At 71.8% G+C, this 111743-nt stretch carries 108 protein-coding genes and 1 tRNA gene (2 of these 109 only partly in view); 48 read left to right on the plus strand and 61 right to left on the minus strand.

Annotated features, from left to right (window positions below):
- Both EV187_RS04475 and EV187_RS04480 read left to right on the plus strand, forming a co-directional pair.
- Positions 1-381, plus strand: partial view of a DHA2 family efflux MFS transporter permease subunit gene (locus EV187_RS04475; protein ID WP_130351779.1) — the final stretch only. The gene continues 1443 nt to the left of window position 1, outside the view; only the last 381 of its 1824 coding nucleotides appear in the window; its start codon lies off the left edge, out of view; it ends in the stop codon at positions 379-381.
- Between the two features lie 9 nt (positions 382-390).
- On the plus strand, positions 391-888 hold the full coding sequence (locus EV187_RS04480; protein ID WP_130351780.1) for a MarR family winged helix-turn-helix transcriptional regulator: 498 nt from the start codon (positions 391-393) through the stop codon (positions 886-888).
- Here the strand turns inward: EV187_RS04480 and EV187_RS04485 are convergent.
- Both EV187_RS04485 and EV187_RS04490 read right to left on the minus strand, forming a co-directional pair.
- Positions 871-2496, minus strand: a complete 1626-nt coding sequence (locus tag EV187_RS04485) for a sensor histidine kinase (protein WP_130351781.1) — start codon at positions 2494-2496, stop codon at positions 871-873. The two genes, EV187_RS04480 and EV187_RS04485, sit on opposite strands and share 18 nt — an antisense overlap.
- Positions 2493-3242 (minus strand): response regulator transcription factor, encoded by a 750-nt coding sequence (locus EV187_RS04490; protein WP_130351782.1) that lies wholly within the window; start codon positions 3240-3242, stop codon positions 2493-2495. Before EV187_RS04490 ends, EV187_RS04485 begins: the two co-directional genes overlap by 4 nt.
- Positions 3243-3413: 171 nt before the next feature.
- Here EV187_RS04490 and EV187_RS04495 point away from each other — a divergent pair, with 171 nt between their 5' ends.
- Positions 3414-4919: an ABC transporter permease gene (locus EV187_RS04495; protein ID WP_130351783.1), complete on the plus strand. Its 1506-nt coding sequence runs from the start codon at positions 3414-3416 to the stop codon at positions 4917-4919.
- A 40-nt stretch (positions 4920-4959) separates the two neighbouring features.
- The gene (locus EV187_RS04500) at positions 4960-5631 is read left to right on the plus strand and encodes an ABC transporter ATP-binding protein (protein WP_130351784.1); all 672 of its coding nucleotides are present in this window, start codon (positions 4960-4962) and stop codon (positions 5629-5631) included.
- 68 nt (positions 5632-5699) lie between these two features.
- Here the strand turns inward: EV187_RS04500 and EV187_RS04505 are convergent, their stop codons facing one another.
- From EV187_RS04505 to EV187_RS04515, 3 genes are read right to left on the minus strand one after another with little or no spacing between them, the layout of a single operon-like run.
- Positions 5700-7067 carry a hypothetical protein gene (locus tag EV187_RS04505; protein ID WP_130351785.1) on the minus strand — a complete coding sequence of 456 codons (1368 nt, stop codon included), beginning with the start codon at positions 7065-7067 and terminating at the stop codon, positions 5700-5702.
- Positions 7064-8518 carry a glycosyltransferase gene (locus EV187_RS04510; protein ID WP_242609473.1) on the minus strand — a complete coding sequence of 485 codons (1455 nt, stop codon included), beginning with the start codon at positions 8516-8518 and terminating at the stop codon, positions 7064-7066. The genes EV187_RS04505 and EV187_RS04510 overlap by 4 nt, the downstream gene beginning before the upstream one ends.
- A 2-nt stretch (positions 8519-8520) precedes the next feature.
- Positions 8521-11391: a bifunctional glycosyltransferase/CDP-glycerol:glycerophosphate glycerophosphotransferase gene (locus tag EV187_RS04515; RefSeq protein ID WP_130351787.1), complete on the minus strand. Its 2871-nt coding sequence runs from the start codon at positions 11389-11391 to the stop codon at positions 8521-8523.
- 206 nt (positions 11392-11597) lie between these two features.
- On the opposite strand from EV187_RS04515, the gene EV187_RS04520 reads away from it, so the two are divergent.
- Positions 11598-12467: an ABC transporter permease gene (locus EV187_RS04520; protein ID WP_130351788.1), complete on the plus strand. Its 870-nt coding sequence runs from the start codon at positions 11598-11600 to the stop codon at positions 12465-12467.
- Positions 12451-13200, plus strand: a complete 750-nt coding sequence (locus tag EV187_RS04525; protein WP_130351789.1) for an ABC transporter ATP-binding protein — start codon at positions 12451-12453, stop codon at positions 13198-13200. The genes EV187_RS04520 and EV187_RS04525 overlap by 17 nt, the downstream gene beginning before the upstream one ends.
- Here the strand turns inward: EV187_RS04525 and EV187_RS04530 are convergent.
- The 7 genes from EV187_RS04530 to EV187_RS04560 all read right to left on the minus strand — a co-directional run bounded on the left by EV187_RS04530 (position 13126) and on the right by EV187_RS04560 (position 21317).
- A complete protein-coding gene (locus tag EV187_RS04530; RefSeq protein ID WP_130351790.1) occupies positions 13126-15228 on the minus strand; it encodes a glycosyltransferase in 2103 nt (700 codons plus the stop codon). The two genes, EV187_RS04525 and EV187_RS04530, sit on opposite strands and share 75 nt — an antisense overlap.
- A complete protein-coding gene (glf, locus tag EV187_RS04535) occupies positions 15225-16394 on the minus strand; it encodes a UDP-galactopyranose mutase (protein WP_130351791.1) in 1170 nt (389 codons plus the stop codon). Before glf ends, EV187_RS04530 begins: the two co-directional genes overlap by 4 nt.
- Complete coding sequence (locus EV187_RS04540) at positions 16391-17284, minus strand: glycosyltransferase (protein ID WP_242609428.1); 894 nt, start codon at positions 17282-17284, stop codon at positions 16391-16393. Before EV187_RS04540 ends, glf begins: the two co-directional genes overlap by 4 nt.
- Positions 17271-18215 (minus strand): glycosyltransferase family 2 protein, encoded by a 945-nt coding sequence (locus tag EV187_RS04545; RefSeq protein ID WP_278038826.1) that lies wholly within the window; start codon positions 18213-18215, stop codon positions 17271-17273. Before EV187_RS04545 ends, EV187_RS04540 begins: the two co-directional genes overlap by 14 nt.
- A gap of 255 nt (positions 18216-18470) precedes the next feature.
- Positions 18471-19697 carry a class I SAM-dependent methyltransferase gene (locus EV187_RS04550; RefSeq protein WP_130351793.1) on the minus strand — a complete coding sequence of 409 codons (1227 nt, stop codon included), beginning with the start codon at positions 19695-19697 and terminating at the stop codon, positions 18471-18473.
- 153 nt (positions 19698-19850) lie between these two features.
- The gene (locus EV187_RS18650; RefSeq protein WP_130351794.1) at positions 19851-20894 is read right to left on the minus strand and encodes an alpha/beta fold hydrolase; all 1044 of its coding nucleotides are present in this window, start codon (positions 20892-20894) and stop codon (positions 19851-19853) included.
- 33 nt (positions 20895-20927) lie between these two features.
- Complete coding sequence (locus EV187_RS04560; RefSeq protein WP_130351795.1) at positions 20928-21317, minus strand: hypothetical protein; 390 nt, start codon at positions 21315-21317, stop codon at positions 20928-20930.
- Between the two features lie 248 nt (positions 21318-21565).
- Here EV187_RS04560 and EV187_RS04565 point away from each other — a divergent pair, with 248 nt between their 5' ends.
- Complete coding sequence (locus tag EV187_RS04565) at positions 21566-22258, plus strand: YqaJ viral recombinase family protein (RefSeq protein WP_423190867.1); 693 nt, start codon at positions 21566-21568, stop codon at positions 22256-22258.
- Positions 22255-23049: an alpha/beta fold hydrolase gene (locus EV187_RS04570; RefSeq protein ID WP_130351796.1), complete on the plus strand. Its 795-nt coding sequence runs from the start codon at positions 22255-22257 to the stop codon at positions 23047-23049. Before EV187_RS04565 ends, EV187_RS04570 begins: the two co-directional genes overlap by 4 nt.
- A gap of 45 nt (positions 23050-23094) precedes the next feature.
- Here the strand turns inward: EV187_RS04570 and EV187_RS04575 are convergent, their stop codons facing one another.
- On the minus strand, positions 23095-23781 hold the full coding sequence (locus tag EV187_RS04575) for a Pr6Pr family membrane protein (protein WP_207221733.1): 687 nt from the start codon (positions 23779-23781) through the stop codon (positions 23095-23097).
- Positions 23782-23874: 93 nt separating this feature from the next.
- On the opposite strand from EV187_RS04575, the gene EV187_RS04580 reads away from it, so the two are divergent.
- Positions 23875-24849, plus strand: coding sequence for an NADP-dependent oxidoreductase (locus tag EV187_RS04580; protein ID WP_130351797.1), 975 nt, complete (start codon positions 23875-23877; stop codon positions 24847-24849).
- A gap of 129 nt (positions 24850-24978) precedes the next feature.
- Here the strand turns inward: EV187_RS04580 and EV187_RS04585 are convergent, their stop codons facing one another.
- Entirely contained in the window at positions 24979-25938 is a 960-nt protein-coding gene (locus tag EV187_RS04585; RefSeq protein WP_130351798.1) for an ArsR/SmtB family transcription factor, read from the minus strand.
- Between the two features lie 56 nt (positions 25939-25994).
- Between EV187_RS04585 and EV187_RS04590 the strand changes: the two genes are divergently transcribed.
- Together EV187_RS04590 and EV187_RS04595 are read left to right on the plus strand one after the other, a co-directional pair.
- Positions 25995-27530 carry an MFS transporter gene (locus tag EV187_RS04590; RefSeq protein ID WP_242609430.1) on the plus strand — a complete coding sequence of 512 codons (1536 nt, stop codon included), beginning with the start codon at positions 25995-25997 and terminating at the stop codon, positions 27528-27530.
- Between the two features lie 25 nt (positions 27531-27555).
- The gene (locus EV187_RS04595) at positions 27556-28950 is read left to right on the plus strand and encodes a cryptochrome/photolyase family protein (protein ID WP_130351799.1); all 1395 of its coding nucleotides are present in this window, start codon (positions 27556-27558) and stop codon (positions 28948-28950) included.
- Here EV187_RS04595 and EV187_RS04600 read toward each other — a convergent pair.
- From EV187_RS04600 to EV187_RS04620, 5 genes are all read right to left on the minus strand, one after another.
- Positions 28917-29813 carry a bifunctional helix-turn-helix transcriptional regulator/GNAT family N-acetyltransferase gene (locus EV187_RS04600; protein ID WP_130351800.1) on the minus strand — a complete coding sequence of 299 codons (897 nt, stop codon included), beginning with the start codon at positions 29811-29813 and terminating at the stop codon, positions 28917-28919. The genes EV187_RS04595 and EV187_RS04600 overlap by 34 nt on opposite strands.
- Before the next feature lie 39 nt (positions 29814-29852).
- On the minus strand, positions 29853-30404 hold the full coding sequence (locus EV187_RS04605; protein ID WP_130351801.1) for a GNAT family N-acetyltransferase: 552 nt from the start codon (positions 30402-30404) through the stop codon (positions 29853-29855).
- 179 nt (positions 30405-30583) lie between these two features.
- The gene (gene aceB / locus EV187_RS04610) at positions 30584-32257 is read right to left on the minus strand and encodes a malate synthase A (RefSeq protein ID WP_130352248.1); all 1674 of its coding nucleotides are present in this window, start codon (positions 32255-32257) and stop codon (positions 30584-30586) included.
- 53 nt (positions 32258-32310) lie between these two features.
- On the minus strand, positions 32311-33633 hold the full coding sequence (aceA, locus tag EV187_RS04615) for an isocitrate lyase (protein ID WP_130351802.1): 1323 nt from the start codon (positions 33631-33633) through the stop codon (positions 32311-32313).
- A 240-nt stretch (positions 33634-33873) separates the two neighbouring features.
- The gene (locus EV187_RS04620; protein ID WP_130351803.1) at positions 33874-34149 is read right to left on the minus strand and encodes a hypothetical protein; all 276 of its coding nucleotides are present in this window, start codon (positions 34147-34149) and stop codon (positions 33874-33876) included.
- A 339-nt stretch (positions 34150-34488) separates the two neighbouring features.
- On the opposite strand from EV187_RS04620, the gene EV187_RS04625 reads away from it, so the two are divergent.
- Positions 34489-35403, plus strand: a complete 915-nt coding sequence (locus EV187_RS04625) for an aminoglycoside phosphotransferase family protein (RefSeq protein WP_207221734.1) — start codon at positions 34489-34491, stop codon at positions 35401-35403.
- A gap of 52 nt (positions 35404-35455) precedes the next feature.
- Here the strand turns inward: EV187_RS04625 and EV187_RS04630 are convergent, their stop codons facing one another.
- Genes EV187_RS04630 through EV187_RS18505 form a run of 3 tightly spaced genes read right to left on the minus strand, consistent with a single transcriptional unit; the run spans position 35456 to position 37316 of the window.
- Positions 35456-36004, minus strand: a complete 549-nt coding sequence (locus EV187_RS04630; RefSeq protein ID WP_130351804.1) for a DUF3618 domain-containing protein — start codon at positions 36002-36004, stop codon at positions 35456-35458.
- Positions 36001-36453, minus strand: coding sequence for a phage holin family protein (locus tag EV187_RS04635; protein ID WP_130351805.1), 453 nt, complete (start codon positions 36451-36453; stop codon positions 36001-36003). Before EV187_RS04635 ends, EV187_RS04630 begins: the two co-directional genes overlap by 4 nt.
- Entirely contained in the window at positions 36453-37316 is an 864-nt protein-coding gene (locus EV187_RS18505; RefSeq protein ID WP_207221735.1) for a hypothetical protein, read from the minus strand. Before EV187_RS18505 ends, EV187_RS04635 begins: the two co-directional genes overlap by 1 nt.
- 242 nt (positions 37317-37558) lie before the next feature.
- Between EV187_RS18505 and EV187_RS04645 the strand changes: the two genes are divergently transcribed.
- Both EV187_RS04645 and EV187_RS04650 read left to right on the plus strand, forming a co-directional pair.
- On the plus strand, positions 37559-38512 hold the full coding sequence (locus EV187_RS04645) for a TIGR03557 family F420-dependent LLM class oxidoreductase (protein WP_130351806.1): 954 nt from the start codon (positions 37559-37561) through the stop codon (positions 38510-38512).
- Between the two features lie 144 nt (positions 38513-38656).
- On the plus strand, positions 38657-40162 hold the full coding sequence (locus tag EV187_RS04650) for a helix-turn-helix domain-containing protein (RefSeq protein WP_130351807.1): 1506 nt from the start codon (positions 38657-38659) through the stop codon (positions 40160-40162).
- A 9-nt stretch (positions 40163-40171) separates the two neighbouring features.
- On the opposite strand, the gene EV187_RS04655 is transcribed toward EV187_RS04650, so the two are convergent.
- On the minus strand, positions 40172-40717 hold the full coding sequence (locus EV187_RS04655) for a PadR family transcriptional regulator (protein WP_130351808.1): 546 nt from the start codon (positions 40715-40717) through the stop codon (positions 40172-40174).
- Positions 40718-40802: 85 nt separating this feature from the next.
- Between EV187_RS04655 and EV187_RS04660 the strand changes: the two genes are divergently transcribed.
- The 4 genes from EV187_RS04660 (at position 40803) to EV187_RS04675 (ending at position 44468) form a co-directional block, all read left to right on the plus strand.
- Positions 40803-41972, plus strand: a complete 1170-nt coding sequence (locus tag EV187_RS04660) for a serine hydrolase domain-containing protein (RefSeq protein ID WP_130351809.1) — start codon at positions 40803-40805, stop codon at positions 41970-41972.
- 137 nt (positions 41973-42109) lie between these two features.
- A complete protein-coding gene (locus EV187_RS04665) occupies positions 42110-43558 on the plus strand; it encodes an NAD(P)/FAD-dependent oxidoreductase (RefSeq protein WP_130351810.1) in 1449 nt (482 codons plus the stop codon).
- A complete protein-coding gene (locus EV187_RS04670; protein ID WP_242609432.1) occupies positions 43555-43914 on the plus strand; it encodes a cupin domain-containing protein in 360 nt (119 codons plus the stop codon). The genes EV187_RS04665 and EV187_RS04670 overlap by 4 nt, the downstream gene beginning before the upstream one ends.
- A complete protein-coding gene (locus EV187_RS04675) occupies positions 43911-44468 on the plus strand; it encodes an MOSC domain-containing protein (RefSeq protein ID WP_242609433.1) in 558 nt (185 codons plus the stop codon). Before EV187_RS04670 ends, EV187_RS04675 begins: the two co-directional genes overlap by 4 nt.
- A gap of 11 nt (positions 44469-44479) precedes the next feature.
- Here the strand turns inward: EV187_RS04675 and EV187_RS04680 are convergent, their stop codons facing one another.
- From EV187_RS04680 to EV187_RS04690, 3 genes are all read right to left on the minus strand, one after another.
- Complete coding sequence (locus EV187_RS04680) at positions 44480-45232, minus strand: winged helix-turn-helix transcriptional regulator (protein ID WP_130351811.1); 753 nt, start codon at positions 45230-45232, stop codon at positions 44480-44482.
- A gap of 12 nt (positions 45233-45244) precedes the next feature.
- Positions 45245-45706, minus strand: coding sequence for a VOC family protein (locus EV187_RS04685; protein ID WP_130351812.1), 462 nt, complete (start codon positions 45704-45706; stop codon positions 45245-45247).
- A 105-nt stretch (positions 45707-45811) separates the two neighbouring features.
- Positions 45812-47476: a PucR family transcriptional regulator gene (locus EV187_RS04690; RefSeq protein WP_242609434.1), complete on the minus strand. Its 1665-nt coding sequence runs from the start codon at positions 47474-47476 to the stop codon at positions 45812-45814.
- A 91-nt stretch (positions 47477-47567) separates the two neighbouring features.
- Between EV187_RS04690 and EV187_RS04695 the strand changes: the two genes are divergently transcribed.
- The 4 genes from EV187_RS04695 to EV187_RS18855 all read left to right on the plus strand — a co-directional run bounded on the left by EV187_RS04695 (position 47568) and on the right by EV187_RS18855 (position 53610).
- On the plus strand, positions 47568-49052 hold the full coding sequence (locus EV187_RS04695; RefSeq protein WP_130351813.1) for a CoA-acylating methylmalonate-semialdehyde dehydrogenase: 1485 nt from the start codon (positions 47568-47570) through the stop codon (positions 49050-49052).
- 199 nt (positions 49053-49251) lie between these two features.
- Entirely contained in the window at positions 49252-50700 is a 1449-nt protein-coding gene (locus EV187_RS04700) for an aspartate aminotransferase family protein (RefSeq protein WP_130351814.1), read from the plus strand.
- Positions 50701-50843: 143 nt separating this feature from the next.
- Positions 50844-52049: an aminotransferase class I/II-fold pyridoxal phosphate-dependent enzyme gene (locus EV187_RS04705; protein ID WP_130351815.1), complete on the plus strand. Its 1206-nt coding sequence runs from the start codon at positions 50844-50846 to the stop codon at positions 52047-52049.
- A gap of 49 nt (positions 52050-52098) precedes the next feature.
- Entirely contained in the window at positions 52099-53610 is a 1512-nt protein-coding gene (locus EV187_RS18855; RefSeq protein ID WP_130351816.1) for a flavin monoamine oxidase family protein, read from the plus strand.
- On the opposite strand, the gene EV187_RS04715 is transcribed toward EV187_RS18855, so the two are convergent.
- The 4 genes from EV187_RS04715 to EV187_RS04730 are packed head-to-tail and all read right to left on the minus strand — an operon-like array spanning position 53507 to position 56647.
- Entirely contained in the window at positions 53507-54256 is a 750-nt protein-coding gene (locus tag EV187_RS04715) for a Pr6Pr family membrane protein (RefSeq protein WP_130351817.1), read from the minus strand. The two genes, EV187_RS18855 and EV187_RS04715, sit on opposite strands and share 104 nt — an antisense overlap.
- A 56-nt stretch (positions 54257-54312) precedes the next feature.
- Complete coding sequence (locus EV187_RS04720; protein WP_130351818.1) at positions 54313-55152, minus strand: amino acid ABC transporter ATP-binding protein; 840 nt, start codon at positions 55150-55152, stop codon at positions 54313-54315.
- Positions 55139-55804, minus strand: a complete 666-nt coding sequence (locus EV187_RS04725) for an amino acid ABC transporter permease (protein ID WP_130351819.1) — start codon at positions 55802-55804, stop codon at positions 55139-55141. Before EV187_RS04725 ends, EV187_RS04720 begins: the two co-directional genes overlap by 14 nt.
- A 33-nt stretch (positions 55805-55837) precedes the next feature.
- Positions 55838-56647 carry an amino acid ABC transporter substrate-binding protein gene (locus tag EV187_RS04730; RefSeq protein ID WP_130351820.1) on the minus strand — a complete coding sequence of 270 codons (810 nt, stop codon included), beginning with the start codon at positions 56645-56647 and terminating at the stop codon, positions 55838-55840.
- A 312-nt stretch (positions 56648-56959) separates the two neighbouring features.
- Here EV187_RS04730 and EV187_RS04735 point away from each other — a divergent pair, with 312 nt between their 5' ends.
- Positions 56960-57289 carry a hypothetical protein gene (locus EV187_RS04735; RefSeq protein ID WP_130351821.1) on the plus strand — a complete coding sequence of 110 codons (330 nt, stop codon included), beginning with the start codon at positions 56960-56962 and terminating at the stop codon, positions 57287-57289.
- A 69-nt stretch (positions 57290-57358) separates the two neighbouring features.
- Here EV187_RS04735 and EV187_RS04740 read toward each other — a convergent pair whose 3' ends face one another.
- The 3 genes from EV187_RS04740 to EV187_RS04750 form a co-directional block, all read right to left on the minus strand.
- On the minus strand, positions 57359-57622 hold the full coding sequence (locus EV187_RS04740; RefSeq protein ID WP_130351822.1) for a hypothetical protein: 264 nt from the start codon (positions 57620-57622) through the stop codon (positions 57359-57361).
- Positions 57623-57730: 108 nt separating this feature from the next.
- The gene (locus EV187_RS04745) at positions 57731-58942 is read right to left on the minus strand and encodes an acyl-CoA dehydrogenase family protein (protein ID WP_130351823.1); all 1212 of its coding nucleotides are present in this window, start codon (positions 58940-58942) and stop codon (positions 57731-57733) included.
- Positions 58939-60099: a CaiB/BaiF CoA transferase family protein gene (locus tag EV187_RS04750; RefSeq protein WP_207221736.1), complete on the minus strand. Its 1161-nt coding sequence runs from the start codon at positions 60097-60099 to the stop codon at positions 58939-58941. The genes EV187_RS04745 and EV187_RS04750 overlap by 4 nt, the downstream gene beginning before the upstream one ends.
- 115 nt (positions 60100-60214) lie before the next feature.
- Between EV187_RS04750 and EV187_RS04755 the strand changes: the two genes are divergently transcribed.
- From EV187_RS04755 to EV187_RS04765, 3 genes are all read left to right on the plus strand, one after another.
- Positions 60215-60985, plus strand: coding sequence for a FadR/GntR family transcriptional regulator (locus EV187_RS04755; protein ID WP_130351824.1), 771 nt, complete (start codon positions 60215-60217; stop codon positions 60983-60985).
- Positions 60966-61703 (plus strand): PDC sensor domain-containing protein, encoded by a 738-nt coding sequence (locus EV187_RS04760; protein WP_130351825.1) that lies wholly within the window; start codon positions 60966-60968, stop codon positions 61701-61703. The genes EV187_RS04755 and EV187_RS04760 overlap by 20 nt, the downstream gene beginning before the upstream one ends.
- Positions 61704-61784: 81 nt before the next feature.
- Entirely contained in the window at positions 61785-63149 is a 1365-nt protein-coding gene (locus EV187_RS04765; RefSeq protein ID WP_130351826.1) for an NAD-dependent succinate-semialdehyde dehydrogenase, read from the plus strand.
- Between the two features lie 61 nt (positions 63150-63210).
- Here the strand turns inward: EV187_RS04765 and EV187_RS04770 are convergent, their stop codons facing one another.
- On the minus strand, positions 63211-64353 hold the full coding sequence (locus EV187_RS04770; protein WP_130351827.1) for a flavin-containing monooxygenase: 1143 nt from the start codon (positions 64351-64353) through the stop codon (positions 63211-63213).
- A 90-nt stretch (positions 64354-64443) separates the two neighbouring features.
- Entirely contained in the window at positions 64444-66078 is a 1635-nt protein-coding gene (locus EV187_RS04775; protein WP_130351828.1) for a helix-turn-helix transcriptional regulator, read from the minus strand.
- Positions 66079-66335: 257 nt separating this feature from the next.
- Between EV187_RS04775 and EV187_RS04780 the strand changes: the two genes are divergently transcribed.
- Positions 66336-67859, plus strand: a complete 1524-nt coding sequence (locus tag EV187_RS04780) for an APC family permease (protein ID WP_130351829.1) — start codon at positions 66336-66338, stop codon at positions 67857-67859.
- Positions 67860-67983: 124 nt separating this feature from the next.
- Here the strand turns inward: EV187_RS04780 and EV187_RS04785 are convergent, their stop codons facing one another.
- From EV187_RS04785 to EV187_RS04800, 4 genes are all read right to left on the minus strand, one after another.
- Positions 67984-68376, minus strand: a complete 393-nt coding sequence (locus tag EV187_RS04785) for a nuclear transport factor 2 family protein (protein ID WP_130351830.1) — start codon at positions 68374-68376, stop codon at positions 67984-67986.
- A gap of 82 nt (positions 68377-68458) precedes the next feature.
- A complete protein-coding gene (locus EV187_RS04790) occupies positions 68459-68815 on the minus strand; it encodes an iron chaperone (RefSeq protein WP_130351831.1) in 357 nt (118 codons plus the stop codon).
- Complete coding sequence (locus EV187_RS04795) at positions 68803-69135, minus strand: hypothetical protein (RefSeq protein ID WP_130351832.1); 333 nt, start codon at positions 69133-69135, stop codon at positions 68803-68805. Before EV187_RS04795 ends, EV187_RS04790 begins: the two co-directional genes overlap by 13 nt.
- Positions 69136-69264: 129 nt before the next feature.
- Entirely contained in the window at positions 69265-70887 is a 1623-nt protein-coding gene (locus EV187_RS04800; RefSeq protein ID WP_130351833.1) for a helix-turn-helix domain-containing protein, read from the minus strand.
- A gap of 157 nt (positions 70888-71044) precedes the next feature.
- Between EV187_RS04800 and EV187_RS18665 the strand changes: the two genes are divergently transcribed.
- Together EV187_RS18665 and EV187_RS04810 are read left to right on the plus strand one after the other, a co-directional pair.
- Positions 71045-71314, plus strand: a complete 270-nt coding sequence (locus EV187_RS18665) for an acylphosphatase (protein ID WP_242609435.1) — start codon at positions 71045-71047, stop codon at positions 71312-71314.
- Positions 71315-71407: 93 nt separating this feature from the next.
- Positions 71408-71767 (plus strand): SPW repeat domain-containing protein, encoded by a 360-nt coding sequence (locus EV187_RS04810; RefSeq protein WP_130351835.1) that lies wholly within the window; start codon positions 71408-71410, stop codon positions 71765-71767.
- A 95-nt stretch (positions 71768-71862) separates the two neighbouring features.
- Here EV187_RS04810 and EV187_RS04815 read toward each other — a convergent pair whose 3' ends face one another.
- The 6 genes from EV187_RS04815 to EV187_RS04840 form a co-directional block, all read right to left on the minus strand.
- On the minus strand, positions 71863-72081 hold the full coding sequence (locus tag EV187_RS04815; RefSeq protein ID WP_130351836.1) for a hypothetical protein: 219 nt from the start codon (positions 72079-72081) through the stop codon (positions 71863-71865).
- 137 nt (positions 72082-72218) lie between these two features.
- Positions 72219-72908, minus strand: coding sequence for a 50S ribosomal protein L1 (gene rplA / locus EV187_RS04820; protein WP_130351837.1), 690 nt, complete (start codon positions 72906-72908; stop codon positions 72219-72221).
- Between the two features lie 135 nt (positions 72909-73043).
- Positions 73044-73472, minus strand: a complete 429-nt coding sequence (rplK, locus tag EV187_RS04825; RefSeq protein WP_055863240.1) for a 50S ribosomal protein L11 — start codon at positions 73470-73472, stop codon at positions 73044-73046.
- A gap of 157 nt (positions 73473-73629) precedes the next feature.
- Complete coding sequence (gene nusG, locus EV187_RS04830; RefSeq protein WP_130351838.1) at positions 73630-74556, minus strand: transcription termination/antitermination protein NusG; 927 nt, start codon at positions 74554-74556, stop codon at positions 73630-73632.
- Between the two features lie 62 nt (positions 74557-74618).
- Positions 74619-74894, minus strand: a complete 276-nt coding sequence (gene secE, locus EV187_RS04835; protein WP_130351839.1) for a preprotein translocase subunit SecE — start codon at positions 74892-74894, stop codon at positions 74619-74621.
- Positions 74895-74934: 40 nt separating this feature from the next.
- Positions 74935-75007: transfer RNA gene (locus tag EV187_RS04840), tRNA-Trp, on the minus strand.
- Positions 75008-75311: 304 nt separating this feature from the next.
- Between EV187_RS04840 and EV187_RS04845 the strand changes: the two genes are divergently transcribed.
- The 3 genes from EV187_RS04845 (at position 75312) to EV187_RS04855 (ending at position 77924) form a co-directional block, all read left to right on the plus strand.
- Complete coding sequence (locus EV187_RS04845) at positions 75312-75719, plus strand: DUF7144 family membrane protein (RefSeq protein ID WP_130351840.1); 408 nt, start codon at positions 75312-75314, stop codon at positions 75717-75719.
- A 147-nt stretch (positions 75720-75866) separates the two neighbouring features.
- Positions 75867-76274, plus strand: a complete 408-nt coding sequence (locus EV187_RS04850; RefSeq protein WP_130351841.1) for a DUF7144 family membrane protein — start codon at positions 75867-75869, stop codon at positions 76272-76274.
- Between the two features lie 132 nt (positions 76275-76406).
- Entirely contained in the window at positions 76407-77924 is a 1518-nt protein-coding gene (locus tag EV187_RS04855; RefSeq protein ID WP_130351842.1) for a deoxyguanosinetriphosphate triphosphohydrolase family protein, read from the plus strand.
- 21 nt (positions 77925-77945) lie between these two features.
- On the opposite strand, the gene EV187_RS04860 is transcribed toward EV187_RS04855, so the two are convergent.
- Positions 77946-80966: a hypothetical protein gene (locus EV187_RS04860; RefSeq protein ID WP_130352254.1), complete on the minus strand. Its 3021-nt coding sequence runs from the start codon at positions 80964-80966 to the stop codon at positions 77946-77948.
- Positions 80967-81096: 130 nt separating this feature from the next.
- Here EV187_RS04860 and EV187_RS04865 point away from each other — a divergent pair, with 130 nt between their 5' ends.
- Together EV187_RS04865 and EV187_RS04870 are read left to right on the plus strand one after the other, a co-directional pair.
- The gene (locus tag EV187_RS04865) at positions 81097-83376 is read left to right on the plus strand and encodes an esterase-like activity of phytase family protein (RefSeq protein WP_130351843.1); all 2280 of its coding nucleotides are present in this window, start codon (positions 81097-81099) and stop codon (positions 83374-83376) included.
- Positions 83377-83478: 102 nt separating this feature from the next.
- Entirely contained in the window at positions 83479-84696 is a 1218-nt protein-coding gene (locus tag EV187_RS04870) for a pyridoxal phosphate-dependent aminotransferase (protein ID WP_130351844.1), read from the plus strand.
- Positions 84697-84828: 132 nt separating this feature from the next.
- Here EV187_RS04870 and EV187_RS04875 read toward each other — a convergent pair whose 3' ends face one another.
- The 4 genes from EV187_RS04875 to EV187_RS04890 form a co-directional block, all read right to left on the minus strand.
- Positions 84829-85008 carry a CsbD family protein gene (locus EV187_RS04875; RefSeq protein WP_130351845.1) on the minus strand — a complete coding sequence of 60 codons (180 nt, stop codon included), beginning with the start codon at positions 85006-85008 and terminating at the stop codon, positions 84829-84831.
- A 153-nt stretch (positions 85009-85161) separates the two neighbouring features.
- Positions 85162-85509 (minus strand): YciI family protein, encoded by a 348-nt coding sequence (locus EV187_RS04880; RefSeq protein ID WP_130351846.1) that lies wholly within the window; start codon positions 85507-85509, stop codon positions 85162-85164.
- A 1-nt stretch (position 85510) separates the two neighbouring features.
- Positions 85511-85852, minus strand: a complete 342-nt coding sequence (locus tag EV187_RS04885) for a YciI family protein (protein ID WP_130351847.1) — start codon at positions 85850-85852, stop codon at positions 85511-85513.
- Between the two features lie 95 nt (positions 85853-85947).
- Positions 85948-86883, minus strand: a complete 936-nt coding sequence (locus EV187_RS04890; RefSeq protein WP_130351848.1) for a LysR family transcriptional regulator ArgP — start codon at positions 86881-86883, stop codon at positions 85948-85950.
- Positions 86884-86956: 73 nt separating this feature from the next.
- Here EV187_RS04890 and EV187_RS04895 point away from each other — a divergent pair, with 73 nt between their 5' ends.
- The 8 genes from EV187_RS04895 to EV187_RS04930 all read left to right on the plus strand — a co-directional run bounded on the left by EV187_RS04895 (position 86957) and on the right by EV187_RS04930 (position 95116).
- Complete coding sequence (locus EV187_RS04895) at positions 86957-87691, plus strand: LysE/ArgO family amino acid transporter (protein WP_130351849.1); 735 nt, start codon at positions 86957-86959, stop codon at positions 87689-87691.
- A gap of 166 nt (positions 87692-87857) precedes the next feature.
- The gene (locus EV187_RS04900; protein WP_130351850.1) at positions 87858-88289 is read left to right on the plus strand and encodes a YciI family protein; all 432 of its coding nucleotides are present in this window, start codon (positions 87858-87860) and stop codon (positions 88287-88289) included.
- Positions 88286-89584 carry an RNA polymerase sigma factor gene (locus tag EV187_RS04905; protein ID WP_130351851.1) on the plus strand — a complete coding sequence of 433 codons (1299 nt, stop codon included), beginning with the start codon at positions 88286-88288 and terminating at the stop codon, positions 89582-89584. Before EV187_RS04900 ends, EV187_RS04905 begins: the two co-directional genes overlap by 4 nt.
- 99 nt (positions 89585-89683) lie before the next feature.
- A complete protein-coding gene (locus EV187_RS04910; protein WP_130351852.1) occupies positions 89684-90616 on the plus strand; it encodes an ABC transporter ATP-binding protein in 933 nt (310 codons plus the stop codon).
- A gap of 122 nt (positions 90617-90738) precedes the next feature.
- Entirely contained in the window at positions 90739-91542 is an 804-nt protein-coding gene (locus tag EV187_RS04915) for an ABC transporter permease (protein ID WP_242609475.1), read from the plus strand.
- Between the two features lie 43 nt (positions 91543-91585).
- Entirely contained in the window at positions 91586-92797 is a 1212-nt protein-coding gene (locus EV187_RS04920) for a sensor histidine kinase (RefSeq protein ID WP_130351854.1), read from the plus strand.
- Entirely contained in the window at positions 92794-93432 is a 639-nt protein-coding gene (locus EV187_RS04925; protein ID WP_130351855.1) for a response regulator, read from the plus strand. The genes EV187_RS04920 and EV187_RS04925 overlap by 4 nt, the downstream gene beginning before the upstream one ends.
- Before the next feature lie 73 nt (positions 93433-93505).
- A complete protein-coding gene (locus EV187_RS04930; RefSeq protein ID WP_242609436.1) occupies positions 93506-95116 on the plus strand; it encodes a bifunctional phosphatase PAP2/diacylglycerol kinase family protein in 1611 nt (536 codons plus the stop codon).
- A 40-nt stretch (positions 95117-95156) separates the two neighbouring features.
- On the opposite strand, the gene EV187_RS04935 is transcribed toward EV187_RS04930, so the two are convergent.
- From EV187_RS04935 to EV187_RS04955, 5 genes are all read right to left on the minus strand, one after another.
- Positions 95157-96392, minus strand: a complete 1236-nt coding sequence (locus EV187_RS04935; RefSeq protein ID WP_130351856.1) for a UDP-N-acetylmuramate dehydrogenase — start codon at positions 96390-96392, stop codon at positions 95157-95159.
- Complete coding sequence (locus EV187_RS04940) at positions 96392-96820, minus strand: MaoC family dehydratase (protein WP_130351857.1); 429 nt, start codon at positions 96818-96820, stop codon at positions 96392-96394. The genes EV187_RS04935 and EV187_RS04940 overlap by 1 nt, the downstream gene beginning before the upstream one ends.
- On the minus strand, positions 96820-97266 hold the full coding sequence (locus EV187_RS04945; RefSeq protein WP_130351858.1) for an FAS1-like dehydratase domain-containing protein: 447 nt from the start codon (positions 97264-97266) through the stop codon (positions 96820-96822). Before EV187_RS04945 ends, EV187_RS04940 begins: the two co-directional genes overlap by 1 nt.
- Positions 97267-97364: 98 nt before the next feature.
- Complete coding sequence (locus EV187_RS04950) at positions 97365-97991, minus strand: DUF937 domain-containing protein (RefSeq protein ID WP_130351859.1); 627 nt, start codon at positions 97989-97991, stop codon at positions 97365-97367.
- 117 nt (positions 97992-98108) lie between these two features.
- On the minus strand, positions 98109-98723 hold the full coding sequence (locus EV187_RS04955) for a TetR/AcrR family transcriptional regulator (RefSeq protein WP_130351860.1): 615 nt from the start codon (positions 98721-98723) through the stop codon (positions 98109-98111).
- Positions 98724-98859: 136 nt separating this feature from the next.
- Here EV187_RS04955 and EV187_RS04960 point away from each other — a divergent pair, with 136 nt between their 5' ends.
- The 4 genes from EV187_RS04960 to EV187_RS04975 all read left to right on the plus strand — a co-directional run bounded on the left by EV187_RS04960 (position 98860) and on the right by EV187_RS04975 (position 103337).
- The gene (locus EV187_RS04960) at positions 98860-100095 is read left to right on the plus strand and encodes an MFS transporter (RefSeq protein ID WP_130351861.1); all 1236 of its coding nucleotides are present in this window, start codon (positions 98860-98862) and stop codon (positions 100093-100095) included.
- Positions 100092-101774, plus strand: coding sequence for an amidohydrolase (locus EV187_RS04965; protein WP_130351862.1), 1683 nt, complete (start codon positions 100092-100094; stop codon positions 101772-101774). The genes EV187_RS04960 and EV187_RS04965 overlap by 4 nt, the downstream gene beginning before the upstream one ends.
- A gap of 551 nt (positions 101775-102325) precedes the next feature.
- A complete protein-coding gene (locus EV187_RS04970) occupies positions 102326-102685 on the plus strand; it encodes an ArsR/SmtB family transcription factor (RefSeq protein WP_130351863.1) in 360 nt (119 codons plus the stop codon).
- 1 nt (position 102686) lies between these two features.
- Positions 102687-103337, plus strand: a complete 651-nt coding sequence (locus EV187_RS04975) for an SRPBCC family protein (protein WP_130351864.1) — start codon at positions 102687-102689, stop codon at positions 103335-103337.
- A gap of 7 nt (positions 103338-103344) precedes the next feature.
- Here EV187_RS04975 and EV187_RS04980 read toward each other — a convergent pair whose 3' ends face one another.
- Positions 103345-104010, minus strand: coding sequence for a LuxR C-terminal-related transcriptional regulator (locus EV187_RS04980; protein ID WP_130351865.1), 666 nt, complete (start codon positions 104008-104010; stop codon positions 103345-103347).
- Positions 104003-105193 carry an ATP-binding protein gene (locus EV187_RS04985; RefSeq protein WP_130351866.1) on the minus strand — a complete coding sequence of 397 codons (1191 nt, stop codon included), beginning with the start codon at positions 105191-105193 and terminating at the stop codon, positions 104003-104005. Before EV187_RS04985 ends, EV187_RS04980 begins: the two co-directional genes overlap by 8 nt.
- Before the next feature lie 114 nt (positions 105194-105307).
- Here EV187_RS04985 and EV187_RS04990 point away from each other — a divergent pair, with 114 nt between their 5' ends.
- On the plus strand, positions 105308-106876 hold the full coding sequence (locus EV187_RS04990; RefSeq protein ID WP_165391105.1) for a PspC domain-containing protein: 1569 nt from the start codon (positions 105308-105310) through the stop codon (positions 106874-106876).
- On the plus strand, positions 106873-107196 hold the full coding sequence (locus EV187_RS04995; protein WP_130351868.1) for a hypothetical protein: 324 nt from the start codon (positions 106873-106875) through the stop codon (positions 107194-107196). The genes EV187_RS04990 and EV187_RS04995 overlap by 4 nt, the downstream gene beginning before the upstream one ends.
- A gap of 94 nt (positions 107197-107290) precedes the next feature.
- Here the strand turns inward: EV187_RS04995 and EV187_RS05000 are convergent, their stop codons facing one another.
- From EV187_RS05000 to EV187_RS05015, 4 genes are all read right to left on the minus strand, one after another.
- Positions 107291-108844, minus strand: a complete 1554-nt coding sequence (locus EV187_RS05000; protein WP_130351869.1) for an APC family permease — start codon at positions 108842-108844, stop codon at positions 107291-107293.
- 11 nt (positions 108845-108855) lie between these two features.
- On the minus strand, positions 108856-109758 hold the full coding sequence (locus tag EV187_RS05005; RefSeq protein ID WP_130351870.1) for a universal stress protein: 903 nt from the start codon (positions 109756-109758) through the stop codon (positions 108856-108858).
- Complete coding sequence (locus EV187_RS05010; RefSeq protein ID WP_130351871.1) at positions 109755-111119, minus strand: flavin monoamine oxidase family protein; 1365 nt, start codon at positions 111117-111119, stop codon at positions 109755-109757. The genes EV187_RS05005 and EV187_RS05010 overlap by 4 nt, the downstream gene beginning before the upstream one ends.
- Before the next feature lie 71 nt (positions 111120-111190).
- Positions 111191-111743, minus strand: the final stretch of a protein-coding gene (locus tag EV187_RS05015) for an NAD-dependent succinate-semialdehyde dehydrogenase (protein ID WP_130351872.1). Its footprint extends 926 nt past the window's final position; 553 of the gene's 1479 nt are visible here — the last part of the coding sequence; its start codon lies off the right edge, out of view; the stop codon is at positions 111191-111193.

The raw sequence follows: 111743 nt of genomic DNA on the forward strand, positions 1-111743 counted from the left end.
CTCCGCGTGATCGTCGAGTCGGCGTACGGCATGGGCGTGGGCAGCGTGTTCCTCGCGGCGGTCCCGCTCGCGATCGTGACGCTCATCGCCGTGATCTTCATCCCGAACGGCGCCCTCGGCACCCAGAACGCGGTCCAGCGCGCGACGGCCGAGCGGTCGGGCGCAGCCGGTGCGGCCGGGGCATCCACCCACGCATCCGCCGATGCCGAGGACGAGCTCACCCGTGAGCTCGAGGACGCCGAGGATGCGGCGATCGACGCGGCCGCGGCATCCGTCGCCCTGGCCCCGGTCGGCCTCGCCCACGATCCGGCGACGGACTCGATGGCGGCGCTCCAGGACGTCTCGGCCGGCGGCCGCGACAGCGCCTCGCGTGCCGAATAGGATCACCGCATGACCCCCAGCGCCGAGACCGCCATCCGCGCGGCCACCGACGACGAGATCGCCTCCGTCGAGGAGCAGCTCCGGCTGCTCTTCGTCCGGGTGCGGGCCGTCTGGAAGGAGGCTGCCGCCGCCGTGCATCCCGACCTCCAGCCGGTCGGGTACAAGATCATCTCGGCGCTCGTGCACCGCGGGCGCATGCACGCCGGCGCCCTCGCCGACACGCTCGAGATCGACAAGAGCGTGGTCAGCCGACAGGTCAAGCACCTCGAAGCGCTCGGGCTCGCGGTCACCGTCGCCGACCCGAACGACGGGCGCGCCCGATTCGTCGAGGCGACGCCTGCCGCGATCGAGAGCATCGGCCAGAAGGGCTCCCGGATGCAGCAGCAGCTCTACGCGTCGCTGCGCACGTGGTCGGGCGACGACGTCGACGAGCTCGCACGCCTGCTCGCCCGGTTGACCTCCGAGGTCGTCGCCCCGGCCACGACGGACTCAGCCTCGGGCGACTGACGGCGCTTCCGCGGCCTCGGCGCTCGCGCCCGGGCCGTCGGCATCCGCATCCGGGCGGCCGGACGCGGGCAGCCGCACGGTGAACCGGGTCGCGCCCGGCTCGCTCGTCACCGACACGTCGCCGTGGTGCGCCTCGACGACGGCCCGCACGATCGCGAGGCCGAGCCCGGTGCTCCCGGCGCGGCGAGACCGCGACGAGTCGCCGCGGGCGAACCGCTCGAAGAGCGAGCCGACGAGGTCGGGCGGGATGCCGGGGCCGTCGTCCTCCACGGCGAGCACCACGTCGTCGCCGTCGCGCTCGAGCATGGCGACCACGCTCGTGCCCTCGGGCGTGTGCACGCGGGCGTTCGCGAGCAGGTTGGTGACGACCTGGCGGAGCCGGGGCTCGTCGCCCGTGACGACGGTCGCGGCCTCCGGGAGCCGCACCTCCCAGTCGTGATCGGGCCCGGCGGCCTGCGCATCGCCGACCGCCTCGACGACGACGCGGCCGAGGTCGACCGGACGCGCGGCGAGCTCGCGTCCCTCGTCGAGCCGTGCGAGCAGCAGCAGGTCCTCGACGAGCTCGGTCATGCGCACCGACTCCGACTCGATGCGCCCGATGGCGTGCATCACGTCGGGCGGGAGCTCGCCGCCGTGCAGGCGGGTGAGCTCGGCGTACCCGCGGATGGAGGCGAGGGGCGTTCGCAGCTCATGGCTGGCGTCGGCGACGAAGCGGCGCACCTTCTGCTCGCTCTGCTCGCGGGCGGACAGGGCGGATGCCACGTGTTCGAGCATGCGATTGAAGGCGGTGCCGAGTCGTCCGACCTCGGTGCGGTCGTCGTCGACGGGCACCCGCTCGGCGAGCGCGACGTCACCGCGGTCGAGCGGCAGCTCGGAGACGCGCTGTGCCGTCGCGGTGACCTCGGCGAGCGGGCTGAGCGCCCGCCGCACGACGGCGGAACCGATCACGAGGGCGATCATGAGGCCCAGCACGGCGACGATCGCGACCGTCAGCGCGAGCTGGGTGGTCTGGGCGTTCACGCCCTCCATGGGGAGCGCGAGCACGATCTTGACACCCGGCTGCGACTCGGCGGCGAGCGCACGGTAGTCGCCCAGCGTGCCGGCCTGGATGGTGTGCGCGGCCCGGTCGGGCGGCACGTCGGCGAGGGCATCCGCGGCACCCGGAGCGGGAGACTGGATCTGCCCATCGTCGATCACCCCGGCCGTGACCTCGCCGCCGATGACGATCCCGCCGAGCGTGCCCTCGGGCTGGCCCGGCACGCTGAGGAAGGCGATGACGGTGCGGCCCGGGTCGCCCGGGATGCCGGGACCGGTGGCGTCGTCGGCACGCGACGACGCGGCGCGGAGGCTGGAGTCCAGGCGCTCGACGCTCGAGGCGTGGAACAGGGCCACCGTCGCGATCCCGATGACGGCGCTCACGGCGACGAGCAGCGCGGCCAGGATCACGAGCAGTCGGCGGTGGAGGGTCCACGGATGCCGGTGACGGCGGCCAGGGGCATCCGCGGCCGGAGTCCCGTGCGCGCCCGTCGCCGGAGCCGTCGCCGTCTCGTGCGTGGCCGCCTCCTCGCGAGACGCGGCGGCGTGGCCCGGATCGCCGGGACGCGTCATCCGACGGCCTTCAGCATGTAGCCGGCGCCGCGCACCGTGTGGATCATCGGCTCGCGACCGGCGTCGATCTTCTTGCGGAGGTAGGAGATGTAGAGCTCGACCACCGACTCCTTGCCGCCGAAGTCGTACGACCAGACGCGGTCGAGGATCTGCGCCTTCGAGAGCACACGACGCGGATTGCGCATGAGGAAGCGGAGGAGCTCGAACTCGGTCGCGGTGAGCTCGATCGGCGTGCCGCCGCGGGCGACCTCGTAGGAGTCCTCGTCGAGGGTGAGGTCGCCGACGGTGAGCACCGGGTCCTTCGCCTGCGCGAGCGTCAGCGTCGAGCGGCGGATGAGCCCGCGCAGGCGCGCGACGACCTCCTCGAGGCTGAACGGCTTGGTGACGTAGTCGTCGCCGCCCGCCGTGAGGCCGACGATCCGGTCGTCGAGCGAGTCCTTCGCGGTGAGGAACAGCACGGGCGTCTCGGTGCCATCGGCGCGTACGCGCTGCAGCACCTCCAGCCCGTCGATGTCGGGGAGCATGATGTCGAGCACGATCGCGTCGGGGCGGAACTCGCGTGCCACCCTCACGGCACTGGACCCGTCGGACGCAGTGCGCACGTCCCACCCCTCGTACCGGAGGGCCATCTTCAGGAGTTCGGTCAAGGAGTGCTCGTCGTCCACGACGAGCACCCGCACCATCGATCCGTCGCCCTTGGCGATCTGGGGGGCTCGGTGCTGGGTCGCCGGCGTGCTGCTGCTCATGACTCCAGTATCCGCGTCCCCCTATGCGTTCCCTATGGCTTTCCCGGGCGGATGCCGCAGCCGAGGCCATAGGCGATCCATGGGTGCGGCAGGGAACGCCCATAGGGCTCGTCCCTAGCGTCGCGTTCGGCGCCCCGTCCGGTGCGTCCTCCCCCGACCTCCGAGGAAATCATGTTCTTCACCTACCTCCGGCGCGAGCTCGCCGGGCGTCGCAGGCAGACCGCGATCGTCGCGATCGGCATGGCGCTCGCGATCGCGCTCGTCATGATCGTGAACTCCGTGGCCTCCGGAGTCCGCGACGCCCAGGCGTCGGTGCTCCAGTCCGTGTACGGCGTGGGCACCGACCTCACCGTGTCGCAGGACCCGACGCCACCGGAGGAGGGCGAAGCCGGAGCGGGACCCGGCCGCTTCGAGTTCGGCGCCGACGACGGCACCAGCACCGACGACTCCACTGAGATCAGCCAGTCACGTCTGACCGCGGGGTTCGGCAGCACGACCTTCGACGCGTCGGCGCTCGACACGGTCGCCGACCTCGACGGCGTCGAGGCGGCATCCGCTGCGCTCTCGCTCACGAACATGACGTTCTCCGGGGAGCTGCCCCAGTTCGCGCAGCGCACGGAGGGCGAGCCGCCCGCCGAGGGCGATACGACGCAGCAGGCGCCGACCGGCGGGTTCGACGGCGCCGGCGGCAGCGCCTTCGACGTGAACAGCTTCTCGGTGCTGGGCATCGACCCCGGCGGCGCCGCGGTCGGGCCGCTGTCGGCGGTCGAGCTGGCGGACGGGCGCGGGCTCGAGGCATCCGACGCCGGCCAGGCCGTCGCGGTGCTCGACGCGAGCTACGCGACCAGCGCCGAGCTCGCGGTCGGCGACACGATCGACGTCGGCGGCACGGAGTTCGAGGTCGTCGGCACGGTGACCTCGACGTCGGCGGATGCCGCGACGGCGTCGAACGTGTACATCCCCCTCGGCCTCGCCCAGTCGATCGCCGGGCTGGACGGCCAGGTCAGCGACCTCTACGTGCAGGCGACCTCCTCGGACCGGATCGCCGCGGTGCAGGCCGACATCGAGGAGGCGCTGCCCGACGCGACCGTGTCGACGCAGGCGGACCTGGCCGCCTCGGTGTCGGGATCGCTGTCGACCGCGTCGACCCTCATCGCGAACCTCGGCCTGTGGCTCTCGGTGGCCGTGCTCGCGGCGGCCTTCCTCATCGCCATCCTCTTCACGATCCAGGGCGTCACGCGTCGCACGCGTGAGTTCGGCACCCTCAAGGCGATCGGCTGGTCGAACCGCCGCGTCGTCGGGCAGGTCGCGGGCGAGTCGCTCGTGCAGGGACTCATCGGCGGGGCCGCCGGCCTCGCACTCGGCCTCGCCGGCATCTGGGTGATCAACCTCGTCGCGCCCACCCTGGGCGGCAGCGCCACCACCGGCACGCTGGCCGGCGGACCCGTGGCCGGACCGGGCGGCGACGGCGGTGCGACCGCCTCCGGGCCGTTCGGCGATCGGCTCGCGGATGCCGCGGGCTCCACCACGGAGGTCGTGCTCAACGCGCCCGTCACGATCTCGGTCGTCGCGATCGCGATCGGGCTCGCGGTCCTCGGCGGCCTCCTCGCCGGCGCGATCGGCGGATGGCGCGCCGCGCGCCTCCGCCCCGCCGAGGCGCTCCGCAGCGTCGCCTGAGCCGCGACCGCCGCTTCCCCACCTCCAGGAAAGGACCATCATGTACACGCTCGAGAACGTCTCGAAGACCTACACCCAGTCGAAGCGACAGATCACGGCCCTCGCCGACGTGAGCCTCTCGATCCCGTCGGGCCAGCTCGTCGCGATCCAGGGACCGACCGGCGGCGGCAAGTCCACCCTGCTGCAGATGCTCGGCGCCCTCGACCGGCCGACGTCGGGTCGCATCAGCCTCGGCGAGGCGGAGCTGTCGCACCTGCCCGACCGCAAGCTCGGCGGCATCCGCGCGAAGGAGATCGGGTTCGTCTTCCAGGGCTTCAACCTCATCCCGACCCTCACCGCGCAGGAGAACGTGGAGACGGCGCTCGCGCCGCTCGGCGTGCCGGCCGAGGAACGTCGGCGCCGAGCGCTCGACGCCCTGGCGTCGGTCGGACTCGCCGACCGCGCCGGACATGTGCCCGGCGAGCTGTCGGGAGGCCAGCAGCAGCGCGTCGCCATCGCGCGGGCCCTCGTCAAGGAGCCCGACGTGCTCCTGGCCGACGAGCCGACCGGCAACCTCGACGAGGAGACGCGCGACGAGATCATGGACCTGCTCGAGGGCCTCTGGCGGGATCGCGGCCTCACGCTCGTGGTCGTGACGCACGACTCCGCGGTGGCGAAGCGCGCCGAGCGTCGGTTGCACATCACGCACGGCACGGTGACCGAGCGCCGCTGACGGCCCGTCGCCGCCCGATCGACGAGCGGATGCCGCGACCCGCCAGGGGCGCGGCATCCGCGTCGCCCTCACGCCTCGAGGCGTGAGGCTGACAAGCCCGTTCGGATGGCGTCGAGGATGAGGCGATCGGGGTCGGGGTGGGGAAAAAGGTCGGCCACGTTCGCGGCCTGGCGGTCGCGCAGCGGATCGACCTCCCCGCACGCGAACCGGTGCACGGCGGTGATCGCCGCGGCGACGTCCCCAATCCGGTGTGCTCCCGTGACGACGACGTCGCCGACGTCGTTGAACGGCCGGTGCCCGTCGCGCTCCACGAAGACCAGCGGCTTCCCGAGCAGTTGGTACTCGATCAGCATGCTGAGCCCGTCCGTGATCAGGGCATCCGAGGCGCGCAGCACCGAGGGGTAGTCGACGCCGGTGTACGTCGCGGTGTTCGGAAGCGCGGCCCACCGCTCGAGGAACGCATCGACCTCGACCTGCGTGACCGGCGACTGGTGGTGTCCGCCGAACGTGAGCAGCATCGGGTGCGGCAGGAAGACCACGTCGCACTCGGGATGGGTCTCGGCAAACCGCAGCATGGCCTCGGACATCGCGGGGAACAGCCCGAACCGGGTCCAGTCATCGCCGATGCTGTGATGGGCCGACCATGCGATCCGCGGGCGTCGCGGGCCATCGATCGGCCAGTGCCCCTCGGCTTCGCGGATCGCGATGGACTTGGGGTGCCCGGTGACGACGAACTGCTCCGCACCGAGGGTCGCCCCCTCGATCGCTGCACGCTGCACGACGTCGTTGGCGCAGAACACCCGCCATGCCGCGCGGTGGTAGGGCGTGTCGACGGCCGTGTCGGTGGGGGTTCCGGCGTGCCGGACGTTCTCGACGATGTTCATCGTCTCGTACGGCACGAGGCAGAGCCGGGCGAAGGAGAGCGCCCTCGTGGAGAAGCCGGGCGGCACGTCGGCATCCCACTGCGATTGGCGGAACACGACGTGCGGCCGGAGCGCACGGAGGAGGTCGAGCGACTCGGAGGAGTCGGCGAACGGCAGTCGGACGTGCCGCACCCCACGTGCGGTCAGCTCCGCATCCACGACGTGCTCGCCGCTGAACCCGGGCGCCCCGGGGAATCGCCGCGGGATGCTCGCGACGGTGACCTCGAACGCGTCATCCGCCTCCATCGCCCGGAACACCGGCTCCAGGCTCGCCCACGCCTCGAGGTAGTGCACGAGCATCACGACGCGGATCGGGCCGCCCGCCCACGGGGTCACCCCGTCGATCGAGCACACCCGCTCGAGCGTCACGCTCGCGGCGTCGCGCAACTCGCGGAGGATCCGCGCCTGAAGGCGAGTGGACTCCACCGTCATCTCGTGGAGCTCCTTTACCCGCCCTGGCATCTTCAGGACGTTCATGCCGTAGTTGAGCACCCGGTGCATGATCCCGCTCATCGGCGCGCGCCTCCTCGTGCGGCCGCCCGTACCGAGCGCACAAGCGAGAGGGCCGGTCGGACCATCCGCTTGGCCGGGCGCGGGACCATCGCCCATGCGTGCTGCACACGTGAGAGCGGAGCGTCGGCGGCGAGCGCGTCCTCCAGCGCCCACGGCGAGATGGATGCGCCGAGGGATCGTCCACTCGGCTCGAGGGTCAGCGGGAGGACTCTATCCACCCCGCAGCGCACGACCACGGTGCCGCCGAGCGGCACCTCGAGGTCGATGCGGGCGCAGAAGGCCTCGCCGTAGAACTCGATCGGCGTGCGCCGTTCGGCGATCGGCGTGATCGATCGGGCGTCGACGGTGACCTGCACGGCTTCGTCGACGGATGCCGCGTAGCAGGAGATCCTCGCGGTCGCGCCGTCAGCGGCGAGCCGCACGCGACCGTCGTTCCAGGGGAGCGACCCGGTCTTCCGGGTGGAGAGGGCGACGCGCACGTCCTCCGCCAGGCGATGCAGCGGGAAGGCGGCGAGCAGGTCGATGTCGATCCGGGCGAGCACCCGGTCGAGGACGTCGAGGAACTCCGCAGCCGTCGCACCGTCGATCCGACGGTTCGGGGAGGCGGGATCCAGGTACTCGACGAAGAACCACTCGAGGTCGTACATGACGAGCGACTGCAGCCAGAGCGGCGCGGGGTCGCGCGCCTCGAGGAGCCGCAGGTACCCGTGGCGCGGGATCTCGGTGTACTTCGCCGGCTTGCTCCACATCGTCCCGACCAGTGAACTGCCATCGGCACGTCGGCGGTACCGGTAGGTCGCCTCAGGCACGACCAGCATGCTCGGGGCCTCGAGGGCGAGGGCGTACTCCGCAGCGAAAGTGGCGTCGTCGAACGCCACCCGGAGCCTCGGGTCGAAGCGGATGTCGCGCTCCACGATCACGCTGCGCCGGTACAGTCCGCTCGGGACGTGGGTGTGGAAGTACGTCGGGTTCGCGTCGAGGTCCACCACCCGTCGCCGGCCCCGGTATCGGTACCCGAGCAGGTGATCATCACGGGCGGCGGAGGGATCGTCGCTGAACTGCTCCACCTTCGCGGCCACGATTCCGACCGCGTCGCGTTCGGCCCGGTCGGCCGCCTTGAGCAGGTGCCGGAGGTACCCCGGCGCGAGCACGTCGTCGGGGTCCGGGAACGAGACCCAGCGGCCCGACGCATGCTCGAGGCCGTGGTTCCGCGCCGAGCCGGCGCCCCCGTTCTCCTTGCGGAGGAGGCGTGCGTCGACCGACGTGGACGCGATCCAGTCCTCGATGATCCGCTCGGACGCATCGGGCGAGCCGTCGCTCACGAGCAGCACCTCGACCCAGCCGCCGAGGTCGCCCTGCGCGTCGAGCGAGCTGAGGAAGGCGGGCAGGTAATCGGCGACGTCGTAGACCGCCGAGATCAGGGAGATGACTGGAGTCGAGCGTTCGGTCATCGTCACGTCCCGACGAGATCGGGCTGGCGGTCGTCGTCGAAGGTCGAGGCGTCGTCGCGGTCACGGTGGCGGTCGCGAGCCCCGTCGCGGGACTCGGACGCAGCGCCAAAGTCGGCCGTGGGGCGTTCGACGGCTCCGGATGCTTCGGCCGGGTCGTACTCGGTCGTCGTGCCGTCGAAGAGCGACTGATCGCGTTCGTGCCACGGCACGTCCAGCGCCTGGATCGCGCGGAAGGCACGCTCGCTGTTGCGCTCGTCGCGGTAGCGGAAGGCCGCGTCGATGCGGGCGAGGTACGGGGCGGCGAATGCCGGGTCCGTGAGCACGCGCGCAACGGATTCGACGGCGGCATCGAGGTCGCCGGCGACCGGGCCGAAGCCATCCCGCTCGGGCGTGAAGTATCCCGGCCGGTACGCGTGCGTCCCGCGCTGGAATTCCTCCTGGTCGAACTGGAAGTAGACCACCGGGACGCCCGTGAGCGCTGCTTCGGTCGCCAGCGAGGAGTAGTCCGTGATCGCGATGCCAGCCCTCCCGATCATGCTCTTGATGTCGGCGTCGGCATAGGAGAAGTACTCCACATGCTGAGGAAGGTGCGACGGGCGGAGGTGCGTCTGCAGGTTCGGGTGCGGAGCGAACACGATCCGGTTCCCCGTCCGCTCGGCGAGGTCCCGCAGGCGAGGGTCGCGGAGAAGCGCCATCCACTGGGTCACGTACGTCGAATCCCAGAAGTCGTCGACCAGCTCGCGTGCCGACCCGACCGAGGTCTCGCGCTTCAACAGGTAGTTGCGCCAGGTTGGCATGATCAGGATGACGTCCCGCTCGTCGAAGGGAACCCGCCTGGCCGCCGCGATGAGGTCGTCGTGCCGGGGGAAGCCGGTCAGCGCCACCTCCCGCTTCGACAGCACGTACTGCGTGCCGTCGGCCACGATCGATCGGTACTCGGGTTCGGTGCATGCGAGGACCAGGTCGATCTCCTTCGGGTTGAGCCACCGCGACAGGTCGTTCGTCGTGACACCGTGCTGCAGGAAGGTGAACTTCCACGATCCCCTGCCGAATCGCGCGGCGTCGTACGGGTGCGTCACGTAGCCGTTCGCGTGCGACGAAATGACGTGGGCCGCATGCTTCATGAGCACGATGTGCTGTCGTGACCCGAAGGGGATGACGCGGAAGCCCTCGCGTCGAAGGCGGCGATAGTCGGGTGCATCCTTGCGGATGACGAACCAAGCGTTCACCATGGGCTGCTCGGCCCGCAGGTACCGGTACAGGGACTCGGCGTTGTCACCGGCGAGGTCGTCCCGATCCATCAGCACCCACGCCTGTGCGTATCGGCGGCGCGCGGCAGACGAACGGGCGACCGCGAGGGTCTTCGCCACCGATCGGCGCGAGCGCCGCTGCCGCAGCCGATCCGCGGCGACATCGACCCGCCAACGAAGCGCGAGATACCCTCGGCGGAGCGGCCGGTTCCAGGGCACGACCGCCGGCGCCTCGGGAGCGATGGCTGCGAGCGCCGCGCGCTGCTCGGCGGGAGCCGGCTGGCGACCACGCCAGATGCGGCCGACGGTGGCCTCGGAGAAGGGCGCGTCGAGGACCCCGAATCGGATCCGGTCCGGCTCCGATCGACCGTTGGTGAAGATGCGGACGTCATTGAGGGCGGAGATCCACAGGATGCGCTCGTAGAGGAACACCCGGCCGAAGTACTCGATCGAACGGGTCTTGGCGTAAACGGGCGGGGACTCGACGCCATCGAGTTCCACCCGTTCGCGGAGGCTCGATGATCCGGTGAAGTACCGGATCTGGATGAGTTGCTCCCGGGCGTCCGTGCGGCTGATGTGCGCGCCGAGGTCATCCGGAACCCTGCCGGTCTTCATCATGATCCAGGCGAGGCGGATCGGCAGCGGGACCCACGTCGCGTTGAACTCGAGGAGGACCTGGTCGTCGATGAAGTCGAGGATGTGCTCGACATGCTCGAGATACGTCTCCCTGACCTCGACCGGCAGGCCTGCCGTGGCGGACGCCATTCCGTGGTCCTCCCGGAACGGCCATTGCAGGTCGTACAGCACGAGGTACTGCAGCCAGCGCGGCACCGGACCCGACCGGGCGGCCTCCTCGAGCAGGGAGAGATATCCGTACTTCGGAAGGTCCGTGTACCGCGCGAGTTGCCGAGCGGAGCCCTGGACGAGCGACGTGCCGTCTTCGCGCTGGCGGTAGTAGTAGATCGCGTCCGCGAGGATGCCGACCGCGGAGACGCCTGCGCGCAACCAGAAGGCGGCGATGACGTGCGCGTCCTCGAACGTGGGTCGGACACGGACATCGAAGCCATCCGGTACGTGCTCGACGAGCGGCTCGCGCCGCACGAAGGCACTCGCGATCTGCAGGTGGATCAGCTTCGGGTCGTGCGTCGGCGAACCGATGCGGGTGCCCCGCCGGAACCGGAAGCCGAGCGCGTGGTCGTCCCTCGCCGCAGCCGTGGATCCCAAGAACCTCAGGGCCCGGGCCATGAGGAAGTCGAGCTCGGGCGGCGCCGATGCGAGGAACGACCGGACCGACTCGAGGTAGCGCGGATGCAGGACGTCGTCGGGGTCGGGGAACGACAGCCACTCGCCCGTGGCGATCGCGATACCCGCATTCCGCGCAGCGCCGGGGCCGGCATTCTCCTGGACGATCACCGACGCGCGCACGCGAGTCTCGGCGATCCACCGACGGATGACGCCCTCGGAGTCATCGGGCGAACCGTCGACGACGAGGATGAGCTCCACGTCGTCGAGCCCGCCGACCTGCGAGCGGATGCTGGCCAGGAACTCCGGAAGATAGGCCTCGACGCCGTACACGGCCGAGACGAGCGAGAAGAGCGGGCGCACAGGCGCGATTTTCGACATGCGGGACGTGATCCTTCCGCACCGCCGATCGTTCAGGAGGACCTCTCCGGCCTTCTCTGGATGGCGGTTCGGGCATGCGATGCAGCGAGCAGCATAACACCCTGCTGAACTGGAGTTTTCCCAGGTTCGCGCGCCTGTGACCCGAACGAGGGACAGCCCCGGGGAACGCTCAGGTTCGGCGTTCGACCACACATAGAATCGTCAGGATGTCCGCGCCGTCCACCTTCGATCGCTCGGCGTTCAGCGTCCCCGGGACCGGTCGTGGAATCGTCGACGTCTTCGCCTATCGATACCTCCTCCGCCTGCTCGTGCGGAAGGGGACGCTGACCCGTTATCACGGCTCCGTCCTCGGCTGGGCGTGGTCCTACGTCAAGCCGGGCGCCCAGTTCCTCGTCTACTGGGTCGTGATGGGCGTCTTCCTCGGCCTGAACCATGGCATCGAGTCGTACCCGATCTACCTGTTCTCGGGTGTCGTCGTCGTGAACCTGTTCAACGAGGCGTTCGGCAATGCGACGAAGTCGATCGTGAACAACAAGGCGCTCGTCAAGAAGATCTATCTTCCTCGCGAGCTGTTCCCCATCGCTGACGTGTTCATCGCGTTCGTCCACTTCCTCCCCCAGCTCGTCATCCTCTTCGCCGCGTGCCTGGTGGTCGGCTGGGTGCCGACGGTCCTGCAGCTCGGCGGTGCCGTCGTGGCGATCTTCATCGTGCTGCTCGGCTCGACCGGGCTCGGCCTGCTGTTCGGCGCGATCAACGTGTCCTATCGCGACTCCCAGAACCTCGTCGAGCTCATCCGGATCTTCGCCACCTGGACCTCCCCCGTGCTGTACTCGTTCACGATGGTGCGCGACAGCCTGCCGGGATGGATGTACGACCTCTACATGGCGAATCCGCTCACCGCCGCCGTCGAGCTCTTCCATTCCGCCTTCTGGTACCCGACGACGAGCCAGACCATGGAGCGCCCCGAGGATCTCGGCATGTTCACGGTGCTCGCGCTCGCGATCACCGCCGTCACGATGCTGGTCGGCCAGCTCGTCTTCCGCAGACTCGAGGGACGTTTTGCCCAAGACCTCTGAGGCCGGCCAGCCCCGCATCGTGATCGAGGGGGTCCGCAAGACGTACCGCCTGCAGCACACCCAGTCCTTCAAGGAGACCTTCGTCGCCTGGATCCGCCGGAAGAAGATCTCGACGACGTTCGAGGCCCTCGACGACGTCGACATCGTCGTCGGCGAAGGCGAGGCTGTGGCGCTCCTCGGCTACAACGGCTCGGGCAAGTCGACGCTCCTCAAGCTGGTGTCGGGCGTTCTCCGACCGGATGCCGGCGCCGTGCTCACGCGCGGACGCGTCGCGGGCCTCATCGAGGTCGGCGCCGGTTTCCATCCCGATCTCAGCGGTCGGGAGAACGTCTACCTGAATGCCGCGATCCTCGGGATGAGCAAGTCCGAGATCGAGGCGCGCTTCGACGAGATCGTCGAGTTCTCCGAGATCGGCGAGTTCATCGACACCGAGGTGAAGCACTACTCCTCGGGCATGTTCGTCCGCCTCGCGTTCGCGGTCGCCATCCACACGGAGCTCGACGTCCTGCTCGTCGACGAGGTGCTGGCGGTGGGCGACGCGCCGTTCCGCGCCAAGTGCAAGGACAAGATCCGCGAGCTCGTCGCTCAGGACAAGACGCTGTTCATCGTGAGCCACGACCTGGGAATGGTGTCGGAGCTCTGCGATCGCGGCATCGTGCTACGACGAGGGCGGAAGATCTACGATGGCACCGCCGACGAGGCGATCGCGACCCTGAAGGCCTCGACGCGCTGACGTGATCGCCTCCTCGACCGGGGCGGTGGCCGTGGCCGTTCCACCGTCCAAGGTCGCCGCCCACGCGTCGAGCGACGTCAGGTCGGTGATCGCGTCGCGGTACTGCGACCGGAGTCGGCTCCAGCGACGCCGGTAGGCGAGGTTCAGCCGCGCCGAGTCCGCCAGCATCCGGCGGAACCGACGGGGCTCCCGCAGGTGCCACGTGGCCCCCGACCCGTCGGCGCGCGAGACCAGGACGCTGTCGTGCGTCGGCACGACGAACCATCGCGCATCCTGGAAGGCCAGGTGAACGGTCGGATGTGCGCTCCTCGTCGCCGGCACCGGCGCGAGCGAATGCCGGCTCACTTGGCGCGCGAGCCACACCCCGAGGCGGATCCCGCTCGGTCCCGCATCGACCTTCGACGGGTCCGAGGCATCGACGCGGCCGGACGGCACGCGGGCGAGCGCGGCCCGATCCCGGATCGGCTGCCATTCCCGGAAGCCCCGGCCGAGCTCGCGGACGCGAGGCAGCCGCGTCCGCAGGTCGTCGTGAAGGCCCTCCGGGCCGTCGAACACGCTCCGGATGGCCTCGTGCCGCAGCGCGACCGTGGCGTAGTCCATGGTGAGCAGGTGCTTGAGGTCGTCGGCGAGGTTGGCCCGCCAGAGTCGTCCTCCACCCCGCTCGGAGGAGTGCAGGAGGGCGGTGACCAGACGGTTCCGTGCATGGAAGAAGGCCTGCCAGTCGTGGGAGTCGTCCTTGTCCACCCACGAGACATGCCAGACGGCCGCTCCGGGGAGGCTCACGGTGGGCACGCCAGCCGCTCGCGCCCGGAGCGAGTACTCGGCGTCGTCCCACTTGATGAACGCCGGCAGCGATGCGCCGACCTCCCGCACGACCGACACCGGGATGAGGCACATCCACCAGCCGTTGTAGTCGACGTCGTAGCGGCGATGCAGCCAGGGCGTCTGACGGAGGTTGGCGTCGCCCAGGTCGTGCCGGCCGGGCGTGATCGGCCCCCACATGAAGTCGTGCGGTCGCACGACTTCGGCGAGTGCATGGAGCTTCGCCCGGTCGTACATGTCGAACATGTGGCCGCCGACGATGGTCGCCGTACGGGCGAAGTTCGCGAACTCGATCGCCCGACGGATGCCCTCGGGCTCGACCTCGGCGTCGTCGTCGAGCAGCAGGACGTACTCCGACCGCTGCGATCGCACGGCCTCGAGCATGCCCCGCGAGAATCCGCCGGACCCGCCGAGGTTGTCCTGCTGAATGACGCGCAGGCGACCTCCGAGCCGGTCGCGGGCGACGTCGAATCCCGGAGCATTTTCAACGGGCGTCGAGCCCTGGTCGACCACCCAGACGTCGTCGATGGCCTCCAGCGCCGCGGCATCGGATCCGATGCCCGACAGGAGTTCGACGCACATCGCCCCGCGGTCCATCGTGGTGATGGCGATCGAGGCAGTCCCCGTCGTGCGCGGGCTCGCACTCTCCGGAGCGAGCCAATCGGCGTCGACCATTGTGAGCCCCGGCGCTCCCGCCCTCAGGTCGAACCAGAGCCACCCGCCGTCCAGGAAGGCGGTGAGCGGCAGCTCGAACTCGCTCGTGGTGTCGCCCGCGACGTCGACCGACTCGACCACCTGGACGACGGCGCGCGCGTTCGAGCGCAGCACCGTGATCGATCCCGTGCCGCTGGTCCGCACGCGAAGCGTCACCGCCTCGAGCGAGGTCCATCGGCTCCAGTAGCTCGCGGGGAACGCGTTGAAGTAGGTCGCGAGCGACACAGTCGACGATGCGGGCACGTCGAGGCCACGCCGGCCGCGCAGCATCCCTCGGGCGTCGAGGTCCGTGAGCCGGACCGACCGGGTGTGCGACGACTCCGGCAGGCCCCGTCGCCGCGCGAGGTCGGCCGCCGCATCGGCCGATGCGGGCAGCGACGTCCAGGCCTGCGCGTCCAGGTACAGCGGGAGCACCCGGGGGTCGGGGTGCTCGGGGAACACGACGCGATGCACCACCCGGCGCGTCTCGCCGGGTCGGGTCTGCGGGGTCAACGTCGGACCCCCCCGAGCGATAGCGCTTCGGGAAGCCTGTTCTGCACCATCGACATCGCCGACGCGATCGCCATGTGCATGTCCAGGTACTGGTACGTGCCCAACCTGCCACCGAAGAAGACGTCGCGCTCCGATCGTGCGAGCTCGCGGTACCGGAGCAGCCGTTCTCGATCTGCCGCGGTGTTGACCGGGTAGTACGGTTCGTCGTCCCGCTGCGCGAAGCGGGAGTACTCGCGCATGATCACCGTGCGATCGGCGGGGTACGCACGCTCCGGGTGGAAGTGCCGGAACTCGTGGATCCGCGTGTACGGCACGTCGGGATCGGCGTAGTTCATGACGGAGGTGCCCTGGAAGTCACCGACCGGCAGCACCTCCCGCTCGAAATCGAGCGTCCGCCACGAGAGCGGACCCTCCACATCGTCGAAGTAGCGATCGAGTGGGCCGGTGTAGACGACGGGCAGCCGACCGACGGTCGCCGACTTGCTGAGGTCGTGGCCTTCGTCCAGGAAGTCAGTCGACAACCGGACCTCGATCCGGGGGTGGTCGGCCATCCGCTCGATCCAGGCGGTGTAGCCGTCCGTCGGCAGTCCCTCGAAGCGGTCGTTGAAGTACCGGTTGTCGTATGTGTACCGGACGGGGAGGCGCGTGATCACGTCCGCAGACAGCTCCCTCGGGTCGGTCTGCCACTGCTTCGCGGTGTAGTCCCTGATGAAGGCCTCGTACAGCGGCCGGCCAATGAGCGAGATCGCCTTCTGCTCGAGGTCGGCGGCGTCCTCCGAATTCAGCTCCGACGCCTGCTCGGCGATGAGCTGACGCGCCTGCTCGGGTCCGAGGGCGCTGCGAAAGAACTGGTTGATCGTTCCGAGGTTGATCGGCAGCGGGTAGACCTCGCCGCGATGCTTCGTGTAGACGTGGTGCACGTACGGCGTAAAGGTCGTGAACCGGTTCGCGTACTCCCACACCGCCCCGTTCGAGGTGTGGAACAGGTGGGCGCCGTAGCGGTGCACCTCTATGCCGGTCTCGGCATCGGGTTCGCTGAACGCGTTTCCTCCGATGTGGTCGCGACGGTCGATCACGACGACGTGGAGGCCGAGCTCGGCCATCCGCTCCGCCACCGTCATGCCGAAGAAGCCAGAGCCCACGATGAGCATGTCCGCCCTCGTCATGACGCCACCACCTCATCCCCCATGTTGCCGATCACGACGTTCTGCTCCTCCTCGAGGGTGACGCTGCGTACGAAGACGAGCCGGTAGAGGGGTCGCCGGATGACGGTGGGGACGAATCGGTAGAGTCCTCGCACCATCACGTTGCGTACGTGTTCGTATCCGGTCGTGAACCCGCCGCTGTGAAGCTCTCGCTGCAGCCGGACTTCGCTCGCGAAGAGCCGCCAGCCGCCGCGCCGGTTGTACGCGCCCGCATCCACTCGGTACATCACGAGCGGCTCGGCGAGGTTCGCGACACGAGCGCCGACCTGGATCATCCTGGCGAACAGCAAGTAGTCCTCCATGAGGGCGAGGTCGCGATAACCGCCGGCTCGCTGGACGGCGCTGCTCCGGTAGACGACGGTCGGATGGTTGAACGGGTCGCGCAGGCGAGCTGCCGCCGCGATCGACGCACGGCCGACCGGCGGCACCCGGGTTCCCAGAATCCGCCCCTCATGGTCGAACTCGTACATCCCGGTGCCGACCAGGTCGTAGCCGCTCTCGATCAGCGGCAGCTGGCGCTCGAACCGTTCCGGAAGAGCGACGTCGTCCGCGTCCATCCGGGCGATGACGTCGTGGCTCGCATGGGCGAGCCCCACCGTCAACGCGGTGGCGAGGCCGGCGTTGTGTTGGAGCACGACGTGGGTGACCGCCACGGGGGACGTGGCGATCGCGGCCGAGATCGCCGCTGCGAGGTCTTCCGCGATCGGGCCGTCCTGCACGAGGACCACCTCCGCGGGCATGCGGGTCTGACCCACGACGGCACTGGTGAAGGCATCCGCGAAGAACCGGGGAGAGTCTCCGTGGTAGACGGAGATGAGGAGGGTGAAGGGGATCGGATCAACGGAGAGCACGCGACCTCCGATCCGCAACAGCCGCCTCGAGGTTCGCGATTCCCGTGATGTCGATCCCGACGACGGCCAGAGCCTCCGCGTTCCCGCGAGGACGTCCACGGAACCCCTCTACGAGTCCACGGCCGAGGTTCGCGGTCAGCCGTCGCCGGTCGGCCGATCGCGCGAACGTCCGTGCCCATCTCCGCAGTGTCGACGCCGAGTACACCAGTCGCTCGTGCGGGGCGAGGGCGTGCGACTTCGCCAGCATCCAGATCTTGTTGCGGACCTCGAGGCGGAACCGAGGTCCCGGATCGACGTCGGTCGAGCCGAACACCGCGGTCTTGTGCACGACGAGGCTGCCGCGAGCAAGGTAGCCCCGTCCCGCCCGGAGGATCCGCGAGGTGTACTCGAAGTCGTCGTTCCACAGGAAGTAGTCCGCGATCGGGAGGCCCACTCTGCGCACGGCTTCCGCGGCGACGAGCACGGAGACGAATGAGGCGGAGCGCACCGGGTAACCGCCGAACGCCCTGGCCGCCGCGTGATCGCGACCCGGTGCGAAGGGTCGGACGCGCGGCATGTTCATCGGATGGTCCCGCCCGTCGGACCAGACGACCCTCGACGCGATGAGGTCGGCCTCGTCCGCCACAGCGCGCAGCGCGCGCAGGGACTCCTGGAGGGCCGTCGTCGTCGGAACCGTGTCGTCGTCCATGAGCCAGATGTGGTCGGCACCGGCGGCGACGGCCAGGCTCAGCCCGACGGCGAACCCGCCAGCGCCACCCGAGTTGGTTCCGAGCCGCACGAGCTCCACCGACGGGAAGTCCTGCGCCACCATGGAGTCGGTCCCGTCCGAGGATGCGTTGTCCACGACGATCACGCGGTCGGGGGCTCGGGTCTGGTTCAGCACTGCCGTCAGCGACTCGTGCAGGAGGTCTCGACGGTTGAAGGCGACGATGACGGCGACGACGACGGGGGTATGGGTGGGAGCAGGTGCAGCGGGGTCGGGACGCGTCGTAGCGTCCCGGTCCCCAACAGCTCGCCATTGACGCACCCGATCCCGAAGGTGATCGGGGCGCATCCACCTATTGTGAATGATGCGTTCATGTGAAATTCACCAGAACCAGAGGTATCCCGTGCCCCCAAAACGGGGCACAGGCGCTCTGCCGCTGCATCCGCGTCGCTCGTCACGCGCTTCGCGCGCCCGACTACCTCAGCCGATGCGGTAGAACCGCCAGAACGGGTTCTCGATGTCGAGCACGTCCACCCGGCCGAAACCCGCCGAGGCGGCCCAGCGGCGCAGGGTGGGCGGGCGCAGCACCGTGCCGTTGGCCACCGACGGGGATTCCGCGGTGGTCGCCGGCAGGCAGTGCAGCACGCTCATCGCGTAGAGCATGCGCTCGACCGGGTCGGCATCGGCGTGGAACTCGTCGGCGACCCGCTCGTCGGCCACGAGCAGCGCACCGCCCGGGCGCAGGAGTCCGCCGAAGGCGGCGAGCGCGTGGACCGGTCGGCCCATGTCGTGCAGCGCCTCGAAGACCGTCACGAGGTCGAATCCCCGTTCGGTGCCGATCGCGGCGGCGGCGGCGCGCACGGTCGCCGCGTCGCCGGCGTTGCCGACCAGGAATGCCACGCGGTCGGCGACGCCCGCGGCGGCGGCGTGCTCCCGCGCCTCCTCGATCGAGGCGACGTCGAGGTCGAGGCCGACGATGCGAGCGTCGGGGAACGCCTTCGCCAGCGCGATCGTCGACCAGCCGACGCCGCAGCCCGCATCGAGCACCGAACCGCCGGCGTCGAGCGCCGCGGCGCGGTCGGGCAGCGCGTCCACCCAGGCGCGCATCTCGTGGATGAAGCCGGGGCGGTTGAGCGCACCGAGGCCCTGGCGCAGCTCGGCGCCGTACTCGTCGAACGCGACGCCGCGGCCCTGGCGGAAGTCGGCGACGACCTCGGGGAACGCGAGCGCGATGCCCGCGAGCAGGCCGGCCACCGGAGCGGCGTGCGCCGGGTGGGTCTCGTCGACGAGCACGGGCGCGTGGTGGGGGGGCAGCGAGAACCGTCGCGCCTCGTCGTTCGGCTCCGCGTCGCCGGCGCCGAGAATGCCGGCGGACGCCTGCTGCTCGAGCCACTCCCTCGCGTATCGAGGTGCCGCGCCGGTGATCCGGGCGAGCGCGGAGGCGGTCATCGGGCCGTAGTCGCGGAGTGCGCGATACAGCCCGAAGCGGCGCCCGAGCTCGATGGTGAGCAGCGTCGTCGCGGAGCCGAGCATGCCGACGAGCTGCTCGGCGAACTCGCCGATCCGGGCGGCCTCCAGCTCCTCGGCGGAGGGGGCGACGGCGTCGATGCGCGTCTCGGCATCGGTGCGTGCGTCGGCATCGGTGGGTGTTTCGGTGCCGCTGCCGGTGCCGGTGCCGGTGCGTGTGTGGGTCAGGATGTCGGTCATGGTGGTTCCTCGCATCGTCCTTCCGCCGCACGGGCGTGCGGCATGGGAGCCAAGTCAACGCGGATGCCACGTCGAGGGCATCGCCCGATCCGGCCAACCCGCAGTGGCCGGAACCGGCCAGCCGCGGCATCCGGCCGACGGTGGCAACCTGGCCTAGATGACCTCGTTGCGCAGCGCCCACGCGGCCGCGGCGGTGCGCGAGGGGACGTCGAGCTTCGTGCGGATGTTCGCGATGTGCCGATGCACCGTGTGCGTGGACAGCACGAGCTGCGCCGCGATCTCGGCATCGGTGCGCCCGCGCGCGACGAGCCGCAGCACCTCCCGCTCCCGATCCGTCAGGCGGGCCTCGGCCGCCGGACGTGGGGCGGATGCCGCGTCGACGGGCACGCCGAGGAAGCCGAGCGTCTCGCGCACGACGGCGTCGGCGTCGCCTCGCCAGGGGAAGTGGTCGTCGCCCTCGAGCGCGACGAAGCGGGCGTTGCGGATGCGCCGCGCGACGTCCTTGCCGAGGGCGAACGGGATGGCCCGATCGTTGCGCCGGTGCAGCACGAGCGTGGGGGCGAGCACCTCGCCGAGGTGCCCGGTGGAGTCGAAGTCGTACACCGCGCGAAGCGACGCCAGCGCGACCTCGCGGGACGCCGATCGACGCTGGAACTCGACGAACTCGGCGCGCTCGTCGACGGTCGCGTCGGGGAGGAACAGGTCGGCCAGGACCCGTGAGCCGAGGCCCCAGTGCTGGTCGATGACCGACAGCATCGCGTCGCGGGCCGCGGGCGGAGCGAGGTCGACGCCGCGGGCATACGAGCCGTAGAGCACGAGCCGCTCGACGCGGTCGGGATGGCGGGCCGCGTACAACGACGCCACGCCGCCGCCCGACGACGCGCCGAAGAGGGAGATCCGTCCCGGCGCCGCCTCATCGACGAGCGCCTCGAGCGTCGCGAGCTCCTCGTCGAGCGTCCGGGCCGGGATGCCGCCGCGGTCGGAGACACCGGTGCCCGGGCGGTCGTACCGGATGACGGTGCGGTGGCGGGCGAGCGCGCTCGTGAAGCGCCGGAACCTCGCGTTGCGCCAGTCGAGCTCCAGGTGGCTCGACCACCAGCCGCCGATGACGAGCGGAGGCCCGTCGCCGACGGCCGCCCACGCGATGGACGCCCCGTCGTGCTCCGCGTAGCGGATGACCTGGTCCTCGGGCTCCACGCCCCCGAGTCTAGGAGGCGAGGGATGCTCGGACTACACCTCGAGCACGCGCGGAAGCTCGTGGCGGTGCTGCTCGAGCAACCGGCGGGCGCCGTCGAGCTCGGGCTCCCCGCGGTCGCCGAGGAGGATCGGGACGAACTCGCCGGGAAGCAGGAGCTCCTCGTGCGTGCCGTCGGGCGCGTCGACCGCGCGGAGCAGACCGGCATCGAGCTGCTCCGCCAGCCAGGCGCGGGCGTTCGACTCGGGGATGCCGGCGAGCACGGCGAACGTCGCCGCATCGACGGGCCCGGATTCGAACAGGAGGCGGTAGTAGCCGCGCGTGCGGCCGACGGCGATGGACGCACGTGCGCGTCGCTCGGTTTCCTCGCCGGCGTGCACCGCTCGGGTGCCGGTGATCGATCGGGTGTCGGTGATGGTGGACATGGTCCCTCCCTCGGGTCGTGCCGTCCGGTCGGACGGGTCGATCCTTCGATTCCACGTCCGACGCGACCTCCGGGGCATCGCGCGTTCCGGCCATTCCGGCGTGGCCCGTTCGGGCCATTCCCGCGTCCCCGACGAGCCGGCGCCCACCCGCGGCCGCCCGGCTCGAGGGGTGGAGACGCCCGCATCGGCGGGGCGGAAACGCCCGCGCCTCCCGGGCCGACAGGGGCGGGCCGCGGTACGCTCGGGAGGTGCCCGATACGCCCTTCGCCCTCTTCGATCTCGAGGGCGCGGCGACGGCGGTCAGCGTCCCCCCGCCGCCGGTGCGGTATGCGCACGAGCTGCGCATCGTGGCCGATGCCAGCGACCGCGTGGCATGGCTGCGGGCCCGCTCGCAGGGCATCACCGCCACGGATGCCGCGAAGCTCTCATCCCGCACGGCGGTGCGCTCCGCGGCCTGGGAGAAGCTGAACGGCACGCGCGGCCGATTCGGCGGCAGCCGGTTCACCGATCACGGACGCGCCCGCGAGCCCGTGATCGCCGAGTGGGTGCGCCGCACGCACGGCATCGAGCCTTCGTCGCTCCTCTTCCACGCGGCATCCGATCGACGGCACCTCGCGACGCCCGACGGCATCCGGGTCGCGGCCGACGGAACCCCCGAGCTCTGCGAGATCAAGACGACCTCGCGTCCGTGGCGCGGCATCCCGCGCGGGTACCTGCGCCAGGTGTGGTGGCAGCAGTACGTGCTGGGGGCCGAGCGCACGCTCGTCGTGTGGGAGCAGCACGACGAGTTCGTGCCGGTCGCCGAGGAACCGCGCTGCCTCTGGGTCTCTCGCGACGACGACCAGATCGCGATCCTCGTCCGCCTCGCCGAGGAGCTGCTGCTGGCCCTGCGCCCCGACGACCCGGCGCGGGCGGTCTACCGTCCGGGTGCGCTCGCGTGACGACGGTCCTGCTGCACGGGCTCGGCGCCGACCGGCGGCAGCCCCTCGGCATCTTCGAGCCCGTCGTGCAGGCGGTGTCCGGCCCCGACGAGCTCATCGTCGCGCCCGACGTGCGCGCGCACGGCGGCTTTCTGGCCGTCGGCGGCCCGTCCGACTTCGAGCTCGACCGCCTCGCGGCCGAGGTGTGCGAGCGCGTCCCCGCAGCACTCGCCGAGGCGGGCCACGTGGGACTCGAGGCATCCGAGCCGGTGACCGTCATCGGCATCTCGATGGGGGCCGCCCTCGCGCTCCGCATCGCACTCGACGGGCTGCTGCCCGTGCGACGCGCCGTCTTCGTGCGGCCCGCGTTCGACGACCGCTTCCTCCCCGACAACCTGCGCCCGTTCCCCGTGATCGGCCAGATCCTCGCCGACGCCGGGCCCGCGGGCGCCGCCGAGTTCCAGGAGCGCGCCGTCTTCCAGCAGGTCGCCGCGGCATCGCCGGCCGGCGGTCGGGCACTGCTCGCGCAGTTCCAGGCTCCGGATGCCGCGCGCCGGGCGATGCGCCTCGTCGAGATCCCGCGCAATCGCGCGTTCGCCGACGACGCCGAGTTGGCCGAGCTCGATGCCCGGGGCATCCGCTCGCTCGTCGTGGCCGCGCCCCGCGACCCCGTGCACCCGTTCCCGATCTCCGAGCGATGGGCCGGCGGCCTGCACGCGATGCTCGAGCTCCTGCCCGCGCGCGACGACGGGCAGGCGGCGCAGACCGCGGTGCTGCGAGAGCGCGTGGCGCGCTGGTTGCAGAAGGAGTAGGCCGCGGCGGTCGACGTCGGAGACGTCGCCGGCGTCGCGCGCGGTTCACGCCGCGATGGCGCCCTCGCGTTCGTCGGACGGCGCGGCAGGCGCCTCGTCCTCGGGCTCGTGGGGCCACGGCGTGCGGCTGAGCGCGATGATGCCCGCGCCGACGAGCAGGATGAACGCGGCGATCGCGATCACGTAGACGGCGACCCCGCCGTAGCCCGCCGGCTGGGCGGGGTTGAGGAACGGGTAGGGGTACCAGCCGACGAGCGCGCCGCGGATCATCGAGTAGACCGCCCAGGCGATCGGGAAGATCGCGATGGTCCAGAGGCGGCGCCACTCGACGTGTCGTCGGCCCGGCGCCAGCACCCAGTCCGCGACGAGGTACAGCGGCGCCCAGACATGCAGGATCTCGTTCGACCACGGCACGGTGGTGGCCTGGTCGAGGGAGATCTCCCGGAGCAGCAGGTTGTAGACCACGAACGTCGTCGCCATGTACGTCACGACGCACGCCCGCACCAGGTTGTACCAGGAGGGGTCGCCCCGGCGGGTGAAGGAGAACCACGCGCCCATGAGCAGCACGATCGCCGACACGGCGTTCGAGAGGATCGTGAAGAAGCTGAAGAAGTTCACCACGAACGGGAGGCGATCGGGCACCATCGACCAGCTCTGGGCGAACTGGCCCACGATCGCGACGATGATCGCCACTGCTGCGAGCACCCGCAGCACCCCGAACAGCTGCCTCACCGGAATTCCCCGTCCCCGCCGCATCCGTCAGCTCTGCGACGCACTGTGTGCAGCATAGTTGTGCGTGGGGACGCAGACGGGGAGGAAGTGCCGATGACCGGGACGATGCAGGCGCTCGTGATCGACCGCACCGGGGACGCCGACGAGCTGCACCTCGCCGAGGTGCCGCGCCCGATGCGGGTCAGCGACGAGGTGGTCGTGCGGGTCGTCGCGGCCGGGGTGAATCCCATCGACGCGAAGACGCGTGCGGGCCGCGGCGTCTCGGCCGCGATCCCGTCGTATCCGGCGGTGCTCGGCAACGACTTCTCCGGGGTCGTCGAGGCGGTGCCCTATGCGGCGCACCCGTTGCAGCCCGGCGACCGCGTGTACGGCATGGGACGCGTGCCCCGCCTCGGCGGCAGCTACGCCGAGTTCCTCTCGGTCTCGTCGATGAGCGTCGCGCCGATGCCCGCCTCGCTCGGCTTCGTCGATGCGGCGGGCGTGCCGCTCGCCGCGCTCACCGCGTGGGGCGCCGTGATCGACACCGCGCGTGCACACGAGGGTCAGCGGATGCTGGTGCACGCGGCATCCGGCGGGGTGGGTCACTTCGCCGTGCAGCTCGCCGCGTACTTCGGGGCGGAGGTCACCGCGACCTGCTCCACCCGGAACGTGGACTTCGTGCGCTCGCTCGGCGCCCGGCACGTCGTCGACTACACGGCCGAGCGGTTCGAGGATGTCGTCGCCGACCAGGACGTCGTGATCGACCTCGTCGGCAACGCGGCCGACGACACCGGCACGCGGTCGCTCGGGGTGCTGCGACCGCACGGGCTGATCGTGAACGTGCCCACCGGGTCGTGGCCGAGCTTGGCCGATGACGCGGCGGTCCGCGGCATCCGCGCGACGGGGTATTCGGTCTCACCCGATGCCCGCACCCTCTCGGTGATCACGCGGCTCATCGACGACGGTTCGGTGCGCGTGCACGTGGAGCGCGAGCTGCCGCTCGCGGAGGGCGCGGTCGCGCATCGCCTGATCGAGGACGGGCACGTGCGCGGCAAGGTCGTGCTGCGGGTCGCGGCGGATCCGGAGTAGGTCGGGTTCGCGGGTCGGGTCGGCGGTCGGGGCGGGTCGGGTCGGCGGTCGGGGCGGGTCGGCGGTCGGGCGGGTCGGGTCGGCGCTCGGGGCGGGTCGGCGGTCGGGCGTCCCCGCCCCGCCGCGCGCTCAGCCCGCGCGCGTCTCGAGCAGCGCCGTGCCGAGCTCGCTGCGCAGGTAGAGCACGCTGCGGCCGTATCGCGTGCTCACGAGGAGCCCCGCGTCGCGGAGCACGCGCAGGTGCTGGTTCACGGCCGAGGCCGTGACGCCGAGGCGCACCCCGAGTTCCGTCGACGATGCCGGATCGCCGAGCGCGGCGAGCAGGCTCGCCCGGGTCTCGCCGAGCACGGCCGCGACGGCCGCGGGGTTCGCGACCCGTTCCGCCTCCCACAGGGCGCCCTGGCCCCGGGCGGAGTACATGATCATCGGCGGGCCGTCGCCGACGGGTGCAGATGCGCGCCGCGTGAACATCGTCGGCACGAACGTGAGCCCGTTGCCGTCGATCGCCTGGGTGCGGTCGTTGGGGTCGGCGAGCCGCACCGACACCACGCCGTGGTCGTACTCGATGCGCGACGAGAGCCCGTTGAGCATCGTCGCCACCCCCGACTGGGCGATCTGCCGACCGCGGTAGACCACGTCCGCCTCGAGCACCGCGCGCATCCGCGGCCAGTACGGCTCGAAGCACGTGTCCCAGAGCTGCTGCAGCGCGCGGATGACCCTCCGCATGGCGGCGCTCGCGGACCCCGCGAACACCTCGGGCACCGCCCCGTGCACGGCCACGAGGTCCCCACGGAACACGTCGGCCGGGATTGCGGCGAGCGCCTCGAGCTCGTCGTCGAGCCGGGTCAACGGCGACGTCGGTCGCGGGTTCAGGAAGTCCGGGGTCCACATCCGCTCGTCGATGAGGGCCATGAGGGTGGGCATGTCGAGGCGGGTGCGAGCCTCCTCGGTGCGCCGCAGCCAGCCGAGCTGGAGCGGGAACCGCGCGGGCTCCTTGATGGCGCGCAGGGAGAGGCCGAGCTCGCACAGCGGCGAGATGCCGAAGCGCACGCTGCCCACGTCGTCCTCGGTCAGCAGGTACCTCAACATGAAGCACTACGCTACATCGATTTCGCCGCCGATCCCGGTCTGGGAGAACTGGATCCGTGAGCCCCGCCCCCACCGCCCCAGCATCCCCCTCACCCGACACCGACGCCGTCCCCGTCATCGAACCCGAGCTCGCGGCGGCCGCCTCCGCGGTCGACGAGGCTGAGGACGCCGAGCAGGTCGGGCGCGCGCCCGGGAGCGGGCCCGGGACGATCGCCGCCGACTCCCGCCCGGGCCTCCTGCGTCGGCTCGTGGCATCCGTCGCCGATCCGGTGCTGCGGATCCTCGTCATCGCGACGCTCGTCAGCCGGGTGGGGCGCGGCATCTTCCTCACGGTCACGGTGCTGTACTTCACGCTCATCGTGGGACTCGCCCCGCACGAGGTCGCGATCGTGCTCGGCGCGGCGAGCGCGGCGGGCGTGCTCTCGTCGCTCGCCGGCGGTTGGCTCGCCGACCGCGTGAGCGCCCGGCGCCTGCTCGTGGTGCTCTCGGTGATCGACGGCGTCGGCCTCGTCTGCTACGTGTTCGCCCACGACTTCGTGAGCGCACTCGTGATCGCCATGATCGTCGGAGCCGTCGAGCAGGCGGCGAACTCGACGCGCATGGCGATCATCGCCCGCGCGTTCGACGGCGACCAGCGGGTGCACGCCCGGGCGGTGCTGCGCACGGTGACGAACGTCGCGATCGCGGTCGGCTCGGGCATCGGCGCACTCGCGCTGCTCGCGGGCACGGCCGAGGCGTACCGCTGGATCATCGTGGGCGCGGGCGTGATGTACCTGGCCGGTGTGACGCAGCTCGTGAAGCTGCCCCATCGGGTCGATGCGCCGACGCGCCCGGCCTCGGATGCCTCGGTCGTCACGACCGCGACCGGGTCGACGGATGTCCGGGCACCCGCTCGGGCACGCCGCCTCGCCCGACGCGCCCACTCCCCCTGGCGCGACCCGCGCTACCTCGCGCTCACGGCCCTCAGCGCCGTCTTCGGCATGCAGTTCGGCGTCGGCGAGGTGGGCGTGCCGCTCTGGATCGCGAACGACACGAACGCGCCCGAGGTGCTCGTGGCCGTGGTGCTCATCCTCAACACGGTGATCGTGGTGCTCTTCCAGGTGCCACTGTCCCGCGGCACCCACGACCTGCGCCGTGCCGGACGCGTCTCGGCGATCGCCGCGTGGCTCATGGCGGCCGCCTGCCTCATCTACGCCGCCGCCTCCGGACTGCCCTCGGGATTCGCGATCGCCGTGATCGTCGCCGCCGCCGTCGCGCACGCGTTCGCCGAGGTGCTCTCGCAGGCCGGCGGCTGGGGACTCAGCTTCGAGCTCGCCGACCCCGTGCGGGCGGGCACCTACCAGGGCGTGTTCTCGATGGGCTACTCGCTCGGTGCCATGGTGGCGCCGCTGTTCGTGACGTCGACGGCGCTCACCCTCGGGCTCGCCGGTTGGGCGGTCCTCGCCGCCGTGTTCCTCGCCTCGGGCCTCGGCACGTGGGCGATCGCCGTGGTCTCGGCACGAGCGGCGGCGCGAGCGGCGGCACGAGCAGTGACGACGGCCGGGCGGCAGGCCGAAGGCGACGCCGAGCGGGCGCAACCCTCCTCCGCGTGACGGCGGCGTCGGCTAGGGTCGCCGCATGAACAGCGACGCACCGTCGATCGTCTGGTTCCGCGACGACCTCCGGGTCGCCGACCACCCGGCCCTGCATGCGGCGGTCGAGCGCGGGGCGCCGGTCGTGTGCGTCTACGTGCTCGACGAGGAGTCGCCGGGCATCCGCCCGCTCGGCGGCGCCGCGCGGTGGTGGCTGCACGGCTCGCTCACGGCCCTCGGCGACGCGCTCGGCGCACTCGGCGGGCGGCTCGTGCTTCGCCGCGGACCGGCAGACCGGGTCATCCGCTCGCTCGTCGACGAGACGGGCGCCGGGGCGGTGTTCTGGAACCGGCGCTACGGCGGCCCCGAGCGCGAGCTCGACGCCGGCCTGAAGCAGGCGCTGCACGACGACGGGCTCATCGTGCACAGCTTCGCGGCCGACCTGCTGTTCGAGCCGTGGACCATCCGCACCGGCCAGGGCACGCCGTTCTCGGTGTTCACCCCGTTCTGGCGGGCGTGCCGCTCGGCGCCCGAGCCGCGGCATCCGCTGCCCGCGCCCCACGCGATCGACTCGGCGGATGCCGCGACCGACGACCTCGGCGACTGGGAGCTGCTGCCCACCCGCCCCGACTGGGCGGGCGGGCTGCGCGAGGCGTGGACGCCCGGGTCGGATGCCGCCCACGAGCGCCTGCGGGAGTTCCTCGACGACGACCTCTCCGCGTACGCGAAGGGCCGGGACGAGCCGGCGAAGGAGGTCACGTCGCGCCTCTCGCCGCACCTGCGCTGGGGCGAGCTCAGCCCCTACGAGGTGTGGCACGCGGTGCGCGAGCGCCGGTCGGGCGGCGAGGGTGCTGCGCGCTTCCTCACCGAGCTCGGCTGGCGGGAGTTCGCGTGGCACGTGCTGTTCCATGCGCCCGACCTCGCGACCAGGAACTGGCGCGCGGAGTTCGACGCGTTCCCCTGGCCGCGCCTGCACCCGTCCGCGTTGCGCGCCTGGGAGGTGGGTCGCACGGGCGTGCCGCTGGTCGACGCGGGCATGCGCGAGCTGTGGGCCACCGGTGCGATGCACAACCGGATCCGCTTGGTCACCGCGTCGTTCCTCACGAAGAACCTGCTCATCGACTGGCGCCGCGGCGAGCAGTGGTTCTGGGACACGCTCGTCGACGCCGATGCCGCCTCCAACCCCTTCAACTGGCAGTGGGTGGCCGGCTCGGGAGCCGACGCCGCGCCGTACTTCCGGGTGTTCAACCCCGAGCTGCAGGCGACGAAGTTCGACGCCCACGGCGAGTACGTGCGCCGCTGGGTGCCCGAGGTCGGCACCGACGACTACCCCGAGCCGATCGTCGACCTCAAGGCCACCCGCGACGCAGCGCTCGCCGCCTACGAGCACGTGAAGGCGGCGCGCAATCAGAGCGGCTTCTCGAACCAGTGGTCGGCGTAGACCTCGTCGTTGAACGGCTCGACCTCGACGTACCCCGCCGCCCGGTACATCGCGATCGCCTCGGTGAGGCTCGCGTTCGTCTCGAGGGTCACGGATGCCGCGCCGTGATCGCGTGCGGCCTGCTCGAGCGCCACGAGGATGCGCCGCCCGACGCCCATGCCCCGCACCGCGTCGTCGACCCACATGCGCTTGACGTAGGCGGGAGCTTCGTCGTGGAACAGCACCGCGCCGCATCCGATCGCCCGGCCGTGGAGCCGCGCGAGCACGAACCCGCCGCTCGGCTCCCGGAACTCGTGCGTGTCGGGGTGCAGGCTGCGCCCGGGGTCGAAGCCGCCCGGGAATCGACGGGCGAGCTCCGCGTAGTACGCCGCGAGGCAGGCCTGCGCGTCGTCGGATGCCGGGTCGGCGGACTCGACCTCGACCAGGCCGGCGTCGAGGAGCCGCGTGACGGTGGCCATCGCCTCCACGAGCCGCGCCTGCTGCCCCGGGCTGAGCGGCGTGAGCAGCGAGCCGGCGAGCTCGTCGCTGCGGCGGCCGAGCTCCGCGCGCTCGGCGCGGCCGCGCTCGGTCGTGCGCACCGTCCGCACCCGGGAGTCGGCGGCGGCGCCCTCCACCGTCACGAGTCCCTCGCGCTCGAGCGACCGCAGGAGCCGGGAGAGGTAGCCCGAGTCGAGGCCGAGCCGCTCGCGGATGACGCGGACATCGACGCCCGAGCCGTCGACCTCCCAGAGCACCCGCGAGGCACCGAGCGACCGGTCGCTGCCGAGGTAGTGGTCCTGCAGCGCCCCGACGCGCGTGGTGACCGCACGGTTGAACGCGCGCACGGCGTCGATCGCGTCGCGATGGAGTGGAATGGCGGACATATTGCTGACCTTAGTCAGCGATCTGCCGGAGGGCAAGGCTCAGACCAGCGGATGCTCCAGCACCCAGTCCTCCTCGAGCCGCCCGCCGAGGCGGAACCGCTTGCGCCCCACCTTCGCGAAGCCGTGCTTCTCGTAGAACCGGATCGCCCGCGCGTTCTCCTCGTTGACGCCGAGCCAGGCCGTCGCCGCACCGGCCGACGCCGCCGCGTCGATCGTCGCCGCCATGAGCGGTCCTGCCACCACGCCCGAGCCGTGGGCGAGCACGCGGGTGTAGAACTTGCTGAGCTCGATCGCGGGTCGCGCCGACACGGCGGCGGCGGCATCCGCATCACCGGGCTCGCCCCGCGTGCGACCGACGAGCATGGAGTACCCGACCATCCGACCGTCGGGCTCCTCGGCCACGAGCAGCACGCGATCCGCGTCCTCGAGGTGGGCGGAGAGGCGTTCGACCGTGAAGTGCTCCGCGATGAACGCGGCGATCGCCTCGGGAGTCGTCGACGGCGGGCAGGCGAGCGGGAACGTCTCCGCGGCGAGCTCGGCGAGCGCCGCGGCATCCGCCCGCTCGGCGACGCGGATCGAGATGTCGGACATGGACAAGGATTCTCGCAGACCGTTGCAGACGCGTACGTACCGCCGCAGGCGCCGTCGCAGTCGGGCAGGCACCGTCGCAGGCGCGGTCGAGCGGGCCCGCCATGGTCGTTGCATCTCCGGGGTCTCCGGATTCGACCTGGACGGACCCGCTCGAGTCGGCGGAGCCTCGGCTCAGCGGCTCACATGAAACGGGCGTACGCCCCGACGGTCAGGAACGTCGGGAACTCCGGCTCGAGTGCGACGCTGCGGAACACCGAGATGGCATCGTCGAAGCGGTCCCCCTCGAAGCGCGGCAGCTCGGCGACGGCCGCCGCCATGATGCGCACGATCGACGTCTGGTCGATCCGGGTGCCCTCGGCGGTGACAGTGTTGTCGTGCAGCCACTGCCACACCTGCGAGCGCGAGATCTCGGCGGTCGCGGCGTCCTCCATGAGGTTGTCGATCGCGGCCGCGCCAGTGCCGCGCAGCCACGACTCGATGTAGCGGATCGCGATCGCGATGTTGTCGTGCACGCCGGCCTCGGTGACCTCGCCGCCGATCGACGGGATGTCGAGCAGCTGCGCCGCCGTCACGGCGACGTCGTCGCGCAGGCGGTCGACCTGGTTCGGCCGGTCGCCCAGCACGGCGTCGAACTCGGCGCGCGCGGTGGGGATGAGGTCGGGGTGCGCCACCCACGTGCCGTCGAAGCCGTCGGATGCCTCGCGGCGCTTGTCGGCGGCCACGGCCTCGAGCGCACGCTCGGTGACCTCGGCGTCGCGGCGGTTCGGGATGAACGCGCTCATGCCGCCGATCGCGTGCGCGCCGCGCTTGTGGCAGGTCGCGACGAGCAGCTCGGTGTAGGCCCGCATGAACGGCACGGTCATCGTGATCGACTTCCGGTCGGGCATCACCCAGCGGCGTCCGCGCGAACGGAAGGTCTTCACGATCGAGAAGATGTAGTCCCAGCGGCCGGCATTGAGGCCCGAGCAGTGGTCGCGCAGCTCGTAGAGGATCTCGTCCATCTGGAACGCCGCCTGGATCGTCTCGATGAGCACGGTCGCGCGAACGGTGCCCTGCGGGATGCCGAGCGCGGCCTGGGCGAAGACGAAGATGTCGTTCCACAGCTTCGCCTCACGGTGCGACTCGAGCTTGGGCAGGTAGAAGTACGGCCCGCGGCCCGCCGCGATCAGCGCCTGCGCGTTGTGGAAGAAGTAGAGCCCGAAGTCCACCAACGAACCCGAGGCGTGCATCGCACGTCCGGCGCGGTCGTGGAACTTCAGGTGCTTCTCCACCAGTTGCCAGCCGCGCGGACGCATCACGATGGTCGGCGTCTCGGCTGCGGTGACCCGGTACTCCCTGCCCTCGGGGCTCGTGTACTCGAGCGCGCCGCGCAGGAAGTCGCGGAGCGTCAGCTGCCCCTCGATCACGTTCGCCCAGGTGGGGCTCGTGGCGTCCTCCTGATCGGCGAGCCAGACCTTGGCGCCGGAGTTCAGCGCGTTGATCGCCATCTTCCGATCGGTCGGGCCGGTGATCTCGACGCGGCGATCCTCCAGGCCCGGTGCCGTGCCGGTGACGCGCCACGACGGGTCGTTGCGGATCCACTCGGTCTCGGGCAGGAACCGCGGGTCGCGGCCGTTCGCCGCGTCGACCCGGGTCTGCAGGCGCACCGCGAGCAGCTCGTGCCGCGTGTGCGCGAAGCGGTCGTGCAGCTCGGCGAGGAACGCCAGCGCCTCGGGCGTGAGGATCTCGTCGTAGCGCGGTCCGAGCGAGGCGGTCACCTCGATCCGCGGCTCGAAGGTCTGGAAGCCGCCGGTGGCGGGCGTGGTCCCGATGCGAGGGGCGGATGCCGCGGCATCCGTTCGCTCGAGGGTCATGGTGGGCGTGGTGTTCATGGTCTTCTCCTCGGAGTTCGATACCCGTGAACGGGTCAGTGGTTGAACTGTTCTTCCTCGGTCGATCCGACGAGGGCGAGGGTTGCGCTGTTGGGGTTCAGCGCGGTCGCGATCTGGTCGAAGTACCCGGTGCCGACCTCGCGCTGGTGGCGCGTGGCGGTGTACCCGGATGCCTCCGAGGCGAATTCCGCCTCCTGGAGTTCGACGTAGGCGCTCATGTGCCGCTCGCTGTAGTCCTTGGCGAGCGTGAACATGGAGTGGTTGAGGGCGTGGAAGCCCGCGAGGGTGATGAACTGGAACGCGTAGCCCATCGAGGCGAGCTCCCGCTGGAACTTCGCGATCTGGTCGTCGTCGAGGTGGCGCTTCCAGTTGAACGAGGGCGAGCAGTTGTAGCTCAGGCGCTTGCCCGGGAACTTCGCGTGCACGGCCTCGGCGAAGCGCCGCGCGAGGTCGAGGTCGGGCTCGGCGGACTCCACCCAGAGCAGGTCGGCGTACTCGGCGTAGGCGAGGCCGCGGGCGATGACCGGCTCGATGCCGTTCTGCACCTCGTAGAACCCCTCTGCGGTGCGCTCGCCCGTGACGAACGGTCGGTCGCGCTCGTCGTGGTCGCTCGTGAGCAGCGTCGCGGCGAGCGCGTCGGTGCGGGCGATGATGATCGACGGCACGCCGGCGACATCCGCCGCGAGTCGTGCCGCGTTGAGGGTGCGGATGTGCTGCGACGTCGGGATGAGCACCTTGCCGCCCATGTGGCCGCACTTCTTCTCGCTCGCGAGCTGGTCCTCCCAGTGCACGCCCGCCGCGCCGGCCTCGATCATCTGGCCCATCAGCTCGTACGCGTTGAGCGGCCCGCCGAATCCGGCCTCGGCGTCGGCGACGATCGGCGCCATCCAGTCGCGGTCGTCGATGCCCTGCTCGATCTGGCCGGCGCGCAGCAGTGCGTTGTTGATGCGGCGCACGACCGCCGGCACCGAGTTGGCCGGGTACAGCGACTGGTCGGGGTAGGTCTGGCCGCTGAGGTTCGCGTCGGCCGCGACCTGCCAGCCGCTGAGGTAGATCGCCTTCAGCCCGGCGCGCACCTGCTGCACCGCCTGGTTGCCCGTGAGCGCGCCGAGCGCGGCCGACCACTGCGGATCGTCCTGGGGCGCGAAGGCGGTGCCGGTGTTGCGCTGGATGTCCTCCCAGAGCTTCTCGGCGCCGCGCCGGGCGAGCGTGCGCTCCTCGCGGACCGGGCCGCGCAGGGCGACGACGTCCTCGGCGGTGTAGTCGCGCCGGACGCCGTCCCAGCGGGGGTTCGCGTCCCACTCGAGCTGCAGCTCGGCCGCGGTCTGGGTCTGGTCGCCGGGGCGGTTCGTGCTCATCGTGTTGCTCCTTCGGTGCAGCGGTGCGGATGCTTCGGTGTCGTCCTTCGTGCGTCTGACTCGACGCCGTCCGGGGTGTGTGCCTCCACTCTGCGGGCGCCGGGCACCCCGCCCCCCACGATTCAGGGGGTGAACTTCGGGCGTTCTTCTGCCACGCGGAAGAACCCCGCTCTGCGCGTCTCGAGGGGTGACGAGATGGCACTTCTCGTCGCCCTCGCCCGCAGATACCGACAGCAGTGGTCAGCTCGACGCAGCAGTCGCGCCCAGCCAGCCACGCTCGCGCAGGGCGCGTGTGGTGCGTGCGATCGACTCGGCGTGCGGCATCCGCTTCGTGACGCGGATGACCCACCACCCGTCGTCGATGAGGTCGTTGAACCGGGCGACGTCCGTCGTCCACTGGTCGACGTCGAAGAGATGCTGTTCCCACTCGTATGATCGCGGCGTACGCCCGGCAGCGATCGAGGACGGTGGCGACTCGCCTCGCGTCGACTCGGACGCCTCGGTACGGTGCCGCAAGCGACCGTGACCGCAGCCGACGCGGTGTCACGCCCGCCGCGAGGGCGTCCGCGGTGGTGAATGGCCCGTTCGACAGCTGCGCGGGGAGTGGCGAGGGAGGACGCATCCGTCGATCGTGCGTACTCGGGTCATCGAGCCGTCAGGTGACTCGCGAAATGTGTCGCCGGTGCATCACGGTCGCCCTGTCGAGGGCGGGTCGGGGGGGCGCGGCCACATCGACGTGACTCCAGCAGCCGGAACGAGGCGGAGCAAGCGACGACAAGCATCATGTCGTTGCGCGCGAGCAGACGCGAGTGACGACGCCGTGGCATCCGGGGGCACGGGCGCTACCGTGGTGCGATGACGCGCATGCACGACGACGAGGTGCACACGGATGCCGCGCTCGTCGCGGGCCTGGTCGCCGCGCAGTTCCCCGAGTGGGCGTCGCTGCGCGTCGAGCCCGTCGCCTCCACCGGCACCGACAACGCGATGTACCGGCTGGGCGACGACCTGTCGGTGCGGATGCCGCGCATCCACTGGGCGGTCGACCCGCTCCTGCGTGAATTCGAGTGGCTGCCGCGCATCGCGCCGGCGCTGCCGTTCGCGGCGCCCGTGCCCGCGGCGCTCGGGGTGCCGGGCGACGGGTTCCCGTGGCCGTGGACGGTGTGCCGCTGGATCGACGGCGTGCACCCCGTCGCCGGGGCGGTCGAGCACGCCGAGCGCCTGGCCGCCGACCTCGCCGGGTTCGTCGTCGCGATGCGCGGGCTCGACCGGGCGGGGGCGCCGACCACGGCCTGGCCCCGCCCGCTGCACGAGGAGGACGAGCTCGTGCGGGCCAACCTCGCCGCCCTCGAGGAGCCGCTGCGATCGATACGCGATGACGTCGTCGCCGTCTGGGAGGACGCACTGGCGGCGGCGCCCGCGACGGCGCGCACCTGGATCCACGGGGACCTCTCGCCCGGGAACCTCCTGCTGCGCGGAGGCGAGCTCGTCGGCGTGCTCGACTTCAGCGCGATGGGCCTCGGCGACCCCGCGAGCGATCTTCGCGTCGCCTGGAACCTGCTCCCGGCTCCCGCACGCGCCGTGTTCCGGCGCGGAGTCGGTGCCGACGACGCCACCTGGGCGCGCGCCCGCGGCTGGGTGCTGCTGCAGGCGTTGGCGCAACTCCCCTACTACGCCTCGCGCAATCCGCCGTTGGCCGACAACGCGCGGCACGTGATCGCCGAACTCGTCGCCGAACGCCACGACGGCATGGAGATGCCCCGTCCGCGGTAGGGTCCATTCGGGTCGCGGACGGGGCATCGGCCTGGTGGGGCCGCCTCGGGGTTCAGCTCATCTGGCGGTCGGCGGCGTGCTTGGCGTCGGTCTGGACCTGGGACGCGGCGTCCTGACCCTCTTCCTTCACCGTCTCGACGCCTTCCTTCGCACGGTCCTTGACTGCCTCGGCGGCATCCTTCGCGGGCTCGCGCAGGTGATCGGCGGACTCCATGGCCACGTCCTTCGCCTCGTCGACGAGGGGGGCCGCCGCATCCTTCACCTTCTCGGCTGCCTGCTGCTCAACCCGCGAGGCGGGGATGAGCGAGGCTGCGAGGAGGCCCACCCCGAAGGCGATCAGGCCCACGGCGACGGGGTTGCCCTGCGTCGCGTTGGCGACCTTGCGCGGCGCGCCGGCGACGGCATCCTGCGTCGAGTCGACGACGTCGGAGGCGGTGCCCATCACGCGGTCCTTCAGACGCGTCGCAGCGCGGCGCACCTTGTCGGTCTGGCGCTGGGCGGCCTTGGCCGGGTTCACCTTGTCGGCGAGCGCGTCGACGTCCTGTCCAAGTTCGAGTCGGGTCCGCTCGATATCCGAACGGATCACATCGGGGTCACTCATCGGTTCTCCTCATTCCTCTTCAGCGTCTCGGGGATCTCCTTGACCGTCTCGACGGTCTGGGGGATGCCTTCCACCTCTTCGATCTCCTTCTTGCCCGTGAAGAACAGCACCGCGGCGACGATCCCCCACAGCACTGCCACGATCAGGGCCGACCAGGCGTTGCCCATCAGGTAGCCGAGCGCCCACCAGAGCGCGATCGACACGAACAGCAGGGCGAGGAAGCCGGCAACGCCGGCGCCGCCGTACAGCCCGGCGCCCTTGCCCGCCTGCTTCGCGGTCTGCCTGAGCTCCGCCTTGGCGAGTTCGATCTCCTGGCGCATGAGCGTCGAGATGTCGCGGCTCACCTCGGCGAGCAGGTCGCCGAGCGAGGTGCTCGCGGCCTGCCGCTCCGACGGGGTCGGCAGGTCGGCGCCGGGAGCGCCGGCACGCGGCTGGTTCAGGTTCGTCATCAGATGCCGCCTCGCGTGGTGGCCGGGGTGCCCGCGGGCCACGACTGGCCGGTGACGGGGTCGACCGGGGCGTCGGCGGTGGGGCCGGTCACGATGGTCTCGGTGTCGGTCACCACGACCTCGCTGTCGGCGACTCCCGGAACGCCGGGCGTGGCCGCGGTGCGCGTGCCGGTGCCGTAGACGGACCCCGGGCGACCGGATGAGGCGATGGCGCGGTCGTCATCGTCGGAGGGCGTGACGAGCGCACGCGTCAGCCGGCCGATGACCACGCCCGCCCCGACGGCGACGGCGAGGAAGACGCCGGGCCGACGGCGGGCGAATCCCTTGACCTCCTCGAGGAGGTCCTTGGGGTCGCGCTGGTCGAGCCACTGCGCCACGGCGCCGACGCGCTGGCCGGCCTCCCGTGCGACATCCGCTGCGAAGCCCGTCCCGCTGCCGGTTCCGTCGGCCATGTGCGAGAACTCGTCTCCGATGTTGCGGAGCCCGCCTGCGGCGCGGCTCTGCTGGGTGGCGGCCTGCTGGCGCACCTCGCTGCCGACCTGGTCGGCGAGGCGACGCGCCTGACGGCGAGCCTCCGACCCGACGGCCTTCGTCTCCTCCTTGGCGACGCCCGCCACGCGCCGGGTGGCGTCGCCGGCCTCGTTGGCGAGGTTGGCCGCCTCCTCACGCGCTCCCGGGGTCGTCGCGGTCGTGCCCGTGGTTCCGGTGGTTCCGGTCGTTCCGGTGGTTCCGGTCGTGCCCGTCGTTCCGGTGGTTCCGGTCGTGCCCGTCGTTCCGGTGGTTCCGGTCGTTCCGGTCGTGCTCGTGGCCCCGAGTGAATCGTCGTTCGAACCCGGGTAGCCAGGTGTTGTGCTGTTCGTCATCGTCCACTCACTTCCAGTCCGGGTCGCCTGCTGGAGGCGCCGCTCGTGTACCCCGAAACGCTAGGTCGGCTGCCCTCCGGGAAGAAGACCCTTGCCACCGGAGGAGGCGAGGCGTATAACGCGGGCGCGATCTTCCGGGGCCGCCGATCGGCGCGGCATTGTGACGCCCGATCCCGGTGGGCGCAAGCACCTTCCCCCGCGGACCCCGGGCGGCGTAGCGTCGCCGGGTCGGAGGGGGACGCATGGAGTACGGCTACAAGCTCTCGGCCGAGGGCTTCGGCCCGCAGGAGCTCGTGCGCCAGGCGGTGCTCGCCGAGGCATCCGGGTTCGACTTCGTCGAGATCAGCGACCACTACCACCCGTGGCTCGACTCGCAGGGGCACTCCCCCTTCGCGTGGACCGTGCTCGGGGCGATCGCGGCGAGCACCGACGCGATCGGGCTCGCGACGGGGGTCACGTGCCCGACGGTGCGGTACCACCCGGCCATCGTCGCGCAGGCCGCGGCCACGCTCGCGCTCGTCTCGGACGGGCGCTTCACGCTCGGCGTCGGCTCGGGCGAGCGCCTGAACGAGCACGTCGTCGGGCGCGGCTTCCCCGCCGTCGCCGAGCGCCAGGCGATGCTGCGGGAGGCCCTCGAGATCATCAGGCTGCTCTGGCAGGGCGGGTACCGGTCGTACCGCGGCGAGTACCTCGATCTCGAGGACGCCCGCGTGTTCGACCTGCCCGACGAGCTGCCCGTCATCGCGGTGGCCGCGGGTGGTCCGGATGCCGCGGAGCTGGCCGCGGAGCTCGGCGACGGCCTGTTCGGCACCGAGCCGAAGCCCGAGCTGCTCGACGCCTATCGCGGCGCGGGCGGCGACGGCCCGACCTACGGCGAGGTGGGCCTCGCCTGGGCGGAGACGGAGGACGCCGCCGTGCAGGCCGCCTTCGAGTCGAGTCGATGGTCGCTGACGGGCTGGAAGGTCATGAGCGAGCTGCCGAACCCGGCCAACTTCGAGGCGGCCTCGACGGTGGTGCGGCCCGAGGACGTCGCCGCCGCAATGCCGTGCGGGCCCGATGCCGCGAAGCACCTCGAGGCGATCCGCGAGTACGAGCGCGTGGGCTACGACCACGTCGTGCTCACGAACAGCGGCCCGGACCCCGACGGCTTCATGGACTTCTTCGCGAGGGAGCTGCGGCCCGCGCTGGGAGGGTGAGGGCACCGACCGAGCGCAGAAGCACGATCCTTCACCGCCCAGGGGACCCGCACGGTCGCCGTCGGGCCACTCACACGGCGGAATCGCAGAACTTCCGCAGTTCTTCCGTTTGCGGCATCCGCTTGCCCGTGTGAACATCGATGCATGGTCATCGCGGATCGCATCCCCGCTCGCACGGCTCTCGCAGCCGCCGTCGCCGAGCCCGGGGGCGAGCCCGACGAGGTCGACGCGCTGACGCTCGGCCGCCGCATCCGCGACCGTCGCACCGCCCTCGGCATGACCCTGGGCGAGCTCGCGACCGCCATCGACCGCGCACCGTCGCAGGTCTCGTCGATCGAGAACGGCAAGCGCGAGCCGCGGCTCTCGATGCTCCGCACCATCGCCCTCGCCCTCGGCACCACGGTCGACGACCTGTTGCGAGCGGATGCCCCGTCGGAGCGCGCCGCGCTCGAGATCGCCGTCGAGCGCGCCCAGCGCGGGCCGGTGTTCGCAGCCCTCGGCCTGCCGACCTTCCGCGTGGCGAAGGGCATGAGCGACCAGACGCTGCAGACCATCCTCGCGCTGCACCACGAGATCGACCGGCTGCATCGCGAGCGGGCGGCGACCCCCGAGGAGGCGCGCCGCGCCAACGCCGAGCTGCGCGCCGAGATGCGCGCCCGCGACAATTTCTACCCCGAGCTCGAGGCGAAGGCCGCCGAGCTGCTCGAGGCCGTCGGCCACACTGGCGGCCCCGTCTCGCACCAGCTGGTCGCCGACATGGCGAGCCACCTCGGCTACTCGCTGCACTACGTGGGCGACCTGCCGCACTCCACCCGCTCGGTGACCGACAAGCGCAACGGCCGCATCTACCTGCCCACGCAGCAGTCGCCGTCTCGCGACTCGCGCTCGCCCATCCTGCAGGCGCTCGCGAGCCACCTGCTCGACCACGACGAGCCGCGCGGCTACGCCGACTTCCTGCGCCAGCGCATCGAGACGAACTACCTCACCGCGGCCATCCTGCTGCCCGAGCAGGCGGCGGTGCGCTTCCTCACCGAGGCGAAGAACCTGCGGCGCATCTCGATGGAGGAGCTCCGCGACGCCTTCGCCGTGTCGTACGAGACGGCCGCGCACCGGTTCACGAACCTGGCCACCGCTCGCCTGGACATCCCCGTGCACTTCATGAAGGTGCACGAGTCGGGCACCATCATCAAGGCGTACGAGAACGACCGGGTGCGCTTCCCGTCCGACGCGCTGGGAGCCGTCGAGGGCACGACCGTGTGCCGCAACTGGACGGCGCGCACGGTCTTCGACGTCGAGGATCGGTTCAGCCCCTGGTACCAGTACACCGACACCTCCTCGGGCACGTTCTGGTGCACCTCGCGCATCGAGAAGGCGAAGGAGGGTGAGTACTCGGTGTCGGTCGGCGTGCCGTTCGAGCACGTGAAGTGGTTCCGCGGGCGCGAGACACCCCATCGTGCGGTGTCGCGCTGCCCCGACGAGTCCTGCTGCCGCCGCGCCCCCGGCGACCTGGCCGACAAGTGGGCGGATGCCTCGTGGCCGGCCGCCCGCACGCCGACGAGCCTGCTCGCGGCGCTGCCGACGGGCACCTTCCCGGGCGTCGACCAGACGGAGGTGTACCAGTTCCTCGAGGCGCACGCGCCGCGCGACTGAGGAACCGGGTCAGCCCGCCCGATCGGATGCCGCGAGCCCCCGGAACCACTCGAGGGAGGCCCGGTGGGCGACGACGCCGTAGTCGAGGGTGGCCCGCTGGTAGCGGAATACGTCGCGGTAGACGTCGGGGATCGCCGCCGCCTGCGCGTCGAGCGCGAGTGCGAAGCCCTCGAGCCCGGCGAGCTCCTGCTCGATGCCGGCGATGATGCCGTCGATCACGACGCGGCGTTCGGCCTCGTCCTCCACGAGTCCGAGCAGGAAGAGGCGCGAGAGGGCGGCCGTCTCCAGGTCGCCCCCCACGATCGGTGAGCGGATCCAGGCGTGGAACGTCGCCGCACCGGCATCCGTGATCTCGTAGACCTTCTTGAGGCGTCCCGCGTCGGTCTGCTCGTGCATGCGCACGTTCCCCGCGGCGTGCAGGCCCTTGAGGGCGCTCTGCAGGCTGCCGAAACTCGCGCGGTAGAACAGCGAGGGGCCCTGCTCGAACTGCTTGTTCAGCGAGTAGAGGGTCTGCGGGCCGAGCAGCAGGAGGAGGCCCAGGATCACGTTGCCCATGCGTTCCGCCTTCTCTTCATGTATATTCCTACTCGTGATATAACGGTTCGTGATATCACGAACCGTGACGAAGGGATTCTCGCAGATGGACGCCGCAGCCGAGTTCAGCACTCGCCTCGATCGCCACCTCTCCCGCGTCGCGGCTCGACGTGGCAGCCTCGGGGCTCCCCAGGTCGCCGTGTCCGCGCCGGCTCTCGGGATCGATCACCGCTTCGGCGAGCGCGCAGGCCGGTTCCACGTCGCGAGCATCGGCAAGCACTTCACCGCGACCCTCCTGATGCAGGCCGTCGAGGCCGGGGCCTTCGCACCGGACACGCCCGTCAGCGCCCTGCTCCCCCGCGACGAGCTCGAGGGGCTCTTCGAGACGCAGGCCGCCACGGATGTCGCGGCCGGGGCGACCCTGCACGACCTGCTCACCCATACCGCCGGCGTCGCCGACTACTTCGAGGGCCCGGTCGCCTCGGGCCGCCCGATGCAGGAGCTCGTGCTCGCCGAGCCCGACCGCTTCTGGAGCCCGGCCGACCTGCTCGACTTCAGCCGACGGCACCAGCGCCCGGTCGGCCGTCCGGGCCGGCGCTTCGCGTACTCCGACACCGGCTACGTCCTGCTCGGTCGCGTGCTCGAGCAGGCCACCGGCCGTGCGTTCCACGAGCTCCTGCACGAGCGCATCCTCACCCCGCTCGGCATGCGCGACAGCGCACTGCTGTTCCACTCGATCCCCGCGAACGACCTCGCGTCGGCAGTCGCCTCGGCGGCGGCCTCGGCTCCGGCGGCCTCGGCTCCGGCGGCGGCGGACACCAGTGCCTCGACGGCAGCGGCGCCCCGGATCGCACCGTTCCGCCTCGGCCGGCACGAGGTCAGCACGTTCCGCAGCGTGAGCTGCGACTGGGCTGGAGGCGGCATCGTCTCCACGCCCGACGACCTCGTGACGTTCAGCGCGGCCCTCCACCGCGGCGACCTGATCTCGCCTGCGAGCCTCGCCTACCTCGCCGAGCCGCGCAACCGGTTCCGTTCCGGCATCCGCTACGGCGCCGGCACGATGGAGGTGCGGTTCGAGGGCTTCATGCCGCTGCTGCGCGGCCTGCCCCACCCGGTCGGCCACATCGGCATCCTCGCCACGCACCTCTTCCACGACCCGGTGCACGACGCGCACATCGTGCTCAACTTCGCGTCGACGCGCGAGATGGTGCGCAGCTTCCGCACCCTCATCACGATCGAGCAGGAGTTGCAGCGCGCGTCGCGCGCGTCCCGGTGACGGATGCCGCGGCGGCCGCCTGCGGCATCCGGCCACCCTGTCCGACGACCGGCGGAGGTCGCGACACCGCGGCGCTGGCGTCCGCCGCACGCGGCGCGGGAGGATGGAGGCACCCCGACCGCCTTGGAGTGATCGCCGTGGGAACGACCGTATTCGAACGACGCCGACCGCCGGCATCCGTGATCGAGCACTCGCTCGCCGAGACCGAGCAGCGGGTGTTCTGGCTCGACGACCTCGCCGACGAGGCGAAGCGCCCGCGCCCCTGGCTCACGGGCGAGCGGGTCGCGCAGCTCGCGATCGTCGGCGGCGGGTACACGGGCCTGTGGACGGCGGTGCTCGCCAAGCGCCGGTACCCCGACGCCCACGTGGTGCTCGTCGAGGCCAAGACCATCGGCTGGGCCGCATCCGGACGCAACGGCGGATTCTGCGAGGCGAGCCTCACCCACGGACACGACAACGGGATGTCGCGCTGGCCCGACGAGATGGCTACGCTCGACCGGCTCGGCATCGAGAACCTCGACGCGATCGGGGCCGCCGAGGCCGAGTTCGGCATGGACTTCGAGTTCGAGCGCAACGGCGCGCTCGGCGTCGCGGTGGAGCCGCACCAGGTCGCCTGGCTCCGCGAGGAGGTCGAGGCGGCCGCCGCGCGCGGCGACGACTCCGTGCGGCTCCTCGACCAGGCCGAGGTGCGCGCCGAGGTCGACTCGCCCACGTACCTCGGCGGCGTCTGGGACACGCGCGGCAGCGCCCTCCTGCATCCGGCGAAGCTCGCGGCCGAGCTCGCGCGCGTGGCCGAGGAGCTCGGGGTCGAGATCTTCGAGCGATCGCCGGTGCGCCGCATCGACACGCCGGGATCGACGGGTGCGGTGACGCTCATCACCGAGGGCGGTCGCGTGCTCGCGCAGCACGCCGTGCTCGCGACGAACGTGTTCCCGAGCCTGCTCAAGCGCAACCGGCTGATGACCGTGCCCGTCTACGACTACGTGCTCATGACCGAGCCGCTCTCGGCCGGGCAGCTCGCGTCGATCGGCTGGTCGAACCGGCAGGGCCTCGGCGACCTCGCGAACCAGTTCCACTACTACCGCCTCTCGCGCGACGACCGGATCCTCTTCGGCGGCTACGACGCGGTGTACCACTACGGTCGGCGCGTGCGGGAGCGGTACGAGCAGCGCCCCGAGTCGTACGAGCGGCTCGCCGCCCACTTCTTCACGACGTTCCCGCAGCTCGAGGGGCTGCGCTTCAGCCATCGATGGGCGGGCGCGATCGACACGAGCACGCGGTTCTGCGCGTTCTTCGGCACCGCCCGCGACGGACGGGTCGCCTACGCCGCGGGCTTCACCGGACTCGGCGTCGCGGCCACCAGGTTCGCGGCCGAGGTCATGCTCGACCAGCTGGAGCAGCGCGACAACGAGCGCACCCGGCTGCGGATGGTGCGCGAGCGCCCGCTGCCGTTCCCGCCCGAGCCCGCCGCCGCCATCGGCATCAACGCGACGCGCTGGTCGCTCGACCGCGCCGACCACACGGGAGGGAGGCGCAACATGCTCCTCAAGACACTCGACGCCCTCGGCCTGGGGTTCGACTCGTGACCGGCGAGCCGCGCCTCCATCCGGGCGTGATCGCAGATGCCGCATCCGTCGTGCTCGAGCACGTGCCGGTCGAGCCCGACCAGATCGTCGCCGGCGCGCCGACCACCGGGCACCTCGTGCTCGACGATGACGGCGAGCGCATGGTGGGCGTGTGGGAGATGTCCGTCGGCGCGATGCGCGACGTCGAGGCCGACGAGGTCTTCGTCGTGCTCGCGGGCGCCGCGACGGTGGAGTTCGAGCATCCGCATGCCGCGCCGATCGTGCTGTCGCCCGGGTCGGTCGTGCGGCTGGAGTCGGGGATGCGCACGATCTGGACCGTGCGGCAGACGCTGCGCAAGGTGTACGTCGCACCGTGAGCGCCGAGATCCCGTCGCCGTCGGTCGTCGCGGTCGCCCGCGATGACGCCCATCGGTTCTCGAAGCCGCTGCATGGCGAGATCCGGCTCGTCGAGGGCCACGGCGTGGAGGGCGACGCCCACGCCGGCGCCACCGTGCGGCGTCGCTCTCGCTTCAAGGGCACATGGACGGAGCCGAACCGACGCCAGGTGCACCTGATCCAGCTCGAGCTCTTCGACGAGCTCGCCGTCGAGGGCCACGAGGTCGCACCGGGCGAGCTCGGCGAGAACGTGACGATCGCCGGCGTCGACCTGCCCGCGCTGCCGCTCGGCACGCGGATCCGCCTCGGCGACGCCGCGGAGGTCGAGCTCACCGGGCTCCGCAACCCGTGCGTGCAGATCGAGCGGTTCCAGCCCGGGCTCATGAAGCGGCTCATCCGTCGCGACGGGAGGGGCGCGACGCTCCGACGCGCGGGCGTCATGGCGATCGTCGTCGAGGGCGGCGTCGTGCGGCCGGGCGACGCGATCGTGGTCTCACTGCCCGCTGGGCCGCACGAAGCGCTGCCCGTGGTCTGAGGCGGCCGGCGTCAGGCGACGGATGCCGCGTCGCCCGCCTCGCTCGCCGCGTCCGTCGGCGGCGCGACGGGATCGATGCGGAACGTCAGCCGGAAGCGCTCGAGCAGGGCGCTTCCCCCGTCGAGGATGGCGACGCCAGGGGGCGGTCCCTTCACGGCGACGGCGCCGCGCACGCCCGAGACGAGGTCGCGGAAGCCCGTCGGTTCGACGGCGAGCTCGAGCACGTCCTCGGGCACCGGGTCGGGCATTGCGCGGCGCGGTTGCGGCAGCGCGCCCGGTCCGACGGGGGCGACATCGAGGTCGCGTCCCGCCACGATCGCCGAGATGGAGACGTCGCCGACGTGCAGCACGTACTCGGTGGGCGGCAGTGCCGCCGCGGCATCCGGCCTGAAGGCGGCGCCGAGTGCGATGACGAGCGCGTCGGCCGTGACCCGCTCGCCCTCGGCGGGCTCGCCCAGCGTCGACCACCCCCAGCGCTCGAGGGCGATCACGACGGGCTCCAGCGCGCGGCCCAGCTCGGTGAGCTCGTAGCCGCCGCGCACGGTCGGCACGCGGCGCACGACGCCCGCCTCCTGCAGTTCCTTCAGCCGGTCGGCCAGGATGTTCGTCGGGATTCGCGGCAGGCCGGCCTTCAGGTCGCCGTACCGGCGCGCGCCGACGAGCAGGTCGCGGACGATGAGCAGTGCCCACCGTTCCCCGACCCGCTCGACGGCACGAGCGACGCCGCTGTACTGGCCGAAGCCGCGCGCGGCGCGCGTTGCCATGATCCGGCCCGGTCAGGCCGAGGTCGACTGGGCGCCGGCGCCTTGCTGCGCCATGTAGGCCTCGGGGCCCTGCTCGGCGGCGGCGGGCTCCATGAAGAGGAACGAGAGGTTGTTGCCGTCGGGGTCGTCGAGGTCGCGCGAGTACATGAACCCGTAGTCCTGCGCCGGACGCGGCTCGCTGCCGCCGGCGGCGAGGCCCTTGGCGAGCGCGACGTCGACGTCCTCGCGGGAATCACGGGTGAGGGCGATGGACACCTGCGCCTGGGTCTTCGGGTCGATGATCTGCTTGTCGGTGAACGTCCCGAGGTACTCGCGGGTCAGCACCATGAAGTAGATGGTGTCGCTGAGCACGACGCACGCGGCGTTCTCGTCGGTGAACAGCGGGTTGATGCGGAAGCCGAGCGCCTCGTAGAACGCCTTGGAGCGCTCGAGGTCGGTCGTCGGCAGGTTGACGAAGATGTTGGTCGCGGTCATGTTGTCCTCCGATGTTCGTGGTGTGCGATGTTCCGGTGATGCGATTCAGCTTGCTCTTTGCAAGTGGACTTGTCAATAGCAAGTAACCAGATTTCCTTCCCGAGCTCAAGTCGCGGCGCTGCGTCGCACGAGCAACGCCAGGTGCAGCGCCGTGAGCGCCTCGCCGTCGTCGAGGTCCACGCCGAGCAGGTCGCCGATGAGCGAGAGCCGCTGGTAGAACACCGACCGCGAGAGATGGCTCGCGGATGCCGCAGCCGTGCGGTTGCCCGGATGCGCGAGCATCGCGCCGAGCACCGTGAGCAGGTCGCCGCCGCGCGCGAGGTCGTACTCGATGAGCGGCGCCAGCATCCGCTCGCTGTGCCGGAGCAGCCGGTGGTCGTCGCGCAGCGAGGTGACGAGCCGCATGAGCGGGCGATCCTCGGCGCGACGCAGCTCCATGCCCCGCACGGTTCGCGGTCGCGGAGTCCGCGCCAGGTCGAGCGCCTCCTGCACCGAGCCGAGCAGCCCGTCGAGGTCGGCGGCCGCCCCGCCCACCGAGAGCACGAGCCGGTCGACGGATGCCGCGTCGTCGCCGACGAGGGCGGCGGCGAACTCGTTCGCGGCGGCGTCCGACAGCTCGACCGGCACCGACAGCAGCACGATGCGGGCGGCACCGGAGGCGCCGGCATCGGGGGCGGCACCGTCGATCGCACGACCGCCGAGCGTGCGCGCCGCGACATCCGCTGCCCCGTTCGCGACGGGCGCCCCCGTCGCCACCACGCCGTACAGGCGCGCGCCCAGGATGGGGAGCCCCGCGGCCTCGAGTCGCGCGGTCGCCCCCGCCATTCCGGCGAACCGCCCGGCGAGCAGCCCGTCGACGAGTCGCTGCCGGCCGATCCGGACCCACTCGTCGGCGTCGCCGTCGGCGAGGCGGCCGAGCGCCAGCGCGATGGCGCCCTGCTCGAGCACGCTCGTGCGGCCCGCCGGGTGCGCCGGACCGGGCAGCGCGACGAGGTGCCCCCACCGGATGCCGCGGGCCTCGACGGGCACGACGAGCCACTCGTCGAGCCCCGCCGCGACCCCTCGCCCCCGGCGCTCCTCCTGCTGACGGTGCGCGTCGCGCGAGCGCACCTCCCAGCTCGTGAACAGGTCCTCCTCCGCGGCGGGCGGCACCTCGGATGCGACCACCTCGTGCGCGAGGTTCTCGAGCACCACGGCGGCGCCGAGCGTCTGCGCGAGCTGGTGCACGATGAAGTCGGCGGGCGAGCCGCGCAGGCTCAGTGCCGTGAAGCGCTCGCGCACCTCGTCGCGGGCGCGCAGGGCGGCGGTCTGCTCGGAGATGATGCGGCTGTGCACGGCCTCGGTGAGCGTGACGAACTTCACCTCGCGGTGGAGCGCCACGAGGGCGAGGCCGTGCTCGCGCGCGGCCTCCTCGACCACCGCGGGCACGTAGCGGTAGTGCACGCCCAGCTCGAGCACGAGGCCGGCGAGGCCCGCCTCGACGAGACCGGCGATGAACGCGTACAGGTCGGCGGGATCGGTCGGCCAGCCCGAGCCGGTGGAGAGCAGGAGCTCGCCGCCGTCGAGCAGCCGGGCGACGCCCGCGCTGTCGGAGACGTGCACCCAGCGCACTCGCGCGTCGAGCGCCTCTTCGCCCGCGAGCACCTCGGGCACGCCGTGGGCGACCGCCTCGAGGGTGAGGATCTCGCGCACGGTCGGCAGCCCGTCGTCGACGACCGCGCCTGCCGGACGATCCGTCCGGATCGTCTCGTCTTCACGACGAACTGCCATCGGTCGAACCTTCCTGCCTCTGCAACACTGGGGATGCCAGTCGAGACGACACCCCGGGCAATCTGTCCGGAAAGCCCGAGAAGGACCCTACATGAGCCTCATCCGACACTTCATCAATGGCCGCGAGGTCGCCGACGCGCAGCGCACCGGTCCGGTCTTCAACCCGGCCACCGGCGAGCAGCAGCACGAGGTGGCGTTCGCGTCCGTCGGCGAGGTCGAGCAGGCGATCGCCGCGGCATCCGCCGCCCTTCCCGGGTGGCGGGCCACCGGGCTCATCAAGCGCGCCGACGTGTTCTTCAAGCTGCGCCACCTGCTCGTCGAGCGCCAGGGCGAGCTCGCCGCGATCCTCACGAGCGAGCACGGCAAGGTGCTCTCGGATGCCGCGGGCGAGATCTCCCGCGGCATCGAGAACGTGGAGTTCGCCGCGGGGCTCGTGCACCTGCTCAAGGGCGAGCATTCCGAGCAGGTCGCGCGCGGCGTCGACGTGCACTCGTTGAAGCAGCCCGTGGGCGTGGTGGGAGCGATCACGCCCTTCAACTTCCCGGTGATGGTGCCGCTCTGGATGGTCGCGTCCGCGATCGCGTGTGGAAACACCGTGGTGCTGAAGCCCTCGGAGAAGGACCCGAGCGCCGCGATCTTCCTCGCGAAGCTGTTCCAGGAGGCCGGCCTCCCCGACGGCGTGCTCAACGTCGTGCACGGCGACAAGGTCGCGGTCGACGCGATCCTCGACTCCCCCGACGTGCGCGCCGTCTCGTTCGTCGGCTCGACGCCCATCGCGAAGTCCATCTACGAGCGCGCCTCGGCGAACGGCAAGCGGGTGCAGGCCCTCGGCGGCGCGAAGAACCACATGGTCGTCATGCCCGACGCCGACCTCGAGGGCGCAGCGGATGCTGCGGTCTCGGCCGCGTACGGCTCGGCTGGCGAGCGCTGCATGGCCGTGTCGGTGCTCGTCGCCGTGGGCGAGGTCGCCGACGACCTCGTCGAGGCGGTGCGCAGCCGCATGGGCGCGCTCGTCATCGGCGACGGCACGGATGCCGCGAGCGAGATGGGTCCCCTCATCACCAGGGAGCACCGCGACAAGGTCGCCTCCTACGTGACCGGCGCGTCGGCCGAGGGCGCGACGGTCGTCGTCGACGGCACGATCCAGCGGTTCGACGGCGACGGGTTCTTCGTCGGCGTCTCGCTCCTCGACCGCGTGAAGCCCGGCATGAAGGTCTACGACGACGAGATCTTCGGCCCGGTGCTCTCGGTCGTGCGCGTCGAGTCGTACGAGGAGGCGGTCGCGCTCATCAACGCGAACCGCTTCGCGAACGGCACCGCGATCTTCACGCGCGACGGCGGCACCGCCCGCCAGTTCGAGTTCGACATCGAGGTCGGCATGGTCGGCGTGAACGTGCCGATCCCGGTGCCGATCGGCGCGTACTCGTTCGGCGGCTGGAAGAACTCGCTGTTCGGCGACTCGCACATCTACGGCCCCGAGTCGGTGCACTTCTACACGCGCTCCAAGGTCGTGACGACGCGCTGGCCGAACCCGTCGGAGTCGCAGGTCAACCTCGGCTTCCCGAGCAACCACTGACCGCTCTCCGCCCACACTCCCCCTCCACTCCAACCACTCACCCTCCCCTCCAACCACCCCCCTCCCCTCCAACCACCCACCCCCCGTCCACCTCCACACCCCTCTCACTCCCATCCCATCGAGATGACGCCAGACGTCGGTTCGCTGCGCTGATACCGACGACTGGCGTCATCTGGATCGTCCGCGAGGAGCTCCCCGTATGACCGACACACTGACCACCGACACACTGACCACCGAGACGCAGGCGACGGATGCCGCGGCGGCGACGTACGCCGACCGGCACGGCACGCGGCATCCGCTGCCCGACCTCGACGCCGACGCACGGGTGCGGGCCGACGACCGCGCGCACGTGTTCCACTCGTGGAGCGCGCAGGCCCTCATCGACCCGCTGCCCATCGCCGCGGGCGAGGGCTCGACGTTCTGGGACTACGCAGGCAACGCGTACCTCGACTTCTCGAGCCAGCTCGTGAACCTCAACCTCGGGCACCAGCACCCCGACCTCGTGGCGGCGATCCACGCGCAGGCGGGACGCCTCGCGACGATCCAGCCGTCGATGGCGAACGATGTGCGCGGCGAGCTCGCCCGTCGCATCGCCGAGGTCGCACCCGGCGACCTCGACAAGGTGTTCTTCACCAACGGCGGGGCCGACGCGAACGAGTACGCCGTGCGCATGGCGCGTGCGGTGACCGGCCGCCGCAAGGTGCTCTCGATGTATCGCAGCTACCACGGCGGCACCGCCACCGCGATCTCACTCACCGGCGACCCGCGCCGCTGGGCGAACGAGCCGTCAGACGGCAGCGTCGCGCACTTCCTCGGGCCGTACGCCTACCGCTCGTCGTTCCACGCCGAGAGTTCCGAGCAGGAGACCGAGCGCGCGCTCGCCCACCTCGAGCAGGTCGTCACCCTGGAGGGCGCCGGCACGATCGCGGCGATCATCCTCGAGAGCGTGGTCGGCACCAACGGCGTGCTCGTGCCGCCGCCCGGCTACCTCGAGGGCGTTCGCGAGCTCTGCGACCGGCACGGCATCGTCTACATCGCCGACGAGGTCATGGTGGGCTTCGGCCGTGTCGGCGAGTGGTTCGCGGTGAACCACTTCGGCGTCGTGCCCGACCTCATCACCTTCGCGAAGGGCGTGAACTCGGGCTACGTGCCGCTCGGGGGCGTCGTAATCTCGCAGCGCATCGCGTCGCACTTCGACACGGTCGCCTTCCAGGGCGGGCTCACCTACTCGGGGCATCCGCTCGCCTGCGCGGCGGGCGTCGCCACGTTCGAGGTGTTCGAGCGCGACGGGATCCTCGAGCGCGTGCGCGACCTCGGCGTGCGCGTCGTCGAGCCGCGACTCCGAGCGATGGCCGAGCGGCATCCGTCGGTCGGCGAGGTGCGCGGACTCGGGCTGTTCTGGGCCATCGAGCTCGTGCGCGACCCCGCGAGCCGCGAGCCGCTGGTGCCGTTCAACGCGAGCGGGCCGGATGCCGCGCCGATGGCGGCCGTGGCCGCCGCGTGCAAGCGGGCGGGCCTCTGGCCGTTCGTGCACTTCAACCGCCTGCACGTTGCGCCCCCGCTCGTGATCTCGGAGGACGACCTCGTGCGCGGGCTCGACGTGATCGACCGGGCGCTCGACATCGCCGACGGGTACGTCGCGTCCTAGCACTGCGCGCGGCGTACGGCACCCCGACGCGGCCGGGCTCGGGGGCACCCCCGATGCCCGGGCGTCGTCGCGGAGTACCATGGGCGGGAATCCGCGGGACCTCCGTGTCACGGAGGCTCCCAGATCCCCTGGGGAAAGAGCTCATGGATGCCAGACTGACCTCCGATCGCGTCGTGGATGTCGCCGCGGCGACGCCGTTCCAGCTGCTGTACGACTTCTACCGACTCTCGGGCTACGAGCAGCGCCGGCATGAGCCGGGGGTGCTGGACTTCACGTTCGGCGACCCGCACGACCCGCCGTCGCAGGCCTACGTCGAGATCCTCCGCGAGTCGGTGGTCCCCCAGCACGAGCTGTGGTTCGCCTACAACTTCGGCGACGCGAAGGCGATCGAGGCGGCGACCGAGTCGCTGCGCCGTCACCTCGGGATCCCGTTCGAGGCCGCGGACGTGCACCTCACGACCGGTGGGTTCGCGGCCATCTCGACCGCGCTGAAGATCGTCGGCGACCCAGGCGACGAGGTGGTCTACAGCCTCCCCCCGTGGTTCCTCTACGAGCCGATCGTGCTGGAGTCGGGCATGGTGCCCGTCAAGGTGTCGATCGACCGGGAGACGCTCGACCTCGACCTCGACGCCATCGCCGCCGCCATCACGCCGCGCACGCGCGTCGTGATCGTGAACAGCCCGAACAACCCCACGGGTCGCATCTACCCGCCGTCGACGCTCGAGCGCCTCGCGGCGATCCTCGACGAGGCGTCGGAGCGCAACGGACGGCGCATCTTCCTCATCTCCGACGAGCCCTACAACCGCATCGTCTACGACGGGGCGCGCTTCCGCAGCCCCGTGGAGTTCTACCCGTGGAGCTTCCTCGCCTACAGCTACGGCAAGACGCTGCTGTCACCGGGCGAGCGCATCGGGTACCTCGCCGTGCCGCCGACGATGCCCGGCCGCGAGGCCTTCCGCGACGCCATCGAGACCGTGCAGATCTCGGGCGGTTGGCTCTTCCCCAACGCGTCCATGCAGTACGCGCTGCCGAAGCTCGAGACGCTCGCGTTCGACATCCCGCTCTTCCAGCGCAAGCGCGACGTGATGGTGGCCGCCCTGCGCGAAATCGGCTACCGGGTCGCCCGGCCCGAGGGCACGTTCTACCTGTTCCCCGAGTCGCCGCTCGCCGATGACGTCGAGTTCACGCGAGCACTCGACCAGGAGGGCGTGCTCGTCCTGCCGGGGCGCATGTTCGAGACCCCCGGATTCTTCCGCATCTCGCTGACCGCCACGATGGAGACGATCGAGGCGGGCCTGCCGCGCTTCGCGGCCGCCTTCAGTGCCGTCGCCGCCGCGGCCGACGCCTGACGCCACGCCGCGCCGACCCCCGCACGGGCCGTCAGCTAGCCTGAATGCCATGGACTCTCGGGCGGCGTCCGGCGGCATGGCCCGGCGAACCTTCCTCGCCGCGTCGCTCTCCGGGATCGCCGCCGTCGCGCTCTCGAGCTGCAGCTGGCCCGATGCCAGGCCGTCGCCCAGCGCCTCGCCGAGCGCGACCCCGACCCCGACCCCGACGCCCACCCCCCTGCCCCCCGACGGCGTGCCGCTGCCGACGGCGATGCGCCGCTCGAGCTGGGGCTCCGATCCGTTCGCTCGCGGTGCGTTCTCGTACGACGCCGTCGGCACCACGACGAGCCTGCGCCAATCGCTCGCGGAGCCCGTCGGCGAGCGCCTCTGGATCGCCGGCGAGGCCTGCTCCGCGACCGATCCCGGCACGCTGACCGGCGCTCGCGACTCCGGCCTCGCGGCGGCCGAGCAGGTCGCCCGGATCGCCGAGCCGGGCGAGCGGGTCGCCGTGATCGGTGCCGGCATCGCGGGGCTGACCGCTGCCGTGCACCTCGTGGATGCCGGATTCGAGGTCGTCGTCGTCGAGGCCCGCGACCGGGTCGGCGGGCGCGTGTGGTCGGTCGAGGTCGACGGCTTCGACCGCCCCGTCGAGCTCGGCCCGGTGCTCGTGCCCGACGACGAGCCGATGGCCGAGGCGCTCCGCGCGGCATCCGTCGACACCGTCGAGTTCGACGGGGTCGTCGAGGCGCGCACGAGCGAGGGCGTCGCGGTCGCGATCCCGCCGACGGGCGTCGACGCGGTGGACGCAGCACGCGCCTGGGCGGACGCCGCACCCGAGGACGTCTCCCTCGCCGCGGCACTCGTCGGCTCGGGCACCGTGCCGATGTCGACGGTGCCCGGCCCCGACGAGGTGAGCCCGGCGTCGTGGCTCGCGCACACGATCGCGAGTGGCGTGCAACCCGCGACGGGCGCGCCGTCGAGCGCGGTCTCGGCGCGCACCGTGCCGACGACGGCGTTCCCGTCCGGGTCGCAGCTCGTCACCGGCCGGCTCTCCGACCTGCTCGACGCCCTCGCCGACCGGGTCGACATCGCGGTCTCGAGCGTCGTGACGCGCGTGGCCCACGACGACCGGCGAGTGAGCCTGCGCCTCGACTCGGGCGAGTCGCTGACGGCCGACCGGGCCATCGTCACGGTGCCGATCGGCGTGCTGAAGTCCGACACGCTGCGCTTCTCGCCGGTGCTGCCGTTCGCCCACCAGCGCGCGATCGCCCGCCTCGAGACGGGCGTCGTCGACGTGGTGTGGCTGCGGTTCGAGGAGGCGTTCTGGCGATCGGGATCGCCGGCTGGTGCCGCGACGCCCGATGGCGCGGATGGCTTGGCGGCCGCACCCGACGTGCTCACCGTCGTGGGCGAGCCGTCGACCGTGGCGGCGTGGCTCGACCTCGGACGCGAGACGGGCGAGCCCATCCTCGTCGGGGTCATCGCGGCGACGCAGGCGACGCGACTGGAAGCGCTCGACGATCCGGAGTTCCAGTCGGCGATCCTCGCCGACCTCGCGCCCTACGCCACAGCGCGCGGTTGATCGCGACCAGCACCGCCGTGATCGCCACGAAGATCACGAGGACGAGCGCGCAGTAGGCCGCGACGCCGACCGCTCCGCCGACCTGGGCCTCGTCGAGGAAGAAGTACGGGTACCACCCGACGTCGGCCCCGCGCAGGAGCGTGTACGGCAGCCACAGCGAGGGGTACACCAGCACCCAGCCGATGGTCGACCACGGCACCCGCGGGTTCACCGCCATGATGCTGTCGGCCGTCCAGGCGACCACGGCGAGCGCAGGGACCACGAAGTGCAGCAACGTGTCCGACCACGGCACCTCGATGCGGTAGTCGCGTGACGACGCCTGGGCCACGATGAGCGCGAAGACGAGGCCCGACACGAGCAGGTAGACCGTGACCATGGTGCGCAGGATGCCGAGCCAGGGCGGATCGTTCGGCGCCATCAGCGCATAGGCGGCCGCGATGCAGAGGGTCACCACGGCGAGCATCGCCGACTGCACGGTGAAGTAGCTGAAGAAGTTGGCGGTGGCGAAGAACCGGAAACCGAGCACGTACTCGAAGTTGCCGACCAGGGCGATCACCTCGACGACGGCGATGAGCACGCGGAAGACGCCGAGGAGGCGCCTCGCCCGCATGCCCGGAGCGGAGACTCCGTGGGTGCGGGCGGCCATCCCCCAACGCTACGCCCTGGCCCGATGCGATCGCTCGGGAGCGCCCGGGGCGGCGCTCAGTCGAGCGGCCGGAGGATCCGATCGAGGAACCGACGCGTGCGCTCCTCGGTGGGCTTCGTGAAGATGTCGCCCGGCGCGCCGCGCTCCACCACGACGCCGCCGTCCATGAACAGCACCTCGTCGGCGGCCTGGCGGGCGAAGCCGAGCTCGTGGGTGACGACCACCATGGTCCAGCCCTCGTCGGCGAGCTCCTTGATCACCGACAGCACCTCCCCGACGAGTTCGGGGTCGAGCGCGCTCGTCGGCTCGTCGAAGAGCAGCAGGTCGGGCTTGAGGGCGAGCGCGCGCACGATGCCGACGCGCTGCTGCTGCCCTCCCGACAGCTCGAACGGGTAGGCGTCGCGCTTCTCGGCCAGCCCGACCCGCTCGAGGAGGGCGGACGCCTCCGCGAGCGCCTGCGCCTTCGGCACCCGCTGCACCCGGATCGGGCCCTCAACCACGTTCTGCAGCACCGTCATGTGCGGGAACAGGTTGTGCTGCTGGAACACCATCGCCGATCGGTCGCGCAGCGCGAAGCGCCCGGACTTCGGGACCGCAGCCGAGAAGTCCAGTTCCGGCCCGCCGGTGAACGCGATCGTGCCGCCGTCGGGCGTCTCCAGCCCGTTGAGCGACCGCAGCACGGTCGTCTTGCCCGACCCGCTCGGCCCGATGAGCACGACGACCTCGCCGCGCCGCACCTCGAGGTCGATCGAGCGCAGCACCTCGTTGTCGCCGAACGACTTGCGGATGCCCCGTGCCGTCAGCAGCACGGAGTCGTCGGGCGCGGCCTGCGGGGCGAGCGGGTCGCCCGCGGCATCCGGCCCCTGCGGCGGCACGCCGTCGTCAGTGGGCGACATAGCGATCGAGCCTCCTCTCGAGCGCGTTCTGGCCGCTGGAGAGCACGAGGCAGAACAGCCAGTAGATCAGCGCCGCCTCGAGGTAGAGCAGCATGAAGTCCTGCGTGAACGCCGCGATCTCCTGCGAGACGCGGAACAGCTCGGTCACGAGGATCAGCGAGGCCAGCGACGTGTCCTTCACGAGCGAGATGAACGTGTTCGACAGCGGCGGCACCGAGACCCGGGCGGCCTGCGGCAGGATGATGCGTCGCAGCGCGGTGGCGTGCGACATGCCGATCGTGTACCCGGCCTCCCACTGCCCCTTCGGGACCGACAGGATCGCGGCGCGGATGATCTCGGCCGCGTACCCGCCGACGTTGAGCGAGAACGCCGCGATCGCGCTCGGCCACGGATCGATCACGATGCCCACCGCGGGCAGTCCGTAGAAGATCACGAACAGCTGCACGAGCAGGGGCGTGCCGCGGATCACCGAGACGTAGAACCGCCCGATGCCCGAGAGCACGCGGTTCCTCGAGATCCGGGCGAGCGCGACGGCGAGCGCGATCACCAGGCCGATCGCGAACGAGGCCAGGGCGAGCGGGATGGTGCCGCTCAGCCCGCCCCAGACGATCGGCCAGAACGATTCCAGGAACAGTTGCCAGCCGGATGCCACGGCGACACCCCCTTCGTGAAGACGGGCGCGAGCCTACTCCGAGACGTCGGCCCCGAAGTACTTGTCACCGAGCTCGGCGAGCACGCCCTCCTCGCGGAGCTCCGCGAGGGCGGCGTCGATCGCCGCCACGAGGTCGGCCTTGTCCTTCGTGAACGCGAGCGCGCTGAGCGACGGGTCGTCGGTCTCGGCCGCGACCTCGAGGCCCGACTGGCCGTTGGTCTTCACGTAGTCGAGGTAGGTCAGCTTGTCGTTGATGGTCGCGTCGACGCGGCCCTGCTCGAGCAGCGCGACGGCCTGCGCCCAGCCCTCGACGGCCTCGACGTTCGCGCCCGACTCCTGGGCGAGCTCGTACCAGTTGCTCGTGAGCGACTGCGCGGTGGTCTTGCCGGCGAGGTCGTCGAAGCTCGAGATCGACGAGTCGCCCTCCTTCACTACGATCACGCCCGGCGAGACGGTGTAGGGCTCGCTGAAGAGGTACTGCTCCTCGCGCTCGGGGTTGATCGAGACCTGGTTGGCGATCACGTCGAACCGGCCGGCGTCGAGGCCCGCGAAGATCGCGTCCCACTGGGTCTCCTGGAACTCGATCTCGAGCCCGAGCTTGTCGGCCACCGCCTCGGCGACCTCCACGTCGTAGCCGGTGAGGTCGCCGCTGCCGTCCTCGTGGTAGCTGAACGGACGGTAGGTGCCCTCGGTCGCGACGGTCAGCGTGCCCGCCGTCACGAGCCCGTACTCGTCGCCCGATGCGGCGTCGGTCGCGGCGGGCGCACCAGAGGAGCACGCGGCGAGGGCGAGGGCGGCGGCGGATGCGGCGACGAGGCCGAGCAGGGTCCGGGTGCGAGACATGGGGTGGTGCTCCGTTCGTGACGTTCGTGACGTGTGGCGTGGGTGCCGGAAGCTTCGATCGGTCGCCCCGGCCACGACGAGTCCAGCACGTGGGCAACGGCACGGTGAAACCGTGTGACCCCACGTTGCATTCCGGGTCGTCGCAGATCGGGACGCGCGTCCCGGGCGCGACGCATGCGTCGCGCGGCATACACGTCACGGCGTGTCGAGCGCAACCCCTCACAGCCGTGGCGGCGGCGTCGATAGAGTGGCGGCGTCGTGGGAGTCCCCTCCCGCGTCGCGGTGCCCCCCACACCAACCCGAAGGAACTCCATGATCACGCTGTCCTGGCTCCTCCTCATCGCCCTCATCGGTGGCGTCCTCGCGCTCGTCGACGGTATCTGGCGTCTCCGCGCACGTGGCGGGAACACGATCGTCGGCGTCATCGAGGTCATCGTCGCCGCGCTGTTCCTGCTGTCGCTGTTCATCCCCGCGATCCCGTGGGGCTCCGTCGTGCTCGGCGTCGCGACGCTCATCGCGCTCGTCGTCGCCCTCTTCGCGGGCGGTCGCACCGGACGGGGCGTCACGATCGCCGCGATCGTGGTCATCGCCGTCTGGCTGGTACTCGTGAACCGCTGGCTGATCATCCCCGGCATCAACTGACCGGCGAGACGCAATCGAGGCGGCCGTCCCCCGTGGGCGGCCGCCTCGATGCGTCAGGATCGTGCGCGGCTAGCCGCGGCCGCCCTCGTGCGCCGTGCTCCAGGCGAGCGCGTCGACGGCGTCGATGCCCAGTTCGGGGTGCCGCGCGCGGAACTCGGCCGAGCCCGCCGAGTAGTCCGCCTCGAGCCGGCGGGCGGCCTTGGCGAGCGCCGGACCGGCCTCGCCGCCGAACCGCGCGATGAGCCGGGCGTCGTCGCGCGCGGGCCGGGCCGTGCGGCCCCATCCGGTCCACTCGACGACGGCTCGGGTGAGACGAGGCTCCATTGCCTTCATCACTTCTCCTTCTGGTTGGAACGCACGCCGCGATGTCACGACGTGCCGGTGGAATCGCGACGATCGTCGGCGATCACGATGGGTGGGACGGCACGGCCCGGTCGCCGGTCAGAAGGCGTTCAGGCCGGTGAGGGCGCGGCCGATGATGAGCTGGTGGATCTCGTCGGTGCCCTCGTACGTGCGGACGGACTCGAGGTTCGCGGCGTGCCGCATCACCGGGTAGGCGCTCGTGATGCCGTCGCCGCCGAGGATGGTGCGGGCCTGGTGCGCGATCTCGAGTGCCTCGCGCACGCTGTTGAGCTTGCCGACCGAGATCTGGGCGGGCGTGAGCTGCCCGCGCTCCTTGAGGCGACCGAGGTGCAGGGCGAGGAGGATGCCCTTCTCGAGCTCGAGCAGCATGTCGGCGAGCTTCGCCTGGGTGAGCTGGTTCGCGCCGATCGGCCTGCCGAACACCTCTCGCTCGCGCGACCGCTCGAGGGCCGCCTCCAGGCACGAGCGGGCCGCGCCCATGGCACCCCAGACGATGCCGTACCGGGCCTCGTTGAGGCAGCCGAATGGCCCCGAGAGTCCGGATGCCTCGGGCAGCATGGCGTCGGCGGGGATGCGGACCCCGTCGAACACCACATCGCACTGCACCGACGCCCGCATCGACAGCTTGCCCTCGATCGGGGTCGCCGCGTAACCGGGCGTCGTCGTCGGGACGAGGAACCCGCGCACCGCGGCGCCGCCCTCGCCGGCGGCGTTCTCCCCCTCGGGGCCGGTCGGATCGTCGACCCGCGCCCAGACGACGGCGACGTCGGCCACGGACGCGAGCCCGATCCATCGCTTCGCGCCGTCGATGACCCAGTCGTCACCGTCACGGCGCGCGGTCGTGGTCATCGCGGCGGGGTCGGAGCCGCCCTGCGGCTCGGTGAGGGCGAAGCATCCGATCAGCTCGCCCCTCGCCATGCCAAGCAGCCAGCGCTGCTTCTGCTCCTCCGAGCCGTACCGGCGGATGGCGCTCATCGCGAGGGAGCCCTGCACCGACACGAACGTGCGCCAGCCCGAATCGGCGGCCTCGAGTTCGAGGCAGACCAGCCCGTAGCTCACAGCGCCGGCGCCCGCGCATCCGTAACCCTCGAGGTGCATGCCGAGGAACCCCTGCGCTCCCAGCTCGTGCACCAGTTCCCGGCGGAAGTGCCGCTGCTCGAAGTCGTCCTCGATGATCGGGAGGATGCGCTCCTGCGCGAAGGCGCGGGCTCGTTGCTGCCATGCGCGCTCCTCGTCGCTGAGGAGGCCGTCGAGGTCGAAGACCTGGTCGACTCGGGGGGCCGTGGTCATGCGGTGGGTCCTTTCTCGGAAGGGCGGAGCCAGTCGGCGCCGGCGTGCTCGTCGAGCCGCGGCGGCGGCGTGCGGTAGCCGGGCGCGGCGCCGGAGATGGTGATCGGGTTCGCGACGGTGCGGCTGGCACCGAGCTCGACCACCGGATCGAGGCCGAGCGACTCCGCGAAGGCGAGCGCCTCGGCGACGTCGTTCACGAGGCCCGCCGGCACGCCGGCGTCGGCGAGCGCCCGCACCCAGTGCTCGGCGGCGTGGGCGGCGAGGGCGGCCTCGAGCTCGGCGCGTAGGTGGTCGCGGTGCTCGACGCGGGTCTCGTTCGTCGCGTAGCGGGGATCGTCGGCGACCCCCGGAATGCCGAGGACCCAGGCGAGCGCGCGGAACTGCCGGTCGTTTCCCACCGCGATGACGAGGTCGCGATCGGCGGCCGGGAACACGGCGTACGGCGCGATGCTCGGGTGCTGGTTGCCGAGGCGTCGCGGGGCACGACCGGTGGCCAGGGTCGAGGCCGCCTGGTTCGTGAGCGCCGAGAGCAGGCTCTGCAGGAGGTTCACCTCGACCCGCCGGCCGAGGCCGGTGCGGTCGCGCTCGCGCAGTGCCAGCAGGATCCCGACGACGGCGTTCTGCCCGCAGAGCACGTCGACGAGGGCGACGCCCGCCTTGGACGGCTCGCCGTCGGGCTCGCCCGTGATCGACATGAGGCCCCCGACCGCCTGCACGAGCAGGTCGTACCCCGCGAGGGTCGCGTCGGGGCCGAACCCGGTGATCGAGCAGTAGACGAGGCGCGGGTTCACGGCGCGCAGGTCGGCGTCGGAGAGCCCGAAGCGATCCATCACGCCGGGCCGGAAGTTCTCGACCACGACGTCGGCGGATGCCGCGAGCCGGCGCGCCTCGGCGAGGCCCGCGTCGGTCGTGAGGTCGAGCGCGACCGAGCGCTTGTTGCGGTTGACGCTGCCGAAGTAGGTGGCCTCCCCCGCTGCATCGACGGGCGGCTTCCAGTGGCGGGTGTCATCACCCGTGGGAGGCTCGACCTTGATGACGTCGGCGCCGAAGTCCGCGAGGGTCATGGTGGCGTACGGGCCCGCGAGCACGCGTGAGAAGTCCGCGACGCGAACGCCCGCGAGCACGCCGAACGGCGCTGCCTGGGTTGGCTCGTGCATGGATCATCCGCCTTCGCATGAAACGGCCCGAGGGGCCGCATGCGATTCATCCTATAGCGAATCTTTTTCGGGCGCGGCGCCGCTCGACGGGATTCCGCTCGACTAACGTGGACGCATGGAGACGAGGGTGGGTCCCGGTGCACGCGAAGCCGTGTTCGCCCAGCTCGCCGATGCCGGCCGCGCCGAGCAGGTCGCCCAGCGCCTCACCGACGGCATCGTGCTCGGGGTCCTCGACCCGGGCGAGCGCCTTCCCAGCGAACCCGAGCTCGCGCGCCGGTTCGGCGTCGCGCTGATCACCGTGCGCGAGGGCCTCGGCATCCTCCGCGTCGCCGGACTCGTCGAGACCCGCCGCGGACGCGAGGGCGGCAGCTTCGTCGTGCGCGACGACGTCGAGCACCGCGGCATCCTGACCGCACGGCTGCGCGGACTCGCCCAGGTCGAGCTCAGCGACATGGCCGTCTACTTCGGCGCGATCCTCGCGGGCGCGGCCGAGCGCGCCGCGGAGCGCGCCTCCGCCGAGGACGCGGCCAACCTGGCCGGGTGGCTGAGCGGCGCCGACTTCTCGACGGCCGCTGCCGCACGCACGAACCAGGGCGGATTCCTCCTGGAGCTGGCCGTGCTCAGCCAGTCGGCGCGGCTGGTGCGGGAGCAGATCCGGCTGCAGGCCGAGTTCGGCCCGCTGCTGCTGCTCGGCCTCGCCGCCGAGTCGGCGCGCGTCGAGGTCGCCGACCTGGACCGGCGGATCGTGCGAGCCGTGGCTCGCGGTCGCGGTGCACGCGCGCGCGAGGCGGCCGGCGAGCTCGTCGAGCTGCTCGCCCGGCGGCTGCTCGCCGCGAAGAACCGCGTCGAGCGAGGGGGTGCCCTCGATGAGCCGCACGCCGACTGAGGTCGCCGAGGCCGTCGCCGACGTGTTCCGGGGCGTGTTCGACCAGCTCGCCGCCTGGCGGGAGCCCATCGAATCGCTGCTCGACGCCGGCCCCGACCTCCGAGCCGCCGCGCTCGACGGCGCGGTCGCCGAACTCGTGCTGCCCCGCCTCGAGGAGCCCGAGCCGATGCTCGTCGGTGCCGGCTTCATCGCCGACGGCGAGGTCGTGCGCGGCCGCGGCGTGCACTTCGCGTGGTGGCTCGGCCCGCTGGCGGACAACCCGGTGCTCGGCTCCACCGACGAGCCGACCCGGCTCGACCTCTCGACGCGCGGTTACGCCGAGTACCTCCGCGACTTCCGTGCCCTCGAGTGGTACCGGATCCCCGCGACCACCCGGCATGCGCATGTCACGGGGCCGTACGTCGACCACCTCTGCACCTGCGACTACATCCTCACCCTCACGATGCCCGTCCACGCACGGGATGGCGAGCGCATGGTCGGCGTGGTCGGGGCCGACGTCGCCGTGCGGCGCCTCGAGGGCGCCCTGCTCCGCGACTTCCTCGACGTCGAGGCGCCGCTGGCGCTCGTGAACGAGCAGGGCCGCGTGGTGCTCTCGACCGATCCGGCGCTGCAGGTCGGCCGCCTGGCCGGCTCGGGTTCGGCCGAGGTGGCCTGCCCCGGGACCCCTTTCACGGTGCGCGTCGACCCCGTGGCATCCGGCTCGTCACCAAAGATTTAGTGTTATATCTTTGACGGACGAGCGACTGCACCGCGGCAGACGGCCTCTGGCGTGCGTGCACCTGAGAAGGAGAGAACTCCCATGAGCTATGCCGTGACCAACCCCGCCACCGGCGAGACGGTCAAGACGTACCCGACCATCACCGACGCCGAGCTCGATGCCGCCATCGCCGCCGCCGACGACGCGCACCGCACGTGGTCGAAGTCGACCACGGTCGAGGAGCGCGCCGCGCTCATCCGCCGCGTGGGCGAGCTGCACGTCGAGCGCCGCCAGGAGCTGGGCGAGATCATCGTGCGTGAGATGGGCAAGCCCATCGAGCAGGCCCTCGCCGAGGCGGACTTCGCGGGCGCCATCTACGAGTACTACGCCGACCACTCGGCCGACTTCCTGAAGGACGAGCCGATCACGCTCCTGGCCGGTGAGGGCTCGGCGGTCATCCGCCGCTCGTCGCTCGGAGTGCTCCTCGGCGTCATGCCGTGGAACTTCCCGTACTACCAGGTCGCACGCTTCGCCGGCCCGAACCTCATCATCGGCAACACGATCCTGCTCAAGCACGCCGAGCAGTGCCCCGAGTCGGCCGCCGCGATCGCGCAGATCTTCCACGACGCGGGCTTCCCCGAGGGCGCATACGTGAACATCTACGCCTCGCACGACCAGATCGAGCAGGTCATCGCCGACCCGCGGGTGCAGGGCGTCTCGCTCACCGGCTCCGAGCGCGCCGGCGCCGCCGTCGCCGAGATCGCCGGCCGCCACCTGAAGAAGGTCGTGCTCGAGCTCGGCGGGTCCGACCCCTTCATCCTGCTGTCGACCGACGACCTCGACGCCACCGTGCAGAACGCCGTCGACGCCCGCCTCGACAACAACGGCCAGTCCTGCAACGCGGCCAAGCGCTTCATCGTGGCCGACGAGCTCTACGAGCCCTTCCTCGAGAAGTTCACCGCGAAGCTCGCGGAGGTCGAGACGGGTGACCCGACCTCGTCCGAGACCGCGCTCGGGCCGCTCTCGTCGCTCAAGGCGGCGGAGGGCCTCGACGAGCAGGTCAAGCGCGCGGTCGAGCACGGCGCGAAGCTCGTGCACGGCGGCACCCGCGACGGCGCGTTCTTCCAGACGACGGTGCTGACGGAGGTCACGCCCGAGAACCCCGCCTCGAAGGAGGAGTTCTTCGGGCCGGTGGCGCAGGTCTACCGCGCGAAGGACGAGGACGAAGCGGTGCGCATCGCCAACGACATCCCGTTCGGCCTCGGCTCCTACGTGTACACGACCGACCAGCAGCAGGCGCTGCGCGTCGCCGACGGCATCGAGGCCGGCATGGTCTTCGTCAACGTCGTGCTCGCCGACGGCGCCGAGCTGCCCTTCGGCGGCATCAAGCGCTCGGGCTCGGGCCGCGAGCTCGGCCGGTTCGGCGCCGACGAGTTCGTCAACAAGAAGATGATCCGCATCGGCTGACGCCGCCGGCGTTCGATGGACGCGATGAGCCCCCGGCCGCTGCGGTCGGGGGCTCATCGCGTCACGAGGACGTGTCGACGGCGACCGTCGAGGCGTTCGTCGGCGCCGCGCGACGCGCCCGCATCCGACGTGCGAGGTGGGCCGCATCGCGGGTCGCCCCGGGCAGGGTCGCCGAGGCCATCGCGTACATGAACTCCCGCCCGATCACGTAGAGGCCGGGGACGGCGTCCACGACGCCCCGGCGCTGCAGCATCGTCCCGTCGTCGTCGAAGGCGGGGAGCTCGACCCAGGTCAGGTCGTCCCGGTACCCCGTGCACCAGATGATGTTCGCCACGTCGAGCACGTCGCCCGCGGCGGTGACGGGCGACCCGTCGCGGGCGTCGACCAAGCGCTCGACCCGGGCGACGCCGGCCGCGTCGAGGTCGGCGCGCTTCGTGCGGATGAGCGGCGCGCCGCGGCCCGCGAGCTTCGGCAGCACGCGCCGACCGATCGGCGTGCCCAGGGTGAGCACGTGGAGTCCGGCGAACCGCACCGCGGGCAGCACGAACCGCGCCGCCGCACGGCCGTGGCGCAGCGGCAGCTCGCCCGTCGGCGTGCCGGCGATGGTCGTGTCGTGCGAGCCGCTCACGTCGAGCGCGATCTCGGCGCCCGAGTTGCCCATCCCGACGACGAGCACGGGCCCGGGTCGCAGCTGCGCCGGGGTCCGGTAGTCGCTCGAGTGCAGCTGCAGCACGGATGATCCGATCCGGCCGGCGAACTCGGGGACCCGGGGCACCTGGTAGCCCCCCGTCGCCAACACCACGTTCTCGGCCTCCCAGCGGCGGACACCGGATTCGACGACGAACCGCTCGCCGTCGCGGCGCACGCGATCCACGTGGACGCCCGTGCGGACGGGAAGCCCGAAGTGCTGCGCATAGGCTTCGAGGTAGTCGGCCTGTTCGTCCTTCGACGGGAACCCGAGCCGGTCGCCCGGGAACGGCATCCCCGGGAGGCCATCGAACTTGGCCGGAGTGAACAGGCGCAGGGAATCCCAGCGCAGGCGCCACGCGTCGCCGATGCGCGCATGCGCGTCGAGGATCACGAGGTCGCGGTGCTGCTGCACCAGGTGGTAGGCGATCGCCAGTCCGGCCTGCCCGCCGCCGATGACGACGGTGTCGAGCACGCGGCCGGACTCGCCCTGGGTGTCGTGCGATGTCTCGTTCATGGACCGGACGCTACGGCGACCCGACGTGGCCCGCGTCGAGCCGATCCCCCATTCGCGCGCGGGCGCTGGGGGATTCCACGCAGGTGTCGGTCAGTCCGCGAGTCCGTGCCGGAAGGCGTACGCGGTCGCCGCCGACCTCGACGAGAGTCCGAGCTTGCCGAAGATGTTGCTGAGGTGACGCTCGACCGTCTTCTCGCTCAGGTAGAGCTCTCGCGCGATCTCGCGGTTCGTGTCGCCGGCCGCCACGAGCCGCAGCACCTCGACCTCACGAGGGGACAGCCCGTCGTCCCGCGCGTGCGGCGCGGCCGACGACTCGGCCTCCGCCGCCGCGAGCGCCGGCTGGGCTCCCAGCTCGACGAACACCGCCCGCGCGGCGTCGAGCTCCATGGCCGCTGAGGCCTCGTCGCCGAGCGCCCGGCAGGCGCGTGCCGCGATCACCCGGCACCGCGCCGCTTCGAAGGGGACCTCGAGGTCCCTCCACCGCGTCCATGCGCGCCGGGACGTGGCGAGCGCGGACGGGGCGTCGCCCTCGGCGAACCGCACGGCGGCCTCCGCCTGCTCGGCGATCGCGGCCAGCATCGGCATGCCGCTCGCCGCGCTCAGCGCCGCGAGCTCGTCGGCGGCCGCCCGTGCTCCGGCGACGTCGCCCGCGGCGAGGAGGACCTCCACCAGCGGCCCGAGGAGCGGCCGCCGTTCCGCGGGGCCGACACGGCCGGCCGCGGCGAGCATCATCGTGCGGGCGAGGTCGGCGTCGCCCTCCGCCAGCCGCAACAGGGCGAGCCCGGGCTGCGGCTCGAAGCCCGTCCGGGCGGCCTGCTCGTACGATGCCGCCGCCGCCACGGCGTCGCCGCGGAGTCGATGGATCTCGCCGTTCTGGTACCAGGCTCCGAAGAGCCCGTCGTGATCGCCCCGCTCGGATCGCTCCCGCGCCTCCACGGCGGCGGCGAGCGCGTCGGCCCACGCCCCGTGCAGGAGGAACTGCGCGGCGCGTTGCGCATGGCACTGCCCGCTGAACGCGACCATGTCGGGTCGTTCGTCGCACCAGTGGTCGAGCGCCCGGGTCCACTCCCTGGCGCGCTGCACGTCGAACGCGAGGCGACAGCACTGCAGGACCGCGCAGTAGACGATGCCGGAGGGCACGGGCGAGAGCTCTCCGGCGGTGACCGCGACCATGACCTCGTCCAGCAGCGCGAGGCCGACCTCCGGCCGGCCCAGCATGATCTCCGCCTGGCCGAGCCCGAGGTCGGCGAGCGCCACGAGGTCGCTGTCGTGCGCATCGCGGGCGAGCTGCGATGCTCGCCGGAACGCGGCCGCGGACCGCTCGCCGTCGCCCGCGTAGAACGCGGCGAGTCCTTCGGGGATGAGCAGGAACCCGTGGTCCGGTCGGCCGTCCGGGTCCTGCTCCACCAGTCGTTGCGCGCGTGCGAACCATCCGCCGGCGCGGGCGCGGTCCCCGAGGCCCATGAGCTGCATGCCCAGCCATGTGGCGCACCGCGTGGCGGCCTCGACGTCCTCCTCGGCGAGGTACGCCTCGTGGGCGCGCGTCAGCGCGTCGATGCCCTCCTCGAAGCGTCCGAGCAGGATGGCCGCGATGGCGAGGTGCTCGAGGTCGGATGCCGCGACGGCGTGCTCGCGATCGGCCTCGTCGAGCCCGGCGACGGCGTCGGCGAAGCGGTGCTCCCGATACGCGGTGCGGCCCCGGTCGAGGGCCGTCGGCGTGGTCATGACGCCTCCAAGCGCTGATGGCGCCGGGCGCATGGCGGGTGGACGCCGCCCCCGTCCGATGCCTGCCATCAGGCTAGCCCCGCCCCTCCTGGGGCGGCAACGTGCGTCGTCGTCGCGGCATCCGCTGCTCGCGCGTGCACCGACCACGATAAATCATCCGGTGCTATAGCTTTGAAGCCGAAGGTATGGCATGCTGGCGCAACCGACTGGCGTCCGGGGTGGGCGGGCGCGATCAATGACGATCTCGAAAGGTCACGATGTCAGAACCCGCGAAGCCCGCCGAACTCGGCGACGGCGAGCACCTCCAGGTCCTCGGCTACGAGGACTCGTTCAACCGTTCCATGAGCCTCTGGGCGAACTTCGCCCTCGGCTTCACCTACCTCTCGCCCCTCGTCGGCGTCTACTCGTTGTTCGCCGTGGCGCTCACCGTCGGCGGTCCGCCCTCGATCTGGTGGATCGTCATCGTCGGCGCGGGGCAGCTGCTCGTCTCGCTCGTATTCGGCGAGGTCGTGTCGCAGTACCCGATCCACGGCGGCATCTACCCGTGGGCCCGGCGCCTGTGGGGTCGCCGGTACGCGTGGATGGCGGCGTGGGTCTACATCTGGGCGATGATCGTCACCATCACGGCGGTCGCCGAGTACGGCTCCGGCTTCGCCGCGAGCCTGTTCGGCATCGAGCACACCGCCGACACCACCCTCTGGCTCACCCTCGGACTGCTGCTCGTCGCGCTCGCGATCAACTTCACGGGCACGAAGTGGCTCGCGAGGGTCGCCCGCATCGGCCTCGCCGCCGAGCTGATCGGCGTCATCGGGCTCGGCCTCTACCTGCTGGTCTTCCAGCGCAAGCAGGAGTTCAGCGTGTTCTTCGACACCATGGGCGTCGAGGGGGACGGCAGCTACGTCACGGCGTTCTTCGGCGCGGCCCTCGCCGGCCTCTTCCTCTTCTACGGGTTCGAGGCGTGCGGCGACGTGGCCGAGGAGGTCGAGAGCCCGGCCCGGCGCATCCCGCGCGCCATGGTGCTCACCATCCTCGTCGGCGGCGTCTCGGCCCTGTTCTCGTTCGGCGGCTACGTGCTCGCCGCGCCCGACCTCCAGGCGATCGTGTCCGGCGAGGACGCGGACCCGATCCCGGCCATCCTCGAGGCGACGCTCGGGCCGGTCGGCGCGAAGGTCTTCCTCGTCATCGCGGTCACGGCGTTCCTCTCCTGCGTGCTCAGCCTGCAGGCGGCGGCGAGCCGCCTGCTGTTCTCGTTCGCGCGCGACGGCATGATCCCCGGCCACCGCTGGCTCTCCAGGGTGACCGAGGGCAGCAAGGTGCCGGCGAACGCGCTCATCGTCGCGTGCACCGTGCCGGCGCTCATCGCCGTGCTGGTGTGGCTGAACGCCGACCTGCTCTACCCGGTCACGGCGTTCGCGGTGCTCGGCATCTACGTCGCCTTCCAGATGGTGGTGCTCGCGTCGCTGCGCCAGCGCTTCCGCGGCTGGAAGCCGGCCGGTCCGTTCACGCTCGGCCGCTGGGGCATCGTCGTGAACGTCGCGGCGCTCGCGTACGGCGTGTTCGCGATGATCCTCCTCGCGACGCCCGGCGCATCGGGCGACGTCGTCACCGACTGGATCGTGCTCATCGGCCTCGGCGTCGTGCTCGCGACCGGACTCGCGTACCTGTTCCTCGCGCGACCCGACCGCAAGTCCGACGCCCCGGCCGGCGACGCGATCGACGTCGCGGAGCGCCTTCGTGCGCACCGCGGCGAGCCCGTCGCGGAGCCGACGGCCGTGAAGTAGCGGGCTGTCCGCGACGGGGGGCGCCTCGGGATCGATCGGTCCCGGGGCGCCTCGCGCGTCCGGCGGCGGCATCCGGGCCGGCCGGGCTCGTCGGCCTGGGCTGGAACCGTGAATGCCGTGCGCGCTAGGCCAGGTCCGCGTGGCGGTGGGCGACGTACCACCGGCCGTCTTCACGCCGGTACACCTGGGTCGCGCGAATCGTGAAGGTGCGCGGCTCGCCATCGATCGACGCCGTGACCCGTTCGTAGCCGGCCGTGTAGGCGGCATCGCCGACGACGTCGGCCGCGATCAGCTGCAGGTCGTATGACGTGCAGTCCGAGAAGCTCATCGCGAGCACGTCGAACGCCTCGACCACGGCTTCCCGCCCCTGGGCGTTACGCCAGGCTCCGAGCACGCCCACCGGCTCGCGCCGGGACCACGCGGCCTTACGCGGTGCGGCGTCGCCGTTCAGCAGGGCACGCTCAGCGGCCACGAGCGTGTCGTCCACCCATGCCAGGAAGTCCTCGCGGTCGCCCATGCGTTCATGCTGCTACGCCCCGGGTGCCGCGCACAACCTCCGCGCGTGGCATCCGGGCCCGCGCTCGTGCGCGAGTGCGCGCCTAGCGCTTCTTCGCGGCGTCGATCTGGTCGCGCCGCAACAGGATGATGCGGTCGACGACCGAGTCGGGCAGCGGATGCTCCGCCGTGAACCGGATCGTGCCCTTGGACCACGAGAAGCCGCCGAGTTCGCCCTCGATGGACGACACCACCTCGGGGCTGAACGGATAGAGGCCGATGTGGTCCTTCGTCGACATCAGGCTGAGCAGCGGCGAGTCGCGGTACCGCAGGGCCGGCATGCCGTAGCTCCGTCCCTCCACCGCCTCGGGCACCAGCGACACCGCTCGCGCGCGGATCCGCTCGATCAGGTCGCGGTCGGGCGCCTCCAGCCCCGCGATGTAGTCGCTCATCTCCCCCATGACGTCACATCGTACGCTGACGGATCCTCCGCAGGCAGGTGCGCGTCGCGCCGCCGCAGCGCGGCGCGCTTCTGGCCGAGGCACAGCACGAGCATGATCGCGCACGAGACGAGGTAGAACACGTGCAGCGCCCAGATGGGCCCGATCGGCAGGCTGAACACGTAGAGCGAGTACACGGCGTTCGCCGCGTTGATCATCGCCAGGCTCGAGAGGCTGTACGACGAGACATCCCGCGTGCGCAGCGCCTTGCGCAGCATCGGCAGGTTGCTGACCGCGAACACGACGGTCGAGACCGTGCCGGCGATCATCGGGATGTCCATGGCCGCAACCGTAGGCGCGGCATCCGCTCGGCCGCGTCGACCGAAGCGCCCATCTTCGGCTGCCGTTCGCATGGGTCATTCTGTGTAGTGCTGTGTAGTGCGTTGTCTCGTGCGGTCCGACGACCCCGCTCAGACGAGCCCGTTCTCGTAGGCGTAGGCGGTCGCGGCCGCTCGTGTCGAGAGCCCGAGCTTGCCGAAGATGTTGCTGAGGTGACGTGCGACGGTCTTCTCGCTGAGCGAGAGCCGCGCGCCGATCGCACGATTGGTGAGCCCGGTCGAGACGAGCCGAAGCACCTCGAGCTCGCGCGCCGTGAGCACGCCCGCGCGGCGATCCCCCATCAGGTCGGCGAGCTCCGCGAGGGCGGGATCGGCGCCGAGCGCGGCGAACACGTCGCGCGCGCCCCGGAACTCGGCGTGTGCGGCGTCGCGATCGCCGAGGTCGAGCAGGGCGCGCCCGGCCGTCACCATGCATCGCGCGCGTTCGTACGGGGCGCCGATCGACTGCCACGCGCGAGTCGCGTCGTGCGCCGCGCCGAGCGCCGCCGACGGGTCGCCCGCAGCGAGCTGCATGCGCGCCTCCGCAGCGGCGACGGTCGCGGCCAGCATCGGGGTGGGCGTCGACCGGCCCGCCGCCCGGAGCTCGTCGACAGCACGGCGGGCTGCATCGACGTCGCCCGCGGCGACCTCGATCTCGACCACGGCGGGCAGCAGGAACCGGCGCGTGAACGGGTCGGCGCCCGCTGCGCTGCGTCGGATCTCGTCCTGTGCGCGGTGCGTCCTCCCGAGGGCGAGCTGGAGCAACGCGAGTCCCGGCTGCGGCTCCCATCCCGATTCGCCGGCTCTCCGGTAGGACTCCTCGGCGGAATGGAAGGCGCCCCGCAGCCGTCCGAGCTCGGCGAGCTGGTAAGGCGCGCCGTAGACGGCCCGGTAGTCGCCCGCGCGGAAGCGCGACAGCGCGAGCTCCACAGCTGTCGATGCCTCCGCCCAGGCGCCCCGGATCAGGAGCAGCGCTGCCTGCAGCGCGTGACGCTGCCCGCTGAACGTGATCAGCTCGGGTTGATCGCGGCACCATCGATCGAGCACGCTGGTCCACTCGCCGGCGCGTTCCAGGTCGAACGCCATGATCGCGTCGGAGATCAGGGCGCAGGAGATGACGCCGGCCGACACCGGCGCGACGTCGCCGGCCGCGACAGCGGTCATGGCACGATCGAAGCATCGGAACCCCTCCGCGGAGGCACCGGTCTCGATCAGCGTCTTGCCGAGGCCGAGCCTCGTGACGGCAGCGAGTTCGCGGTCGTCGTGTTGCTCCGCGATCGTGAGCACCGCCTCGAACTCCTGCCTCGCCTCTTCCGGATTCCCGCTGCCGAGCTGCGCGACCGCCGGCGCCAACCGCACGAACCCGGCCATCGCACCCGGCTCCGCCATCGCGTCCGCGACCCGCATCGCGCGCTTCGCCCACACGACGCTTCGCGTGAAGTCCCCGAGTTCGATGAGATCGAGGGCGAGCCAGCCCGCCGAGCGCGCGGCACCCGCCGTGTCCTCGCCCGCGAGATGGCCCTCGTACGCCCGCGACAGTGCGTCCACCGAGGCCGCCGGCTCCCCACGGAGGAGCGCGACCGTCGCGAGCACCTCGAGGTCGGATGCCGCAAGCCCATCCGTCGCGTCGACCCGGGCGAGGAGCTCGTGCGCGTCAGACCAGCGACGTTCAGCCGCTGCCGCGCGGCCGGCGTCGAGTGCGCTGGACGAGGTCATGTCGCTCCCCCGCCGGTCGCGCCCCGCTCGGAGCCGGTGCCGGCGCCGTCATCGTGCGGGAACGCTACCGCCGATCCGACGGCATCCGCAAGGTCCGCCCGGGCGACGGCACCCGGCCACTCCTCGCCGACCGGCCTCCAGCCCCTACGCTGGAAGGGTGATCCGCAGGCGGGTGATCGTGCACGGCGGGGTCCAGGGCGTGGGCTACCGCTACACCGCGCGGCTGGAGGCGGAGCGGCTCGGCGTCGCCGGGTGGGTGCGCAACCGCCCCGACGGCGCGGTGGAGGCGGAGGTCGAGGGCGACGAGGCATCCGTGCAGGCGATGCTCGACTGGCTCGCCGAAGGACCGCCTGGCGCCGTCGTGCGCACCACCGAGGTCTCGGAGGTCGAGCCCGGCGGCGAGCGGGGCTTCCGGATCGCGTTCTGAGCGACGACGAGACGATTGCCCGGCCGCTCGAACGGTCGTACCGTTGAGGTGACCCCCGAATGGGAGCCACCGACGGCAAGGAGGTTGGTTTCTATGAAGAAATGGACGCGATGGGAGGACTGGGTGGCCATCGCCGCCGGTCTCGTCGTAGCCCTCTCCACGATGTTCATGCCCGCGATGGGAGCGTCGGTGGCGATCATGGCCACGCTCGGCGTGCTGCTCATCATCTCGGGGCTCGTGAACCTCGCATTCCCCGGCATGGTGGCCATGGAGTACGTCCAGGGCGCCCTCGGCCTGTTGCTGATCATCTCGCCGTGGGTCGGCGGATACGCCGACGCCATGACCTTCGGCCCGGCGTGGATGTCGTGGATCTGCGGGGCGGTCGTCGTGATCGTCGCCGCGCTCGCCATCCGGCCGAGCATGCGTGCCCACCACGACGCGATCACGCACTGATTCGCGGTCACCCGCACACGGAGGAGGAACGACGAAGGGCCCGCCGGCGAACCGGCGGGCCCTTCGCACTCGCGCGCGGAGCGGAGCGCTCAGAACTAGTAGACCTCGTAGCCGTGGTGCGGTGATTCCTCACCGGTGCGCTCGCGACCGCGGCGTCGTTCGGCGGACACGAGCAGCCACACGACGACCGCCGCGAGCACGAGGGCGTACACGGCGGGGCCCCACGCGCCGATCGAGGCCATCCACATCGCGGCGAGCACGGCCACTCCGAGTGTGCCGATCGAGGCGATGACGACATTCGTTCGTTCGCTCATGTCGTCAGGCTATGCCGACCCACCGACACCGCGAGGTGCGAGCGGGGCGATGTCCGAACGACGACGACGGGCCCGCCGGCGAACCGGCGGGCCCTTCGCATGGGTCGCGACTCGCATGAGTCGGCGACTCGGGTGGCTCAGATGGCGTTGACGTCCAGCGGGATGCCGGGGCCGAACGTGGTCGACACGGCGCCCTTCTGGATGTAGCGGCCCTTGGCGCTCGACGGCTTGAGACGCACGACCTCTTCGAGGGCGGTCTTCAGGTTGTCGTTGAGCTGCTCCTGCGAGAACGAGGCCTTGCCGACGACGAAGTGCACGTTGGCGTGCTTGTCGACGCGGAACTCGATCTTGCCGCCCTTGATCTCCTCGACCGCCTTGGCGGGGTTCGGGGTCACGGTGCCGGTCTTCGGGTTGGGCATGAGGCCGCGCGGACCGAGCACCTTGCCGAGGCGTCCGACCTGGCCCATGAGCTCGGGCGTGGCGACGGCGGCGTCGAACGACGTGTAGCCGCCGGCGACCTTCTCGATGAGCTCGGCGCCGCCGACCTCGTCGGCGCCCGCCGCGATCGCGGCCTCGGCCGCGGGGCCGGTCGCGAACACGATGACGCGGGCGGTCTTGCCGGTGCCGTGCGGGAGGATGACGGTGCCGCGCACCATCTGGTCGGCCTTGCGGGGGTCGACGCCGAGCTTCAGCGCGACCTCGACCGTGGAGTCGAACTTCGCCGAGCCGGTCTGCTTCGCGAGGGCGACCGCGTCGGTGGGGGTGTAGTACTTGCCGGCCTCGATCTTCTCGGCCGCGGCCCGGTAGGCCTTGGACTTCTGTGCCATGTTGCTTCTCCTTGAGAGAGTGTGGTCATCTGCGCCTGGCGGGCGCTGCCACGAAATGAGAGTTCTGCGGTGTCGGATGCCGCGGCATCCGTTCGGGCCGTGAGACGCGCGACGGCGCTCGTCGACCCGCGGCGACTATTCGACCGTGATGCCCATCGAGCGAGCGGTGCCCGCGATGATCTTCGATGCGGCGTCGAGGTCGTTCGCGTTGAGGTCGACCATCTTCGCCTCGGCGATCTCGCGCACCTGCGCCTGGGTCAGCTTGCCGACCTTGGTGGTGTGCGGGACGCCCGAGCCCTTGGCGACGCCGGCGGCCTTCTTGATCAGCTCGGCGGCCGGTGGGGTCTTCAGGATGAAGGTGAACGAGCGGTCTTCGTAGACCGTGATCTCGACGGGGATGACGTTGCCACGCTGCGACTCGGTCTGCGCGTTGTACGCCTTGCAGAACTCCATGATGTTCACGCCGTGCTGACCCAGGGCCGGGCCGATGGGCGGGGCCGGGTTCGCGGCGCCGGCCTTGATCTGAAGCTTGATCAGACCAGTGACCTTCTTCTTCGGTGCCATGATTTCTCTCTTTCTGATCGAACGCCCCGCTGCGGGGCACTCTCCCGCGGGGCCCGGCGGATCCGGGTCGCGGTGGTCGATGTGTCGAATCAGCACTGTCTGACGCAGCACAACCCCCCGAGTATACCGGAGGGTCGCTGCGTGCGTGCTGGGAGGGCTAGAGCTTGGTGACCTGGTCGAAGCTGAGCTCGACCGGGGTCTCGCGCTCGAACAGCGAGACGAGCACCGTGAGCTTGCCGCTCTCGGGCTTGATCTCGCTGATCGTGCCGGGCAGGCCCGCGAACGAGCCGTCCTTGATCGTGATGGTCTCGCCGATCTCGAAGTCGACCTCGGCGGGGATGGCGCGGGCCGCACCCGCGGCCGCACCGGCCTTCGCACCCTTGACGGGCGCGACGTCCTTGATCTCGACGAGGCTCTTCAGCATGCCGAAGGCCTCCTCGAAGCGGAGGGGGGTGGGATTGTGGGCGTTGCCCACGAAGCCCGTGACGCCGGGAGTGTGGCGGATGACCGACCAGCTCTCCTCGTTGAGGTCCATGCGCACCAGCACGTAACCGGGGATTCGCACGCGGGTGACCATCTTGCGCTGGCCGTTCTTGATCTCGACGACGTCTTCCATCGGCACCTCGACCTGGAAGATGTAGTCGGCCATGGCCATCGACTCGCGCCGCTGCTCGATGTTCGCCTTCACGCGACGCTCGAAGCCCGCGTAGGAGTGGATGACGTACCACTTGCCCGGGAGGAAGCGCAGCTCGGCGCGGAACTCCTCGTACGGGTCGACGACGTCCTCGGCCTCCTCCTGCGTCGCCTCTGCGGCGGCGAGCACCTCGTCCTCGGAGTCGATGTCGAGGGCGTCGTCGATCACGGCGTCGGCCTCGGGATCGGCGGCCTCGGCCATCGCGTCCAGCACGGCATCGAGGTCGATGTCGTTGCCCTCGTCGTCGACGATGTGCACCGCACGGTGCTCGGCCGGTTCGACGGACAGCTCGTCGTGCTCGAGCGAGTTGCCCTCCTGGGCCTCGTCGTCATCGGCGGCCTGCTCGGCGGCCGTGGCCCAGTCGACGTCGTCGCGCTCAGTCTTCGACACTTTGTGATTCCTTTTCCTCGTTCCGCCCTCGGGCGGCCGGTTGTTCGGGCCGAGCGGCCCGATCAGGCCCCCGGCGTTCCGAAGACGTACAGCACGAGCCAGCCGAAGATCTGGTCGAGGCCCCACACGAGCGCCATCATGATGATGACGAACACGAGCACCACGACCGTGAAGCTGACCAGCTCCTTGCGCGTCGGGGTGACGACCTTCTTCAGTTCGGCGATCACCTGCCGGATGAACAGGGCGATCCTCGCGAAGGGGTTCCGACGCGCTGCGCGGTCGCGCTTCGCGTTGGCGACGACATCCTCGCTGGGTTCGTCGATGATCTTGCGTGCCACCTCGTACACCTTTCGTGGGCCGGCATTCACTGCCGGCTCGCAGGGCGGACAGGACTCGAACCTGCAACCTGCGGTTTTGGAGACCGCTGCTCTACCAATTGAGCCACCGCCCTATGGGCACTCCGCCGGGGAGCCTTCCACAGGTGTCTCGACAGCACAAGCTCACTACGTGCTTCTGGGATTCAGCCGGAAATGAGGCGCAGAAAAGCTTGGCTGACTCAACAACCTCACCAAGTGTATGCGACGCCAGAGGCAGAGCAAAACCGAGCGGATGCGGCGTGCCGGCGCCCGACGGGAGCGACCGCGTTTCACGCGATCCGCGTGATGCCGGGGCATCCGCCGGGGTCGTAGCGTGACGGCAGCACCAACGCGCCGGCGAGCGCCGCGCGCATCACGCGGAGGCAAGGAGTGGTACCCATGAGTGACACGCAGGTGACCGGCTGGGTCGGATGGGGCTGGTTCGCCGGCATCATCCTGATCATCGCCGGCGTGATCGACGCGATCTACGGCTTCATCGCGGTGTTCCTTCCGAGCAGCTCGTACTTCATCCTCGGCGAGGGCGGACTCGTGCTGCTCGACGTCCAGGGCTGGGGCTGGTGGCACGTCATCATCGGCGCAGCGCTGATCCTCGTGGGACTCGCCCTGTTCACGGGCGCCGGATGGGCCCGCGTGACCGCGATCGTCCTCGCCGCGATCAACGGCGTGAGCCAGCTCTTCCTGCTTCCCGTGCAGCCGTGGTGGTCGCTGATCGTGCTCACGCTCGACGTCCTCGTGATCTACGCGCTCACCGTGCACGGCCGCGAGCTGAAGGTCGCACGGTCCTGACCGACACGTCCGACGGCGTCGTGCTGGTCGCGGTTTCACGCGATCGGCATGATGCCGCGGCAACCGCAGTCGTCCTACCGTGAGGCCCAGCAGCACCGCGCCGACGCGCCCGCCCGGCGCTTCATCCGATCGAAGGGGTGTGGTCCCATGGCCGACAACGAGGTGACCGGCTGGGTCGGATGGGGCTGGTTCGCCGGCATCGTCCTGCTCATCGCCGGCGTGTTCAGTGCATTGCACGGCTTGACCGCGCTGCTCGCACCCGGGAGCGCGTACTTCGCCAAGGTCGAGGGCGGGCTGATCGTCTTCGACGTCACCGGGTGGGGATGGTGGCACCTGATCACCGGCATCGCGTTGATCCTCGTGGCCGGCGCGCTCTTCTCGGGGGCCACGTGGGCCCGCGTCGTGGCGGTGATCCTCGTGGGCATCAACGCGGTCGGGCAGCTGTTCACGATCGCCACGGCGCCCTGGTGGTCGCTGATCGTGCTCACGCTCGACGTCCTCATCATCTACGCGCTCACGGTGCACGGCCGCGAGCTGAAGACCAGCGCGCGCTGACGAGCTGCACCGGCCGCGGCATCCGTTCCGACGAGCGGATGCCGCGGTTCACGTGTGCGCGCGGCGTCGGCCTAGATTGGAAGCAGTCCCGGCGCGGCCTCCGTCGCCGGCGGCTCGACGAACGGGGTCCGGATGGTGCCAGAGCGGGCGGCGCGCCGCGTCGTCGAGCCGCGCAGCAGCGTTGAGGTCACCGGCGAGCACTCGCAGTTCCGGCTCGACCTCGAGCGGATCCGGTTCTCCCCGTACTTCTCCCGCCTGTCCGCGGTGACCCAGGTGATCGCGCAGCCGGGCGCGGGCCCGCTGATCCACAACCGACTCACCCACTCGATCAAGGTGACCGCGGTCGCGCGGGCGATCGCGGTCGGACTGACGGATGCCGCATCCCCCGCGTACGCGCTCGCCGTCGAGCACGGCTGCGACGCCGTCGTCGTGCAGGCCGCCGCGAGCGCGCACGACCTCGGGCACCCCCCGTTCGGCCATGTCGGCGAACGGGTCCTCGACCGGCTCGCCCGCGAGACGCTCGGACTCGCCGACGGCTTCGAGGGCAATGCGCAGACCTACCGGATCATCGCCACGCTCGATGTGACCGGCGACGCCCCGCACGGGCTCAACCTCACGGCCGCCGTCCGGGCGGCGGTCGCGAAGTACCCGTGGACCCGGTTCGTCGATGCCGCCGCCCTGGGCAGCGGCCCCCTGCCCCGCGGGATGCGGCGCGTCGACGGCGGCGTGGAGGTCGCGAAGTTCTCGGCCTACGACCTCGACGCCGCCGACCTCGCGGAGGCACGCCGGGGACTCCCGCCGCTGGTGCAGTCGCTCGAGTGCTCGATCATGGACATCGCCGACGACATCGCGTACTCGATCCACGACGTCGACGACTTCTACCGCGCGGGCCTGCTGAGCCAGGGCGCGGTGGCGCGGGAGTTCCGGGGCTGGGTCGAGGGGTCGGGCGAGCTCCGCGGCGTCGACGACGACGACCTGGTGCTCCGCTCCGCTCCCCCGGGCTCGGCCCTCGAGGCGCTGCGGCGCAAGCTGCATCGCAGCGACGCATGGGTGGCCGACGACGACGCGTTCGCCGAGGCCGTCGACGTGGTCGCCGACGACCTCGTCGACGGACTCCTCGCGATCCCGTTCGACGGTTCGATCGCCTCGGAGCGCGCGCTCTCGTCGTTCACGAACGGCTGGATCAGCCACCTGCAGACGTCGGTGGTCCCCGCCCCACCCGACGAGGCGCGCACCGGCACGGTCACCCTCGACCGGCTCGCCTGGCACGAGGTGGAGGTGCTGAAGTTCGTCCATCGCCACTTCATCCTCGACCGGTCCGACGTCGTGATGTACCAGCGCGGGCTGAGCCGAGTGCTGACCCGCGCGGTGAAGGGCCTCACCGCCTGGGTCACCGACGACCTCGACCGCGAGCGGGTGCCGCAACGCCTCAAGGAGCTCGTCGAGCTCGCCGCCGACGGCTACGCGAGGGTCCGGGCTGCCAAGCCCGATGGGGTGCCGATCCCCGACGCGGGCGACGTCCTGCGGCTCGGGGTCGGCCGTGGCGTCGTCGACTACGTCGCCTCGCTCTCCGACGACCAGGCCCTGGCGGTCTCCGAGGCGATCGACGGCCGCCCCGACCGGCTCTGGGACATCGGGCAGAACCTCTGACGCAGTCGCGATACGTCGGACTCAGGCGGGCGAGGCGCTCCCGCGCGCCCGGCCGCGCAGCCCACCGAGGGCGACGACGAGCAGGCCGACCAGGATGAGCACCACCCCCGCGATCGCGGCCCACCACGCGGCGTCGGCGGGGATGTCGAGGTACACGCTGATGCCGAGGATCCGCGAGAGGCCCCACGGCAGGAGCGCCATCTCGTCGTTCCACGCCGTGAGCGCCGACTCGAGGCCGATGAGGCCGATGAGGCCGCCGAAGACCGCCAGGACCGCTCCGATCGCGGCGACGACGGCGCCGACCGCGCGGAGCACGCCGAGCCGGGCGGCCAGCGCCCAGGCGCCCGCCACGAGCACCCAGCCGAACGCGGCGAAGGCGATGGTGACGTACGCGGACCGAGCGAGCGGGTCCGTCCAGAAGTGGAACCAGTACCCGCCGGGTCCCGTCGGGGAGAGCACGACGAGGAGCAGCACGACCCTCAGGATGGCGGCCCCGCCGACCGCGGCGAGCACGGGCCACGCCGACCGCCGCCCGAGCGCGAGGAGCAGCACGAGCACGAAGACCAGCCACGCCCCGAGCGTCACGAGCAGGTGCGACGGCGCGAGGAACCAGGTCTGGATGCTGCGGCTGGCGACGAGCGCCACGGCGGGTACCGCGACGAGCAGCACCCGATCGGCGCGGCCGAGTCCCTCGGTCACGTCGGCGGCGCGCCACGGCCGGGTGGCCGCCACCCAGAGCGCACGCGCGGCGCCGGCGCCCGGCCATCCGGCTCGGGCGGCTCCGGACGCGATCCCGTAGGCGACCCACGCCGCGAGCAGCACGAGCAGGATCCGCGCGGCCCAGGCCATCGGCAGGTCCCGCTCCGCGCGCGCGACGCCGAGCTCGGCGGCGGTGAGGTTGTAGGCGGGATAGGACGGGTCGCCGGCGTACGCGGCCACGTGCGCCGCGGCGGATGCCTCGAACGCGCGCCGCGCGGCATCCCACCGCTCGTGCGCGGCGGGGTCGCCGGTGTCGTGCCACTCGGCCTGGCGGAGGAACATCTCGCGGTCGTCGCCGAGCATCGCGTACGTGGACGCCTGGTAGTCGAGGGTGTCGAGGAACGCCGTGCGGAGCGCCGGATCGCGCCAGCTCGCGGCATCCGTCGCCTCGATCGCCGCGCGCATGCGCTCGACCGCCGCGATCGCCCGGTCGCCGCCGGCGATCGCCTCGTCGAGCTCATCGCGGCTGATCTCGTAGATCACGTCGAGCACGGCGCTGTCGCCGGTGACGATGTCCCACTCGAAGATCCACATCATCGGCGGCGGCTCGAGCCCGATGGCGAACACCCGCCGATCGGCGAACGGGCCGATGTAGAGACCGTCGGTGATCGCGGCGCGCGACCTCGACATCGCCTCGGAGATCGCCCGCACCGTCGCGGGGTCGTCGGAGAACCAGCGGCGCGCCCAGTCGGCGGTGATCGCGGCGGGGTCGGCGTCGGGGTCGCGGGCGAGCCGCACGGCGAGCTCGGTGTTGAGCTCGTAGAGCTGCCAGAAGCCCGCCTTCAGCTCGAGCGAGAGCGGGCCGGCGCGCCACGGCCCGCCGTCCTGCGTCCAGGTCCAGATGCCCTCGACGTGGGGGTTCGCGGCGATGAAGCGTTGCAGCGCCTCGCGGTAGAGCACGCCGAGGTCGTTCGGGAACGCCCCGAAGTTCTCGAACTCGCGCCGGCTCTGGAACTCCACGATGCGGCGCTCGTCGCCGATCTCGAGGGTGTGGTTGAGCGGGAGGTGACTGTAGAAGTCGCCGAGGGTGTACTTCGTCGAGACGATGAGCGCATCGGAGTCGATCCCGTCGAGCACGGCCTCGTACGACGCGTCGTTCGTGTGCATGTCGCCGACGGCGCCGACGCCGACGCTCCAGGTGCGGAAGATCACCTCGCGGTCGACGCGCTCCGCCTGGGCGGTGAACGCGGTGAGCATCGCGCGCACCGAGTCCACGCTCGTGACGGCGAGATCGGAGTAGTAGTCCCAGCCGGGGAGGTCGTACACGCGTCCGGCCTCGCCGATGCGGACGAGCACCCCGTCGACGTACGGCATCGACGCGTACAGCTCGTCGAGACCGGCGGCGTAGACGTCCCAGAAGGCGGGGTCCTCGGTGCCGAGGGAGCCGAAGCGCTCGACCAGGTACTCCTCGAGCGGCGTCGTCAGCGCGAGCATGTCGGTGCGGAAGTAGACATCGAGGCCGACGTCGTGCGCGTACTGCCACATCGGCCCGAACGCGTCCTGCATCGCGATGGCCCGGGCGACGTGCGCGTCGTCGGGGCCGTACACGTCGTCGCCGTCGCCGACGCCCGAGAACGTGAGGTACTCGATGAATCCCGGAATGGCGATGGCGTTGTAGCCCTCGGCGAGCGCGTGGCGCACGTACACCTCGAAGTCGGCGCGCGCGACCTCGAGCGCCGCCTCGTCCACGTAGGGGGCGTCGGCGAGGATGACGTCGGCGAAGGCCTTGGAGTTGTGCGAGTAGTCGTCGCCGGCCGTCCAGGCGGTCTCGTCCACCGCGACGCCGACGGCACCGAGGTCGACCATGCGGAACCCGAGCCGGGAGTCCACCGTCTCGCCGAGGTGCTCGTCGACGGCGCGACCGTCGCGGGCGGCGGCCGCGAGATCGTACACGCCGAGCACGGCGCCGGCTTCGGATGCCGCGACGATGCGCAGCGCGTCGGGCGAGCCCTCCACCCGGTAGGACTCGTCGTCATCGGGACCGTCGCCGGCGACGACCTCGATGGCGGCCGTGCCGTCGGTCGCGGCGGCGTCGGCGACCGCGTCCCGCAGCTCGGAGACGGCGAGGTCCATGCGTGCGGACGTCGGCGCGACCACCTCCGTGAATGCCGGCGGTGCGATGGTGGGCGTCTCGGGCGCGGCGACGAGCGTCTCGGCCGGGATGTCGGCGGGCTCGCTCCGGATGCCGAGCTCGTCGCCGAGCACGACGGCGACGCCGGCGCCCAGCGCCACGAGCACCGTGAGCGCGACGCCGGCGAGTACACCCCGTCGGGTTCGCGCCATCACGTGGAGCAGCGTAGCAAGAGTGGGACAGATGTCCCACTCTGTGCCCCACCTGTGCGTTCACCGAGCGGCCGCGGTGACGTCGCCTCCCGGCCACCTCGAGGTCGGATGCCGCCGATTGGCTCGCGCCATGAGCCGAAACCGAACACGCAGCGCCCTGCCGCGCCTCCTCGCACTGACCGCAACGGCGGCCGCCACGGCCGCCATCCTCGTCCCCGCACCGGCCATGGCCGCCGGAAACGGCGCGTCGGAGGGCACCTCGCAGTCGCCCTTCGTCCAGGCGTTCGAGCCGACCCTCGTCGCCCGCGCGACGCTGTCCGCCGATCACCTGGAGCCCGGCCCGGCATCGGGTGCGCTCGCCTCGCCGGCCAACGGTCGCACGGGCCCATGGGCCGGCCAGGTGATCCCCGGCTTCTCGGCCGCGATCGACAACGGCGACGGCACGTTCTGGGCCCAGCCCGACAACGGGTTCGGCACGAAGTCGAACTCCGCCGACTTCCTGCTGCGCAACTACCTGGTGCGCCCGGCCTGGCAGACCGCCGACGGTGGCGACGGCTCGATCGTCGTCGAGCGCTTCATCTCGTACAACGACCGCAACGACGTGCTCGACTTCCCCGTCGCGAACGAGGGCACGCCCGACCGCCTGCTCACCGGTGCCGACTTCGACATCGAGTCGGTCGTGCGCGCGAAGGACGGCACGTTCTGGGTCGGCGAGGAGTTCGGCCCGTTCCTCCTCCACTTCGACGCCGAGGGCACGCTGCTCGAGAAGCCGTTCTCGCTCACGGGCGCCAAGTCGCCGCAGAACCCCTACCTCCAGGCGGGCGAGACGCCGCGCGTACGCGCCAGCCGCGGGTTCGAGGCGCTCGCGGCATCCGTGGACGGCCGCTACCTCTACCCGGTGATCGAGGGCTCCTACGCCGACGACGCCGACCTGCGGCGCCGCGAGATCCACGAGTTCGACACCCGCCGCGGGGAGTACACCGGTCGCACGTGGAGCTACCAGGCCGACCAGGAGGCGAACGTCATCGGCGACGCCTTCACCGTGCGCAACGACGTGCTGCTCCTCATCGAGCGCGACGACTTCGAGGGCGCGCAGTCGGTGACGAAGCGCGTCTACGAGGTCGACCTGCGGCGCGCCGACGCGCAGGGGTACCTCGAGAAGACCCTCGTGCTCGACGCGCTGCGCATCGCGAACCCCGACGGCATCGGTGCGGGCGACGGCTACGGCACCGGGGCCGTGTTCTCCCTCCCCGTGCAGTCCTTCGAGACCGTGCTGCAGCTGAAGGACGGGAACCTGCTCATCGGCAACGACAACAACTTCCCGGGCAACGACGCACGCATCCCGGGCACGCCCGACGACACCGAGTTCGCCGTCGTCGACCTCGACAAGGTGAAGATCGAGCCGTCCGACGTGACCCTGGTCGGCCACCGGGGCGCCAGCGGCCACCGCCCCGAGCACACGCTCGCGTCGTACGAGACCGCCATCGTGCAGTGCGCCGACTACATCGAGCCCGACGTCGTCTCGACGAAGGACGGCGTGCTCGTCGCCCGCCACGAGAACGAGATCAGCGGCACGACGGATGTCTCCGCCCGCGCCGAGTTCGCGCCGCGGAAGGCGACCAAGGTGATCGACGGCGTGAGCGTCACCGGCTGGTTCGCGGAGGACTTCACGCTCGCCGAGCTCCGGACGCTGCGCGCGAAGGAGCGGCTGCCGATCACCCGCCCGTCGAACACGGCCTTCGACGGGCTCTACCAGGTGCCGACGCTCGACGAGGTCATCGACCTCGCCCGGCACTCGGTGAGCTGCGACGGGCGACAGGTCGGCGTCTACCCCGAGACGAAGCACCCGACGTACTTCGACTCGATCGGACTCTCGCTCGAGGAGCCGCTCGTCGCCGCCCTGCAGGCGAACGGCGTCGACCGCGCCGACGCGCCGGTGATCGTGCAGAGCTTCGAGGTCGGCAACCTGCGCGAGCTCGACTCCCTGACCGACGTCACGCTCGCCCAGCTCGTGAGCTCGTCGGGTCGTCCGTACGACTTCACCGCAGCCGGCGACCCGCGCACCTACGCCGACCTCGTGACGCCTGCCGGCCTCGCCCAGATCGCGACCTACGCCGAGGGTGTCGGGCTCGAGAAGTCGGTCATGATCCCGCGCACCCCGGCCGGCACCCTGGGCGCGCCGAGGCCGGTGATCGCCGACGCCCACGCGGCGGGGCTCACGGTGCACGGCTGGACGTTCCGGCTCGAGAACCAGTTCCTGCCGGTCGAGTTCCGCTCGTCGAGCGACCCGAACGCGCCCGGCGACCTGGCCGGCGAGCTGCAGGTGTTCGTCGACGCCGGCATGGACGGCGTGTTCAGCGACCACCCCGATGTCGCCGTGACGATCGACACGGTCACCGCCGAGGGCTGACGCGGGACCATCGTCCCGACGAGCGGGCGGATGCTGCGGCATCCGTCCGCTCGTCGCGTGGAGGCCGTGCCACGCGGCATCCGCTCGCCCTAGGCTGTGAGGGTGACCGAGAAGCCGCGCCTGTCCGCCCGAATCGCCGCCATCGCCGAGTCAGCGACCCTGAAGGTCGATGCGAAGGCGAAGGCCCTCCAGGCCGAGGGCCGCCCGGTCATCTCGTACGCGGCCGGCGAGCCCGACTTCGCCACGCCCGAGTACATCGTCGAGGCCGCGCTCGCGGCCACCCGCGACCCGAGGAACTACCGCTACACGCCCGCGGCCGGCCTGCCCGAGCTGCGCGAGGCGGTCGCCGCGAAGACCCTGCGCGACTCCGGCCTCGAGGTCGGCGCCGGCCAGGTCGTCGTCACCAACGGCGGCAAGCAGGCCGTGTACCAGGCGTTCCAGGTGCTGCTCGACGAGGGCGACGAGGTGCTCGTGCCGACGCCGTACTGGACCACCTACCCCGAGGCCATCAAGCTCGCCGGCGGTCGCCAGGTCGATGTCTTCGCGGGTGCCGACCAGGGCTACCTCGTCACGATCGAGCAGCTCGAGGCGGCGCGCACCGACCGCACCAAGGTGCTCCTCTTCGTCTCGCCCTCGAACCCCACGGGCGCCGTCTACGCGCCCGAGCAGGTGAAGGCCATCGGGGAATGGGCGCTCGAGCACGGCATCTGGGTCGTGTCCGACGAGATCTACCAGAACCTCACCTACGCCGACGACGAGGACGGCGTGCCCCCGCGTGCGGTGTCGATCGTCGAGGCCGTGCCCGAGCTCGCGAACCAGGCCATCCTCGTCAACGGCGTCGCGAAGACGTACGCGATGACGGGATGGCGGCTCGGCTGGATGGTCGGCCCGAACGACGTCATCAGGGGCGCGGCGAACCTGCAGTCGCATCTCTCGTCGAACGTGTCGAACATCTCGCAGCGCGCCGCGATCGCCGCCCTCACGGGCCCGCAGGACGCCGTCGAGGAGATGCGCCGCGCCTTCGACCGCCGCCGCCGCACGATCGTGGCCGAGCTCTCCAAGATCGAGGGCGTCACGGTGCCGGTGCCGCAGGGCGCGTTCTACGTCTACCCCGACGTCTCCGGCCTGCTCGGCCGCGAGTGGGGCGGCGCCACCCCCGCCACGTCCCTCGAGCTCGCCGACCTCATGCTCGAGCAGGCCGAGGTCGCCGCCGTGCCGGGCGAGGCGTTCGGCCCCAGCGGCTACCTGCGCCTGAGCTACGCGCTCGGCGACGGCCCCCTGCTCGAGGGCATCCAGCGCCTGCAGCGCCTGTTCGGCTGACGCCGGGCGACGGATGCCGCGGCTCGCGGCAACGCCCGTGCGCTGCTGCGCCGACGGCCGACACGGCGACGCCCGCGCCACGAACGAATGCGTGGCGCGGGCGTCAGTACGACTTCGGTCGTGCCGGAGCCGTCAGCGGTCGTCGCGGAAGGCGTCCTTCACGTCCTCGGCGGTGTTCTTCATGTCCGCCTTGGCCTGGTCCATCTTGCCCTCGGCCTCGAGTCGCTCGTTGTCCGTGACCTTGCCTGCGGCCTCCTTGGTCTTGCCCTTGAGGTCTTCGGCAGTGTTCTCAATGCGGTCGTCGACACCCATCGTCGAACTCCTTCCTGGGCGTGGCGGTCTGCCGCGCTCTGGTTCCAGTGAACGCCCGACGAAGCCGGAGCGGCAGGGGGTTGCAGGGCGCGGAGCGAGGCGCTAGACGCGTCGTGCGTCCATTCGAGCGCGCGCGTCCATTCGAGCGCGCGCCTACTCGTCGGCTGCGCCGAGCGGCCAGGCACGGCGCACCTCGATGCGTCCGGCCCGGGCCATCGGATGCCGCGACGCGATCCCGATCGCCTCGTCGAGGTCGGCGCACTCGATCACGTCGTAGCCCGCGATCCACTCCTTCGACTCGGTGAACGGCCCGTCGGTGACGATCGCGTCGCCGCCACGCACGCGGACCGTCCTCGCGTCCTCGGGCGGCCGGAGGCGATCCCCCGCGATCGACGCGCCACGAGCCGCCACCTCCGCCACCCACTCGTCGATCGTGAGCCCGCCGGGTTCCGCGCCGGGCCGCGCCTCGGGGTCCGTGGCGATGAACAGCATGAACTCCATGTCAGGCCCCGATCCCGAGCGGCCAGACCGGTCGGAGCTCGAGCGCGCCGAACCGAGCCAGCTGGTCGTCCCGTGCGATCGCCTCCGCCTCGGCGAGGTCGGCCACCTCGAGCAGGCAGTAGCCGGCGATCCACTCCTTGGACTCGGTGAACGGCCCGTCGGTGACGATGACCTCGCCGCCCCGCACGCGCACGGTCTTCGCCTCATCGACGGGGCGCAGTCGCATGGCGCGTTTCAGCACGCCGCGCTCGGCCATCACCCGGTCCCACTCGGCCACCGCATCCTGGTCGACGTCGCTACCGTCGATCCCGGGGTCGGCCACCACGAACATCATGATCTCCATCGAATGCTCCTCTCGCGCACACGTTATGCCAGTGCGACGAACGGCGGCGCGCGTGTTCGACATCCCCGGCCGATCGGCCGACCCGACCGGGCCCTTCAGGTGCGCAGTGCCTCGCGGGCCTCTGCGATGACCGCGTCGGCGATCACGTCGAGCAGCGGTGAGCGCAGGTTCCACTGCTGCCAGTACAGCGGAACGTCGATCGGGGCGCCGTCGAGTCGCACGAGGTCGCCTCGCCCGAGCTCCGCATCCGACTGGAACGCCGGCAGCATGCCCCAGCCGAGCCCGAGCTTGATGGCCACCGCGAAGTCGTTCGACGCGGGTACGTAGTGCCGGGGCGGGGCGTCGGGGTCGACCCCGGACGCGGCGAGGTGGTCGCGCTGCAGGTCGTCGCGGCGATCGAAGTCGACCACCGGGGCACGGGCGAGCGGATGCGTCGGCGTCGCCGCCGTGACATCCGTGCTCCGGGCTTCGGGCCGGTCGCCGGCGAGCGCGAGCGACCAGTGCGCCGCGAACGCCCGCGTGGCCACGGCCGTGTACCGCATGACGCCGAGCGGGCGCACGAGGCATCCGGCGACCGGTCTCGCCTGCGACGTGACGGCGCTCGTCACCGTGCCCGACTCGAGCAGGCCCGCCGTGAAGTCCTGGTCGTCGCGGTGCAGGTCGAAGACGACCGGATGCCGCGGGGCGACGCGCGCGAGCGCGGGCAGGAACCAGGTGCCGAGCGAGTCGGCGTTCACGGCGATCGCGACCGAGACCGGACGATCGGGCGCCGCGTCGACGCCGAAGGCGGCGAGCGCGTCGTGCTCGAGCAGGGCGAGCTGGCGTGCGAGCCGCACGACGGCGGCACCCGCCTCGGTCGCCTGCGCCGGCTTCGACCGCACGACGAGCACGCGCCCGAGCCGCTGCTCGAGGCTCTTCACGCGTTGCGAGACCGCCGACGGCGTGATGCGCAGCCGCCGCGCCGCCGCATCGAACGTGCCCTCGTCGATGACGACGGCGAGCGTGCGGGCGAGGTCGAGCGGGATGTCCATCTGAAGCGATACTAATGCTGCTGAAGAATCTTGAGCTGGATTGTCGGCGCCGACCGGGCCTAGCGTCGAAGCCGTGTCACTCCCGTCCCTGCTCGCCGGCCTCGGCCTCGGCTTCTCGCTCATCATCGCCATCGGGGCGCAGAACCTGTTCGTGCTGCGACAGGGCATCCGGCGCGAGCACGTCCTCGCGGTCGCGGCCATCTGCGCGCTCAGCGACCTCGCGCTCATCCTCGTCGGCGTCTCGGGCATCGGCGCGGTGCTCCAGGCGGTGCCGTGGCTCGTCGAGGTCATCCGGTGGGCGGGCGCGGCGTTCCTCGTCGGGTACGGCCTGCTGGCCGCCCGACGCGCGCTCCGGCCGAGCGGCGAGGCCCTCGTCGCGGCCGAGGCGGCGGCTGGTGCGCCCGGGCGGGCCGATGCCTCGACGGGGACACTCGCGGCATCCGGAGGCGGTGCGGCATCCGCAGGCCGCGGGGTATCCGGAAGCGGGATCGCGACCGCGACCCGCGCGGCCCGCAGCACCACGCTGCTCGCGGCGGTGCTCACGTGCCTCGCGCTGACGTGGCTCAATCCGCACGTGTACCTCGACACCGTGTTCCTGCTCGGCTCGGTCGCGAACACGCACGGCGACGGACGCTGGGCCTTCGCGGCCGGCGCCGGCGCCGCCAGCATCATCTGGTTCTTCGGCCTCGCCTACGGCGCGAGGCTCCTCGGCGGCGTGCTCGCGAGCCCGAAGGCGTGGCGGGTGCTGGACGGCGGGATCGCCGTCGTGATGATCGCCCTCGGCGTCTCGCTCGTGCTGCCGCACTGAGCCAGCCGACCGGTTCCGGCATCGCCGGTTACCCGGCGGGGTGCGGCATCCGCCCGGAACCGGCCGATGCGGTTTCGCGGGAATCGCCCGCGAGCTGTCGAAACGCCCTTCCCCTGTTCGTCGTGCCTGCATACCGTGTGGAACAGCGATCCGAGGAGACACCCTGATGCGATACATGATGTTCGTGGCGACCGATCCCGAGGCCGAACCGTTCGTGGCCGAGGAGGACGACATCGCCGACTGGGCCGCCGACGTCGACGCGCGAGGCGTGCACGTCTTCGGTGAGCGGCTCCGGCCGGTGCAGGATGCGACGCTGGTGCGCGTGCGCGGTGGCGAGCTCCTCGTGACCGACGGGCCCTTCACCGAGTCGAAGGAGTGGATCGCCGGGTTCGGCGTGCTCGACTGCCGCGACCTCGACGAGGCGATCGAGATCGCACGGCGGCATCCGATGGCGCGGTTCGGACGCATCGAGCTGCGGCCGATCTGGCCGCTCGACGTCGCGGAGGATCCGACGGCCCGCGAGGAGCGCGAGGCCGCCGACCGCGGCCGGCGCACCGAGCCCTCGGTGGGACGCTCGAACCCGGACCGCACCGGATGACCGACCCCGACGCGGGCGCCGCAGCGGATGCGGCCGCGGATGCCGCCGCCGCGGTCGCCCTCGCCTACCGCGAGGAGTGGACGCGCATCGTCGCGACCCTCATCCGCGCCACCGGCGACTGGGACGTGGCGGAGGACGCGACGGCCGACGCGTTCGAGCGGGCGGCGCTCCGATGGGAGTCCGAGGGCGTGCCGCGCACGCCCGGGGCATGGCTCACGACGGTGGCGAAGAACCGAGCGCTCGACGTGCTGCGGCGCCGAGGCGTCGAGACCGGCAAGGTCAGGGAGTGGATGGTGATGGACGAGCTGTCGGGCGGTGGCGCGTCCGACGACCCCGGTGAGCTGGCGGCCGCCGAGCCCGAGTGGGACGACCGGCTGCGACTCGTGTTCACCTGCGCGCACCCGGCCCTTCCGATCGAATCCCGGGTGGCGCTCACCCTGCGCACGGTGGGCGGCCTCGACACCGGCGAGATCGCGCGCGCCTTCCTGGTGCCGGAGTCGACGATGGCGCAGCGGCTCGTGCGCGCCAAGCGCAAGATCCGGCACGCGGCGATCCCCTACCGGGTGCCGGCGGGCGACGAGCTGCCCGAGCGGCTCGGCGGCGTGCTCGCCGTGCTCATGCTCGTGCACAACGAGGGCTACCTCGCCTCGTCGGGCGATCGCCTGCTGCGCCTCGACCTGCAGGAGGAGGCCATCCGGCTCGCGCGGCTCGTCGTGGAGCTGCTGCCCGACGCCGACGAGGCCCGGGCCCTGCTGGCGCTCCTGCTGCTGCAGCACGCGCGCTCGGCCGCGCGGGTCGACGCCGACGGCGAGCTCGTGCCGCTCGACGAGCAGGACCGCTCGCGATGGAACCACGCCGAGGTCGCCGAGGGGCTGGCCCTGCTGGCGAGCCCCTCGAGCGAACCCGGCACGATCGGCGTCTACCGCGTGCAGGCCGAGATCCAGGGCGTTCACGCACGGGCACGCACCGCCGACGACACCGACTGGGCGCGGATCGTCGGCTGGTACGACGCGCTGCTCGCCGCCTCCCCATCGCCGGTCGTCGAGCTCAATCGCGCGGTCGCGCACGGCCTGGCCGGCGACACGGAGCTCGCGCTCGCGGAGCTCGACCGGCTCGAGGCATCCGCTCGCCTCGGCGATCACCACCTGCTGGCGGCGGCCCAGGCCGACCTGCTGCGGCGGACCGGTCGCCCGGCGGACGCCGCCGCCCGCTACCGGGACGCGATCCGGCTGGCGCCGACCGGGCCGGAGCGGCGGTTCCTCGAGCGCCGGCTCGCCGCGCTCGACGGAGGCTGAGGGGCGCGCGGCCGCCACCGGCATCCACCGATCGGTGGAGGTCGGAATCGACCGCACGGGGGCTGCCGCCAGTCGTCGCGAACCGGCAGGCTCGGCAGCATGGACACGACAGCGCCCGACTCGGGCACCACCTCCGCCGGGCTTCCCGCCGACACGGATGCCGCGGTGCGGATCCGCGGGCTGCGCAAGGCGTACGGCGACGTCGTCGCCGTCGACGGCATCGACCTCGACATCGCCCGCGGCGAGACCTTCGCCCTGCTCGGCCCGAACGGGGCCGGCAAGTCGACGACCGTCGAGATCCTCGAGGGCTACCGCCTGCGGAGCGCGGGCGAGGTGAGCGTGCTCGGCATCGATCCCGCCCACGGCGACCTCGACTGGAAGGCGCGGCTCGGCATCGTGCTGCAGTCGGCGACCGAGTCGGGCGTCTACACGGTGCGCGAGCAGCTGACCCACCTCGCGGGGTTCTACCCCGATCCGCGCGACGTCGACGAGGTGATCGCCGCGGTCGGCCTCGTCGCGAAGGCTCGCACCCGGGTGTCGAAGCTCTCGGGAGGCCAGCGCCGACGGGTCGACGTGGCCCTCGGCATCATCGGCCGCCCCGAGCTGCTCTTCCTCGACGAGCCCACCACCGGGTTCGACCCCGAGGCCCGCCGCGAATTCTGGAAGCTCATCCGCGGCCTGAAGGCCGAGGGCACGACGATCCTGCTCACCACGCACTACCTCGACGAGGCCGCCCAGCTCGGCGACCGCGCGGGGATCATCCTCGGCGGACGACTCCTGGACGTCGGCCTCGTCGACGAGCTCGGCGGCGCATCGGCCCGCGTGCCCATCGTGCGGTGGCGGGAGTCCGACGGCACGCCACACGAGGCACGCACCGAGCGGCCCGCCGAGTTCGTGGCCTCCGTCGTGGCCCGGCACGGCGGAGAGCCCGACGCGCTCGAGGTGATCCGCCCGAGCCTCGAGGACATCTACCTGCAACTGGTGCACTCGGCCGGGGCCGAGGCGCACGACGACGAGGAGGCGCTCGCATGAGCGACACGACGACCACGCCCACCACCACGACAGCCGACGCCCGCCGTGCGGATGCGCCGGCGCACGCCATCGGCACCCGCGGCACGCGCCGCGGCGGCGCCGACGGCGGGAACCGCCCGGGCATGCTCCGGGTCGGCGTCTCGCGCATCGGCTTCGAGACGAAGGGCTACTTCCGGTCGCCGGATGCCGTCTTCTTCACGTTCCTCTTCCCGCTCATCATGCTCGGCATCTTCACCGCGGCGTTCAGCGCCTCGGGCGACATCGTGCCCGGACCGGGCATGGAGGGCGTGTCCGTCGGCGCCTACTACCTCCCCGGCATGCTCGCCGCCGGCATGCTGCTCTCGGGCGTGCAGAACCTCGCCGTCGACATCGCGACCGAGAAGGGCGACGGCACGCTGAAGCGGCTCGGCGGCACGCCGCTCTCGCCGGTGTCGTACTTCCTGGGCAAGATCGGCCAGGTCTTCGTCACGGCGGTGCTGCAGGCGGCCCTGCTGCTGCTCGTCGCCGGAACGATCCTCGGGATCGCGCTTCCGACGACGAGCGAGGCGTGGCTCACCTTCGCCTGGGTGTTCGTGCTCGGCGTGGCCACCTCCGCGCTCTGCGGCATCGCCCTCTCGGCGGTGCCCCGCAGCGGCAAGAGCGCCACGGCCGTCGTGATCCCCATCGTGCTGGTGCTGCAGTTCATCTCGGGGGTGTACCTGCAGTTCTCGCAGCTGCCCGAGTGGATGCAGAACATCGCTAGCCTGTTCCCCCTGAAGTGGATGGCGCAGGGCATGCGCGCGGTCTTCCTGCCCGACGACTTCAAGGTGCTCGAGCAGCACGGCGAATGGGACCTCGGGTGGGTCGCGATCGCCCTGGTCGCCTGGCTCGTGATCGGGCTCGTCGTGAGCCGGCTGACCTTCCGGTGGATCCGGCGCGACGCCTGACGGGGCATACCGGCGGCCGGGGCCGTCGTGAGAAGGTGACCTCATGCTGAGCGTGCGATGGTGGGACCTCGCGGCGATCGTCGTCGCGAGCGTCCTCGTCGTGCTCACCCTCACCGAGCCGCCCTACGGGGTCAACGAGGTCGGCGCCTGGGCCGCGGCGGGCGCCTTCCTCATCGTCTACTTCGCCTACGCCCGCCGATTCATCGACGGTGCGCCGATGCGGCACCACCTCGTGATCGCGTTCCTGTTCGCGGCCGTCCTCGCGGTGGGCACCGCGTTCGAGCCGGCGTTCGCCATCCTGCAGGCGTTCCTCTTCCCGTTCGTGTGGACGACCGCACCGAACGTCAGGAGCGCCCTCATCGCGAACATCGCCCTCGCGGTGGCCATCGTGATCGGTTACGGGGTCCGGTTCGGGCCGGCCGGGACCCTCACCGGGTTCGGCGTCGCGGTGCTGTCGGTCGGCTTCAGCATCGCCCTCGGCCTGTGGATCACGCGGATCGCGCGCTACGGCGAGGAACGGGCCAGGCTCCTCGACGAGCTGCAGGCCGCGCAGGGCCAGCTCGCGGCGATGCACCGCGAGGCGGGGGTGACCGACGAGCGGGGGCGCCTCGCCCGCGAGATCCACGACACGATCGCGCAGAGCCTCACGGGCCTCGTGATGGTGGCGCAGCGGGCGGGCAACCGGCTCGCCGGGGTCGACGGCGAGGCCGCGGCATCCGCGCGCAGCGATATCGAGCTCATGGAGCAGATGGGACGCGAGGCGCTCACGGAGGCGCGCGGGCTGGTCGCCTCGCTCACGCCGGTCGAGGCCGACGCCGGGCTCGCCGAGGCGCTGCGGCGGCTCGCGACGTCGTTCGAGCGCGAGACCGGGGTGGCGGTCACGGTGACCGCGGATGCAACGGGGCTCGACCGCGAGCTCGAGGTCGTGCTCCTCCGCTCGGCCCAGGAGGCGCTCGCGAACGTGCGAAAGCACGCGAAGGCACGGTCCGCGACAGTCTCGGTGACGGCGGCGGGCGACCAGGTCGTGCTCACGGTCGCCGACGACGGCATCGGCCCCGGCGACGTCGTGCCGGGCGAGCACGGGTTCGGCCTCGCCGGCATCCGCGACCGCGCCGCCCTCGTCGGCGGCTCGTTCGAATTCGGTCCCGGAGCCGAGGGCGGCTCGAGACTCCGGGTCGTCGTGCCGCGAGCGGATGCCCCGCCTCCGCATGCGCACCCGCATCCGCGTCCGCATCCGACGGGAGGCACCGCGTGACCGACCACATCCGCATCGTCGTCGCCGACGACCACCCGATCGTGCGCGCCGGCATCGTCGGCCTCCTCGAGCAGGCGCCCGGGATCGACGTGGTGGGCGAGGCCGCCGACGGCGCGGAGGCGGTGAAGCTCGCGGCATCCGAGCACCCCGACCTCGTGCTCATGGACCTGCGCATGCCCGGCGTCGACGGGGCGAGCGCGACCGCGAGCATCGTCGCCGCCGGCCACGGCACGCGCGTGCTCGTGCTCACCACGTACGAGACCGACGACCACATCCTCGCGGCCATCGAGGCCGGCGCGAGCGGCTACCTGCTGAAGGCCGCCCCGCAGGCGGAGATCCTCGCGGGCATCCGGGCCGTCGCTGCCGGCGAGACGGTGCTGGCGCCGTCGATCGCGGCGAAGCTCGTGTCGCGCGTGCGCGCCGACGCGACCACCGTGGCGCCGCCCGCGCTCTCGCCGCGCGAGCACGAGGTGCTCGCCCTCGTGGCCGAGGGCCGCTCGAATCCCGAGATCGCGCGCACGCTCTACATCGGCGAGGCCACGGTGAAGACCCACCTGCTGCACGCATTCGAGAAGCTGGGCGTGAACGACCGCACCCGCGCGGTCACGCGCGCCATGGAGCTCGGCCTGCTCTGACCCGCGCCTATCGGCTCCGGCGGCGCAGCGCAACGGCCTGACACGGGCGGCGCCGCGCCCCTACGCTGGCCGCGTGGTCTTCACGAGCGTTCGCGTCGCGGTCCGGCGCACCCGGATCCTCCCGAAGTGGGTCCGACGAGCGGATGCCGCGGCGGGCCGCGCCGTGAACCGGCGCCATACCCACCCGCACGTCGACGCCTTCTGGTCGCGGCTCACGGGGTTCGCGGACAACGGCGTGCTGTGGTGGACGCTCGCCGGCGTGCTCGCCGTGACACGCCGACGCCGCGCCTCCGTGCGGGGCCTGCTCTCACTGCTCGGGGCGAGCGCCCTCACCAACCTCATCGCCAAGCAGGTCTTCGGCGGCGATCGACCGCTGCTCGCCGACGTTCCCATCGGGCGACGCCTGGCGAAGCATCCGACCACGCCGTCGTTCCCGTCGGGACATTCGGCGAGCGCGGCGGCCTTCGCCACGGGCGTCGCGCTCGAGCAGCCGCGGATCGGCGCGGCGATCGCGCCCGTCGCCCTCGGCGTCGGCTACTCGCGGATGCACACCGGGGCGCACTGGCTCTCCGACGTGGTCGGCGGCCTCGCCCTCGGCGCCGCGGTCGCCGGCGTCGGCGCACTCGTCGTGCCGCCGAGGCCGGGAACGCCTGAGGCGCCGAAGCCGACCGGGGTGGACCGCCGACTCCCTGCCTCGTCCGACGGCGCCGGGCTGTTCATCGTCGTCAACCGCGCCTCGGGTACGAGCGTCGTGCGGGCCGATCCGCTTCCCGTGATCGCCGAGCGCCTGCCGGCCGCGGAGGTGCACGTGCTCGAGGAGGACGAGTCGCCCCGCGAGGCGGTGCGCGCCGCGCTCGCGCGCCGCGACCGGCCGCGGATCCTGGGGGCCTGCGGCGGCGACGGCTCCGTCGCCGCCGTCGCCCACGAGGCCGTCGCCGCGGGGCTCCCGCTGCTGGTCGTGCCCGGCGGGACGTTCAACCACTTCGCCCGCACGGCCGGCGCGGCATCCGTCGACCTGGCCATCGACGCCCTGCAGCGGGGCGAGGGCGTGCGGGCGGATGTCGCGGAGCTCGCGTTCGGGGACGACGACCCGATCACCGTGCTGAACGCCGCGTCGGTGGGCATCTACCCCGACTTCGTCGCCGTGCGCGAGCAGCTCGAGGAGCGCTGGGGCAAGTGGCTCGCCGCGATCGTCGCGGCGAGTCGGGTGCTGCGCCGTTCGGAGCCGGTCACCGTCGTCGTGAACGGGCGGCGGGCCCGCGTGTGGACCCTCTTCGTCGGCGTCGGCCGCAACGACCCGGGCACCGCAGCGCCCCTGCAGCGGCGGCGGCTCGACGGGGGCGTGCTCGACGTGCGGATCCTGCATGCGGAGTCCCGCGCACGTGCGGTCGCATCGCTCGCCTTCGGGAGACGCACGAGCGCGGTGTTGCGCGCCCTGCGGCTGCTCCCCCGGCGCATCGAGTCCTTCACGGCCGAATCGCTCGACGTCGTCGTGCGACCCCGACAGGGTCAGCCGCCGGGATTCGCGCACGACGGCGAGGTCGCGATCGCGGCGCCCGCGGAGGCCGCGGCGGCGTATCCCGCGCCCGGCTACCGCACGACCGTCCGCATCGCGCCGGAAGTGCTCGACGTGTACCGGCCGGCCACCGGTGGCGCCGAGGCCGAAGGGCCGGGCGGCCGCTGAGGATTGCCCGGCGAGATCGCCGAGCTCGGCTGTGGGACGGCTACAGCTCGACCCCCACGAGCATCGGCTCGGGCTGCAGCAGGATGCCGAACTCGGCCTGCACGCGGCTCCGCACGAAGCGGGCGAGCTGCGCGATCTCCTCGGCCGAGGCGCCGCCGCGATTCGTGATGGCGAGCGTGTGCTTCGACGAGACCGCGGCGCGGGAACCCGGCAGGGCGAACCCGCGGCGGATGCCCGACTTCTCGATGAGCCACGCGGCCGAGAGCTTGACGAGCGGCGCGGCGGGCGCGGCATCCGGAGCGGTGCCGGATGCCTCGAGCGACGCTTGGTGCGCGAGGAACTGGTCGAGGGGCGACTCGTCGACGCCGCCGACGAGCGGCGTGATCTCGTCGGCGGCCTCCTCCTCGAGGTACCAGCGCGGCGCGTCGCCGGGCAGCGTGCGCGCCACGCGCTCGGTGACGATGGGGTTCGTGAAGAACGAGCCCGCGCTCACGGAGTCGGGGTCGGCCGGATCGAGCACCATGCCCTTCGACCGACGCAGGCCGAGCACGCTCTCGCGCACCCGGAGGATCGGCACCCGGTCGCCGAGGTTCACGTGCAGGGCGTCGGCGAGCTGCGCGTACGCGATCGGCTGACCGAGGGCCTCGCCGAGCACGGCGCGCTCGAGCGCGGTGTCGTGCAGCTCGAACTCGACCGAGACCACGACCCCGCGCAGGCCCCGCTTCAGCACCGACGTGCGATACCCGAGCTCGAGCTCGTCCGCGCCCATGCGGCGCGGCGCATCGGCCCCCTCGTCGAGGAACTCGATCGCGACGAGCGTCGCCTCCAGCTCCTGCCCGTAGGCGCCGATGTTCTGCACGGGGGCGGCGCCGACCGACCCCGGGATCCCCGAGAGCGCCTCGAACCCCGAGTACCCGTGTTCGACCGTCCACGCGACGAGGTCGTCCCAGTTCTCGCCGGCCTGGACGCGCAGGCGAACGGATGCCGTGCTCCCGGCGCCGTCGGTGCCCTCACCGAGCGCGCCCGCGGCCGCGCCGTTCCCGCGCGCGAGGACCTCGATGCCCTTCGTGGCCACCCGGATCACGGTGCCGTCGAAGCCCGCGTCGCCCACGAGCAGGTTGGAGCCGCCGCCGAGCGCCAGCCACGGCTCGCGCGCGTCCCACGCCTCGCGCGCGAGGTCGACCAGGTCGCGCTGGGTCGTCGCGGTGACGAGCCGGCCGGCCGGACCGCCGACCTGCAGCGTCGTGAGCTCGGAGAACGGGATGTCGTGCGCCATCAGTCGAGCGAGACCCGCGCCTGCGCCTTGCCGAGCACGGTCTCCTCGCCGACCTTCACGGTGAGGTCGATGCGGGCAACGCGAGCCTCCGCGTCGAGCTGGCCGACCTTGGCGACCACCGAGACGACGGCGCCGACCTTCGCGTCGACCACGACGGGGCGGGTGAAGCGCACCCCGTAGTCGACGACGCGACCCGGGTCTCCGACCCAGTCGACGACCGGCTGCACGGCGAAGCCCATGGTGAGCATGCCGTGCGCGAGCACGCCCGGCAGCCCGACCGCGTGCGCGACGTCGTCGCGGTAGTGGATCGCGTTGAAGTCGCCCGAGGCGCCCGCGTAGCGCACGAGCGAGTCGCGCGTGAGCGGAAACGACTGCTCGGCGACGATGTCGCCGACGGTGAGGCCGTCGAAGGCGGGCGTGCCGGGCATCAGTCCTCACCTCGCACCACGAGCGCCGAGATGGCGGTCACGACATGGGCCCCGGAGGCATCCGTGATGGCCGACTCGGCGGTGACGATCGAGTGGCCGCCGAGCGTCTTCACGCTCGACACGGTGAGCGTAGGCGTGAGCAGGTCCCCGGCGACGATCGGCCGACTCGAGACGAACCGCTGGTCGCCGTGCACGACGCGCGAGAAGTCGATCCCGGCGTCGGGCTCGGCGAGCAGCTGCGCGAGCGTGTGCTCCTGGAGGACGACGGCGAAGGTTGGCGGCGCGACGACGTCGTCGTAGCCGGCGGCCCTCGCCGCGTCGAGGTCGTGGTTGATCGGGTTCGTGGCGAAGACGGCACGGGCGAACTCGCGCACCTTCTCACGGCCGACGAGATAGGGCTCGATGGGCGGGAAGACCCGCCCCTGCAGCTCGGGGTTCACTGGCACCCCGACAGTCTATGCGGCGGCCTCGCGGCGGCAGGGGGTCGCGAAGCGGCCGACGGATGCCGCGGCGCACGCCCGCGGCATCCGTCACGCCACGCGTCTCAGCGCTTGCCGCCGCCGAGGAGCCCGCCCAGCAGGTCACCGAGGCCGCCGCCGGAGCCGCCGGAGCCCCGGCCGCCGAGCAGGCCGCCGAGCACGTCGCCCAGGCCGCCGCCTCCGCCCGATCCGCCCGAGCCCGAGCCGCCGCCGAGGAGCCCGCCGAGCACGTCGCCGATGCCGCCGCCGCCACCGCCGCCCGAGGCCTCCCCCGCGGGCTCCGAGCCCTCCTGCTTCTTCGAGAACTGCTTCGCGAGGAACGCGAGCACGATCGGCGCGAGGATCGGCAGGAGCTTGCCGATGAGGTCGCCGGCCCCGCCCTCCTTCTTGTCGAGGGCGGTGACGACCTGGTCGGTCTTGTCGCCGAAGACGTTCCTCACGATCTTGCGGCCGTCCTCCTCGTCGACGTCGGCGAGGTTCACTCCGCCCTCGACGAGCGACGGGTCGTGCGACTTCACCGCGCGCTCGAGCGACGCGGCGCCCGCCGGGTCCGTGGCGTTGGCGCCCATGCCGGCGAGGAGGGCGGGCAGGGCGTCGTCGACGGCCTTCCTCGCGGTCGCCTCGTCGACGCCGAGCTTCGCGGCGATGTCGCCGATCGGAAGGTCGGCGACGATCTCGTCGATACCAGCCATTGCGGATTCCCCATTCCCGCGTCCGCCGTCGGACGCCCGCGTTCACGCTAGCGGGGCCGGTGACCCATGCGGAAGGGCTGGACCATGGGACCGCGGCCGGCCCACGTCCCGCCGCGCTCAGTCGTTCTCGTAGCGGGCGAGGCGGAGGCGCAGGCCGTCGAGCAGCATCTCGAGGCCCGCCTCGAACGCCCGGTCGCTGCGCGCGGCGCCGCGCGGGGACCCCTCGACGAGTCGGCCGAGCGCCCGGGTCGGGGTCTCGGGTCGCCAGATCTCGTCGGGCGACGCGAGGTCGAGGCCGAACCCGATCGAGAAGGCGTCGATGATCGCCACGACCTCGAGCACGTCGTCATCGGGGAATCCCGCATCGGCCAGCGCGCTGGCGAGACGGTCGTAGCTCGCGATGACGGTCGGGTCGGTGATCGTCTTGCCCACGATGAGCGGGATGAGGAACGGATGCTCCGCGTACATCCGCCGCTCGGCGCGCAGCATGGCGGCCACGACCTCGTCCCACGTGCCGGTGAACGACTCCGACATGTACTGCTCCCCGAGCCGGCCGCGCATGAGCTCGATGATCTCGTCGCGCCCCGCGACGTGGTTGTAGAGCGACGAGGGGGTCACGCCGAGCCTGCGCGCGATCGCGTTGACGCCGAACGGGGCGCCCTCGTCGACCAGCGCCATCGCGGCATCCGCGATCCGGTCGGTCGACAGCAACGGGGTCCTCGGCCTCGGCATCGGCGCCTCCTTCGTCCACGTCAGCCTACGGGTCTCGAAATTGCCTCTTCCCGAATCCGCCTCACGTCTGCATAATAAACGAATACTATTCGTTTAGCTCGTGCACACCGTCGTGTCGAACCCCCGGAGGTCCCCCGTGTCCCACTCCCTCCCGTCCGTCCGCATCCCGCTGCGGCTGCCCAGTGCCGTTGCCACGTTCGGGATCGGCATCGCCGGCTACCTCGGCGTCAACCTCTCGCCCTACATGATCGCCGCGGCGCAGTCCGCGCTGGGGGTCGACGTGCTCACGGCGAACTGGCTCATCACCGGCGCGCTGCTGCTCACCGCGCTGACCGGCCTCGCCACCGCGAAGCTGAGTGCCGGGCCGCACCGGCTGCTCGTGGCGCGCGTCGGACTCGTGGTCGCCGCCGCGGGCTTCGGCGCCGCGGCCCTCGTTCCCACGCCCGGGGTCGTCGTGGCCGGCCTGCTCGTCGGCGGCATCGGCGCGGGCGGTGCGGTCTCGTCGTCGGGCGCCGCGCTCGCGGCCTTCGTCAACCCCGACCGGGTGTCGGGGTTCAGCGGCCTGGCGAATCGCGCCGTCGTCACCGTCATCCTGGCGCTGGTCCCGCTGCTGCCGCTCGTGCCGATCAGCGTGTTCGGCACGCTGGCGCTGTTCTCGCTGGCGGTGCTGTTCACGTCGGCGTGGCTGCCGTCGGCACCCGTCGTCGACCATGCCGCCGCACCGGCCGCGGATGCCGCGCCATCCGGCCTCGTCGCCCGTCGCCCCCACCGCGCCGAGACGATCGCGGGCTTCGCGCTGCTCGTGACCTTCGCCCTCTGGGCGGTGAGCGAGGACTCGCTCTGGGCCATGGCCGGCGTCATGGGCGCCGACCAGGCGGGCCTCACGCCCGAGGGCCTCGGCATCGCGCTGAGCGGTGCGACCGCGGGCGGCATCGTCGGCGCGATCCTGCTCATGATCGTCGGCGACCGGCTCGGCCGTGCCGTGCCGCTCGCGGTCCTGCTCGTCGCCGGCGGCGCGCTGAAGATCGTCGAGGGCTTCGTGACCGATCCGACCGTGTTCATCGTGGTCTTCATCACGTGGAACACGCTGTACGCGATCGCGTTCTTCTACTTCGTCGCGACCGCCGCCGCCCTCGACGCCGACGGCCGCTGGTCGGGGCCGCTCCTCGCGGTGTACCTCGTCGGCTCGAGCCTCACGCCCGTGATCGGGGCGGCGCTCGTCGAGGCGCTCGGCTATCAGGGCTTCGTCGTCGTGCTCGGCGTCGCGAGCTTCGTCCTGGCGGTGCCCGCGTTCCTCGTCGCGCGCATCTCCAGCCGGCTCCAGCGCACCGAGGAACCGGCGCCCGTCGTCGCCGAGGAGGTGGCCGCATGACCCGCACCCGCTATGCGAACGCCCGCGTCTTCACCGCCGACGAGCCCGCCTGGGCCGAGGCGATCGTCACCGACGGCGGACGCATCGCGTTCGTCGGCTCCGACGCCGAGGCCGCCGTGCGGGCGGGATCGGATGCCGCGGTCGTCGACCTCGGCGGCCGAGTGGTCGTGCCCGGCTTCATCGACGCCCACACGCACCTCGTGATGATGGGCGAGGCGCTCGGCAAGGTCGGCCTCACCGATGCGCGCTCGCTGCCCGAGATCCAGGATCGACTGCGCGCGGCGCGCGACGCCGACCCGGGCGCGCCGCGTCTGCTCGGGCGGGGGTGGCTGTTCGACTCCGTGCCGGGCGGGGCGCCCACGGCCGCGATGATCGACGCCGTCGTCGCCGACGTGCCCGTGTACCTCGACGCGAACGACTACCACTCGGTGTGGGTGAACACGGCCGCCCTGCGCGAGCTCGGGATCGACCGCGAGACCCCCGATCCCCTCGGCGGACGCATCGGCCGCGGCGCCGACGCGGAGCCCGACGGCATGCTCTACGAGACGGCGGCGCAGCAGCACGTGTGGACGCTGCTCGCCGACGTCGCCACCGACGCCGACCGCGATGCGGCCGTCGAGCGCACGATCGCGGCCTACCTCGCGACGGGCGTCACGGGCGTGGTGGACATGGCGTTCGACGAGCTCGGTCTCGCAGCGTTCGATCGCGCCGCGCAGCGCCGCGGCGGCACGCTGCCGATCCGGCTGCTCGCGCACTGGTTCGTCGCGAACACCGGCGACGACGAGCAGAACCTCGCCCAGCTCGTTCGCGCCGTGGAGCTCGCCGGCGAGCACCGGCGGTGGCTCAGGGTCGCGGGCATCAAGCTCGTGCTCGACGGCGTGATCGACGCGTGCACCGCCGCAATGCGGCATCCGTACGGCGACGGCTCGAACGCCGAGCCGATCTGGCCCCTCGAGCGGTTGCGGCCCGTGGTGGCGGCTGCCGACGCCGCCGGACTGCAGGTCGCGATGCACGCGATCGGCGATCTCGCGAGCGACGTCGCGCTCGACGCCCTCGAGCATGCGCACGCCGTGAACGGCGAGCGCCCGCGCCGCCACCGCATCGAGCACCTCGAGTACGCCGCACCCGAAACGGCCGATCGCATGGCCGCGCTGGGCGTCACGGCGTCGATGCAGCCCGTGCACGCCGACCCGGCGATCTGGGCGAACTGGGCCGCGATGCTCGGCGACGAGCGCGCCGACCGCGGCTTCGCGTGGACCGAGTTCCGCGACGCGGGTGCGCTCCTGGCGTTCTCGACGGATGCCCCGACCGCCCCGCACGAGGCGCTGCCGAACTTGTACGTCGCGGCCACGCGCCGCTCGGCGCTCGACGGCTCGTTCGGGGCGAACCACCCCGAGTACGCCGTGCCGCTCGCCGACGCGTTCGCGCACGCCACGCGCGACGCGGCCGCCAGCTGCCTCGAGGAGGACGAGCGCGGCCGCATCGCGCCGGGCCTCGCCGCCGACTTCGCCGTGCTCGACCGGGACCCGTTCACCGAGGGCGCCGACGTGCTGCTCGAGGCGCGTGTCGTGCGCACGGTCGTCGCGGGGCGCACGGCGTACGAGGTCGACACGGACACGCACGCCGGCGACGCGGACGAGCACGCGGGCGACGCGGACGCCGAGTCATCCGCCGCCTGACGCGAACCCGACGACGATGCGCCCCAGCCACTCCTGAAACCAAGGACGACGAAGCGCCCCAGCCACTCCTGAAACCAAGGACAACGAAGCGCCCCAGCCACTCCTGAAACCAAGGACAACGAAGCGCCCCAGCCACTCCTGAAACCAAGGACGGGAGCGCCCCAGCCACTCCTGAAACCAAGGACGGGAGCGCAGCACGTCCTCTGTCCTTGCTTTCAGGAGTTCTGTCCTTAGCTTTCAGGAGTTCTGTCCTTACTTTCAGGAGTCGCGGAGGCCGGAGCACTTTCAGAAGTCGCGGAGGCCGGAGCACTGCGGCTTCCAGGAGTCGCGGAGCCGGGGGCGGCTTCCGGGAGTCGCCGAGGCCGGAGCGGCGTCCAGGAGTCGCGGAGCCGGGGGCGGCTTCCCGGAGTCTCGGAGGCCGGGCCGGCTTCGGGAGTCGCGGAGATCGGAGCGGGTTTCGCGAGGCCGCAGCGGCCGTCGGCCATTCCATCCTGAGATTCTCGCTCTTTTTCAGGGTTGACTTATATAAGCAGTCGGTGAAGGATGGGGACGTGCACGCGCTCGACATCCTCGGCGATCCAGTGCGGCGACGCATCGTCGAGCTGCTGGCCGACGGCGAGCTCGCCGCCGGCGAGGTCGGGCGTGCCGTGCAGCGGGAGTTCGGCATCACGCAGCCCGCAGTCTCACAGCACCTGAAGGTGCTGCGCGAGGCGGGGTTCGCGTCGGTGCGGTCGCAGGGCACGCGCCGCCTCTACGCGCTGGAGCCCGAGCCCATCGCCGAGGCGGCCGAGTGGTTCACGCCGTTCGAGCGCTTCTGGCGCCCGCGGCTCGATGCCCTCGGCACCGAGCTCGCCCGCTCCGCACGTGCACGACGCATCGCCGCCCGATCCGAATCGAACGAGGAGACCTGAGATGGACATCGACGCCCAGCTCGATGCCGTGGACCGCGGTATCGCGACCGGCACCCGCGAGGGAGCCGACACCTACGTGCAGACCGTCGCGCAGACGTTCCCCGCCGCGATCGACGACGTGTGGGATGCCCTCACCTCGGCCGAGCGCCTCCCCCGCTGGTTCCTGCCGGTGAGCGGCGACCTCCGCCTCGGCGGCCGCTACGCGATCGAGGGGAACGCCAGCGGCACGGTCGAGTCCTGCGACGCGCCGAGCTCATTCGGGGTCACGTGGGAGTTCGGCGGCGGCACCACCTGGCTCACCGTGCGCCTCACCGATGCCGGCGCGGGGCGCACTCGCGTCGAGCTCGAGCACGTCGCTCCGAGCGCCGATGTCGGCGTCGAGATGTGGGAGCAGTTCGGCCCCGCGGCGACGGGCATCGGCTGGGACCAGACGCTGCTCGGGCTCGCGCAGCACCTCACGACCGGCGAGGTGAAGCCGGAGAACGCGCAGGAGTGGCTCGCCGGCGAGGAGGGCATCGGCTTCATGCGCGGCAGCGCCGACCGGTGGGCGGCCGCGCACGTCGCGATGGGGGCCGATCCCGACGTCGCCCGGGCGGCGGCCGACACCACGTTCGCGGCGTACACGGGCGCAGCGCCGGCCCCGATGGACTGAGCGCCGGTCAGAGCAGGCGGCGGGCCGTCGCCCACGCGGTGAGCTCGTGCCGCGACGAGAGCTGCAGCTTCCGGAGCACGCTCGACACGTGCGACTCGACCGTCTTCGCCGAGATGAACAACGTCGCCGCGACCTCCTTGTAGGCGTACCCGCGTGCGATGAGCCGCATGACCTCCTGCTCGCGCGCCGAGAGCCGGTCGAGCTCGTCGTCCGCGGCGGCCGTCTCCCCCACGGCGGCGCCGAACGCGTCGAGCACGAACCCGGCGAGGCGGGGCGAGAAGACCGCGTCACCGCCGGCCACGGCCTGCACCGCGCGACTCACCTCGGCGCCCGACGCGCCCTTCGTGATGTACCCGCGGGCGCCCGCACGGATGACCCCGACGACGTCCTCGGCCTTGTCCGACACGCTCAGCGCGAGGAACCGCGTCGACGGCACCTCGGATGCCACGCGCCGCAGCACCTCGGCGCCGCCCGAGACCGAGGCATCCGAGCCGCCGGGCAGGTGCACGTCGAGCAGCACGACATGTGGGCGCGTCGCGGCGATCACGGCGACCGCCGACGGGACATCCGCCGCCTCGCCGACGACCTCGATCGAGCGGTCGAGGTCGGCGCGCAGGCCCGACCGGAAGATCGAGTGGTCATCGACCACGACCACGGTGAGCGTGTCAGCCATGCTCAACCCTCGTCTCGAATCGCAGGTGCACCTCGGTGCCCTCGCCGCCCGCGCCGGCACGGACGGTCGCGCTGCCGCCGGCGCGGCGCATCCGCCCGATGATCGACTCGCGCACGCCGAGCCGGCCCGGCGCCACCTTCGCCGGGTCGAATCCGGGGCCGCGGTCGCGGACGTACACGTCGACCGCGCGGGCCGAACCCTCGAGGTACACCGACACCTCGCCGCCTGCGTGTCGGGCCGCATTGAGCATCGCCTCGCGCGCGGCCGCGGCCAGCTCGCCGCTGGCCCGCTCGTCCGACATGCCGACCGCGACGACGTCGATGCGCACCGGGTAATCGAGCTCGAGCGCGGCCGCGAAGTCGCGCAGGTCGGTCGCGAGGTCGCTGTCGGCGAGGGCATCCCCGTCGTGCAGCCAGCTGCGCAACTCGCGCTCCTGGGCGCGCGCGAGCCGCCCGGCCTCGCTCGACGCGCCGGCGCGGTTCTGGATCAGCGCGAGCGTCTGCAGCACGGAGTCGTGCAGGTGCGCGGCCATGGCGCTGCGCTGCTCGTCGCGGATGCGCCGCACGCGTTCGCCCTCGAGGTCGCGCCAGAGCTTGACGAGTGCGGGAAGGTACACCAGGCCGATGCCGAGCAGCGCGCCGAACGCGGCCAGCACCGCGATGACTGGCCACGCCCGCGCCGCGGGCCCCAGCACGAGCACGACCGCCAGCAGCGCGAGCACGGCGGTCAGGGCCGCGCGGACCCAGACCTCGAGGCGCCTCCCGCGTGCGGGGTCCGGCCGGTCGATGAAGCTCACCCACGCTCCCGCGCCCGCGGCGAGCAGCACGGCGAGCGCGGCGGGCACGAGCCAGTCGGGCGCGTTGCCATCGGCCGGGCCGTCGTCGAGGATCGCGAGCAGGATGGCGAGGATCGCGGCGCCGAGCGCGCCGGCCGTGGCCACGATCGCCACGGGCGCGCGCCGCACGACGCGGTCGTCGGGACCGAGCGGCTCCGCCCACGGCGTGAACGCCCACAGCCACGCGTAGAGCAGCGCGCCCGCGCCGGCGAGGAGCGCGGTCACCGCGAACGCCACCCGCACGGCCTGCACGGGCCATCCGAGGTGGTCGGCGAGCCCGCCCGCGACGCCCGCGACGAGGCAGTCGCGACGACGCACGAGCGCTGGGGCCGCCGGTGCCGTGGTCATGCTCCGATCCAAGCAGACCAACGGATGCCCCGACACGGCCGAGCCCGGGAATCAGGGTCGCATCAGGGAGGTTCCGGATGGTCCGCCGCACGGTCCGAGCGGAAGGATCGAGCCATGACCTCGACCTCGACCCCGCCCGCCACGGGCGAACCCGGCGGCGCACCCGGCGACGCCCCCGCCGGCGCCACCGCCCCACCCCCCTCCGACGACCGCTTCTTCGCGTGGCTGCGCTCGCTCGGCGTGCCGCGCCGACCGGGTTGGATCGGCGGCGTCGCCGCCGGGATCGCCGCGCGGATCGGCATCGACCCGATCATCGTGCGGGGCGTCCTCGTCGTCGTCGCGCTGTTCCTCCCGCTGGCGTTCCTGGCCTACGGCGCCGCGTGGCTGCTGCTGCCCGACGCGACCGGCCGGATCCACCTCGAATCGATGCTGCGCGGCGTGTTCGACAGCGCGCTCGTCGGCATCGCGGCCTTCGTGCTCGTCGGCCTCCTCGGCTTCGGCGGACCGTGGTGGTTCGGCGGCTGGAGCTGGGACCCCGACGAATGGTTCGGGCCGTTCCGATGGATCGGCGTGCTCTGGCTCATGCTCGTGCTCGCCGGCGTCGTCACCCTCATCGTCTGGCTCGCGCGGCGCGCCTCGCCCACGGCGGCCGTCCCGTCGGATGCCACGGCCACGGTGCCGTCCGCATCGGCGGGGACCGCCCCGACGGGCGCCTCCGCGGCGACCAACTCCGCGGCCGCCGCCAGCGCAGCGACCATCCCCATGCCGAGCGCCGCCCCGGCCACCGAGCCCGTGGCACCTCCGCCGCCGGCGAGCGCACACCACGGCAGCGACGACTACGCCGCCTGGAAGGTGCAGCACGACGCCTGGCGTGCGGAGCACGACGCCTGGCGGCGCGGTCAGGACGAGGCGAACCGCGCGGCCCGCGCGCAGCTCGCCGCGGAGAACCGGGCCCGCGCGCTCGAGTTCCAGGCGCAGGCCGAGGAGGCCCGACGCATCCGCCGGCTCACCCGTCCGCGAACGAGCTTCGCGTACGTCGTCGCCACGCTCGGCGCGGCCCTGGTCGCGGGAGCGATCGCGTCGATGGCCGCGCTCGGCTCGGCCCAGCCGGCGCCCCAGGCCGTGACCATCGGGCTCGCGGTGAGCGCGATCGTGACCGCGCTCGCGATGGTGCTCGCCGGGTCGCTCCGGCGCCGCAGCGGCTTCCTCGCATTCGTGACGATCGTGCTGCTGCTCTCGACGCTCGTCACGGCCGTCGTCCCTCCGGCTCCCCGGCTCGTGCTGGGCGGCGTCGCCGAGTCGGCTCGCACGACGAGCATCGTGCAGCCGATCGGCGCAGTCAGCCTCACGGTCGACGACCAGGTCGCCGGAGCGGCCGCACCGGTCGAGTGGACGCTCGCCCAGGGCGTCGGATCCGTCTCGATCGACCTGCACGACGGAGCGCGAGTGGCACTGGTCGTCAGGTGCGCCGAGTGCACGGTCACGCACGCCCGCTTCGACGCCGACGGCGACTGGTCGGTCGTCGACGAGGTCGACCTCGGGGCCGGTCAGACCACCGCCCGATGGAGCGACGAGATCGGCCCCGGCCTGGAGGCCGGCGAGGTCGACGCAGTGATCCGCATCCAGGCCATCACCACCGAGGTCACCGTGACCGAATTCGAGCCGGAGGAGAACCGACCATGAACGACGACACGACCGAGCCTCGGGGCTTCGACGAGGCGCTGCGGCCGGAGCCATCCGTCGCTCCGGTCCGGCCCGACCCCGCCGAGCTCGGGCCGCGCATCCGCTGGGCCGGGATCATCTGGGGCCTGGTCTTCGCGGCGATCGCCGCGATCGTGCTGTGGATCGTGCTCGATCCCGCCCGCATCGAGCTCGTCGCGGACTGGTGGGCGACGCTCACGCCCGCCGGCCTGTGGCTCACCGTCCTGCTCGTGCTCGGCGGCCTGCTGCTCATCGCGGGGCTGTCGGGCCTGGCCCGACGGGGCGACCGCGGGGCGCCCTGACCGTCCGCGGCATCCGCTCGTACGACAGAACCGCCCCCGGTGTCGCGGGGGCGGTTCTGCGTTCCCAGCCGGGCGGGGGCCGATCGGCTGGAGGTCAGTCCTCGGCGGCCGCCCGCGAGAGGGTCTCGCCGCGGAAGAACGCGGGGCGCTTCCACGCCTGCCAGAGCATGATCGCGACGCCCGACAGCAGCACCACCATGCCGAGCACGAAGACGAGGCCGACGCCGAAGATGTTCGAGCCGCTGCCGTAGTCGGGGTTCATGCTGTCGATGAGCGTGGTGAAGAACAGCACGCCGAGGATCACGCCGCCGACGAGCGGGAACAGCAGGGTGAAGAAGAAGTTCCGCACCGAGCGCCACCAGATCCGGCGGAAGAACCACACGCACGCGAACGCGGTGATGCCGTAGTAGAAGCAGATCATCATGCCGAGCGCGGTGATCGTGTCCCACAGCACGTCCTCGCTCAGGAAGCGCATGACGGCGTAGAACACCGACGCCACGACGGCCGACACGATGGTCGCGTAGCCCGGCGTGAAGAACCGCGGGCTCACCTTCGCGAACTTCTCGGGGAGCGCCCCGTAGTGGCCCATCGCGAGCAGCGTGCGCGCGGGCGACACGAACGTCGACTGCAGCGAGGACGCGGAGCTCGTGAGCACCGCGAGCGAGACGAGCACCGCGAGCGGGCCGAGGATCGGGCCCGCGAGGTGGAAGAACACGTTGTCCTGGATGTCGGGGTTGCCCAGCCCGAACTCGCCGGTGCCGACGCCCGCGTAGGCGATGAGCGCGACGGCGATGAGCAGGTACAGCACCACGATGGTGACGACGGTGATGGTCGCCGCGCGGCCAGGGGTCTTCTCGGAGCCCTTCGTCTCCTCGTTCATGGTGAGCGTGACGTCCCAGCCCCAGAAGATGAAGATCGAGAGCGACAGGCCGGCGGCGAACGCCGAGAACGACTCCACGGCGAAGGGGTTGAACCACGACAACTCGATGGCGGTCGCGTCGAACGCGTTGCCGTTGGCGACCTCGACGAGGGCGGCCACCGCGAAGAGCACGAGCACGACGACCTGGAAGCCGACGAGCCAGTACTGCAGCTTCTGCGTCGTCTGCATGTCGCGGTACGACACCCACGTGGCGCCGAGCACGAACAGCAGGCAGACCGCCACGTTGATGAACGGGTTGGTCGCGAGGTCGGCGAGCTCCGGGTTGCCCGTGACCTGCGAGATCAGCAGGAACAGGAAGTCCACCGCGATCCCGGCGAGGTTCGACAGCACGAGGATCGTCGCCGCAACGAGGCCCCAGCCGGCGAGCCAGCCGATCCACGGACCGAACGCCCGGGTCGCCCAGGTGAAGGACGTGCCCGAGTCGGGCATGCGCCGGTTGAGCTCGCGATAGCCGAAGGCCACGAGGAGCATGGGGATGAAGCCCACGAGGATGATCGCCGGCACCTGCACGCCGACCTCGGAGACGGTCGGCCCGAGCGCCGCGGTGAGCGTGTAGGCGGGGGCGATGCACGAGATGCCGATGACGATCGCGCCGATGAGCCCGACCGAGCCGGCCGAGAGCCCCTTCTTCGTGATGCCGTGCTCGGAGCCGTCGACGGCGACGGTCGCCTCCGTCAGCGGGGCGTGTGGTTCTGGCTGGTGCGTCATCGCATCCTCTTTCAGGGGGTGGTGGTGCGCGGTACCACGATCATGGGCACCGGGAGTTCGCGCAGCATCTTCGCCGCGGTCGAACCGAGGAACAGGTGGCGGGGGGTCGCCAGGCGGCTCGAGCCGACGAGCACGACCTCGCCGTCGTGCCAGTCGAGGCCCTGTACGGCCTCCTCGACGGTGGCCCCGGTCGCGACCGTCGCGGTCGCGTCCAGGTAACCGGGAAGCTCGCGCCGTGCCGCGAGGAGCACCTCGTCGGCGTGCACGGTGCTGGTCAGCGCCGCCAGCCCCTCGTCGATGCCGGCGGGCAGGTCGATCGACACGAGCGAGACCAGCCGCAGCGGCGCGTGCGCGGCGACGGCGAAGCGAACGGATGCGTCGAGCAGCGCGTCCGCGCCGGGGCGCGTGCCGATCGCGGCGGTCACGCGCGTGACGCCCTGCGCGACGTGCACGTCGCGCGAGCCCACGGGCGCGAGGGCGACCGGCACGTCGGAGGAGTGCAGCAGCTCGTTCGCGACCGAGCCGATGCGCGAACGCCCGAGCAGTCCGCCGCGAGCGGCGCCGACGACGATGAGCGCCGCGCCGAACTCGTGGGCGGCCGCGATGAGTCCCTCGGCGAACGACTCCGCGTAGCGGATGTGCAGCAACTGGGCGACATCGAGGTCGTCGTCGTCGAGCGACTCGGATGCCTCGGCGAGCCACTCCCGCGACTGCTCCTTGAGGTACCGCTCGTACCCCGTGTCGGTGGGCACGATGCTGTTGTGCGCCTCGCTCGGCAGCACCATCACGACGTCGAGCAGGGCCTCGCTCGCCCGCGCGAGCCGGGTCGCCAGGGCGAGGGCGTCGGCGCCGGAGTCGTTCGCGGTGTACCCGACGACGATGCGTCGCGTCGGGGCATCCGTCGCGTCGCTCATGACGCGGCCAGGATCTCGTCGGCGACCTCGCGGCCGACCCGGATGGCGCCGTCGACGTGCTGGTAGCCCTTGCCCGCCATGTCGCTGCACGAGAAGTGGATGGGCCCGACCGGCGTGCGCAGGTCGGCGCCGTAGCGGGCGAGTCCGCCCATGTCGAAGCTCGCGGCGTAGGCGCCGCGCGTCCATTCCTCCGAGCCCCAGTCGCTCTCGTAGTAGACCACCGGATGCAGCGCCTGTTCGCCGTAGTAGTGCGACATCGACTCGAGGATCCGGGCCTTGCGCTCCTCGGCGCTCAGCGAGAAGACGCCGTCGGCCTCCTCGTCGGCGACGAAGCCCACGAGGGTGCCGCGCGGGTCCTCGTGGTTGGTGTTGTCGTAGGCCTCGTGCACGAGCTCGTAGGGGCTGAACGCGGTGCCCGACAGGCCCGCCTCGCGCCAGAACGGCGTCTCGTAGACGGCGTGCACCTTGATCACGAAGCCCATCGAGAGGTGCTGGTGCAGCTGCTGCTGGCGGCGGGGCAGCGGCGGGTCGTAGGAGATCCGGCTGATCAGGATCGGCGGGACCGCGAGGATCACGTGCCCGGCGTGCACCTCGAGGTCGTCGGTGACGGCCACGACGCCCCGCTCGGGGGCATCCGGGTGCCAGCGCAGCGTGCGCACGGCCTGGCCGAGCCGCACCGCGCCGCCGAGTCGCTCGGCGAGCAGCAGCGGCACCTGCTGGAGGCCGCCGACGACGCGACGGTCGAGGATGAAGTCGGCGTCGACGAGGTTCGAGAACGAGCCCGCGGATGCCGCCATGAGCAGGGCCTGCAGCGCGGAGAAGGCGTGGGCGGGCTTGGTGAGCATGGCGCCCGCGATGAACATGCCGATGTTCTCGCGCGCCTCCTCGTCGTCGGTCTGGGTCTCGAGCCAGTGCGCGAACGAGATCTCGTCGAGGTCCTTCGCCCGGGGGTGGTCCCACGGACGGTCGGGGTCGATCTGGGCCACGAGGGCGTCGAGCTTGTCGATCAGGGAGACGATCTCCTGCTCGGTCGCGGGGGGAACGGGGAAGATCTCACCCTCGAACCGCTTCAGCTCGCCGTCGGGGCCGATGTAGATGTTCACGCCCTCGCGGTAGCGCGGGTAGGTCTCGAGGCCGAGCTCGTCGAGGGTCTCGATGAGCGCGTCCTGGTCGGGCGACACCCACTGGCCGCCGATCTCGAGCATGGCGCCGTCGACGTCGTCGGTCCAGAGGCGGCCTCCGGCGCGGTCGCGGGCCTCGAGCACGACGACCGAGCGGCCGGCGTCCCTCAGCCGAGTTGCGGCGGTGAGGCCGGATGCCCCGGCGCCCACGATCACGACGTCGCAGTCGATGCGTTCCATGTCCCTTGCTTTCCTGTCGTCCCGATGTCATGCGAAAGGGGCGACGCGGATGCGCCGCCCCTCGCGCGCGCTCAGTTCACGGGGATGAGCGTGTACTTCGTGTCGAGGTACTCGTGGATGCCCTCGAAGCCGCCCTCGCGGCCGATGCCCGACTGCTTCACGCCGCCGAACGGCGCCGCCGCGTTGGAGACGAGGCCGGTGTTCAGGCCCATCATCCCGGTGGCGAGGCGCTCGATCATGCGGTGCCCACGGGCGAGGTCCTGGGTGAAGACGTAGGAGATGAGGCCGTACTCGGTGTCGTTCGCGAGCCGCACGGCCTCGTCCTCGTCGGCGAAGGTGGTGATGCCGAGCACCGGTCCGAAGATCTCCTCGGAGAGCAGCCGGCTGCCCGCCGCCACGCCCGCGAGCACGGTCGGCGCGTAGAACGTGCCGTCACCGTCGATGCGCCTGCCTCCGGTGAGCACCGTGGCCCCGCGCCCGACCGCGTCCTGCACGAGGTCGTCGGTGGATGCCACGGCCTTGTCGTCGATGAGCGGCCCGATGTTCACGCCGTCCTCGGTGCCGCGACCGACCTTCATGGCCTTCACGCGGTCGGCGACCCGCTTCGCGAACTCGTCGGCGACC

This window comes from Agromyces ramosus (assembly GCF_004216665.1).
Classification (GTDB): domain Bacteria; phylum Actinomycetota; class Actinomycetes; order Actinomycetales; family Microbacteriaceae; genus Agromyces; species Agromyces ramosus.

Coding starts and splice junctions, on each gene's coding strand:
- EV187_RS04810 (WP_130351835.1), top strand. CDS start 71,408: ATGAAGAAATGGACGCGATGGGAGGACTGGGTGGCCATCGCCGCCGGT.
- EV187_RS04550 (WP_130351793.1), bottom strand. CDS start 19,697: ATGACCGACATCCTGACCCACACACGCACCGGCACCGGCACCGGCAGC.
- EV187_RS04915 (WP_242609475.1), top strand. CDS start 90,739: ATGCTCCGGGTCGGCGTCTCGCGCATCGGCTTCGAGACGAAGGGCTAC.
- EV187_RS04580 (WP_130351797.1), top strand. CDS start 23,875: ATGACCGGGACGATGCAGGCGCTCGTGATCGACCGCACCGGGGACGCC.
- EV187_RS04625 (WP_207221734.1), top strand. CDS start 34,489: ATGACGCGCATGCACGACGACGAGGTGCACACGGATGCCGCGCTCGTC.
- EV187_RS05000 (WP_130351869.1), bottom strand. CDS start 108,844: ATGACGCACCAGCCAGAACCACACGCCCCGCTGACGGAGGCGACCGTC.
- EV187_RS04490 (WP_130351782.1), bottom strand. CDS start 3,242: ATGAGCAGCAGCACGCCGGCGACCCAGCACCGAGCCCCCCAGATCGCC.
- EV187_RS04935 (WP_130351856.1), bottom strand. CDS start 96,392: ATGGCGCACGACATCCCGTTCTCCGAGCTCACGACGCTGCAGGTCGGC.
- EV187_RS04560 (WP_130351795.1), bottom strand. CDS start 21,317: ATGTCCACCATCACCGACACCCGATCGATCACCGGCACCCGAGCGGTG.
- EV187_RS04685 (WP_130351812.1), bottom strand. CDS start 45,706: ATGACCGCGACCAACATCTTCGTCAACCTGCCGACGACCGACCTCGAG.
- EV187_RS04845 (WP_130351840.1), top strand. CDS start 75,312: ATGAGTGACACGCAGGTGACCGGCTGGGTCGGATGGGGCTGGTTCGCC.
- EV187_RS04785 (WP_130351830.1), bottom strand. CDS start 68,376: ATGGGCGACCGCGAGGACTTCCTGGCATGGGTGGACGACACGCTCGTG.
- EV187_RS04865 (WP_130351843.1), top strand. CDS start 81,097: ATGAGCCGAAACCGAACACGCAGCGCCCTGCCGCGCCTCCTCGCACTG.
- EV187_RS04485 (WP_130351781.1), bottom strand. CDS start 2,496: ATGACGCGTCCCGGCGATCCGGGCCACGCCGCCGCGTCTCGCGAGGAG.
- EV187_RS04660 (WP_130351809.1), top strand. CDS start 40,803: ATGGACGCCGCAGCCGAGTTCAGCACTCGCCTCGATCGCCACCTCTCC.
- EV187_RS04690 (WP_242609434.1), bottom strand. CDS start 47,476: ATGGCAGTTCGTCGTGAAGACGAGACGATCCGGACGGATCGTCCGGCA.
- EV187_RS04995 (WP_130351868.1), top strand. CDS start 106,873: ATGAACGACGACACGACCGAGCCTCGGGGCTTCGACGAGGCGCTGCGG.
- EV187_RS04885 (WP_130351847.1), bottom strand. CDS start 85,852: ATGGAGATCATGATGTTCGTGGTGGCCGACCCCGGGATCGACGGTAGC.
- glf (WP_130351791.1), bottom strand. CDS start 16,394: ATGACGAGGGCGGACATGCTCATCGTGGGCTCTGGCTTCTTCGGCATG.
- EV187_RS04975 (WP_130351864.1), top strand. CDS start 102,687: ATGGACATCGACGCCCAGCTCGATGCCGTGGACCGCGGTATCGCGACC.
- EV187_RS04655 (WP_130351808.1), bottom strand. CDS start 40,717: ATGGGCAACGTGATCCTGGGCCTCCTCCTGCTGCTCGGCCCGCAGACC.
- EV187_RS04755 (WP_130351824.1), top strand. CDS start 60,215: ATGGAGACGAGGGTGGGTCCCGGTGCACGCGAAGCCGTGTTCGCCCAG.
- EV187_RS04700 (WP_130351814.1), top strand. CDS start 49,252: ATGACCGACACACTGACCACCGACACACTGACCACCGAGACGCAGGCG.
- EV187_RS04860 (WP_130352254.1), bottom strand. CDS start 80,966: ATGGCGCGAACCCGACGGGGTGTACTCGCCGGCGTCGCGCTCACGGTG.
- EV187_RS04775 (WP_130351828.1), bottom strand. CDS start 66,078: ATGACCACGCCGACGGCCCTCGACCGGGGCCGCACCGCGTATCGGGAG.
- EV187_RS04900 (WP_130351850.1), top strand. CDS start 87,858: ATGCGATACATGATGTTCGTGGCGACCGATCCCGAGGCCGAACCGTTC.
- EV187_RS18855 (WP_130351816.1), top strand. CDS start 52,099: ATGGACTCTCGGGCGGCGTCCGGCGGCATGGCCCGGCGAACCTTCCTC.
- EV187_RS04495 (WP_130351783.1), top strand. CDS start 3,414: ATGTTCTTCACCTACCTCCGGCGCGAGCTCGCCGGGCGTCGCAGGCAG.
- EV187_RS04855 (WP_130351842.1), top strand. CDS start 76,407: ATGGTGCCAGAGCGGGCGGCGCGCCGCGTCGTCGAGCCGCGCAGCAGC.
- EV187_RS04990 (WP_165391105.1), top strand. CDS start 105,308: ATGACCTCGACCTCGACCCCGCCCGCCACGGGCGAACCCGGCGGCGCA.
- EV187_RS04735 (WP_130351821.1), top strand. CDS start 56,960: ATGATCACGCTGTCCTGGCTCCTCCTCATCGCCCTCATCGGTGGCGTC.
- EV187_RS04890 (WP_130351848.1), bottom strand. CDS start 86,883: ATGGACATCCCGCTCGACCTCGCCCGCACGCTCGCCGTCGTCATCGAC.
- EV187_RS04790 (WP_130351831.1), bottom strand. CDS start 68,815: ATGGGGGAGATGAGCGACTACATCGCGGGGCTGGAGGCGCCCGACCGC.
- EV187_RS05010 (WP_130351871.1), bottom strand. CDS start 111,119: ATGGAACGCATCGACTGCGACGTCGTGATCGTGGGCGCCGGGGCATCC.
- EV187_RS04760 (WP_130351825.1), top strand. CDS start 60,966: ATGAGCCGCACGCCGACTGAGGTCGCCGAGGCCGTCGCCGACGTGTTC.
- EV187_RS04740 (WP_130351822.1), bottom strand. CDS start 57,622: ATGAAGGCAATGGAGCCTCGTCTCACCCGAGCCGTCGTCGAGTGGACC.
- aceA (WP_130351802.1), bottom strand. CDS start 33,633: ATGAGCACGAACCGCCCCGGCGACCAGACCCAGACCGCGGCCGAGCTG.
- EV187_RS04875 (WP_130351845.1), bottom strand. CDS start 85,008: ATGGGTGTCGACGACCGCATTGAGAACACTGCCGAAGACCTCAAGGGC.
- EV187_RS04515 (WP_130351787.1), bottom strand. CDS start 11,391: ATGTCGAAAATCGCGCCTGTGCGCCCGCTCTTCTCGCTCGTCTCGGCC.
- EV187_RS04720 (WP_130351818.1), bottom strand. CDS start 55,152: ATGTCGCCCACTGACGACGGCGTGCCGCCGCAGGGGCCGGATGCCGCG.
- rplA (WP_130351837.1), bottom strand. CDS start 72,908: ATGGCACAGAAGTCCAAGGCCTACCGGGCCGCGGCCGAGAAGATCGAG.
- EV187_RS04745 (WP_130351823.1), bottom strand. CDS start 58,942: ATGACCACGGCCCCCCGAGTCGACCAGGTCTTCGACCTCGACGGCCTC.
- EV187_RS04605 (WP_130351801.1), bottom strand. CDS start 30,404: ATGTCCGACATCTCGATCCGCGTCGCCGAGCGGGCGGATGCCGCGGCG.
- EV187_RS04705 (WP_130351815.1), top strand. CDS start 50,844: ATGGATGCCAGACTGACCTCCGATCGCGTCGTGGATGTCGCCGCGGCG.
- EV187_RS18505 (WP_207221735.1), bottom strand. CDS start 37,316: ATGACGAACAGCACAACACCTGGCTACCCGGGTTCGAACGACGATTCA.
- EV187_RS04815 (WP_130351836.1), bottom strand. CDS start 72,081: ATGAGCGAACGAACGAATGTCGTCATCGCCTCGATCGGCACACTCGGA.
- EV187_RS04750 (WP_207221736.1), bottom strand. CDS start 60,099: ATGCACGAGCCAACCCAGGCAGCGCCGTTCGGCGTGCTCGCGGGCGTT.
- EV187_RS04500 (WP_130351784.1), top strand. CDS start 4,960: ATGTACACGCTCGAGAACGTCTCGAAGACCTACACCCAGTCGAAGCGA.
- EV187_RS04600 (WP_130351800.1), bottom strand. CDS start 29,813: ATGTCCGCCATTCCACTCCATCGCGACGCGATCGACGCCGTGCGCGCG.
- EV187_RS04910 (WP_130351852.1), top strand. CDS start 89,684: ATGGACACGACAGCGCCCGACTCGGGCACCACCTCCGCCGGGCTTCCC.
- rplK (WP_055863240.1), bottom strand. CDS start 73,472: ATGGCACCGAAGAAGAAGGTCACTGGTCTGATCAAGCTTCAGATCAAG.
- EV187_RS04695 (WP_130351813.1), top strand. CDS start 47,568: ATGAGCCTCATCCGACACTTCATCAATGGCCGCGAGGTCGCCGACGCG.
- EV187_RS04800 (WP_130351833.1), bottom strand. CDS start 70,887: ATGACCTCGTCCAGCGCACTCGACGCCGGCCGCGCGGCAGCGGCTGAA.
- EV187_RS04955 (WP_130351860.1), bottom strand. CDS start 98,723: ATGCCGAGGCCGAGGACCCCGTTGCTGTCGACCGACCGGATCGCGGAT.
- EV187_RS04585 (WP_130351798.1), bottom strand. CDS start 25,938: ATGTTGAGGTACCTGCTGACCGAGGACGACGTGGGCAGCGTGCGCTTC.
- EV187_RS04905 (WP_130351851.1), top strand. CDS start 88,286: ATGACCGACCCCGACGCGGGCGCCGCAGCGGATGCGGCCGCGGATGCC.
- EV187_RS04980 (WP_130351865.1), bottom strand. CDS start 104,010: ATGGCTGACACGCTCACCGTGGTCGTGGTCGATGACCACTCGATCTTC.
- EV187_RS04770 (WP_130351827.1), bottom strand. CDS start 64,353: ATGAACGAGACATCGCACGACACCCAGGGCGAGTCCGGCCGCGTGCTC.
- EV187_RS04680 (WP_130351811.1), bottom strand. CDS start 45,232: ATGGCAACGCGCGCCGCGCGCGGCTTCGGCCAGTACAGCGGCGTCGCT.
- EV187_RS04635 (WP_130351805.1), bottom strand. CDS start 36,453: ATGACGAACCTGAACCAGCCGCGTGCCGGCGCTCCCGGCGCCGACCTG.
- EV187_RS04985 (WP_130351866.1), bottom strand. CDS start 105,193: ATGACCACGGCACCGGCGGCCCCAGCGCTCGTGCGTCGTCGCGACTGC.
- EV187_RS04920 (WP_130351854.1), top strand. CDS start 91,586: ATGCTGAGCGTGCGATGGTGGGACCTCGCGGCGATCGTCGTCGCGAGC.
- EV187_RS04520 (WP_130351788.1), top strand. CDS start 11,598: ATGTCCGCGCCGTCCACCTTCGATCGCTCGGCGTTCAGCGTCCCCGGG.
- EV187_RS04480 (WP_130351780.1), top strand. CDS start 391: ATGACCCCCAGCGCCGAGACCGCCATCCGCGCGGCCACCGACGACGAG.
- EV187_RS04505 (WP_130351785.1), bottom strand. CDS start 7,067: ATGAGCGGGATCATGCACCGGGTGCTCAACTACGGCATGAACGTCCTG.
- EV187_RS04650 (WP_130351807.1), top strand. CDS start 38,657: ATGGTCATCGCGGATCGCATCCCCGCTCGCACGGCTCTCGCAGCCGCC.
- EV187_RS04765 (WP_130351826.1), top strand. CDS start 61,785: ATGAGCTATGCCGTGACCAACCCCGCCACCGGCGAGACGGTCAAGACG.
- EV187_RS04645 (WP_130351806.1), top strand. CDS start 37,559: ATGGAGTACGGCTACAAGCTCTCGGCCGAGGGCTTCGGCCCGCAGGAG.
- EV187_RS04850 (WP_130351841.1), top strand. CDS start 75,867: ATGGCCGACAACGAGGTGACCGGCTGGGTCGGATGGGGCTGGTTCGCC.
- EV187_RS04795 (WP_130351832.1), bottom strand. CDS start 69,135: ATGGACATCCCGATGATCGCCGGCACGGTCTCGACCGTCGTGTTCGCG.
- EV187_RS04510 (WP_242609473.1), bottom strand. CDS start 8,518: ATGACCGAACGCTCGACTCCAGTCATCTCCCTGATCTCGGCGGTCTAC.
- aceB (WP_130352248.1), bottom strand. CDS start 32,257: ATGACCCTCGAGCGAACGGATGCCGCGGCATCCGCCCCTCGCATCGGG.
- EV187_RS04780 (WP_130351829.1), top strand. CDS start 66,336: ATGTCAGAACCCGCGAAGCCCGCCGAACTCGGCGACGGCGAGCACCTC.
- EV187_RS04730 (WP_130351820.1), bottom strand. CDS start 56,647: ATGTCTCGCACCCGGACCCTGCTCGGCCTCGTCGCCGCATCCGCCGCC.
- EV187_RS04630 (WP_130351804.1), bottom strand. CDS start 36,004: ATGAGTGACCCCGATGTGATCCGTTCGGATATCGAGCGGACCCGACTC.
- EV187_RS04880 (WP_130351846.1), bottom strand. CDS start 85,509: ATGGAGTTCATGCTGTTCATCGCCACGGACCCCGAGGCGCGGCCCGGC.
- EV187_RS05005 (WP_130351870.1), bottom strand. CDS start 109,758: ATGAGCGACGCGACGGATGCCCCGACGCGACGCATCGTCGTCGGGTAC.
- EV187_RS04940 (WP_130351857.1), bottom strand. CDS start 96,820: ATGCCCGGCACGCCCGCCTTCGACGGCCTCACCGTCGGCGACATCGTC.
- EV187_RS04715 (WP_130351817.1), bottom strand. CDS start 54,256: ATGGCCGCCCGCACCCACGGAGTCTCCGCTCCGGGCATGCGGGCGAGG.
- EV187_RS04595 (WP_130351799.1), top strand. CDS start 27,556: ATGAACAGCGACGCACCGTCGATCGTCTGGTTCCGCGACGACCTCCGG.
- EV187_RS04965 (WP_130351862.1), top strand. CDS start 100,092: ATGACCCGCACCCGCTATGCGAACGCCCGCGTCTTCACCGCCGACGAG.
- EV187_RS04950 (WP_130351859.1), bottom strand. CDS start 97,991: ATGGCTGGTATCGACGAGATCGTCGCCGACCTTCCGATCGGCGACATC.